We start from the raw sequence: 112107 nt of genomic DNA on the forward strand, positions 1-112107 counted from the left end.
CGTCACCGATCTCCAAGCCGACATCTCAGACTTCATCAACCGCCACAACGCCGACCCAAAGCCGTTCCGCTGGACCAAGTCCGCCGACGACATCCTCGCATCCATCGAGCGGTTCTGCGTCTACAACACGCCCGTCGAGCAATCCTGAGTTGGCGAACTTTTGAACCGGGACACTAGGACGTGACGATCTTGAACTGAAACGCCCATCCCTGGTCCGTCTCCCCGGCGAAGGCCGGGGTCCAGATCGTAAAGCTGTGTGTTTCGGACAAGCGTCCAGTACGACGGCTGAATCTGGGCCCCGGCCTTCGCCGGGGAGACGGACGAAAATGAGAAGTCAGTCGAAGATCATCCCGCTCTGGAGTTCAGCCCTCCAGCGTCCGCTTCATCGCCGCGCAACCCAGGTCCATCAGGCCGGCGACGCGCTCGGCGGCGCTATGCGGCAGCAGGTCGGCTGTCCAGGTGATGCGGCTGCCCTCCCCTTGCGCCAGGACCTGCATGCCGGCGTTGTGATGGCTGAGCAGCTGGCTTCCGACCACGGCCCAGACCAGGCGGCGGGCCGCGTCGTCGACGGCGACGATCAGCTCCTTGGCGGCTAGGCCATTGGCGAAGGTGACGATCCGCGCCTCGCCCTCGACCGTGCTGTCGGTCAGGACGCCGGGACAGAGCCGCTGGTGCACGACGCCCCAGTCGCGCACGGCCTCCCAGGCCTGCTCCGGCGCGATGGCGATGTCGACGGATCGGGTGACCGTGGCCATGGGAAATCTCCTTTCGAACTTTCCCCGATCCTGACAGGTCGGCGCGCGGTCTGCTGGCGGGATCCGGACGCGGTCACCTCAACCGCGAGCGGGCGGTCGGCGCCAGGCGCAGCCGCTGGATCACGCCGCGTATCGAGGCGACGCCGAAGCCGTTCTCCAGGCCTGCCTGCGCGGCCCGGTCCAGGTGCTCGGCATAGACGGCCGCGTCGGCGAACCGGCCGACCCAGACCAGCACCTGCTCGCCCTCGCGCACCGGCAGGCGCGGAAAGCTGTTCGGGCGCGTCTCGCTGACCATCCAGCCGGCGACCCGCGCCCCGGCGGCCTCCAGGGCCGGACGGACCTCGGCCTCGAAGCGGGCGGCGAGTCCCGCGTCCGGAGGGCCGTCGAGGGCCTGGACGGTCACGGTCAGCAAGCCGGCCGGCGGAAGCTCGACTCCGTAGGGCTGGCGCGGCGGCAGGTCGAAGCGGGCCGCGGCCACCGGCGGCTTCAGCAGCAGGACGTCGTCATTGTCCAGCAGGGTGGCGTTGGCCGCCGCGCGATGGGCCTGCCAGACCGGACCGAAATAGAAGCCTTCCAGCGCCGCCTTGCGAGCCTCCATGTCGGTGAAGCCGCGCAGCCACACGAAGCGGTCCGGCGCGTCCAGGTCGTGGAACTGGCCGATCAGGCTCATGCCCTGCGCCTCCTGGCTCTCGACGAACTCGCACTCGAAAAGCTCAATCAGCACATCGCGCTGGCCGGGATTCGTCAGGTACTGGCGCAGCTCGATCACGGTCTGGGCGGTCATGGTTCAAGGTCCTTCTTGGTCATCGATCGGACCGGACCCTAGCGAACCGCTGCTGACACCCCGCTGTCAGCTGGAGACATCAGGCCTTGGCCAGCTTGACCAGTTGGGCCAGGATCTTCTCGGCCGCGTCCAGCCGCTGGGCCGGGGTGTCCCACTCGCCCTTGACCACCACCTTCTGGTCGGGGCGAACCTTCCAGACGATGTTGTTCTTGGCCACGAACTGCACCAGGGCCAGGGGATTGGCGAAGGTGTCGCCGCGGAAGCTGGCCACCGCGCCCTTGGGGCCGACGTCGATCTTGGCGACATTGGCCTCGCGGCACATACCCTTGATCGCCACCACCTTGAGCAGGCTGTCGGTCTCGGGCGGCAGCGGGCCGAAGCGGTCGATCAGTTCGGCGGCCAGGGCCTCGCGATCGGCCGCCTTCTCGGCCTCCGACAGGCGGCGATAGAGCGACAGACGGACATTGAGGTCGGGCACGTAGTCGTCGGGGATCATCACCGCCGCGCCGGTGTTGATCTGCGGCGACCAGCCCCGATCCTCCAGCAGGGCCTCGGCCCCCTGGCGCTCGCGCAGTTCGGCGACGGCGTCCTCCAGCATCTGCTGATAGAGCTCGACCCCGATCTCCTTGATGTGGCCGCTCTGCTCGTCGCCCAGCAGGTTGCCGCCGCCGCGCTGGTCCAGATCGTGGCTGGCCAGCTGGAAGCCGGCCCCCAGGCTGTCGAGCGACTGCAGCACCTTCAGCCGCTTCTCGGCCGACAGGGTGATCTGCTTCTCGGCCGGCGTCGTCAGATAGGCGTAGGCCCGGGCCTTGGACCGCCCCACCCGGCCGCGGATCTGGTAGAGCTGGGCCAGGCCGAACATGTCGGCGCGGTGGACGATCAGGGTGTTGGCGCTGGGAATGTCCAGCCCGCTCTCGACGATGGTCGTGGCCAGAAGCACGTCGTACTGGCCCTCGTAGAAGGCGGTCATCACGTCTTCCAGCTGGGTCGGGGCCATTTGCCCATGCCCGACCACGTACTTGACCTCCGGAACCTGGGTCCGGAGGAACTTCTCGATGTCCTCCAGGTCCTTGATGCGCGGCACCACGTAATAGGCCTGGCCGCCGCGGTACTTCTCGCGCAACAGGGCCTCGCGCAGGGTCACCGGGTCGAACGGGCTGATATAGGTGCGCACCGCCAGGCGGTCGACCGGCGGGGTGGCGATGATCGACATCTCGCGAATGCCGCTGAGGGCCATCTGCAGGGTGCGCGGGATCGGCGTCGCCGTCAGTGTCAGCATGTGCACGTCGGCGCGAAGCTCCTTGAGCTTCTCCTTGTGCTTGACCCCGAAGTGCTGCTCCTCGTCGACGATGACCAGGCCCAGGTCCTTGAACGACACCTGCTTGGACAGGATGGCGTGGGTGCCGACCACGATCTCGAACTGGCCGTTGGCCAGGCCCTCGCGGGTGTCGGCGGCCTCCTTGCCGGTGACCAGGCGCGACAGGCGCGTGACCTTGACCGGCCAGCCCTGGAAGCGGTCCTTGAAGGTCTTGTAGTGCTGGCGGGCCAGCAGGGTGGTCGGGCAGACGATCGCCACCTGCTTGCCGCTCATCGCCACCACGAAGGCCGCGCGCAGCGCGACCTCGGTCTTGCCGAAGCCGACGTCGCCGCAGATCAGCCGGTCCATCGGCTTGCCCGACGACAGGTCCTCCAGCACGTCGGCGATGGCCGACAGCTGGTCGTCGGTCTCTTCGTAGGGGAAGCGGGCGCAGAACTCGTCGAACACCCCGTGCGGCGGGTCGGTCTCCTCGACCACCTTCAGCTGGCGGGCGGCGGCGATCTGGATCAGGCCCTCGGCCATCACCCGCAGGCGCTCTTTCGCCTTGGCCTTGCGCCCCTGCCAGGCCGCGCCGCCCAGCTTGTCGAGCTGGACGTTCTCGGCGTCGGTCCCGTAGCGGGTCAGAAGGTCGATGTTCTCGACCGGCAGGTAGAGCTTGGCCTCCCCGCCATACAGCAGGTCCAGGCAGTCGTGCGGCGCGCCCTGGACGTCGAGGGTCTTGAGGCCCTCGTAGCGGCCGATGCCGTGGTCGATGTGGACCACCAGGTCACCGGGCGTCAGGGCGCTGGCCTCGGCCAGGAAGTTGGCGGCGCGGCGCTTCTTGCGCGGCCGGGCCAGGCGGTCGCCGAGGATGTCGGTCTCGGAGATCACCGCCAGGCTGTCGGTCTCGAAGCCGTTGTCCAGCGGAAGCACCACCCGCTGCGGGGTCTTGGGATCATTGGCCTTGGCCGCCTGCCAGTAGGCGGCGTAGGGGATCTTCTTCAGGCCGTGGTCGGCCAGCATGGTTCCCAGGCGTTCGGACGAGCCCTCCGACCACGAGGCGAACAGCACCCGCTTTCCGGCCGCCGCCAGGTCGCGGGCGTGGGCGGCGGTGGCCTCGAACAGGTTGACGCTGTCCTGGGCCCGCTCGGCGGCGAAGGTGCGGCCCAGCTTGGCGCCCATGTCGACGACGTCCAGGCCCTGGGGCTGGAACGGGGTGAACCGGCGGTTGGGGCGCTCGTCGATCGCCGCCTCCCACTCGGCGGCGGTCAGGTAGAGGGCGTCGGGCTTCAGCGGTCGGTAGGCCGACTTGCGGTCGGCCGAGGCGCGGGCCTCATAGGCGTCGGCGATCATCGCCAGGCGCTCGTCGCGGCTTTCGCTGACCTGGTGGTCGACGCCGACCAGGGCCCCGGCCGGCAGATAGTCGAACAGGGTGGCCATCCGCTCGTAGAACAGCGGCAACCAGTGCTCCAGGCCTGCGCGGCGGCCGCCCTCGCTGACCGTGGCGTACAGCGGATCGTCGCCCGGCGCGCCGAACAGGCGGACATAGCCGGAGCGGAAGCGGGAAATGCCGTCGGCGTCGAGCAGGGCTTCGCTGACCGGCAGCAGCTCGATGGCCCGCAGCTGCTTGGTCGAGCGCTGGGTCTCCGGATCGAAGGCGCGGATGCTTTCCAGGGTGTCGCCGAACAGGTCCAGCCGCACCGGCTCCTCGGCGGCCGGCGGATAGACGTCGATGACCCCGCCGCGGATGGCGAACTCGCCGCGCTCCGAGACCGTCGAGGCGCGGCTGTAGCCGTTGATGGCGAAATAGCGCTCCAGGTCCTTGACGTCGACGCTGTTGCCGACCTTGGCGGCGTAGCTGGCCCGCAGCAGGACGCTCTTTTCCGGCACCCGCTGCAGCAGGGCCGGCGCGGCGGTGACCAGCATCGCCGGCTTGTCCTTGCCCAGCCCCTCGGCCAGGCGGTGCAGGGTCGCCATGCGGGTGGCCGCCACCCCGGCCGAGGGGCCGATGCGGTCATAGGGCAGGCAGTCCCAGGACGGGAACAGCACGGCCTCGATCTCGGGGGCGAAGAACTTCAGGGCGTCGATGAAGGCGCTGGCCCGGGCGGTGTCGCGGGCGACGAAGGCGGTCAGGCCGCCGCGCGAGCGGGCGATGTCGGCCATCACCAGGGCGTCGAACCCCTCCGGCGCCCCGGCCAGGACGAGGCCTCCGGCGGCCTTGGCGATCTGTTTGGCGTCGTAGGCCATGGAAACTCTTCAAAGACTGGTCAGCGACGACGCCGCCGGTGGTGATGCTGTTGCCAGGGCCTGACCCTGGACTCTCAAATTCCGCTCATCCCGGCATTCGCCGGGATGAGCGGTTCATAGGGTAAGGTTTAGGCCCCGTCCCCGATCGGCCGCACCGCATGAGCTTCGTAGCGGAAGGTCTTGATCAGGTTCATGATCTCGGTGTCGAACTTGGCCGGCGTCGGCTCCTGGCCGACGATCCAGGCGTAGATCTCGCGATCGGATTCTTCGAGCAGGGTTTCGAAGGCGTCGAGCTGGTCGGGGGTCAGGTTGGGGCCATGGGTGTCGGCGAACGGCCCCAGAATGAGGTCCGCTTCCCGAAATCCGCGATGCCAGGCCCGGAACTTCAGCCGCCGGAGGCGGGAGTCGTGATCGATGCTCATGTGACCGGGGATATAGAGCCCCTTGCGGCCGGGCGCCAGCGCTGGAACCGGCGCCGCTTGGACGCCGTTGGCGTTGCCTGGGTTGGAAGGGATGAATTCCAATGAAACGCTACGCCTATGGCTGGCTGACGGCCCTGTTCTTCGTGGTCTCGATCGCCGGGCACTGGATCTTCGGCTGGTTCGCCTTCGTCGACGAGCAGCAGGGCCTGCACCAGGCGCCGCAGCTGGGGCCCTATCTGGTCCAGATGGGCCGCGACACCTTCGAGAACTGGCAGTCGGAGTTCCTGCAGCTGATCTGGCAGGTCGTGGGCCTGGCCTATTTCCTCTATGTCGGCTCGCCGGCCTCCAAGGAGAACGACGACCGCGCCGAGGCCAAGCTCGACGCCCTGATCCGCCTGCAGGCCGGCGACAAGGCCGAGGCGATCCTGGCCGACATCGACCGGCGCTACCTGCGCACCGAGGGCCATTCCAAGCCGCACGGCCACGACCAGACCGAGCGCGCGGCCCGCGATTGACGATCCGGCGGCCGGGCTCTAGGCCGCACGTCCAAGGCATCGATGCTCATGTGACCGAGGACATGGAACGCCCGGCTCCGGAGGCCAACTGTGCTCAGCGATAGATGCCGGTATAGCTGAGGCCGCCGCCGCATTGGCATTCGCCAATTTGCGTGACCTTCCAGGATCCATCCTTCTGAATCTCGATATCGAAAGCGCTCCCTTCGGAACCCCGATAACGTGTCTTTCCGTGCACCATCTCGGCGACGAACATCTCCTGACCCTCATAATATCCTGGGACGACCCCGCTATCCGGGAGTGATTCAGGAAGAGGCCCGTTGTCGATGTCGAATTTGAAGACGCGCCAGCCACCGCCCAAATCCCGACTCCAGATCGTCGCGCGCGGAGGATGGCCGACGCGGTGCATCGACCTGCCGTGTGATAAGGGAAACGGCGCGCCTTGGACCACCTCGTCAAGCCGATCCTGGTAGCGACGGCGAACGCACTGTGCGTCCTGGCAGTTGATGAGCGCTGAGCGAAGATTATCCTCACTTTCAAGCGAGGCTCCCTCGTCGGCGATGCGTTGATCGGCGAATGTCTTAAAGGCTGCGCGCTCCAGGGCGGCCAGGGCCGGATCGGCGCAGACCCATTCCTCGACTTGTTTCGGGATGGCTCGACCCGCCAGATAGCGGTCGTGGCAACTGGTCGGCGTTAGCGCCGCCGCGGGCCGCGCGACAAAGCTCGCGAACGCCGCCATTGCGAACACCAACAACAGACATCGCTTCAACGGACTCTTCCCAGCAAGATCGTGGCGGAAGCTTCAGTAGGGCATGGGATGTACGCTCGCCGCAACCGTTGGTACGTCCTGCCCAGCATCACCCAGCCGAGTCACGAAGGTAGTGGACGACCATGGCGTCACTGATGATCCAGGGCTGCGGTTCGGACGTGGGCAAGTCGACCCTGGTCGCCGGGCTCTGCCGATTGTTCGCCAACCGCGGCCTGACGGTCAGGCCGTTCAAGCCGCAGAACATGTCCAACAACGCCGCGGTCACCGCCGACGGCGGCGAGATCGGCCGGGCCCAGGCCCTGCAGGCGCTCGCCTGCCGCACGCCGGCCACCGTCCACATGAACCCCGTGCTGCTGAAGCCGCAGAGCGACCGCGGGGCCCAGGTGATCGTCCAGGGCAAGGTGGCCGGCAACTGGACCGCCCGCAGCTTCCAGGCCCTCAAGCCCGACCTGCTGGCCACCACGGTCGACAGCTACCGGCGGCTGGCCGCCGAGGCCGACCTGGTGCTGGTGGAAGGGGCCGGCAGCCCGGCCGAGACCAACCTGCGCCGCGGCGACATCGCCAATATGGGCTTCGCCCATGCCGCCGACGTGCCCGTCGCCCTGGTCGGCGACATCGACCGCGGCCATGTGATCGCCGCCCTGGCCGGGGCCCACCTGGTGCTCGACGCCGCTGACCGCGACCGCATAAAAGGCTTCATCATCAACAAGTTCCGCGGTGATCCTGCGCTGTTCGACGACGGCCGCCGGGAGATCGTCGCCCGCACCGGCTGGCCGGACCTGGGCATGGTCCCGTGGCTGGCCCCGGCCCGCGCCCTGCCCGCCGAGGACGCCGTGGCCCTGGAGCGGCCGGTTCGTCCCGACGGCGACGGCCGGGCCCGGATCGTCGTGCCGATGCTGGCGCGGATCGCCAATTTCGACGACTTCGACCCGTTGCGCGCCGACCCGGCCGTCGACTTCGCCTTCCTGCCGCCGGGAACGCCCGTGCCGGGCGACGCCGACCTGGTGATCCTGCCCGGGACCAAGGCCACCCTGGCGGACCTGGCCTTCCTGCGCGTCCAGGGCTGGGACATCGACATCCTGGCCCATGTGCGCCGCGGCGGCCGGGTGCTGGGGATCTGCGGCGGCTACCAGATGCTGGGCCGCACGGTGTCGGATCCGGAGGGGATCGAGGGCGCGCCGGGAACGGCGGCGGGGCTGGGCCTGCTGGACGTCGACACCGTGCTGGCCGGCGACAAGGTGCTGCGGGCCGCGACCGGACGGCTGGTCGAGGGCGGCGCCGCCTTCGCGGGCTACGAGATGCACATCGGCCGCACGACCGGTTCCGGGACGGCGCGCCCGCTGCTGGCGATGGACGGCGGCGCGGCCGAAGGCGCGGTCTCGGCTGACGGCCGGGTGGCCGGGGCCTATGTCCACGGTCTGTTCGAGCGCGGCGAGGCCCGCGCCGCCCTGCTGGCCCCGCTGGGCGTGGCGACCGCGCCGGGCGACCACGCCGGCCGGGTCGACGCGGCCCTCGACGAGATCGCGGCGATGCTGGAGCGGTCGCTCGATATCGCCGCCCTCGCCCGGATCGCCGGGCTGTAGGCGCGGTGCGCCCTTCGAGGCTCGCCTGACGGCTCGCACCTCAGGATGAGGAATTCAGCAAAACGCTCCTCATCCTGAGGCGCCCGCCCAGCGGGCCTCGAAGGACGCAGGACGACGACCGTTTCATCTCCGGCCGCGCTTCGCTTCCCCCGAGAGGACAAGCTAGGGTGGCGGTCGACGATTCCCCGCGAGGCCGCCCATGCCGACCGTCCGCCCGCTCTCCGCCCTGCGCGCCTTTCTCCGGAGCGAGTCGGCCGGCGGCCTGCTGTTGATGGGCGCCGCCGCCCTGGCCCTGGCGGTCGCCAATTCGCCGCTGGCCGACGGCTATTTCCACGCCCTGCACGTCAAGCTCGCCGGCCTCAGCCTGGCCCACTGGATCAATGACGGCCTGATGGCGGTGTTCTTCCTGCTGGTCGGGCTGGAAATCAAGCGCGAGATGGTCGACGGCGAGCTGTCCAGCTGGTCGCGGCGGGTGCTGCCCGGGGTCGCGGCCCTGGGCGGCATGCTGGTTCCGGCCCTGGTCTATGTCGCCGTCAATCTGAGCCAGCCGGCCAATCTGCGCGGCTGGGCCATTCCGGCCGCCACCGACATCGCCTTCGCCCTGGGGGTGCTGTCGCTGCTGGGGTCGCGGGTTCCCGGCTCGCTGAAGGTGTTCCTGGCCGCCCTGGCGATCATCGACGACCTGGGCGCGATCCTGATCATCGCCGTGTTCTACACCGACAGCGTCGCCCTCTGGGCCCTGGGCGGGGCCGCCGTCGCGGTGGCCGTGCTGGTCGCCCTGAACCGGCTGAAGGTCGCCAGCTTATGGCCCTATCTGCTTGTCGGGATTGTGCTTTGGGTGCTGTTCCTGAAGTCCGGCGTCCACGCCACCCTGTCGGGCGTGATCCTGGCCATGACCATCCCGATCACCAAGTCGCCGGCCCGGCCGGATGACGAGCATTCGCCGCTGCACCGGCTGGAGCACGGCCTCAATCCGTGGGTGGCCTATCTGATCGTGCCGGTGTTCGGCTTCGCCAACGCCGGCGTCGCCCTGGGCCAGGTCGGGGTCGCGGCCCTGGCCGCGCCAGCCACTCTGGGCGCGACCCTGGGGCTGTTCCTGGGCAAGCCGCTGGGGGTGGGCCTGTTCAGCCTGGCCGCCATCAAGCTGGGCTGGGCCCAGCGGCCCAACGGCGCCTCCTGGACCCAGCTGTTCGGCGTCTCGGCCCTGTGCGGCATCGGCTTCACCATGAGCCTGTTCATCAACAACCTGGCCTTCGACGCCGTCCTCCTGCAGGACGAGACCAAGATCGGCGTACTGGCCGGCTCGCTGCTGTCGGCCCTGCTGGGCTGGCTGGCCTTCAGCCTGGCCAAGGCGAAGTCGACCCGCTGAGCCGCCCCATCCTTCATTCCGTCTCCCCGGCGAAGGCCGGGGTCCAGATCATAGGGCTGTGTATTTCGGGTAAGCGTCCGGCGCCACGGCTGAATCTGGGCCCCGGCCTTCGCCGGGGAGACGGAGTAGGATGAGGGTTCTACCTGGTCCATCACCTCGAGGAGCTTTCGCCATGCGCGCCGCCGTCCTGTCCGCCGCCCTAACCCTGAGCCTGGGCGCCGCGAGCCCCGCCCTCGCCGCCCCGGTCGTGGCCGAGGTCAAGGTGTCGATCGGCCCGGAGCTGGCCGCGAAGACCAAGCTGCTGGGCCCGCGCGATTTCGCGGACCTGTCGAGCGCCCTGCGCCGGGCGGTCGAGCGCAAGCTGCGCCTGCGGCCGGGCGGCGGGACCCTGAACCTGGTGATCGAGGACGCCAAGCCCAACCGCCCGACGCCCGAGCAGCTGTCGCGATCGGCGGGGCTGTCGATGGAGAGCTTCGGGGTCGGCGGAGCGCGGATCGGCGGCGACTATGTCGACCCGGCCGGGGGCCGCACGCCGATCGCCTTCAGCTGGTACGAGACCGACATCCGCTGGGCCCGCTATGGCGGAACCTGGCACGACGCCGAGACCGCCTTCGACAAGCTGGCCGACCGCATCGCCAGGGACCAGTACGGCCCGGCGCGCTGAGCCTGCCCGGCGGCGGCTGGCGCGGGCGCGCGTCCTGGGCTATCGGCTGGAGGCCCCGCCAGATCCCCTTCTCGTCCGAGCCCGTATCGCATGTCCCAGCCCTCGCCGCTTCCGACGCCGCCGCACGACCCGCGCCACCCGCTCTTCACCCTGGTCGAGATCATGGCCCGGCTGCGCGACCCCGACGGCGGCTGCCCATGGGACCTGGAGCAGACCTTCGCCACCGTCGCCCCCTACACGGTCGAGGAGGCCTATGAGGTGGCCGACGCCATCGAGCGCGGCGACCTGGCCGACCTGAAGGAGGAACTGGGCGACCTGCTGCTGCAGGTGGTGTTCCATTCGCGGATGGCCGAGGAACAGGGCGCCTTCGACCTGGCCGGAGTGGCCGCGGCGATCAATGACAAGATGATCCGCCGGCATCCGCATGTGTTCGGCGACCACGCCTATGAGGACCAGGCCGCCCAGACAGCGGGCTGGGAGGCGCTGAAGGCCCAGGAACGCCAGGCCAAGGCCAAGGGCGGGGTGCTGGACGACGTGCCGGCCGGGCTGCCGGCCCTGACCCGCGCGGTCAAGCTGACCAAGCGCGCCGCCCGGGTCGGCTTCGACTGGCCCTCGACCGACCAGGTGCTCGACAAGCTGGCCGAGGAGATCGCCGAGCTGAAGGTCGAGATCGCCGCCGGCGACCGCGCCAAGGCCCGCGAGGAGCTGGGCGATCTGCTGTTCGTCGTCGCCAACCTGGCCCGCAAGCTCGACGTCGAGCCCGAGGACGCCCTGCGCGCCACCAACGCCAAGTTCGTGCGGCGGTTCGCGTTCATCGAGGCTGAACTGGCCAGAGACGGCCGCACCCCGGACCAGTCGGACCTGGCCGAGATGGACGGGCTGTGGGACGCGGCCAAGGCGGCGGAGAAAACGCTCAACACCAAGTCGTGACTTCACCCCCACAAGAGACCAGGTTGCGCTGCAACATATGCAGTGCAACATTGCCTCTACCTTAGGCGTAGCCTTGGAGGCGACGATGGTGCAGGCGCGTTCGGCCCTTGTCCTGCAAGGTGGTGGCGCGCTCGGCGCCTTTGAGTTGGGCGTGGCCCGCCGGCTCTACGGGGACCCTGATTTCGCGCCGGACCTGATCGCCGGCGTGTCGATCGGCGCCATCACCGCCGCCCTTCTGGCGCGTCCGGCCAAGGGCCTGACGCCGTTGCAGGCTCTTGAGCGGTTCTGGCGGGCGGTGGCGGTCTCGGGCTGGTTCCTGCCGCCGCCCCTGCGTTCCTACGCTTCGCTGCTCGGCAATCCCGCCTTTTACCTGCCGCGCTACGATTTCTACGACTTGGCGCGCTGGACCAACCTCTACGACACCGCCCCGCTCCGCGCGACCCTGGCGCAATTGCTTGATCTCGACGCCCTGGCCGACACCTCGGCCAAGCCTGGCCTATTGGTCACGGCCACCGACATCGAGGCCGGCGAGATCGAGGAGTTCTACAGCGGCGAAACGCCCCTGACCCTCGATCACATCCTGGCCAGCGGCAGCCTGCCGCCGTCGTTCCCCATGACCGTCATCGGGGGCAAGTCGTACTGGGATGGCGGGCTGTTCGACAACACGCCCCTGGGCGCGATCCTCGACCGCCTGGACGGGGGCGACCAGCGCACGGTCTATGTGATCAACCTGTTCCCCAACAAGGCGCCCGTCCCGACCAGCTTCGCCCAGGTCGCCGAGCGGACCCAGAATCTGCAATTCTGCAACAAGACCGCCCAGGATCTGAAACTGCTCCGGCGCTTCGACGAGGTCGCCGATCTGATGGAGGCCCTGGAGGCCCTGGCGGCCGACCATCCCGTGCGCCAGGACGCGCACTTCAAGACAGCCTATGCGGCGGTCAAGGCCCGCGGTTATGTCCGCGTACCGCACATCGTCGCCATCACCCGCGCCGAACAGGTCGAGGACTTCGGCGGCAGCGACTTCTCCCCCGAGACCATCGCGCGCCGGGCCCTGGAGGGCGAGGCGGAAGCCAACAAGGTGCTCGGCGCGTTCAAACCGGCCAGCGTGGCGGCCTGAGGCGAGCCCGGGCCGACAGACACGGCCCGTCCGTCCGGAAAGCCTAATCCCCGGTCGCCATCAGCCACACATCCGGGAACTGCCGCTCGAACCGGCCCAGGGCCTGGGCGTCGAGGCGGGCGATCAGGCGCACGCCGCCTTCGGCCTCGTCCTCGCGGCTTTCGACCCGGCCGTTGCGATAGATCCAGGCCAGGGCCTCGCCGTCCTTGGCCGCCAGCCGCACGGCGACCGGCGGGGTGTCGTCGATCAGGCCGCCAACCCGCCTGAGCAGCTCGACGCAGCCCTCGCCGGTGACCGCCGAGACCGTCGAGGCGCCCAGGCGGCGGGCCTGGCCGTCGAGAATCTCGCGGGCCTCGCCGTGGACCAGGTCGATTTTGTTCCAGACCTCGACCAGGGTCTTGCCGCCGTCGGCCTCGCCGTCCTCGCCCAGCACCTTCAGCTCGGCCAGCACCTTCTGGACGTCGCGGGCCTGGGCGTCGGTGTCGGGATTGGCCACGTCGCGCACGTGCAGCACCACGTCGGCCTCCTGCACCTCCTCCAGGGTGGCGCGGAAGGCCTCGACCAGCTCATGCGGCAGGTCGGAGATGAAGCCGACGGTGTCGGACAGGATGGCCGGCCGGCCGTCGGGCAGCTTCACCGTCCGCAAGGTGGGGTCGAGCGTGGCGAACAGCATGTCCTGGGCGACGACCGTCGCATGGGTCAGGCGGTTGAACAGGGTCGACTTGCCGGCGTTGGTGTAGCCGACCAGGGCGACGGTCGGGTACGGCACCTTCTTGCGGGCGCTGCGGTGCAGGGTGCGGGTGCGCCGCACCTCCTCCAGCTCGCGCTTGAGCTTGCCGATGGTGCCGGCGATCAGGCGGCGGTCCAGCTCGATCTGGGTTTCGCCGGGCCCGCCGGTGTTACCCGTGCCGCCGCGCTGGCGTTCCAGGTGGGTCCAGGTGCGGACCAGGCGCGAGCGCTCGTAGTCCAGCCGCGCCAGCTCGACCTGCAGCTTGCCCTCGCGGGTGCGGGCCCGGCGGGCGAAGATCTCGAGGATCAGGCCGGTGCGGTCGACGACCTTGACGTTCAGGGCCCGTTCCAGATTGCGCTGTTGGACAGGGGTCAGCTGGTCGTCGAACACCGCGACGTCGATCTTCTCGACCTCGCAGACGGCGGCGAATTCCTCGATCTTGCCCTTGCCGAACAGGGTGGCGGGGGTGACCAGGCGCAGGGGCGCGATCGTCGTCTCGACGACGTCGAGGTCCAGCGCCAGGGCCAGGCCGACGGCCTCCTCGAGGCGCGCCTTGGGATCACGCGCCTCGAGGGCCGACTGGCCGCGCACCGGGCGCACGGGATGGATCACGAACGCCTTCAGAACCGGCGTCGCGTGGTCGATGGATTTCGAAGTGGATTTGGTCAAACGTCAGGAATCAATCGTCTTGATCAGCACTGGGCTCGTACAGCTGCACGGGCTGGGCCGGCATGATCGTCGAAATGGCGTGCTTGTAGACCAGCTGGGACTGGCCGTCGCGGCGGAGCAGGACGCAGAAGTTGTCGAACCAGCTGACAACGCCCTGCAGCTTCACGCCGTTCACCAGGAAGATGGTCAGCGGCGTCTTCGACTTGCGCACGCTGTTCAGGAAGGTGTCCTGAAGGTTTTGTTTTTTCTCGGTCGACATGGGGATTCCCCTCTTATTGTTTTGGAGGGCCACACGCCCCCCACACAAACAAGTCCATGCTAATGCATTTTCCGCAGGTTGGTATGACCAATCCGACAAGAAAATGCGCGAAGGCGCCGATCGCCGGTTTTTGAGGCCTAGATCGCCGACGCCTTGGCGCGCTCGATATAGAGACGCCGCAGCCGGCTCGCCAGGGGTCCGGGTTTTCCGTCGCCGACCGGCGTGCCGTCGATGCTGACAATCGGCAGCACCAGGGTGCCGGCCCCGGTGACGAAGGCCTCGCGGGCCGCCTTGGCCTCCTCGACCGTGAACGGCTGCTCGGCGACGGCCAGGCCCTCGCCGGCGATCACCTCCAGCAGCGAGCCGCGGGTGACGCCGCGCAGGATGTTGGCCTGGGTGTCGCGGGTGCGCAGGCGGCCCTCGGCGTCGACGATCCAGGCGTTGGACGAGGCGCCCTCGGTGACCAGGCCCAGCTCGTCGACGAACCAGGCCTCGACCGCGCCATGCTCCCGGGCGACCTGCTTGGCCAGGGCGTTGGGCAGCAGGCCGATCGACTTGATGTCGCAGCGGCCCCAGCGCGTCTCCGGCACGGTGACCACCGCCTGGCCCCTGGCGGCCCTGGCCTCGGCGGCGGCGCGGTCGACGCTCTTGGCGGTGATCACCACGGCCGGCGGCACGGCGGGATTGGGGAAGGCGTGGTCGCGCGGGGCGACGCCGCGGGTCACCTGCAGATAGACCAGGCCCTCGCGCACCTTGTTGCGGCGGACCGCCTCGCGCAGCACCACGCTCAGGGCCTTTTCGCTCATCGGACGGGCGATGCGCAGTTGGTCCAGGCTGCGCCACAGCCGGGCGAAGTGGCCGGCGGCGTCGGCCAGCTTGCCGTCGAACACCGCCCACACCTCATAGACCCCGTCGGCCAGCTGGTAGCCGCGGTCCTCGATATGCACGGCGGCCTGGCCGTGGGGGACGAAGCGGCCGTTGACATAGGCGAAACGCGACATGGCTCAGTTCCTCGAAAGCGCCGCATCACGGCGCCAAACACACACAATCCGTCTTCCCGGCGAAGGCCGGGATCCAGATTCATCCAGAGCGGCCCGTGGGTTTCACCTGGACCCCGGCCTTCGCCGGGGAGACGGATGAAAATTGGCCCAACGCATAAATGCCTATTCTTCCTCTTCCACCCTCGCCCCCGCCACGCCCAGGGACTTGAGCTTCCGGTGCAGGGCCGAGCGCTCCATGCCGATGAAGTTGGCGGTGCGCGAGATGTTGCCGCCGAACCGCAGGATCTGGGCGTTGAGATATTCGCGCTCGAACAGCTCGCGGGCCTCGCGCAGCGGCAGGGCGATGATCCGCTCGGCCCCGATCGCCCCGGCGTTGCCGCCGGTCGGCTGGTCGTTGGCGTTGAGCATCTCGGCGGTGATCAGGTCGCCCGGCTCGCCGGAGGCCAGGATCAGCATCCGCTCGACGTTGTTGCGCAGCTGGCGGACATTGCCCGGCCAGGCCTGCACCTGCAGGGTCGCCAGGGCGTCCTCGCCCAGCCGCCGCCGCTGCAGGCCGGTGGCCTCGCAGATGCGGTCGACGAAATAGCTGATCAGCTCGGGGATGTCCTCGCGGCGCTCCGCCAGCCCCGGCACCCGCACCGGCACCACGTTCAGGCGGTGGAACAGGTCCTCGCGGAAGCGGCCGGCGGCGATCTCGTCGCGCAGGTCGCGCGAGGTCGAGGAGATCACCCGCACGTCGACCTGGACGTCGTTGTCGCCGCCCACCCGCCGGAAGCGCTGCTCGACCAGAACCCGCAGGATGCGGCTCTGGGTCTCGCGCGGCATGTCGGCGACCTCGTCGAGATAGAGGGTGCCGCCGTGGGCGCGCTCGAACACCCCGATCTTGCGCGGCCGCCCGCCCTCGCCCTCCTCGCCGAACAGCTCGACGTCGAGGCGCTCGGGGGCCATGCCGGCGGCGCTGACGGCCACGAACTCGTTGCGCAGCCGGGTGCTGGAGCCGTGGATCAGCCGCGCCACCAGCTCCTTGCCCGAGCCGGGCGGGCCCGAGACCAGCACGCGGCTGTTGGCCGGGGCGACCTTGGCGATCAGCTGCCGCAGGGCCTGGGCCGCCGCCGACTTGCCCATCAGCCCGTCGGAGCTGAAGCTCTGCACCCGCAGCCGGCGGTTTTCGCGCTTGAGGTTGGCCGCCTCCAGCGCCCGCTCGACCACCAGCAGCAGCCGGTCGGACTTGAACGGCTTTTCCAGGAACTCGTAGGCCCCGCGCTTGATGGCGCTGACGGCGGTCTCGATATTGCCGTGACCCGAGATCATGATCACCGGCAGGTCGGGATCCAGCGACTTGACCATGTCGAGCAGCTCCAGCCCGTCCATGCCGCCGCCCTGCATCCAGATGTCCAGCACCAGCAGGGCCGGCTTGCGGGCCCGCAGGGCGGCCAGCGCCTGGTCGGAATCGGCCGCCACCCGAACGGCGTAGCCCTCGTCCTCCAGGATCCCGGCCACCAGTTCGCGGATATCGACCTCGTCGTCGACCACAAGCACGTCAGCGCTCATATCATCTCCTCTACGCCACTCTGTGCGTTGGTCGCGGCGAGCCGCGCGGTGGTGGGGAACCTCAGAATCACCCGGGCGCCGGTTCCGTTCAGCGCATCGGTCAGGACCAGGTCGCCCTCGTGGTCTTCCATGATCCGCTTGACGATCGCCAGGCCAAGCCCGGTGCCCTTCTCGCGGGTCGTCACATAGGGCTCGGTCAGCCGGTCGCGGTCGCGAGTCGGCAGGCCCACCCCGTTGTCCTCGACGATGACGCACAGGTCGTCGTCGTCCGAGACCAGCCGGGCGACGATGCGTCCGGTCGGTTCCGGCGCGGCGTGGCGGCGGGCGCCGACCGCCTCGCCGGCGTTCTTGAGAATGTTGGTCAGGGCCTGGCCGACCATCCGGGCGTCGCAGCTGATCCAGACGTCCTCGCCGGGCTCGTCGAACGCCACCTCGGTCTCGCTGTCGGCGAAGCGCTGGGCGAACACCGCCTGGCGCAGCATCTCGGTCAGGTCTGCCGGCGCGAAGCGCGGCGCCGGCATCCGGGCGAAGGCCGAGAACTCGTCGACCATGCGGCCGATGTCGCCGACCTGGCGGATGATGGTCTCGGTGCAGCGATCGAAGGTCTCCAGGTCGCCGGTGATGTCCTTACGGTACTTGCGGCGGATGCGTTCGGCCGACAGCTGGATCGGGGTCAGCGGGTTTTTGATCTCGTGGGCGATGCGGCGGGCGACGTCCTTCCAGGCGGCGTTGCGCTGGGCGGCCACCAGGCGGGTGATGTCGTCGAAGGTCAGGACCAGGCTCTCGGCCGCGTGGCCGGCGGCCCGCACCCGCAGGCGGCGCGACTCGCCGCCGCGCACGACGTCGACCTCGACCTCGGCGTTGGCGCGGCCGCCGCTGATCTCCTGGACCACGGCGTCGAACTCCGGGGCCGCCTCGGCCAGGAAGCGGCCGACGGCCTCTTCGTCCAGGGCCAGCAGGTCGCCGGCCCGCCGGTTCAGCGCCGTGATCCGGCCGTCGGCGTCCAGCCCCACCACCCCGGCGCTGACCCCCGACAGCACGGTTTCGATGAACTGCCGCCGCGACTCCGCGTCAAGGCTGGCCACCCGCAGCGCGGCCTGCTGGGCCTGCAGGTCGGTGGTCATCATGTTGAAGGCCACCGACAGGGCGCGGATCTCCTCGGGGCCATGCTGCACGTCGACCCGGGCGTCGAGGTCGCCGGCCGACACCCGGCCCGCCGCCTGGACCAGGCCCGACACCGGCGCGGCGATCGAGTTGGCGGCCGCGATGCCCACCCAGACCGCGGCGACCAGCACCAGCAGGGCCGTCTCGACATAGCTGAGGGCGAAGATCACCTGGATGCGGTCGCGATTGTGGGCGGCGTCGCGATAGGACACCAGCGAAGCCTCGGTCTCCTTCAGGTGGGCCATGATCCCCTGGTCGACCCCGCGGGCGATGTAGAGATAGGCGTCGGGGAAGGCCTTCAGGCGGTAGAGGGCGCGGAACAGGTCCTCGGACGCGAACTGTTCGGCCGAAACGTCGCCGGTGTCGGTGGCGCGGAAGGTCGAGGGAGGCGGGGCCAGGAACGGCGGCGCGTTTTCGATCTCGGCGCGGGCCAGCACCCGTCCGTCGCGGTCGAGGATGTAGGCGGCGGTGAAGCCGTTGTCCCGCGTCAGGCCGGTCAGGAAATGGCCAAAGGCGACCGGCGATTGCGACAGCGCCGGCGCCGCCTCGTTGAGCTCGTTGGCCATCGGGCTGATGTGTTCGCCGATGTAGTTCTTCTGCTGTTCGACATAGGAGCGGGCGACCTTGGCCGAGTTCTCGACTACCGTCGTGACCCGGGCGCTGAACCACCCCTCCACGCCGCGATTGACCAGCACGCCGAAGAACAGGGCGACGATGACCGCCGGGGCCACCGCCGCCAGCGAGAACAGGCCCACGAAGCGCAGGTGCAGGCGGGCCCCGGCGTCGCTGGCCCGGGCGTCGACCAGGTCCACCAGCCGCCAGCCGACGATGCCGGCGACGCAGAGGATCAAGGCCAGGTTGAAGCCCAGCACCGCCAGGATGATCGTCGTGGCCGGCCCGATCGGTCCGGTGGCCGGCGGCGACGAGGCCAGGCCCACCGCCGTGGCCGTCAGGGCGACGGCGAAGCCATAGGCCACGCCCAGGGTGTAGCGCGACCGCAGCAGGCCGCGCCACCAGGCCCGGCTGAACCGGGCCGGCGGTCCCTCAACTTCCAGGACGGATGGAACGGACGCCATTGACCAAGTCTAAGGGCGACTGTGCCCCAAACTCAACAGGTATGTGCCAATTAAGCGTCAGCGGTGAACCGCAGACCGGCGCTAACGCCGTCCGCGAGTCATCTCCACGCCCAGGTCCTGGATCTTCTTGCGCAGGGTGTTGCGGTTGAGACCCAGGATCTCGGCCGCCCGCACCTGGTTGCCGCGGGTCGCCGACAGGGTCAGCTGGATCAGCGGCCGCTCGACCTCCTGCAGCACCCGGTCATAGAGCCCGGCCGCCGGCACGCCGTCCGGCTGATCGGCGAAGTGCGACGACAGGTGGCGCTCGACCAGGCTCGCCAGGGTGACCGGACCTTCGTCGGCATGGGCGGCGGGGGCGTGGTCCTGCAGCTCGCGATCGACGATGCGGGCGGTGATCAGCTCCTCGGCATAAAGGGCGCACATCCGCCGGATCAGGTTCTCCAGCTCGCGCACGTTGCCCGGCCAGGCGTGGGTCTTCATCCGGTCCAGGGCGCTGGAATCGATGGTCTTGGCCGGCAGGCCCTCGCGGTTGGCGCGCAGCAGGAAGGTGCGGGCCAGGTCCGGGATGTCCTCGGTGCGGTCGCGCAGCGGCGGCAGGCGCACCGGGGCGACGTTGAGGCGGAAGAACAGGTCCTCGCGGAACAGCCCCTGCTGGATCAGGCCGCGCAGGTCGCGGTTGGTGGCGGCGATGATCCGCACGTTCGGCCGGCGGCCGGTCTTGGGATTGAGCACCGGCTCGGTGCCGTCGATCACCCGCAGCAGGCGCGTCTGGGCGTCCAGCGGCATGTCGCCGATTTCGTCGAGGAACAGGGTGCCGCCGTCGGCCTCGATCAGCCGGCCCATGTCGCCCTCGCCGCGCCCGAACAGCTCGGTCTCGACCCGTTCGCGCGGCACGGCGGCCAGGTTGATGACCACGAACTTGCCGTCGCGGCGGCGGCCCAGCTCGTGCAGGGCGCGGGCGACCAGCTCCTTGCCGGTGCCGCTCTCGCCGAGGATCAGCACGGTCAGGTCGGCGCCGACCAGCCGGGCGATGGTGCGATAGACCTCCTGCATCGGAGCCGAGCGGCCGATCAGCGGCAGGCGCTCGTCGCGCATGGCCCGAGCCTGGGCCTTGGAGGCCTCGGCGTCGACCGGTCGCGAAAGGGCGCGGCGGGCCGCGGCGGTGACGTCGTCGAGGTCGAAGGGCTTGGAGACATATTCGAACGCCCCGGCGTCGGCGGCGTTGACCGCCGTCAGCAGGGTGTTCTGGGCGCTCATCACGATGATCGGCAGCTTAGGCCGTTCCTTGCGGATGCGCGGCAGCACGTCGAAGACGTTCTCGTCGGGCATCATCACGTCGGTGACGACCAGGTCGCCCTCCCCGTCCATCACCCACTTGAGCAGGGTGGTGGCGTTGCCCGTCGCCCGCACCTGATAGCCGAGGCGGGTGAAGGCCTGGCTGAGCACCAGCCTTACCGAGCTGTCGTCATCGGCGATCAGGATCTTCTTGCTGGCGGCGTTCATGCGTGGGCGTCTCCGGAAAGCTTTGCAGTCGCCATGGGCAGCAGCACGCGGAACACGGTGCGGCCGGGCTCGGATTCGAAGTCGATCAGGCCGCCGTGGCTGGTCACCAGCTTGGTGACCAGGGCCAGGCCCAGTCCGGTGCCGTTGGCCTTGGTGGTGACGAACGGCTGGAACAGGTGGTCGCGCAGGCTGGGCGGCACGCCCGGGCCGTTGTCCTGGACGCGGATCTCGATCGGCGCGCCGGCGGCGGCCTTGCCGTCGGCGCCGCGCACCCGCACGCCGGGCCGCCAGGCCGTGGAGATCGACAGGATGCCCTGGCCGTCGCCGCGCGCGTGGGCGGCCTCGGCGGCGTTCTTGACCAGGTTCAGGAACACCTGGATCAGGTGGTCCTCGTCGCCCCAGACGTCGGGCAGCGACGGGTCGTAATGCTCCTGCAGGGCCAGGCCGTCGGCGACGCCGTTGACGACCAGGGCGCGGACGCGGTCCAGCACCTGGTGGATGTTGACCGCCTCGCGCGGGCCGGGAACCTCGTCGGAAAAGGCTTCCATCCGGTCGACCAGGCGGCGGATGCGGTCGGTCTCGTCGACGATCAGTTGGGCCAGGGGCTGGTCGGCGGCGCTGGCCCCCGTCTTCAGCAGCTGGGCCGCGCCGCGGATGCCGGCCAGCGGGTTCTTGATCTCGTGGGCCAGCATGCGGCCCAGACCCACCACCGAACGCAGGCCGGCGGCGTCCGAGGCCCGCTCGACGCCGAGCACGCCCTTGACGTGCAGGGTCAGCAGCACCGAGCCGTCGCCCAGCGGCGCGGCGGCGCCGTCGGCCTCGAACGGCGGCTGGCCGAACAGATTGACCTCGACCCCGTGCTCGCGGACCAGGGCGCCTTCGAACAGGGCGCGGTCCATCATCGAGACCAGCACCGAGCCGGGCGGCAGGGCGGCGCGGAAGCGGCCGCGGGCCAGCAGCGACAGCCCCTGGCCGAACAGGGCCTCGGCCGCCTCGTTGACGGCGACCAGGGCGCCCTCGTGGTCGACGACCAGGGCCGGTTCGGGGCTGAGGTCGAAAGCGGCGACCTTCAGGCCGTCGGCGATCTTGGCGGGAATGACCCGGGCGTGGTGGTCGCTCATGCCGCCAGCCTCCGATCGTCGAGCCACAGGGCGGCCAGGCCGTCCTCGATGGCGGCGGGGTCCTCCAGCCGGCACAGGGCGGCGCGAGCGGCGCGCCGGGCCTCGGCCTCGCCCGGCCACGGGGCGGCGTCGATATAGGAGGCCAGGTGCTTGCGGAACATCTTCAGCCCCAGCCGCGGCCCGTAGAAGTTCAGGCTGCGGCGGAAATGGGTGACGGCGATGGCCAGGCGCTCCTGCGCGTCCGGCTCGCGGAAGCCCAGGCCGCTCAGCGACGCCTCGATGGCCTGGGCGATCCAGGGACGGCCGTAGACGCCGCGGCCGATCATCACCCCGTCGGCCCCCGACTGGTCCAGGGCCCGGCGGGCGCTGTCGCCGTCGACGATGTCGCCATTGACCAGCACCGGCACGCCGACCGCCGCCTTGACGGCCGCCACCGCGCTCCAGTCGGCGACGCCCTTGTAGAACTGGCAGCGGGTGCGGCCGTGGACCGTGATCGCCTGGGCCCCGGCGTCGACGGCGCGGCGGGCGATGTCGGCGGCGTTGCGGCTGTCGTCGTCCCAGCCCAGGCGCATCTTGACGGTGACCGGGGTGTCGACGGCCTTGACGGCGGCGGCGACCAGGGCCTCGGCCAGGTCCGGCTCGCGCATCAGAGCCGAGCCCGAGGCTGCGCCCTTGGTGACTTCCTTGGCGGGGCAGCCGAAGTTCAGGTCGATGATCTGGGCTCCGGCCTCGGCGGCCAGGCGCGCGCCCTGGGCCATGAAGGCCGGGTCGCGGCCGACCAGCTGCACCACCATCAGCGGCAGGCCCTCGCCCACCGCCGCGCGCCGCACCACGTCGGGCCGGCCGCGGGCGAATTCGGCGCAGGCGACCATCTCGGTGGCCACATAGGCCGCGCCGAGGCGGGTCGCGGTTTCCCGGAACGGCAGGTCCGAAACGCCGGTCATCGGCGCGATCCAGACACGCCCCGGCACTTCAACCTTACCGACTGCGAGGCCGTTGCTCATTTTATGATCATCCCCATCGCACTCTTTTTAGGCATATTGTGCGGCGCCGTAAAGCCCTCCTTCTCTGGACAAGCTCCGATGAGAGGCTAAACAGCCGGCATGAACTTTTCCGCCGTCATCGTCGCCGCGGGTTCGGGGACCCGGGCCGGACCCGGCCAGGCCAAGCAGTGGCGGGATTTGGCGGGCAAGCCGGTCCTGCGCTGGTCGGTCGAATCCTTATTGAACGCCGGTGTAAAAAAACTTGTGATCGTGGCTAATCCTGACGCCCGCGGGGTCCTGGAAGACTCACTCAGGGATTTGTCCGGATGGACAACAACCTGCGGGGGCGCGACTCGGGCGCTGTCGGTGCAGGCCGGCCTGGCCGCCCTCGCCGACCGTCCGGCCGACGAGCCGGTGCTGGTCCATGACGCCGCCCGACCCTTCCTCGGCGCCGCAGCAATTGAGGGCGTCCTAAGAGCCTTGGCCGACGCCGATGGCGCAATTCCAGGCTTGCCGGTGGCCGATACGCTGAAAAGCGGGGCGGTCGATGCGGGCCTTGTCACAAAACCGCGCGACAATCTCTGGCGGGCCCAGACCCCCCAGGCCTTCCGCCGCGATCGCCTGCTGGCCGCCTACGCCGCCTGGACCGGCCCGGGCGAGCCCACCGACGACGCCCAGGTGGTCGAGCAGGCCGGCGGCCGGGTGATCGTGACGCCGGGCGACCCGATGCTGATGAAACTGACCTATCCGGAGGACTTCGCCATGGCCGAACGGCTGGCGGGCGCGACCCGCGTCACCCGCATGGGCCAGGGCTTCGACGCCCACCGCTGGGGACCCGGCGAGTCGGTCTGGCTGTGCGGGGTCGAGATCACCCACGACCAGACCCTGATCGGCCATTCCGACGCCGACGCCGGCCTGCACGCCCTGACCGACGCTATCCTCGGGGCGATCGGCGAAGGCGACATCGGCGACCACTTCCCGCCCACCGATCCGCAATGGAAGGGCGCGTCTTCCGACCGCTTCCTCAGCCACGCCGTCGAGCTGGTCCACCGGCGCGGCGGGACCCTGGTCAATGTCGACGTCACCCTGATCTGCGAGCGGCCGAAGATCAAACCGCACCGGGCGGCCATGCGCGAGCGGCTGGCGACGATCCTCGGCCTGCCCCTCGACCGGGTCAGCGTCAAGGCCACCACCACCGAGGGCATGGGCTTCACCGGCCGCGGCGAAGGCCTGGCGGCCCAAGCGATCGCCGTCGTCGAGACGCCGGCCTGATTTGGACGAGAGCCCGTCGCGCGATAGAGGAACCGCGCGACAGAGATCAGCCGCTCTTGCCGACCTCGCGAACGACATCCAGGAACGCCCGTAGCGCCAGCGGCGGCGCCCGATGCCCGGGATAATAGACCGCCACCGCCTCCGTCGCGCTCAGCCACGGCGACAGGACTTCGCGCACCTGCCCCGCCGCCAGCGCGGCGGCGGCGGCCGGCTCGGCCACATAGGCCACGCCCAGCCCCTCGACGGCGGCCTCGACCATCAGGTCCTCGTCGTCGAGGATGATCGATCCGGCCGTGTCGATCGTCATGGCCTGGCCGTCCCGTTCGAACTCCCAGCGATAGAGCCGGCCGCTCGGCAGCCGATGGCCGATGCAGCGATGCGTCCTGAGGTCGTCGGGCGTGTCGGGCGCGCCGGCGCGATCCAGATAGGCCGGCGAGGCGACGCACACGAACCGCAGCGGACGCGTCAGCGGCACGGCGATCATGTCCCGCGGGATCGACTCCACGAGCCGCACCCCCGCGTCGAACCCGCCGGCCACGATGTCGATCAGTTCGCCGTCGACGACGATGTCCACGGTCACGTCGGGATGGCGCTGCGACAGGCGCGGAAGGACGTCCCGGACGATCAGCGCCGCCGCCACCCGCGGCGCATTGATGCGGACAGCGCCCGCCACGCCGCCGCGGAACCCTGCGACGCTCTCCAGGGCCTCGTCCAGCGCCGCGAGCGCCGGCTGCAGGCGAGCCAGCAACTGAAAGCCTGCCTGGGTCGGCGAAACGCTCCGGGTCGTGCGGTTGAGCAGACGCATGCCCAGGCGCGTCTCGAGGGCCCGCATCGTGTGGCTCAAGGTGGAGGGCGCCGCGCCCAGTTCGTCGGCCGCGCGACGGAAGCTCCGGTGGGTGGCGACCACCACGAAGGCCGTCAGATCGTTGAGCGAGGGGCGCGACATTGATGGGGATTTTACAGCATCTCATACGTATTTCACGCCCTAATCCAGCAATCACCCGCGCCTATCTCGTTTCGGTCGGCGGGACCTCCCCGCCTGTCCAAGCCGAAAGGAAACAGACATGACGAAGCGCGACGCCATCTTCCCCGCCGGCCGCCACGCCCTCTACGATCTCCACCAATATTCGGCCGCCATCCGCTCCGGCGACCTGCTCTTCGTCTCCGGCCAGGTCGGCAGCCGCGAGGACGGTTCGCCCGAACCCGTGTTCGAGGACCAGGTCCGCCGGGCGTTCGCCAATCTTCGCGCGGTCCTGGCCGCCGCCGGCTGCGACCTCGGCGACGTCGTGGACGTGACCACCTTCCATACCCAGCCGGAGACGCAGATCGAGACGGTGCTGGCGGTCCGCGCCGAGGAAATCGGCGATCCGCCCTATCCGAACTGGACGGCCGTCGGCGTGACCTGGCTGGCCGGCTTTGATTTCGAGATCAAGGCCATCGCCCGCATTCCGCAATGATCGGGGGCGACGCTCCATCCGGATGGTCCCAGACCAGGGACGAGCGAGGGAAAGCGCACGTCGGGGGATGACGGACTCAGGGGCGGTTGCCAAGATGGCCCCAAGGAGTCCGCCATGTTCCCGCTTGAAATCGAGACCCTCGCCCGCCTGCTGATCGAAGAGGCGCGGGAGAAATCCCTGCGGCTGGTCACCGCCGAAAGCTGCACCGGGGGGCTGGCGGCCGGGGCGATCTGCGCGATTTCGGGGGCGTCCGACGTCTTCGAGCGCGGCTTCGTCACCTACACCAACCGCGCCAAGTCCGAGATGCTGGGGGTGCCGGGCGAGGTGATCGCCGACCACGGGGCGGTGTCGGAGGTGGTGGCGCGGATGATGGCCGAGGGGGCGCTGGAGGCCAGCAACGGCCATGTGGCGGTGTCGATCACCGGCGTGGCCGGCCCCGGCGGCGGCTCGCCGTTGAAGCCGGTCGGCACGGTGCATTTCGCCGTGGCCCGCGCCAACCGCTCGGTCGTCCATCGCCATGAACGCTTCGACGGCGACACCCGCGCGGCCGTGCAGCTGGCGGCGGTGCGCACGGCGCTGGAGCTGCTGCGCGAGGCCGTCGCCTGATGCCCGAGGCCGCGCCCAACACCTGGCGGCGGTTCGTCGCGGTCGGCCTGCCGCGCTCGGCCCTGGCCGCGGCGGCCTCGCGCCAGACCGAGTGGCGCCACGCCATCCGGGTGTCGTGCGCCGTGGTCGCCGCCTACGCCCTGGCCACCCTGCTGCGACTGCCGCAGGGCTATTGGGCGGTGTTCACCGCGGTGATCATCGTCCAATCCAGCCTGGGGGCGACGATCACCGCCTCGATCGAGCGGTTGATGGGCACCGCGGTCGGGGCCGCGGTCGGGGCCGGGGCGGCGATGCTGCACGCCCGCTGGCCCGAGGCCGGCGGGCCGATCCTGGCGGTCACCGCCGCCCTGCTCGCCTTCCTGGCCGCCGTCCGCCCGGCCTTCAAGGTCGCCCCGATCACCGCCGTGATCATGCTGATCGGCACGACCACCCACCTGGATCCACTGGTCGCCGCCTTCCTGCGGGTGGCCGAGATCACCGTCGGCAACGTGGTCGGCATCGCCGCCACCCTGCTGATCTTTCCGGCGCGGGCCCATGGCTCGGTGGTCAAGCAGGCCACCCGCACCGCCGACCTGCTGGCCGAGGTGCTGGATCACTACGCCCGCAAGCTGCGCGGCGAGGCGACCGATTTCGAGCCCCGCGACCACTACGACGCCACCCTCAAGGCCCTGGCCAGCCTGCAGACGGCCATGGCCGAGGCTGACCGCGAGAGCGCCACCCGGCTCAGCGACCAGTCGGTGACCGACGCCCTGCCCCGCACCCTGTGGCGGCTGCGCAACGACTGCGTGATGATCGGCCGGGCCCTGCGCGAGACCCTGCCCGCCCCCGGCCTGGCCCCGCCGGCGGCGACCATGCTGACAGCCTGCGCCGGATTCCTGCGCGCCTGCGCGGCCCTGCTGGCGGACGGCCCCCGCCCCGACCGGATCGCCTTCGCCCAGGCCCACCAGGCCTTCCAGACTGCGGTCGAGACCCTGCGCGAGACCGGCGGCACCCGCGCCCTGGCCTTCGACGACGCAGCCCGGGTGTTCGGCCTGGTGTTCTCGATCGAGAACCTGTTCGGCAATCTCGGCGACTTCGAGGAGCGGGTCGAGGAGACGGCCGGCAAGCGGGGGTGAGCGCCATGTCGATGTCGCCGCTCATTTTCGGACGGTTGGTGCGTGAATACGGGTCGCGACGTCAATTGTCGGACAAAAGTGCTTGTGGACATTGCCTCCGGTGCGGTAGCAAAGGCGCAAAAGGGGAAACGTCATGCGCCATCGGTCGAAATCGCCCGGCATTGTCATGTCCGGGCTGGCGGCCTGCGTGGCCTTGACGCTAGGCGCGGCGCCGGCGTCGGCGCTGGATCGGCACGGTCCGGCGGCGAGCGCGCCCAAGGGCCTGTCGACCGCGACCTGGACGCCGGACAACGGCGACGGAACCTTCACCAATCCCCTGTTTTATGACGAATTCTCGGATCCGGACCTGATCCGCGTCGGCGACTGGTTCTACCTGACCGGCACCACCATGCACACCATGCCGGGCCTGCCGATCCTGCGCTCGAAGGACCTGGTCAACTGGGAATTCGTCGCCTACGCCCTGGACAAGCTCGACCTCGGCCCGGCCTACCGGCTGGAGGACGGCCAGAACATCTATGGTCAGGGTATTTGGGCGCCGTCCTTCCGCTACCATGACGGCAAATTCTACATCTTCTCGAACGTCAACCACAAGACGACCCAGATGTTCACGGCTACGGATCCGAAGGGGCCGTGGACGCGCACGCCGATGAAGCGCAGCTTTCACGACCTGTCGGTCCTGTTTGACGACGACGGCAAGGCCTATGTGGTCTGGGATCACCAGACGATGCACCTGGCCCAGCTGACGGACGACCTGACCGACATCGTTCCGGGCACCGAACGCGTCCTGTTCGCCAAGGACGCCGGCATGGGCGAAGGCGCGCATTTCTACAAGATCGACGGCAAGTACTACATCATCAGCGCCAACTACGCCGGCGGCTTCCGGATGCCGGCGGCGCGGGCGGACCATGTGCTGGGCCCCTACGAGGTCAATCAGGCGATCAGCCTGCACGAAGACTTCGGCATGGCGTCGAGCAAGCGCACGGGCTCGCCCAAGCCGCCGTTCACGTTCTGGGGGCCTACCCCCGCCGCCAAACATGACCTGGCGCTGCACCAGGGGGGCGTCGTCCAGACGCCCGCGGGTGAATGGTGGGGCTTTTCGATGATGGATTTCAATTCCGTCGGTCGCCTGCTCAGCCTGTCGCCGATCACCTGGAAGGACGGCTGGCCCTATTTCGGCCTGCCGGGCAACCTGACGCGCACGCCGCGGACCTGGGTGAAGCCCAAGACCGCCACGCCGCAGCCGGTGCGCGTACCCTTCCGCCGTAGCGACGACTTTTCGGCGCCGAAGCTCCAGCCCCTGTGGCAATGGAACCATGTCCCTGTCGACGACAAGTGGTCGTTGTCGGAGCGACCGGGCTTCCTGCGGCTTCACGCCCTGCCGGCGACCACGTTCTACGACGCGCGCAACACCCTGACCCAGCGGGCGATCGGGCCGATGTCGATGCCGACCGTCCTGCTCGACGCGTCGAACCTGAAGCCGGGCGACACGGCCGGCCTGGGCCTGCTCAACCTGCCCTATGCGACCCTGGGCGTCGAAAAGCGCGCCGACGGGCTCGACGTGGTCCTTTATGACCAGCGCCCCGACAAGACGGTGCGGGTGAAGATGACCGGGACGCGCGCCTGGCTGCGGGCCGACTGCGACTTTCTCACCGAACGGGCGCGCTTCAGCTATTCATTTGACGGCGTCACCTTCACGCCGATCGGCGACGAGGTCGAGCTGTTCTACCAGACCTTCACCTTCCAGGGCGTTCGCTACGGCTTGTTCAACTACAACACGACCGGCGCCGAGGGCGGTTTCGCCGATTTCGACAGTATCGACGTCCATCAGCCCCATACCCACGGCCTGATGCGGCCCATTCCCTATGGCCGATCGATCCGGCTGGCGTCGTTCCACGCGACGACCGGACTGGCGGCCAGCGGTCGAGGTCTGGCTTCGGCCGCCCCGACGCGGTTCGAGGTCGTTGACCGCCGGCTGGGCCGCGTCGCCCTGCGATCGGGCGGGCGCTATGTCACCGTCGACAAGGATGGAGCGGTGACGCTTGCGGCCGGCTCGTCCGGCGCGGCGCAAAGCTTCCAATGGATCGAAACGCCGACGGGTGAACTGGTGCTGATGTCCTTGGCCACCAACCGCTTCCTGCGCATCGATCCGCAGAGTGGGGACATTCGGGCCGACAGTCCCGGCCCCATGCCGGACAACAGCGACGGCGCGCGCTTTGTCTGGTCGGAATAGAAAGGGCTCTGACGCGGGCGCCGAACTGAGGCCGCCTCGCTCAGTTCCCCAGATACGGCTGGTAACTCTTCTCCTCGACGATCTCCGAGCCGACCAGCACATTGATCGCCCGCTTCACGGCGGCGCGGCTGTCGTTGTCGATATAGACGCGGCGGGCCAGTTGCACGAAGGCCGGGCCGAAGTCCTGGCGGCGTTCGCAGTCGCGCTTGCCGTCCTCGATGTCCCACAGGGCGGCGTTGATGGCGGTCAGTTCGGCGGTCAGGCGGTCGAGTTCGTCCGAGGCCGGCAGCTCGCGGGCGGCCGTGGCCTCCAGCAGGGCCAGCTCGGCGCGGACATTGGCTTCCTTGGCCGGGTCGCCGATCCGCTCGGCCTTGACCCGCAGAATGGTGATCTTGTCGATCAGTTCGCCGGCCGAGACGGGCGCGAGGATGGGCATTTCACGAAACTCCGGCGATCAGGCGCTGCAAGGCGGCGTCGACGGCCTCCAGCGGCAGGGCGGCCATGTCGTCTCCGTAGTCCTGGGCGACCAGCAGCTCAAGCCGGCGGGCGGCGGGACGGAACTTCACGGCCTTGCGGTGATCCTGCTGCAGCGACAGCAGCGGCGCGCCGCCGGCCGCCAGCATGTGGCCGGGCCCAGCGTCGTTGGCCACGGCGGCGCTCAGCCGTCCGGCCAATGCGATGGCCAGCAGCGGCCCCTTGACCGCCGGATAGCCGTCGACCCGATCGCGTTCGGGAAACAACGCCCCGGAAACCGCCGCGCGGGCCGTCTCGGCGTCGTCCGTCTCGTCGGGGCCGAAGAAGAACACTGGCTGGCGGCCGGCGGCCTCCAGACGCCGGGCCAGGTCCAGGTAGCGGTCCAGCGGCCAGCGCTTGTCCTGGCCGCCCGCGCCCGGGGCCAGGCCGACATAGGCGGGTCCTGCCGGCAGCAGGGCCGCGGCCGCCGCCAGGGCGTCGGGATCGGTCAGGGCCAGGGGCCGCGGGGTTCCCGCCCCGTCGGTGGCCAGGGCCAGCAGCCGGGCCAGGCGGTCGACCACGGCCGGCGGCCAGTCGGCCTTGCGGGCCTGGGCGGCGGCGGAGACGAAAGCGCCACGGGCCGCCCGCCGCGCCACCAGGCTGCGGCGCAGGTTCTCCTGGGTGTCGACGACCAGGTCGAAGGTCCGGCCGCCGAACGGCTTGACCCAGGGCAGGACGTCCAGCGCCCCCGCCCCGGTCGGGCCGGCGGTCAGGACCTCGTCGACATAGCCGGCCACCACCGCCTTCAGGGGCCCGGCATAGACCGTCTGGCCCTTGGCCGCGCACCAGCTGATTCGCGCCTGGGGAAAGGCCGCGCGCAGGCCGGCGATGAACGGCAGCTTGATCAGCCCGTCGCCGATCACCTCGCCCATCGAATAGATCAGGACAGTCTGGACCATGGTCCGGCTTAGGCCGCCCTGCCCGCTTCGGTCAACGCCGCGCCATGTGATGTGAGTAATCACTTGCATGGCACTGCGAGCCTGCTAGCCTCTCCCCATGAGCGCCAAGCCCAGGATCGAACGCGCCGCCCTCGAGATCTTCGTCGAGCGCGGCGTCGACGCGGCCACCACCAAGCTGATCGCCGCCAAGGCCGAGGTCTCGGAGGGGGCGATCTACCGCCACTGGAAGAGCAAGGACGAGCTGGCCCTGGGCCTGTTCATGGCCGCCCACCGGCGGCTGTCGGACCTGATCACCGCGCAGGCCGAGCAGGCCAGCGGGATCCGCGACCAGGCCGCCGCCGTGGTCCGCGCCTATTGCACCGTCGCCGACGAGGACTGGCTGCTGTTCTCGTTCCACCTGCTGCGGCTGCACCACTTCCTGCCCTTCTACCAGGAGGACGGCCGCGACCCGGTGACCATGGTCGAGGGCCTCGTCAAGCGGGCGATGATCGACGCCCAGCTGCCGCCGGGCGACCCGCGGGTGATCGCCGCCATGGCCATCGGCGTGATCACCCAGACCGCCCAGAACAAGGCCTATGGCCGGCTGGGCGCCGACGCCCTCTCCGCCCACGCCCCGCTGATGACCGCGGCCGTCCAGGCCGTGCTTTTCGCTCGCTAACAAGGACCAGACCGACATGCGCAGCGCGCTGTTCAACGTCTACTACTGGGTTCTGTCGATCTTCTACGGCCTGTCGGCCGCCCTCTCGGCCCTGCTGCCCGGCCGCCGGCCGATCGCCTTCGCCCTGCGGCTCTACAGCCAGCGGATGATCTGGGCGCTGCGGGTGTTCGCCGGCGTCCGGATCGAGCTGAAGGGCCAGGAAAACCTGCCGCAGGGCGCCTTCATCCTGGCCGCCAAGCACCACAGCTGGGGCGACGGCTTCGTGATGTTCGCCCATGTCGACAACCTGTCGTTCGTCACCGGCGACCACCTGGAGAAGTTCCCGCTGGTCGGGGCGATCCTCAAGAAGTTCGGGGCCATCGTCGTCGACAGCTGCGGCGGGCCCGAAGCCCGCAGGGCCCTGTCGCAAAGCGCCGCCCAGGTCGCCGCCGAGGGCCGCCGCATCCTGATCTATCCCGAGGGCCACCTGGCCGCGCCGGGCGAGCGGTTCCGCTATCGCACCGGCGTCTACCACATGAGCCGCGACTTCAACCTGCCGGTGGTGCCGGTGGCTACCAATCTGGGCTGCTTCTGGCGGCAGATGGAAAAGAAGAAAACGCCCGGCCAGGCGACGATCGAGTTCCTGCCGCCGATCGCCCCGGGGCTGTCGAAAGCGCAGTTCATGGCGACGATGGAAGCGGCCATCGAGACGCGGACCAACGAACTGATCGCCCAGGCGCGCGGCGAGCCGGTGAAGCCGTCAGTGCTGGTGGAGTGGAACGGGCGGAAGAACGTCAAGTCGGTTCCCGCCTCCACGCCAGCCTCGGTCTAGGCGATGGGTTTCGCGGTCGGACTGGTCCTGACCTATGCGACGGCCCTAGCGGCGCTGATCAGCTTCGGCCGGTACGCGTTCGGTCTCACCGTCGCGGCGGTTCTGGCCTGGATCGTCCTGATTATCGGCATGGCGTTGGTGTTTCGCCGCAAGGTTCTGTGGGCCGCACCCAGCGCCTTGGCGGCGTTGTTTCCACCGGTCTCCATGGCGGCGCTGACGGCCGCCTGCGCCACCGGTTCAACCGGTTGCATGTAGGGGACCTAAAGGTCGACCGGGCACTCCGCCGGAATCGCCACGAACGTCCCGTCCGCCCGGCGCCTGTCGAAATGCTTCGTCGCGCAGCCCGTCGAGCACAGGATCCCGGTGTCCGACCAGTACAGCGGAGCGTGGTCCTCGTGGCGGAAGGCCGGCGCGCCCCAGGCCAGGCCGCATTCCACGCAAGACGGCGTCCGGGTCAGCATCAGTCCAGAGCCTCCGGCGCCGGCTGGATCGTCACGCTCTCGCCGCAGCCGCAGGCGTCGGTTTCGTTGGGGTTGTTGAACACGAACTTCGACGACAGCTCGGTGGTCTCGTAGTCGATCGTGGTGCCGATCAGGAACAGCACCGCCTTGGGGTCGATCAGGATGGTCACGCCCTGATCCTCGACCACCTCGTCGATCGGCCCCTTCTCGGCGGCGTATTCGAAGATGTATTCCGAGCCCGCACAGCCGCCGTTCTTCACGCCCACCCGCAGGCCGGCATAGGGCTTGTCGGCCCTGTCCATGATCTCCTTGACCCGCGCGGCGGCGGCCGGGGTCAGGGTGACGACCTTGGGACGGGGACGGCGAACGCGGGGGGTGACGGCGGCTTCCATGGGTTTCGAACCGATCAGAACATGTTCAGTTGCAGCTTGGCCTCGTCGCTCATCCGCGAGGGATCCCACGGCGGCTCGAACACCAGGTCGACGTGGCAGGACTTGATGTCCTTGATCTCCATGACCGCGTCGCGCACCCAGCCGGGCATCTCGCCGGCCACCGGGCAGCCCGGGGCGGTCAGGGTCATGTCGATGGCCACGTCGCGGTCGTCGGAGACGTCGACCTTGTAGATCAGGCCCAGCTCGTAGATGTCGACCGGGATCTCCGGGTCGAACACCGTCTTCAGCTTCTCGATCAGCTGGTCGGTCAGGCGGTCGAGCTCGGCCTGCGGCAGGGCCGTGGCGGCTGGGAGGTCGGTGGAGGCGGCGGTCTCGTCGGTCATGAGGCTCAACTGAAGAAGCTGCGGGCCTTGGCCAGCGCGTTGACGAACGCGTCGGCCTCGGCCTCGGTGTTATATAGGGCGAAGGAGGCGCGAGCGCTCGCGGTCAGGCCGAAACGGGCCATCAGCGGCTCGGCGCAGTGGGTGCCGGCCCGCACGGCCACGCCGTAGCGGTCGAGCAGTTGGGCCACGTCGTGCGGGTGGGCCCCCTCGACCACGAAGGTCAGCACCGCGCCCTTGCCCGGGGCCGTGCCGAGGAGCCGCACGCCGTTGACCCCGGCCAGCTGGTCCACCACCCGCTGGTAGAGGGCGTGCTCGTGGGCCAGGGCGGCGTCGCGGTCCAGGGTTCCCAGCCAGTCGATCGCCGCCCCCAGGCCGACGGCCTCGAGGATCGCCGGGGTGCCGGCCTCGAACCGGTGCGGCGGATCGGCGTAGGTGATCCCCTCCAGGGTGACATGGCCGATCATCTCGCCGCCGCCCTGGTAGGGCGGCAAGTCCGCCAGCCGCTCGGCCTTGCCGTAGAGCACGCCGATGCCGGTCGGGCCGTAGAGCTTGTGGCCAGAGAACACGTAGAAATCGACGTCCAGGGCCTTCACGTCGACCTTGGCATGGACGATGGCCTGGCAGCCGTCGAGCAACACCGGGGCCCCGGCTGCATGGGCCAGGCGGACGATTTCGGCCGCGTCATTGATGGTGCCCAGCACGTTGGACATGTGGCTGATAGCCACCATCTTGGTGCGCTCGGACAGCAGGCCCGCATAGGCCTCCATGTCCAGCCGGCCGTCGTCGGTGACCGGCACGAACTTCAGCACCACGCCGTAGCGCTCGCGCAGGAAGTGCCAGGGCACGATGTTGGCGTGGTGCTCCATCACCGACAGCACGATCTCGTCGCCGGCCTTCAGGCTGCGCCCGAAGGTGTCGGCCACCAGGTTGACGCCCTCGGTGGCGCTCTTGGTCCAGATGATTTCCGACGGCTCGGCGTTGATGAAGCGCGCCACAGTTTCCCGGGCGTTTTCATAGGCCTGGGTCGTTTCGTTGGCCAGGGTGTGCAGGCCGCGATGGACGTTGGCGTAGCTGTTGCGGGCCAGGCCCGTCATGGCGTCCAGCACCGCTTCCGGCTTCTGGGCGCTGGCGGCGCTGTCCAGATAGACCAGCGGCTTGCCGTTGACCTGGCGGACGAGGATCGGGAACTGGGCGCGAACGGCGTCGACGTCGAAGGCCACTATTGCGCCCTCCCCAACCGTTGGGCCACCCAGGCGGCGGCGACAGCGCGGGCGCCGTCGTGTTCGATGCGCTCGACCACCTCGCCGACGAAGGCCTCCGTCAGCATGGCCCGGACCTCGGCCTCGGGGATGCCGCGCTGGCGGGCGTAGAAGATCGCCTCCTCGTCCAGCGCCCCGATGGTGTTGCCGTGGGCGCAGGCGACGTCGTCGGCGAAGATCAGCAGTTCGGGCTTGGCGTCGACCTCGGCCCGGTCCGACAGGATCAGGGCGTGATGGCCCATGCGGGCGTCGGTCTGGTCGGCGCCGGGCTGGACGACGATCCGCCCCTGGAACACGCCGCGCGCCTGGTCGTCGACCACGCCCTTGGTCAGCTGTTCGGTGACGCCGTCGACGCCGCCGTGGGTGACGACGGTGGTCTGGTCGGCGTGGCGCTGGTGGTCGAGGACATAGGCCCCGTCCAGCCGCACCCGGGCGTGGGCCCCGGGGTGGTTGACCCGGGTCTCGATCCGCTGGCGGCGGGCGCCGGAGGTCAGGACGGTCTGGTTGAAGGTCGCGCCGGGGGCCAGGTCGATCTCGGCGGTGACGATGTCGATGGCCTCGGCATGGTCGTCGACCAGCACGATGCGCTCGACCCGGGCCCCCTCCCCGACGGCGATGTCGAGGGTGACGTCCGACAAGTAGCCGGGCGCCCGGCCCTCGTGGCTTTCCAGCAGGACCAGGGTCGTGTCGGGCTCGACGACGATGGCGTAGGCGGCCGCGTGGCCCGTGGCCTCGGTGGCGGAAACGAAGCGCAGGGCCACGACGTCGCCCGCGCCGCTGGCGGCGGCGTGACGCTGGCGGCCGTTGACGAACAGGATGGCAGCGGCGGCCAGGCCGTCGAACGGCCCGGGCCCGACCTCGCCGTCGAAGGCCGGCGAGGCCGGCGGCAGCTGGCGCACCAGGCCGCGCAGGTCGGTCCAGCGCCAGTCCTCGTCGCGCCGCGACGGCAGCTGGGTCAGGTCGCCGGTCTTCAGGGCCGTGGCGAGCGTCATGCGGCCGCCGCCGTGTACTTGTCGTAGCCCTCGGCCTCGAGCTGCAGGGCCAGCTCCGGGCCGCCCGAGGCGACGATGCGGCCGGCGGCCAGCACGTGGACACGGTCGGGTTTGATGTAGTCGAGCAGGCGCTGGTAGTGGGTGATGACCAGCATGCCGCGATCGGCGGCGCGCAGGGCGTTGACGCCCTCGGAGACGATCTTCAGGGCGTCGATGTCCAAGCCCGAATCCGTCTCGTCGAGGATCAGGAACTTGGGCGAAAGCATCGCCATCTGAAGGATTTCCATCCGCTTCTTCTCGCCGCCCGAGAAGCCGACATTGAGGCCACGCTTGAGCATCTCGAAGTCGATCTTCAGGGCCGCGGCCTTCTCCTTGGCCAGTTTCAGGAAGGCCGGGGCGGCGATCTCGTCCTCGCCGCGGGCCCGGCGCTGGGCGTTCAGCGCGGTGCGGATGAAGGTCAGGGCCGGCACGCCGGGGATCTCCAGCGGATACTGGAACGACAGGAACACCCCCTTGGCGGCCCGCTCGTTGGGCTCCAGGGCCAGCAGGTCCTCGCCGTTCAGGCTCGCCGAACCTTCGGTGACCTCATAGCCGCCGCGGCCGGTCAGCACATAGGACAGCGTCGACTTGCCCGCCCCGTTCGGCCCCATGATGGCGTGGACCTCCCCCGCCGGCACGTCGAGCGTGACGCCCTTGAGGATGGGTTTGTCGCCGACATTGGCGTGGAGGTTCTGGATGGAGAGCATGGCTACGCGTCGTCCGTGTAGTAGGCGTCAAAGGTCCGGTACTGGACCGGATATCGGGCGGAAATTGCCGCCGCCAGTTCCTGGATCTCATCCTCGCAGCTAGCGAGAACCTCAGGTGTGATCAGTCGGATGTTGTCGAAATCGACAACGAACAGCCGCTGCTCAGCCATTTCTGCGCGAACGATGGCGGCGTATTCCTCGTCGTTCTCGGCATGCGCCACGATATTGGCGTAGGCGCCTCGGGCTCCCTCGCCAAGCGGTGTGACGTCCAGCGGCCGCACATGCACCACGGAAAGCCGGGCCGCGCTCATGCGTTTTCACCTTCGAAGATCGCCACGACCTCGATCTGGCCTTCGATGGCGGCGTTGAACAGCGGCAAATCCTCGGCCGGGATCCAGTATTCCTCGTGCTCGCGACCGCCAACGACCTTCTTGTCAAAGCCTGCCAGGAAGTCAGCCGCGACCGCGAAACGCGTGACATAGCCGCGCCTGTCGTCGTTGTGCACGGCGTTCCAGTCGCGGGCGATCTGGGCGGCATAGGCCTCGTTGGTCACCGGATAGAAGATCGGCTGTTCGGGCAGGCGCGGCGGAAAAGCCGTCCAGCCCGACGCCTCGATCAGCTTCAGCTCCGCCGTGCCGACGGGCCGGTAGAGGGTGATGGCCGTCATCCCACCGAGCCTTCCAGCGAGATCGCCACCAGCTTCTGGGCCTCGACCGCGAATTCCATCGGCAGCTGCTGCAGCACGTCCTTGACGAAGCCGTTGACCAGCAGGGCCACGGCCTCCTCCTGCGAAAGGCCGCGCTGCATCACGTAGAACAGCTGGTCGTCCGACAGCCGCGTGGTGGTGGCCTCGTGCTCGAACACCGAGTGGCCGTTGCGGGCCTCGATATAGGGCACGGTATGGGCCGCGCAGGTCTTGCCGATCAGCAAGGAGTCGCACTGGGTGAAGTTGCGCGCGCCCTTGGCTTTCGGGTGGGCCGAGACCAGGCCGCGATAGGTGCTGGTCGACTGGCCGGCGCTGATGCCCTTGGCGACGATCCGCGAGCGGGTGTTGGCCCCCAGGTGGATCATCTTGGTGCCGGTGTCGGCCTGCTGGTGGCCGTTGGTCACGGCGATCGAGTAGAACTCGCCCGACGAGCCCTCGCCACGCAGCACGCAGGAGGGATATTTCCAGGTGATGGCCGAGCCGGTCTCGACCTGGGTCCACGACACCTTGCTACGGTCGCCGCGGCAGTCGGCGCGCTTGGTGACGAAGTTGTAGATGCCGCCCTTGCCGGTCTCCGGATCGCCCGGATACCAGTTCTGGACGGTGGAATACTTGATCTCGGCGTCGTCCAGCAGCACCAGCTCGACCACGGCGGCGTGCAACTGGTTCTCGTCGCGCATCGGGGCCGTGCAGCCCTCGAGATAGGAGACGTAGGCCCCCTTGTCGGCGATGATCAGGGTGCGCTCGAACTGGCCGCTGTCCTTGGCGTTGATGCGGAAATAGGTCGACAGCTCCATCGGGCAGCGCACGCCCGGCGGGATGTAGACGAACGAGCCGTCCGAGAAGACCGCGCTGTTGAGGCAGGCGAAATAGTTGTCCGAGGTCGGCACCACCGAGCCCAGGTATTGTCGCACCAGTTCCGGATGCTCGCGGATCGCCTCGCTCATCGAGCAGAAGATCACCCCGGCCTGGGCCAGCTCCTTCTTGAAGGTGGTAACCACCGAGACGCTGTCGAACACCGCGTCGACGGCGTAGCGCGGCGCGCCCTCGACCCCGGCCAGCACCGCCTGCTCCTTCAGCGGAATGCCCAGCTTGGCGTAGACGGCCAGGATCTCCGGATCCACCTCGTCCAGGCTCTTGGGGCCGGCCTTTTCCTTGGGAGCGGCGTAGTAGTAGCTGTCCTGGTAGTCGATCGGCGGGTGGCTGACCTTGGCCCAGGTCGGCTCTTCCAGCTCCAGCCAGCGGCGATAGGCTTCCAGCCGCCAGTCCAGCATCCACTGCGGCTCGTCCTTCTTGGCCGAGATGAAGCGCACGATGTCCTCGGAGAGGCCCTTGGGGGCGAACTCCTGGTCGATGTCCGAGGTGAAGCCGTGCTGGTATTTCTCCAGGGCTTCAACGGTTTCGAGGGTCTGCTTGACCGCGGCCACTACGCCACCTCCCGGCGCCGGGCGCCGATACGCGAATAGGCGGCGAGCCAGGCGTCGCCGCAGGAAATCCAGTCTTGCTCGACGCTCGCCCAGCCGCCGCTGACCCGCAGGGCGAAGGGGGCGAGGTCGGGCCGGCCCATGGCTTCCACCACGCGGCTGGCCTTGACCTTGCCCGACGAGCAGGCGCTGCCGGCGCTGACCCTCACCCCGGCGAGGTCCAGGTTCATCACCTGGATCTGCGAGGGAAAGCCGTCGGCGGCTAGGCACAGGGTCTGGGGCAGGCGTTGCGCGCCCTCCCCGAGCACCGTCGCGCCAGCGGCCTTGACCCGTGCGGCCAAGGCGTCGCGCCAGATGGACTGATTGGCCATCGAGGGCAAGTCGCGGACCGCAGCCATCGCCGCGGCGCCGAAGCCGGCGATCCCGGCGACATTCTCGGTGCCGGCCCGGCGGCCGCGCTCCTGGCCGCCGCCATGCTGCTGGCGCACCAGGGTGGCGCGCGTGCCGGCCACCAGCGCCCCGACGCCCTGCGGCCCGCCCAGCTTGTGGGCCGACAGCGCCAGGGTGTCGGCGCCCAGGGCGGAAAAGTCGATGGCGATCTTGCCGGCCGCCTGGACGGCGTCGACATGCAGCCAGCCGTCGGCGTCGCGGACCAGGGCCGCGGCCTCGGCGACGGGCTGGACCACGCCGGTCTCGTTATTGGCCAGCATCAGGCAGACCAGGGCCCGGCCGGGCTTGCACAGGGCCTCGCGCAGCGCGTCCAGATCGGCGACGCCGTTGGCGTCGATCGGCAGGACCTCAACCGGCAGACCCGAGGCGTTGGCGGTCTCGACCACGGCGTCGTGCTCGCCGGCGCTGATCAGGATATGGGAAAAGCCCGCAAAGGCGGCGCTTTGGATCGCCAGGGCGTTGGCTTCGGTGCCGCCGCTGACGAAGGTGATCGAACCGGCCACCACGCCGACCAGGGCGGCGACCTGGGCGCGGGCGGTCTCGACCAGGTCGCGGGCGGCCCGGCCGCTGGCATGCACCGACGAGGGGTTTCCGCCCAGGTCGAAGGCGCGCAGCACGGCCTCGCGCGCCTCGGGGCGGACCGGGGCGCTGGCGTTGTAGTCGAGATAGATCGCAGGCTTGCTCACGCCGCCGCCTTCTCCCGCGAGGACAGGTTGCCGGCCAGGACGTCGGCCACCGAGACCGAGGCCAGGTAGCCGTGGATCTGCCGGCCCATCTCCTCCCACAGCTCATGGGTCAGGCATTTGGCGCCCCCGGCCATGCAGCCCTTGGGCGCGCCCTTGCCAGCGCCGGTCTTGGACAGGCCGCAGCGGGTGGCCCGCAGCGGCTCGTCGACCGCAAGGACAATGTCGGAGATCCGGGTCTGGGCCGGGCTGAGCGCCAGGCGGTAGCCGCCCCCCGGCCCGCGGGTGCTGACCACCAGGCCCTTGCGGCGCAGGCGGGCGAAAAGCTGTTCCAGATAGGACAGCGAGATCTGCTGGCGGGCGGCGATCTCGGCCAGGGCCACGGCGCGGCCCTCGGCCTCGTCCTGGCGGCGCGCCAGGTCGGTCATGGCCATGACCGCGTAGCGTCCCTTGGTGCTCAGGCGCATGCGCCTTACCTCCTTGCAGATTCCGCGCGCATCGGCTTAGGCGTGTGCTACAAGCCGCGACTTCGCGCCGGGCCTGTTGGGCCGCGACGCGCGTTGCGGATTTAGGAAGACCAAGCGCGTTGGTCAAGTATTCCGTTCGCCGCCCCCGACGTTTCAGGGGCGCGACGGAAGCGACCCCGCGCCCTCAAACGGATGGGTTTGCGATGCCTGATGTGATTTTGACCGGCGCTTCCGGGCGTATCGAAGGCCGCTATTCGCCGGGCAAGACCGACAATGCGCCGATCGCCCTGATCCTGCACCCGCACCCCAAGGCCGGCGGGCACATGAACCACCCGGTGTCGGTGCAGCTCTATCACCTGTTCATGAAGCGCGGTTTCGCCACCCTGCGCTTCAACTTCCGCGGCGTGGGCCGCAGCCAGGGCGAGTTCGACGCCGGCATCGGCGAGCTGGCCGACGCGGCCACGGCTCTGGACTGGCTGCAGACCAACAACCCGGCCGCCGCCCAGACCTGGGTCGCCGGCTTCGACTTCGGGGCCTATATCGGCATGCAGCTGCTGATGCGCCGGCCCGAGACAGACGGCTTCATCTCGGTGTCGCCGCCGACCAACATGTACGACTTCAGCTTCCTGGCCCCCTGCCCGGCCTCGGGCCTGTTCCTGGCCGGTTCGGCCGACACCATCACCCCCCCGGTCGAGGTCGAGCGCGTGGTCTCCAAGCTGCGCACCCAGAAGGGCATCGTCATCGACTACGAGGTGGTCGAAAAGGCCACCCACTTCTGGGTCGAGCACCTGCCCGTCGTCGAGCGCAGCGTCGGCGACTATCTCGACAAGCGCCTGGCGATGAATCCCATCCCCTAGGCGCCGGTGGAGGCGCCGGTGGTAGGTAACCGCAGGTTACCGGTACCATAGAGCTTGCGGTCGCCGGCAATTCACCGTCATCCTCCCCCTGGGACAGCGTTCGGGGAAAAGGACGAGCAGCGGGCATGCACTACGACATCGTCATCGTCGGCGGCGGGGCCGGCGGGCTGGAGCTGGCGGCGCGGCTGGGGCGCAAGCTCGGCCGCCGGGCCGGCAAGGAGCGGGTGCTGCTGGTCGACCGCTCCAGCTTCCACATCTGGAAGCCGAGCCTGCACGAGGTCGCCGCCGGCACCCTGGACACCCACCAGGAGGGCCTGTCCTATTCGATCCTCGGCCGCGCCAACCATTTCAGCTTCATGCTCGGCGAGCTTGGCGCCCTCGACCCGGTCGCCAAGCGCCTGACCCTCAAGCCGATCCTCGGCGAGGCCGCCAAGGTGCTGGTTCCCGAGCGCAGCGTCACCTTCACCTGGGGCGTGCTGGCGATCGGTAGCGGCTCCAACCTGTTCAACACCCCCGGCGCCGAACAGGCCCACCTGCTGGAGCGCACCGAGGACGCCGAGGCCTTCCACACCCGGCTGCTGGCCGCCTTCATGAAGGCCTCGTTCTCGGCCGAGAAGATCATGAGCGTGGCCATCGTCGGCGGCGGGGCCACCGGGGTCGAGCTGTCGGCCGAGCTGATCGAGGCCCATCACGAACTGCTCGACAGCCTGGCGGCCGAGCAGCGCTTCCGCCTCGACATCGCCATCGTCGAGGCCGCGCCGCGCATCCTCGGCGGCCTGCCCGAGAAGATCTCCAACCAGGCCACGGTGGCCCTGGAGCGCAAGGGCGTGCGGGTGCGCACCAACGCCCGGGTGCTGGCCGTCCATCCCGACCGGCTGGAGACCAGCCAGGGCGACGTCCCCGCCGACCTGATCGTCTGGGCCGCCGGGGTCAAGGCCGCCCCGACCAACGCCGACTACGGCCTGGAGATCAACCGCACCAACCAGTTCGTGGTCAATGACCGGCTGGAGACCTCGGTCCCCGACATCTGGGCCCTGGGCGACTGCGCCGCCTGTCCCTGGATCGGCAAGGACGGGGTCGAGGGCCGCATCGTCCCGGCCCGCGCCCAGGCCGCCCACCAGCAGGCCAGCTACCTGACCAAGGCGCTGATCGCCCGCCTGGGCCAGCGACGGATCGAAACGCCCTACGTCTACAAGGACTTCGGCTCGCTGGTGTCGCTGGGCGACAACAAGGGCGTCGGATCGCTGATGGGCGGGCTGGGCGGTCCCAACTTCTTCGTCGAGGGCTTGATCGCCAAATGGGCCTATATCTCGCTGCATCTGGCCCATCACCGGGCGATCATGGGCACGTCGAAGACCATGGTCCTGGCCCTGGCCCGGCTGCTGCAACAGCGGGTGGCCGGACGGTTGAAGCTGCATTGATGGCGCGAACCGCCCCTCCTGGCGACTGAGAGAGGGAAAGGGAGCGGCTTCAAACCGCCTGGCCGGCGCACCAACCCGAGGCCCAGGCCCACTGGAAATTGTAACCGCCCAGCCAACCGGTGACGTCGACGACCTCGCCGATGAAGTAGAGCCCCGGCGCGGCCTTGGCCTCCATGGTTCGCGAGTCCAGGCCGTCGGTGTCGACCCCGCCCAGGGTGACCTCGGCCGTGCGGTAGCCCTCGGAGCCGACCGGCTTGAAGGTCCAGGCGTTGACCGTCGCCGCCACGCCGCGCAGCAGCACGTCCGAGCAGTCGGCCATGTTGCCATAGGCCCCGGCGTCCTCGGCGATCAGCTGGGCCAAGCGCTTGGGCAGCATCTCCGACAGCACCGTGGCCAGGGCCCGCTTGGGCGTGGCGGTGCGGGCCGCCTTCAGGGTCGCCAGCACGTCGATCCCGGGCGCCATGTCGACGCTGATCTCGCCGCCCTCGCGCCAATAGGACGAGATCTGCAGGATGGCCGGGCCCGACAGGCCGCGATGGGTGAACAGCATGGCTTCGGCGAACTTGGTCTTGCCGCTGGCCACCACCGCATCGAGGGCCACGCCCGACAGCGGCGCCAGGCGCTCCAGGGTCTTGACCTCGAAAGTCAGGGGCACCAGGGCCGGCCGGGTCTCGACGACGCCGAGGCCGAACTGCTGGGCGATCTCGTAGCCCAGGCCGGTCGCGCCCATCTTGGGGATCGACTTGCCGCCGGTGGCGACCACCACCGAGCGGCAGGCGACCGGTCCGGTGGAGAGGTTGACGCGCCAACCCTCCCCGTCCCTGGCCACGCCCTTGACCGCGGTCTCCAGGCGCAGCGTCACGCCGGCCGCCGCCATCTCAGCCAGCAGCATGTCGATCACCTGCCGGGCCGAGCCGTCGCAGAACAGCTGGCCCAGGGTCTTTTCGTGGAAGGCGATACCGTAGCGCTGGACCAGGGCGATGAAGTCGGCCGGCCGGTAGCGGCGCAGGGCCGAGACGCAGAACTTGGGATTGGCCGACAGGAAGTTGGCCGGCGCGGTGTTGACGTTGGTGAAGTTGCAGCGGCCGCCGCCGCTGATGCGGATCTTCTCGCCCGGGGCCTTGGCGTGGTCGATGACCAGCACCGAGCGGCCGCGCTTGCCCGCCTCGATGGCGCACATCATCCCGGCCGCGCCGGCGCCCAGCACCACGACGTCGAACTCTTCCAAAACCAAGCCCTTCCTGTTGAGGGGCGTATCGACAGGAGGGCGGCGGCCAAGTCAATGCGCGCGACGCGCTTGACGTCCCTGCCCGAAGGTTTAGGAACCCTGCCCCGCTCCCGCCCAGGCTCCTCCCCATGACGTCCGTCCCTCAGCCGGCGATCGGCCCCACGATCGGCATCGACTTCGGCACCACCAACACCGTGGTCTCGATGACCGACGGCGAGGGTCCCGCCACCCTGGTGCGGTTCCCGGCCGCGGCCGGCGACATCTTCGCCTTCCGCTCGGCCCTGAGCTTCCATGCGGTGATGGGAACCGACGGGCGCCCCAACGAGCGCGTGGTCGAGGCCGGTCCCTGGGCGATCGAGGCCTATGTCGAGGACCCGCTGGAGACCCGCTTCATCCAGTCGTTCAAGACCTTCGCCGCCAGCGCCGCCTTCACCGAGACCAAGATCCTGGGCAAGCGCTACCAGTTCGAGGACCTGCTGGCCGCCTTCCTGCTGAAGCTGAGGGAGCACGGCGGCGCGGCGATGGCCGCCCTGCCGCCGCGGGTCATCGTCGGCCGGCCGGTGACCTTCGCCGGCGGCAATCCCGACGAGACCCTGGCCCTGGCGCGCTACCAGGCCGCCTTCGCGCGCCTGGGCTTTTCCGACATCCGCTACGCCTACGAGCCGGTTGGCGCGGCCTTCTTCTTCGCCCGTCAGCTGACGCAGGACGCCACGGTGCTGGTCGCCGACTTCGGCGGGGGCACCAGCGACTTCTCGATCGTCCGGTTCGAGCGATCCGGCGGAGCCCTGCGCTCAACGCCCCTGGCCCGCTCGGGGGTCGGGGTGGCCGGCGACGCCTTCGACTACCGGATCATCGACCAGCTGGTTTCGCCGGAGCTGGGCAAGGGCAGCCTCTACCGCGCCTTCGACAACCGCCTGCCCATCCCCCAGCGCTATTACACCGCCTTCGCCCGCTGGGACCAGCTCGCCCTGCTGCGCGCCTCCAAAGACATGCGCGACATCCGCGCCCTGGAGCGCACGGCCCTGGAGCCGGAGAAGATCGCCCGCCTGATCGAGGTGCTGGACGACAACCACGGCTACGCCCTCTACCGGGCGGTCTCCAGCCTGAAGGAGGCGCTGTCGAGCCAGGACGAGGCGACGTTCCGCTTCGCCGCTGGTTCGGTGCTGATCGAGAAGGCGGTCCGGCGCTTAGACTTCGAGGGCTGGATCGCGCCGGAGCTGAAGGCGATCGAGACGGCGGTCGACCAGGCCCTGGAGCGCTCGGGCCTGGGCCCCGAGGGCGTCGACCGGGTGTTCCTGACCGGCGGCAGCTCGTTCGTGCCGGCCGTGCGCGACATCTTCCTGCGCCGCTTCGGGGCCGAACGGATCGAGAGCGGCGGCGAGTTCGAATCGATCGCCTCGGGCCTGGCCCTGATCGGCCGGGAGGCGGACCTGGACCTGTGGAGCGAGACGGCGGGTTAGCGCTCACCTCCGACGCCGCGCTCGAACGCCGCGAAGTCCTGCTCCAGCCGCCACTGGACCTGGGCCTTGGGACTGCCGGCCAGGAAGCTGGCGCAGGCCGGGCTGGGCGCCTCCCGCCCGGCGCAGACCGAGCCCCGCAGGCTGGCCCCCGGCAGGAAGGAATATTCCAGGCTGTCGCGGGCCATGGCCTTCAGGTCGCCATAGCGCAGGCCCTGTTCGGTGGCGGCCCGCAGATATTCCCCGGTCATGTCGATGCGCGACACGCCCTCGTCGTCGGTCGACAACACCACCGGCACGCCGGCCTGGCGGTAGAGGGCCAGCGGATGGTCGCTTCCCTTGACGCCGAGGATGACGTCGTTGCTGGTCAGGTTGATCTCGACGGCGACGTGGTCGCGGGCCATGCGGGCCAGCAGCGCCGAGGCCCCGGCCTCCGAGGCGATGTCCACCCCGTGGCCGATGCGCCGGGCCCCGGCGATCTCCACCGCCTCGCGGATGTGGAAGCTAAGGTCGCGCGGCGGCGTCAGGCCCGGCGCCAGCTCGCCGGCGTGCAGGGCAAGCTTGACGGTCGGATGGCGCGCCGCCAGGAACTGGAACATCCGCATGTGCAGCGAATAGTCGGCCAGGGCGGTCGGATTGTCCTCTGGATTGACGATATTGACCCCCACGAAGCGGGGATCGGCCTCGACCAGGGCGAAGGCCAGGGCCATCTGGGCGAAGACGAAGCCCGGCGGCTGGGCCCGCTGGACAAAGGCCTGGTAGCGAACCGCCACCTGGCAGGGGCCGGCCTTGGCGGGCTTGGCGCAGCCCTGGCGGCGGTCGGCCTGCGCCTCGGCGGCGTCCATCTCGGCGCGGGCCTGGGCGACCATGGCGGGTATCCGCGGCTGCAGGACGGCCAGGGCGGCGGCGAAATCGTCGGTCCAGCCCAGGTCCTGGCCCACCAGGCCGAAGGCGTGCAGCGCCTCGGGATTGGCGCTGCTTTCGACATAGAGCACGTGGTCGCCGGCCGCCATCTCGCGGGTCGCCGCCAGCATCGGGCCGATATTGTTCCGGGCCGCGGCGGCGGCGAACCGGTCGAAGGTGGAGAAGAACTGGTCGTGGCCGGAGGCGGCGGCGCCGTCGCCCCCGGGGGTGAAATTGCGCATCGACAGGGCGTCGATCGTCCGGGCGTAGAGGTCCGGATCGCGCTGGGCCAGGCCCTTGGCCGGAACCTTGCCGGCCATGTCGCAGGGGCCCTCGGCGAGCGCCGGACGCGGAACGGTCACGCACAGGCCGTCGTCGGCGGCCATGGCCAGGAAGTCCTCGGCATAGGGCGCGCCCCACAGGTGGTTGTGCAGGTCGCCGCCCTTGGGCATGGCCCGCAGGAACAGCCGCAGCTGCGCGCGGTCATGGACCAGGCTGTCGAAACGGGCCGCCGTCCGCGCCTCAGGCGTCGCCGCCGGCGCGGCCAGGGCCTGGCCGCCGGCCAGTCCTGCAGCGAGCCCCAGGCCGATCGCCAGCATGTGAAGTTTGCGTCCGCCCATCGTCATCCCACCGATTCCCAACCCGATCTTGTCGCAGACCCTAAGGGACTTCGGCTACGGCGGAGCGATGTTTGACGGATCCGATCGCGCATCGCCGCTTCGGCAGGCAGGTGGGTCAGCGCACGCGGTCGGCGAACCGGGCCAGGGCCGCCCGGGCGCAGGCGTCGGCCGCCTCGTGGGAGACGTCGGCCACGGCCAGGCCGCCGACCAGCTGGCCGCCGGCGTGCAGCGGCAGCGATCCGCCGTGCGGGTTGAGGCGGTCCGGCTCGGCGGCGATCAGGGCGGCGAAGGCCGGATCGACCTTCTCCCGCGGCTCCATCACGCTGCCGGCCGCGTCGAACTGGACGGCGGTGGCGGCCTTGCGCGGCGCGGCGATCGGCGGCTTGGGGCTGGCCTCGGCGCGCAGCACCACCAGCGGATTGCCCTTGGCGTCGACGACGCTGGCGCTGGCCGCCAGGCCCTGGGCCGCGCAGGCGTCGATCGCCGCCCGCGCCAGGTCGATCGCCAGCGGCAGGTCGAGGGCGCCGGGAGCCTGGGCCTGGGCCTGGGCCGCCGCCGGCGTCGCAGCCAGCAGCATCCCGGCGATCATGATCCGCTTCATCGTGGTTTCCTCGCCCTTGTTTTCACAAGGGATGACCGAGTTCGGAGATGACCGCAACGGAGCCCCATCCGCCACCCCCGCTTCATGCGGGAATGGCGGAGCTTTGAGGAACTACCCCTTGTTCGCCAGCGCCGCCTGGGCCGCCGCCAGGCGGGCGATCGGCACGCGGTAGGGCGAGCAGGACACGTAGTCCAGGCCGACGCCTTCGCAGAAGGTGATCGAGGCCGGGTCGCCGCCGTGTTCGCCGCAGATGCCCAGCTTGACGCCCGGACGGGCCGCGCGGCCGCGCTCGGTGGCCAGGCGGATCAGGTCGCCGACGCCCTCCTGGTCGAGCGACACGAAGGGATCCTTGTCGAAGATGCCCTTGTCGATATAGGCGCCCAGGAACTTGCCGGCGTCGTCGCGGCTGATGCCGAAGGTCGTCTGGGTCAGGTCGTTGGTGCCGAAGCTGAAGAACTCGGCGTTGGCGGCCAGGTCGCCGGCCCGCAGGGCGGCGCGCGGCAGCTCGATCATCGTGCCGACCGTGTAGGTGATCGCCACGCCCTGCTCTTCCAGCACCGCCTTGGCGGTGCGGTCGGTCAGGTCGCGCAAGTACTTCATCTCCTCGCCCTTGGCGACCAGCGGGTGCATGATCTCGGGGATCGGCGCGGCCTTGCCGGACTTGGAAATATCGCAGGCGGCCTCGATGATCGCCCGCACCTGCATCTCGTAGATCTCGGGATAGGACACCCCCAGCCGGCAGCCGCGGTGGCCCAGCATCGGGTTGGTCTCGTGCAGCTCCTTGGCCCGGCGCAGCAGCTTGTCGGCGTCCAGGCCCGTAGCCTGCGCCACCGCCGCGACGTCTTCCTCCGTATGCGGAAGGAACTCGTGCAGCGGCGGGTCGAGCAGGCGGATGGTGACCGGCAGGCCTTCCATGATCGTGAACAGCTCGACGAAGTCGGCCTTCTGGAACGGGGCGATCTTGGCCAGGGCGGCGCGGCGGCCGGCCTCGTCGTCGGCCAGGATCATCTCGCGCACGGCGGCGATCCGGGTGTCGTCGAAGAACATGTGCTCGGTGCGGCACAGGCCGATGCCCTCGGCCCCGAACTGGCGGGCGGTCTTGGCGTCGAGCGGGGTCTCGGCGTTGGCGCGGACCTTCATGCGGCGGGCCGCGTCGGCCCACTCCATCAGGGTGGCGAAGTCGCCGGTCAGCTCCGGCTCGATCATCTTCGGCGCGCCGTTGAGGATTTCGCCGGTCGAGCCGTCGATGGTGATGATCTCGCCGGCCTTGAACTCGCGGCCGCGCACCCGGAACAGGCCTTCCTTGGGGAAGATCGACACGTCGCCGGCCCCCGAGACGCAGGCCCGGCCCATGCCGCGCGCCACCACGGCGGCGTGGCTGGTCATGCCGCCGCGGGCGGTGATGATGCCGCGGGCCGCATGCATGCCGTGGATGTCCTCGGGGCTGGTCTCCTCGCGCACCAGGATCACGCTCTCGCCGCCGGCGGCGGCCTGCTCGGCCGCGTCGCTGTCGAAGACGATCTTGCCGGTCGCCGCGCCGGGGCTGGCCGGCAGGCCGGTGGTGATGACGTCACGGTGAGCGGTCGGGTCGATGGTCGGATGCAGCAGCTGGTCCAGCGAGGCCGGTTCGACCCGGCCGATGGCCTCCTCGCGACTGATCACGCCCTCGGCGGCCATGTCGACGGCGATCTTCAGCGCCGCCTTGGCGGTGCGCTTGCCGTTGCGCGTCTGCAGCATGTAGAGCTTGCCCTGCTCCACCGTGAACTCGATGTCCTGCATGTCGCGGTAGTGGCGCTCCAGCGTCTCGACCACGGTCTTGAACTGCTGGAACACCTCGGGCATCGCCTCTTCCATCGAGGGAGAGCTGTCGCCCATCTCCTCGCGCGAGGCCTTGGTCAGCGACTGCGGCGTGCGGATGCCGGCGACGACGTCCTCGCCCTGAGCGTTGATCAGGAACTCGCCGTACAGGCGGCTGTCGCCGTTGCTGGGATTGCGGGTGAAGGCCACGCCGGTGGCCGAGGTCTCGCCCATGTTGCCGAACACCATCGACTGGATGTTGACGGCGGTGCCCCAGGCCTCGGGGATGTCGTGCATGCGGCGATAGAACTTGGCCCGGTCGTTCATCCAGCTGGCGAACACCGCGCCGACCGCGCCCCACAGCTGCTCCTGGGCGTCCTGGGGGAAGGGCTTGCCCAGGGCGTCGCGCACGGCGGCCTTGTAGTCCTTGATCACCGCGGCCCAGTCGTCGGCGGTCAGGGCGGTGTCGACGGTGACGTCCAGCCGGTCCTTGTGGTCGTCGAGGATCTCCTCGAACAGGTGGTGCTCCAGGTCGAGCACGACGTTCGAGTACATCTGGATGAAGCGGCGGTAGCTGTCATAGGCGAAGCGGCGGTCGCCCGACAGCCGGGCCAGGCCCTCGACGGTCTCGTCGTTGAGGCCCAGGTTCAGGACGGTGTCCATCATGCCCGGCATCGAGGCCCGGGCGCCCGAGCGCACCGAGACCAGCAGCGGGTTGGCGACGTCGCCGAACGCCTTGCCGGTCAGGCTCTCGACCGTGGCCAGGCCGGCGTTGACCTGTTCAACCAGGTCGTCGGGATAGCGCTTGCCGTTGGCGTAGTAGTGGACGCAGGCCTCGGTGGTGACCGTGAAGCCCGGGGGCACCGGCAGGCCCAGGGACGACATCTCGGCGAGGTTCGCCCCCTTGCCGCCCAGCAGGTTCTTCATCGAGGCGTCGCCGTCGGCGCCGCCGCCTCCGAACGAATAGACCCATTGCGTCTTGGTCAGCGTATCAACCGGCATGTCTGGCTCACCCTGCGATAAGTGAAAAAAGCCGGCGGCCCTCTGATGGAACCGTCCTGGCCTGGGACAGCGAACTCTAACGTCCGTCCCGCACTGCAATATCCAGGCGTTCACTAGCATCTTGTCAAAGAACCCGTCCACTGGCGGATTGCATTGGCCAGTCTAACCGGAAATTTCGGCAAATTCTTCCAATGACAACGTTGTCCTGCCTAAGAATTGGCGAAATGCACGGCCAGCGAGGACAGGGTGAGGATGGAGGCGTGGTTAAGCTTCACGCGGCGACGTTGTCGCGCGTGGGGCGTACGCGGATGAAGGGTTGGCGATCAGCTCGTCCAGAAAGTCCCGTCATCCCAGGCCTTGTTGTGCCCGGGACCCATGGTTCAGCCCGCAAGTGAAGTGCAATGGAGCGCCAGCGCGCCACACCTCTGCCCTTGCGGTGGATGGATGGGTCCCGGGCACAAGGCCGTGGGTCCAAGGTGGTAAGAATGTTGCACGTTCTTTCCAGCAGCCACTGGTAGATCTGTGGATCATTGGCCCACAGGGGCCTGAGGTTCATATCCAGAATGGCTTCCACTCGGTCTTCTGGCTGGGACGGTCGGAATACAGGGTGCGCGCTTCGCTCAGGTCATCAAGCGTTCGGTTGTCGACATGGGCGAATGCGGCCTCCATCGCCGCATCCCGGCCGGCCGCCCAGTCCGCGTATCGAAGCGGGACCAGGACGTCGGGCATGGTCCAGATGCGCTTGTCCAAGGGGTCGGAGTCGAACCAGGGAAGGGTCGAGACATAGGCCGGGAACCCGTCGGCCTGGAACGGCATGGCGTCGCCGTAGTGGTTGGGCGCGCCGCCGCTGGGTTCGCCCACGAACACCGCCCAGGTCTCCCGCTCAACCCGCGAGGTCAGGTTCTGAGCTGCGGAAAAGGTCTTCCCGCTGGTGAGCACGTAAAGGCCGCCGGGCCGGTTGAATCGGGACCGCTCGAGGCGCCGCCTCAGGCCCTCGCCCATGAGGTTGTTGCCGCCGTCGTTACGGCGCAGGTCCAGCACGACACGTTCGATCTCAGCGGCTTCCATCGCCGCAAAGGCGTCGCGCACGAAAGCCAGGATCGAGTCGCGCTTGTCGCTCAGGCGATCGAAGGCGATGATCAGCACCTTGCCGTCGGCATGGACGAAGTTGGCCTGGGCGCCCGGCCGCCAGGTCTCGACCGGCCAGAGCTTGCGTGAAAGTGCGACCAGCGCATCGCCGCCATCCAGACGCGGCGTCAGCGCGACCTTGACGACTGCTCCCTCGACCTCCGCTTCGAGGGTGACCGGCGCCGACGCGGCCGCCGGCCCGGCCAGTCGCGCCCCTCGCAGGATCGCAGGCTTCAGGGCCAGGCCCGCGTGGTGATAGGCCCCGGCGGCGTTGTTGGCGGGCCATACGGCTGCGAAGGCGCGCAGCACCTGCTCGACGGCGACCCCGTCGACCCGCACGATCCGGCCGCCCAGCAACGCCGCGCCCTCCGCCTTGGCGGCGGTGACGTAGAGGCCGTCGAAGAAGGGGTTGGTTGTGATCGGCAGGTCAAGGTCGAAGCCCGGGAGCTTGACCATATAGGTGTAGATGGTCGTGTGTCCGTCGCGGAACCAAGCCAACCGAGCCATGAGGCCCATGACCCAGGCCTCCGTCGTCAGGCCATCCGCTTCGGCCGCGAGCCTGTCCCAACCCGACCGCCACGCCGGATCCGCGGCGGCTTCCCAACCGCGCGGGTGGGTCGTCTCGGCGTACTTTTGCAACCGACGAGCCTCCGCCCGGCGGAGTGCAGGGACCGGGGCCGCCGCCAGCGCCGCCGGAGCCGGAGCCGCCAAGCCGCCGGATAGCAGAAGGGAGAAATTACGCCGTGTGATCATGTGATCAGTCTATGCACGAGCGGCTTTGGCGCGGTACTTAAGGTTCGTTAACGATCGGAAACCACCTTGAGGATGGGCGATCAGGGGACCGCGCAGAGGCAGCCACGGCCCTACGCGGTTGATCGACAAGATCGTGCTCACCCCTGGCGCCAGGTGCGGGGAGATCAGCGCCCAGCTGTTCGGGGATTTGGAAACAGTTCTGGCCTGGGCGCATGATCAGGGAGACCAGCGGCGCAAGGCCGCTGGCCGGTTTCCCTAGGCGGTAGAGGAAACTCTATCGGTTGCAGTAGGCGCAGGGCCTTGTGCCCGGGACCCATGGTTCAGCCCGCAAGTGAAGTGCAAAGACGCGCCAGCGCGCCACACCTTTGCCCTTGCGGTGGATGGATGGTCCCGGGCACAACAAGACCCGGGATGAAGGTTGGATTGAGCCCTACCCGCCGATCAGCGAGAAATCCGCCACGTGGCCCATGGCGTCGCGGACGGCGGCCAAGGTCTTGAGGCGGTTGTCGCGTTCGGCCGGAACCTCGGAATTGACGAACACCCCGTCGAGGAAGGCGTCGACCGGGCCGCGCAGGCCGGCCAGCTCGCGCATGGCGGCGGTGAAGTCCTCCTGGGCCAGGGCGGCGGCCAGGGCCGGCTCGACCAGGCGCAAGGCGTCGTGCAGTTGCACCTCGGGGGCCGAGGCGTCGGCCAGCAGTTCGCGGGCGCCCTCGGCCTTCCAGCCTTTCTTCTCCTCGGCCTTGAGGATGTTGGAGGCGCGCTTGTAGCCGGCCAGCAGGTTCTTGCCGTCGTCGGTGGTCAGGAACCCGTCCAGCGCCTCGACCCGGGCGACGATGCGGACGAGGTCGTCGTCGCCGAGGGCGAACACGGCGTCGACGAGGTCGTGGCGCTTGCCTTGATCCTTGAGGGTGACCTTCAGGCGATCGATGAAGAAGGCGAGCGTTTCGTCGATCAACGACAGCTTGTCCACCGCTCGCCACGGCGTGGACCCGGCGACCTTCTCATGCGCCCAGAGGGCCGCCGAAATAGCGGCATCGCGCAGCGGTATCCTCGCGACATTTGAGAGGATCGTCCTGATCACCCCCAACGCCGCCCGCCGCAGCGCATAGGGGTCCTTCGACCCTGTCGGCTTCTCGTCGATGGCGAAGAAGCCGACCAGCGTGTCCAGCTTGTCGGCCAGGGCCACGGCGACGCTCAGCGGCGCAGTCGGAACGGCGTCGGCAGGGCCTTGCGGCTTGTAGTGGTCGCGAATGGCGTCGGCGATTTCGGCGTCCAGGCCGGCGGCGCGGGCGTAGTAGCCGCCCATCAGGCCCTGCAGCTCCGGGAACTCGCCGACCATCAGCGAGGCCAGGTCGGCCTTGGCCAGGCGCGCGGCCTGCTCGGCCTTGTCCGGATCGGCGCCCACGAGCGGCGCGATCTCGCGGGCCAGGGCGGCGACGCGCTGCACGCGCTCGGCCATGGTCCCCAGCTTGGCGTGGAAGGTGACGCCGTTGAGCTTCTCCAGCCAAGCCTCGAAATTGCCGGCCTTGTTGTCCTCGTCCCAGAAGAACCGGGCGTCGCTCAGGCGAGCCGACAGCACCTTGGCGTTGCCCTGGGCGATCACCTGGCCGCCGTCGGCGGCGGCGATGTTGGCGATGGTGATGAAGTGCGGGGCGAGGCCTTCCCGGGCCGGGTCGCGGACGGCGAAATATTTCTGGTGGGTGCGCATCGAGGTGCGGATCACCTCGCCGGGCAGGTCCAGGAACGCCGGGTCCATGTCGCCCAGCACCGGGGTCGGCCACTCGGCCAGCCCGGCGACTTCCTCCAGCAGGCCCTGGTCTTCGACCAGTTCGAGGTTGCGCGCAAAGCACAGGGTCTTGCAGCCCTCGAGGATGCGCTGCTTGCGCTCCTCGACGTCGAGCACCACGAAATGGTCCGTCAGGCCTTTCTGGTATTCGTCGAAGTCGCGGACCTTGAACGGCTGGCCGCCCCAGCCGTAGCCGACGCGCATGAAGCGGTGGCCCTCGGCGACGTCGCCGGCCTCGATCCCCTCGATGGCGAACGGCACGATCTCGCGATCGAAGACGCAGAGGATGCGCTTCAGCGGCCGCACCCAGCGCAGCTTGCTCGTTCCCCAGGTCATCGACTTGGGCCACGGGAAGCCGCGGACGATCGCCTCGACCATCTCGGCGACGATGGCCGGGGTCGGGCGGCCGGTCTTCTCGAGGAAGGCCATCCAGACGCCGTCGCGCTCGACCAGCTGGTCCTGGGTCAGGCCGGCCTTGCGCAGGAAGCCTTCCAGGGCTTGCGGCGGGGCGCCGACGCGCGGGCCCTTCAGCTCTTCCTTGCGGTCGGCCTGGGCGATCGGCAGGCCCTCGACCACCAGGGTCAGGCGGCGCGGACCGGCGAAGGTCTTCAGGGCCTCGGGCAGGAAGCCGGCCGCGGCCAGGTGCTCGCGCGCCATCCGCTCCAGGTCGCGTGCGGCCTGGGCCTGCATGCGGGCGGGGATCTCTTCGGAGAACAGTTCGAGAAGGAGTTGGGGCATTAGAACGAGAATTCCCGACGCGGTATCAGAATTTGACCAGCGACAATGTTTAGTTCCGCATCGTTAGGCAGGTCGCGACTTTCACGATCGAGGTACAATTTCAACGACCAGTCGGTTTGCGTTTTAGCTATTTCCGGAAGTAACGTTACAATATGACCCCCAAATGCGCCCAGCGCATCAATAGCTATTAGCGCTTCATCGTCTCGCCGAACAACCATTCCGACATATCCATCATCTGATGAGATAGATCTTTCAAACTTCAACAGCATCGTGCTCTTTCCGAGCGACACATTTAATCCGTCGCTAGACCGGAAAATCTCACCAGATGCTCCAAAGGAAAGCCGCGGCTCACCTACAGCACCGAGCACGAATCCGTCACCGCCAATTTGCAGCCAACAGCTACTGGGTACGAACGTCATAGCAGTAGCGAATAGAGCCATTTACGCCGCGTCCTGCTGTTCGATCCAGGCGCTGGCGCACAGCTTGCAGAGGTCGCGGATGCGGCCGATGTAGCTGGCGCGCTCGGCGACGGCGATCGCGCCGCGGGCGTTCATCAGGTTGAAGAGGTGGCTGGCCTTGAGGACCATGTCGTAGGCCGGCAGCACCAGCGACTTGCCCTGGTAGGCGCGGGCCAGCATCAGCGGCACCTGCTCTTCCATCTGCTCGAACTGCGATTTGAGCACCGCGACGTCATAGCCGTGGAAATTGGCCTCGGAATGCTGGCGTTCGTTGTCGAGGAACACGTCGCCATAGGTAAGGTGCCCCAGCGGCGCGTCCGGATCGTTGAACGGCAGGTCGTAGACGTTGTCGACGCCGAACACGTACATGGCCAGGCGCTCCAGGCCGTAGGTCAGCTCGCCGGCCACCGGCGAGACGTCCAAGCCGCCGACCTGCTGGAAGTAGGTGTACTGGCTGACCTCCATGCCGTCGCACCAGACCTCCCAGCCCAGGCCCCAGGCCCCGACCGTGGGGTTCTCCCAGTCGTCCTCGACGAAGCGGATGTCGTGGGTGCGCAGGTCCAGGCCGATGGCCTCCAGCGAGCCCAGATAGAGGTCCTGCATGTTGGGCGGGTTCGGCTTCAGGATCACCTGGTACTGGTAATAGTGCTGCAGGCGGTTGGGGTTCTCGCCATAGCGGCCGTCGCCCGGACGGCGCGAGGGCTGGACATAGGCCGCGTTCCACGGCTTGGGGCCCAGGGCCCGCAGCACGGTGGCCGGATGCAGGGTCCCCGCCCCCACCTCGACGTCATGCGGCTGCAGGATGACGCAGCCCTGGGCGCTCCAATAGTCATGGAGCGTCAGGATCAGGCTCTGGAAAGACCTGGGTTTTTCTTGCGGTTTTTCAGCGGGCATGGCGGTCCGAACAGGGCCAGAAAAAAGTCGGCGGACCATAGGGCCCGCCGACCGGTGCTTCAAGCCGAGTTGGGCCGCGGCCCTGAAGTCTTAGTTGCCGTTGGGGGTCGAGCGTCGGCCGGCGTTCGACAGAGGCTTGCCGTAGAGCTGGCGGTTCTGCGGCGTGTCGGCGATCGGCGGGTTGGCGGTGACGCCCGGGTCGCCGGCCTTTAGGCCCGCCTGCTGCTCGGCGGGCATCGAAGAGGCCGGCACGGTGGCGGCGGTGTCGGCGGCCGTGCCGGTGGGGGCCGGGGCCGGGGCCGGCAGGGTCGTCGCCGCCGAAGGGTCGGCCGGCATCGAGGTGGCGGCCGAGGGATCGGGCGGCACGGTCTGGTCGGCCGGGGCGACGGCGGTCGGGTCCGGGTTGACCGGGGCCGGCGAGGTGGGCGCGGTCGGCGACGGCGCGGTGGATTGAGCCATCGCCACGCCGGACATCAGCGCCAGGGCGGCGGCGGCGGAGAGCAAGCGCATGGACATCGGGATGATCCTTTCAGGATGTATCCAATCCCAAACTACGCGCCGGCCGGGAGTCCGTTGCAGTCATCACGGGCTCGTGAGCCGTCTACTTAAAAAAGAAAACCAGGGCCGCCCCGAAGGCGATGAAGCCGAAGCCCAGCAGGGTCGTCCAGCGGATCGCCTCGCCCAGGTAGAAATAGGAAAACAGCGTGAAGACGACCAGGGTGATGGCTTCCTGGCCGGTCTTCAGCTGGGCGGTGGAATAGACGCTGTGGCCGATCCGGTTGGCCGGCACCGCCAGCATGTATTCCGGCAGGGCGATCAGCCAGCTGCCGAGAATCGCCAGCGGCAGGGCCAGGACCCGGTTCTTCAGGTGGCCGTACCAGGCGAAGGTCATGAAACAGTTCGAGGCGACCAGCATCGCCCACGGGGCGACCTTGATCCAGAACGAGGACATGCGGCGAAGCTTTCGACCTGGGGATTGAAGCCGCCGATTGTAGACGGATCGCGACAAGCTCGGCCAGTTGTCCGCCGCCCCAAACAAATCGCTTAAAGTTTGGGCGCGTTTGATCAATTATGACCAAATTCCGGGCGCCGCGTCCCTTTCGTTTCCAATTCCCTACCAGGCGGCCGCACGGGGCAAGCACGACCGATAGCCTAGACAATGCCGGGGAAACGACGGGACTCATGCGAGCCTCGTCGCGGCGCGAATTGAGCAACGCGCTCTAAAACCAATTCAAGGGGAGCCCGCACAGTCGGCGGGTCGGAGCAAGGCGGATGAAACTGATCATAGCGATCGTCAAACCCTTCAAGCTCGACGAGGTCCGCGAGGCCCTCGTCGCTGCGGGCGTCGAAGGCCTGACGGTGTCCGAGGTCAAGGGTTACGGCCGTCAGAAGGGCCAGACCGAGATCTATCGCGGCGCTGAATACCAAGTGAACTTCGTGCCCAAGGTGAAGCTTGAGGCGGTTGTCGACGATGCGTCGGCGGCCAAGGCGGTCGAGGCGGTCAAGGCCGCGGCGGCCACCGGCAAGATCGGCGACGGCAAGATCTTCGTCCTCAATGTCGAGGACGCCGTACGCATCCGGACCGGTGAAACCGGCCCGGCCGCTTTGTAAATCGTCGGGGAATAAGGGGATACCAACGATGAAATTCAACTTCAAACCGCTGGCCGGGCTGATGCTCGCCGCGACCTTGGCGGGGTCCCCGCTGGGCGCCGTCGCCTTCGCGCAGGATACTGCGCCGGCCGCCGCGGCGCCCGCGACCGCCGCTCCGGCTCCGGCCGCGGCGGCCGCCGCGGCGCCGGCGCCCGTCGCCGCCCCGACCACGATCGTCGACAAGATGGACAAGGGCGACAACGCCTGGATGCTCGTCTCGTCCCTGCTGGTCCTGCTGATGATCATCCCGGGCCTGGCCCTGTTCTACGGCGGCCTGGTCCGCTCCAAGAACATGCTGTCGACCATGATGCAGGTCTCCACGGTCGGCATCATCGGCATCGTCGCCTGGGTGCTGTGGGGCTACAGCTTCGCCTTCACCGACGGCGGCGGCATGGACACCTTCGTCGGCGGCTTCAGCCGGCTGTTCCTCAAGGGCGTGACCCCCGCCAGCAACGTCGCCACCTTCTCGACCGGCGTCGTTATCCCCGAACTGACCTTCATCGTCTTCCAGTCGACCTTCGCCGCGATCACCGCCGCCCTGGTCGTCGGGTCGCTGGTGGAACGCTTCAAGTTCTCGGCCATGGTGGTGTTCGCCGTCCTGTGGCCCCTGCTCTCCTACTACCCGATCGCCCACATGGTCTGGTGGTGGCCCGGCCCCGACGCCATCGCCCTGCACCCGACCGACCCGATCAAGGCCGGCCTGAGCTGGGGCTTCGGCGCCCTCGACTTCGCCGGCGGCACCGTGGTCCACATCAACGCCGGCATCGCGGCCCTGGTCGGCGCCATCATCCTGGGCAAGCGCCAGGGCTACGGCAAGGAGCCGATGCCGCCGCACTCCCTGACCCTGACCCTGGTCGGCGCGGGCCTGCTGTGGGTGGGCTGGTTCGGCTTCAACGCCGGCTCCAACCTGGAAGCCAACGGCTACGCCTCGCTGGCGATGATCAACACCTTCGTCGCCACCGCCGCCGCCGGCCTGTCCTGGATCGCGGTCGAGTGGGTCACCAAAAAGAAGCCGTCGGCCCTGGGCCTGGCTTCGGGCATCGTGGCCGGCCTAGTCGCCGTCACCCCGGCCGCCGGTTTCGCCGGCCCGATGGGCGCCCTGATCCTCGGCCTGGTCGTATCGCCGATCTGCATCTTCTTCTGCTCGGTCGTGAAGAACGCGCTGAAGTACGATGACAGCCTGGACGCCTTCGGCATCCACGGCATCGGCGGCATCGTCGGCGCCATCGGCACCGGCCTGCTGGTCAACCCCGCCTGGGGCGGCGCCGGCGTCGTCGACTACGCCAGCTGCGCCAAGGACGGCGACATCTCGACCTGCGACACGGCCGTCTACAACCTGGCCACCCAGGTGATGAGCCAGGTCAAGGCCGTCGGCGTGACCATCATCTGGTCGGCCATCGCCTCGGCCATCGTGTTCTTCGTGATCAAGCTGATCATCGGTCTCCGCGCTTCGCCGGACTCCGAAGAAGAAGGCCTGGACATCTCCGAGCACGGCGAACGCGCCTACCACAGCTAAGGCTGGGGTCAGGTTCGGTCCAAGGAGGGCCCGGAAGCTTCGGCTTCCGGGCCCTTTCCTTTGGGCGCTTGACCTCCGCCCCGAGCCGATCAATGTTCCCGACGTCGAAAAAGACAGGGCCGGTTCGGTAAGTCCGGCCCCTTCCCGCTTCGGGAAGTCTGCTCCTTGGCCCTCGGGCCATGAGAACCCGCGACGAGCAAACCGGCGCATCCCGCGCCGGCGGCTCGGCGGGGTATGTCTGATGCGCAAGATCACGACCCATAGCCCGTCGGGCCTTCACGATCTGAAGGACGACGCCCATGCGCCTCAACCATCTCGACCTGCCGGTCCGCGACATCGCGCAGACCCGCGCCTTCTTCGAAGCCCATCTGGGCTTCACCCATGTCCGCACCCTGGGCCAGGACGGCCTGGCGATCCTGACGGACGAGAGCGGCCTGGTGCTGGTGCTCAGCCGCTGGCCCAAGGACCCGCTGGCGGCCTATCCCGGCGGCTTCCACATCGGCTTCCTGCTGGAGTCCGAGGCGGCGGTGCAGGCGCGATACGACGACATGCTGTCGGCGGGCGTGAACTTGCCGTCGCCGCCGGACCACCGCCGCGGCGGCTTCCAGTTCTATTTCGAAGCGCCTGGGCCGATCCTGGTCGAGATCGGCTATCGGCCTTAGCGCCGTCGGCGACGAAATCGCTCTTTCCTCCGTCTCCCCGGCGAAGGCCGGGGCCCAGGTTCAGCCGTCGTATTGGAAGCTTATCCGAAACACACCGCCCTATGATCTGGGCCCCGGCCTTCGCCGGGGAGACGGATTGGGGATGGCCGTTTCGGTCTACGATCATCATGCCCCTAGCCCCAGGGCCCGCCCAGGCGGCAGCGGCGGACCCACCAGTCGGGCCGCATGCGCTCGATCCGCTCGGCCAGGCCCTCGGCCTCGATGTCGCCGGCGCAGAGGGAAAAGCAGGTCGCGCCGGAGCCCGACATCCGGGCCAGCAGGGTCTCGGGCTCGTCGGCCAACAGGTCCAGCACCTGGCCGATGCGCGGCTCCAGGGCCACGGCCGGGGTCTGCAGGTCGTTGCGGGTGAAGCCGGCCAGCCAGGCGCAGACCTCCTCGGCCGTCTCCAGCCCGTCGAGCAGCGGCGGCGGGGTCTCGCCCTCCGGCGCGACCGCCGCGTCATAGGCGCGGTAGACCGCCCCGGTCGGCGACGGGACCAGCGGATTGACCAGCACCGCGTGCAGGACCGGCAAGGGCGGGGCCGGCGACAGCCGCTCTCCCCGGCCCTGGGCCAGCACCGGCGCGCCCCACAGGCAGGCCGCGCCGTCGGCGCCGAGGCTGGCGGCCACCGTCTCCAGCGCCGTGTCGGCCAGGTCGGGCGCCAGGGCCTCGCGCAGCAGCCGCAGGGCCGCCCCGGCGTCGCTGGAGCCGCCGCCCAGGCCGGCGGCGATCGGCAGGGCCTTGTCGAGGATCAGCCGGAACGGCGGAACCGGTCCGCCCAGTCGCGCATGCAGGGCCGCGGCGGCCCGCACCACCAGATTGCCGTCATCGACCGGGACGGCGTCGCCGAACCGCCCGGTCGCCTCGAAGCGCGGAGCCTCGGCCGGCTGCAGGCTGACCGTGTCGCCGACATCGGCGAACAGCATCAGGCTGGAGATCGGGTGATAGCCGGCGGCGTCGGGTCCGCCGACATGCAGGAACAGGTTGACCTTGGCCGGGGCGAAGGCGTCGAGGCGCATGGCGGACCCTTGAAGTCTTACGGTCGCCCGGTCTAGCCGGGCGGCCGAGGCTGCGCCATCCCCGACCGCCTCGGAGCGCCGGGTCTCACCCCGTCGTCGCCACCTTTGCCGGCGGCCCGTCCAGGCCGTTCTTCAGCTTGGCCTCGGCCGCGGCCTTCTGCTTCTCGTCGGGCTCCAGGCTCAGCACCCGCCGCCACTGGAAGCGGGCCTCGATCTGCCGTCCCACCCGCCAGTAGGCGTCGCCCAGGTGGCCGTTGACGTCCGGGTCGCCGGGCTCCAGCTCGACGGCCTGCTCCAGCTTGGCCACGGCGGTCTTGTAGTCGCCCTGACGGTAATAGCCCCAGCCGAGGGAATCGAGCATCGCCCCCGAGGTCGGGCGGGCGTCGACGGCCTTCTGGACCATGGCGATCGCCTCGGGCAGGCGCTCGCCGCGGTCGATCCAGGAATAGCCCAGATAGTTCAGCAGGTCCGGCTCGTCGGGATTGAGCTTCAGGGCCGTCAGCAGGTCGCGCTCGGCGTCGCTCCAGCGGTTGGCCCGCTCCAGGGCGACGCCGCGCATGTAGAGCAGCCGCCAGTCGGGCTTGTCGCCCTGGGCGGCGATCAGCGGATCGAGCACCGCCGCCGACTCGGCCCAGCGCTCGTTGGCGCGCAGGATGTCGGCGTAGCCGACCTGGGCGTCGCGGTCCTTGGGGGCGGCGGCGGCCGTCTGCTGGGCCAAGGCCAGGGCCTTGGGCTTGTCGCCGCCGGTCTGGTAGCTCCAGGCCAGCTTGGACTGGGCCGCGGCGTAGCGCGTCGAGCCAGGGAGCACCTTGGCGTAGGCGTCGCGCGCGCCGGCGTCGTCGTCGTCCTGGGCCAGCAGGTCGCCGACCAGCAACCAGGCGTCGTCGCGCTTGGGATCCAGCCGCAGGGCCAGGCGCAGATAGGCCAGGCTGAACTGGCTCTGGCGCTCGCTGGCGAAGGTTGCGGCGCAGGCGACCAGGGCGTGGGCCGCGCCCTGCCGCAAGGTCGGCATGGCCGGGGGCGCGCGCCCGGCGGCGGCCCTCGCCCGCGCCTTGGCCAGACCCTCGTCGTCGGGGTCGCGGGCCAGGGCCGCGTCGTACAGGGCCACGGCCTCGGCCTGGCGCTTGCGGCGCTCCAGGAACGCGCCGTAGTCGGGGACAAACAGGTCGCGGGCGTTCTCGACCGCCATCAGCGCCTTGTAGTCGGTCTCGGCCTCGTCATAGCGCTTGGCCCGTTCGAACAGCCGCGCCTGGCCCAGCTGGCCGAAATACTGCACGAACCGGTCGCCCTGCAGTTCGGGACGGACCACCGCCCCATCCTTGTCGCCGACCGCCGCCGCCAGCCACGGGGCCAGCAGCACCGCGGCGGGACGATGCGGGAAGCCGATCGATTCGGTCTTCAGCACGGCCTGGGCCTCGCGGCCCTTGCCGTCGGCCAGCAGGTCGACGACGCGGGTCAGGGCGCCCAGGCGACGCACCGCCTCGTTGGCGTCGGCCCCGCGCGGGGCGACCGCGGCGGCGTGCTGCACGTCGCCGGCCAGCAGGGCCGCGGTGAAGGCCCGGTCGCCCAGCACGCCGGGATCGTCGTCCAGCTCGCGGGCCTCGTTGAAATAGCCGGCGGCCTGGGTGTTGGAGCCGTTCTGCAGGGCCGCCTGGCCGGCCAGGAACTGGCCGTAGGCCGAGCGCGAGCCGTACCAGCCCGAATCGGCCTGGGCCGGGCCGCGCAGGGCGGGCCCCTCGGCCTTGGGGGTCGGCGTCGTGGTCGCGGCGCAGGCGGTCAGGGCCGAGGCCGACAGGAGAGCGAGAAGCAGCTTGATACGCGTCATGCCCGCACCCTCATCGCTTTCCCGGCGCATCGCAAGACCGTGCGGCCTTTCCTGATCACCAAACGCGCCGGCCGGCTACATGTTCGGATAATTGGGTCCGCCGCCGCCCTCCGGCGTGGTCCAGACGATGTTCTGCGACGGGTCCTTGATGTCGCAGGTTTTGCAGTGGACGCAGTTCTGGGCGTTGATCTGGAACTTCGGATCCGTCCCCTGCTCGTTGTAGAGCACCTCGTAGACGCCCGCCGGGCAGTAGAGCCGGGCCGGCTCGCCGTATTTGGGCAGGTTGACGGTGATCGGGACGGTCGGGTCCTTCAGCGTCAGGTGGGCCGGCTGGTCTTCCTCGTGGTTGGTGGCCGAGATGAACACCGACGACAGCTTGTCGAAGCTGATCACCCCATCCGGCTTGGGATAGACCAGGGGCTTGTAGTCCTTGGCCAGGCCGGTCGATTCCGCGTCGGTCTTCTCGTGCTTCATCGTGCCGAAGAACGAGAAGCCGCCGAACAGGTGGGTACACCACATGTCGAACATGCCCAGCGCCCCGCCCAGGGCGGTGCCGAACTTGCCCAGCAGCGGCTTGGCGTTGCGGACGACCTTCAGCTCCTTGGCGACCCAGGACTTCTCGTAGAGGTCCTGGTAGGCGGTGAGCTCGTCGCTGGCCCGGCCGGCGGAAAGGGCCTCGAAAGCGGCGTCGGCGGCCAGCATGCCGGTCTTGACGGCGTTGTGGCTGCCCTTGATGCGCGGCACGTTGACGAAGCCGGCCGAGCAGCCGATCAGCACGCCGCCGGGGAAGGTCAGCTTGGGCACCGACTGGTAGCCGCCCTCGGTGATGGCCCGCGCGCCGTAGGCGATGCGCTTGCCGCCCTCCAGGTGCGGCTTGACGGCCGGATGATGCTTGAAGCGCTGGAACTCGTCGAACGGCGACAGCCAGGGGTTCTTGTAGTTCAGGTGCACCACGTAGCCGATGGACACGTAGTTGTCGCCGAAGTGGTACATGAAGCTGCCGCCGCCGGTCTTGTTGTCCAGCGGCCAGCCGGTGGTGTGCTCGGCCAGGCCCGGCTGGTGCTTTTCGGGCGGCACCTGCCACAGCTCCTTGATGCCGATGCCGAACTTCTGCGGCGCCTTGCCGGCCGACAGGTCGAACTTGGCGATCAGCTGCTTGGCCAGCGAGCCGCGCACGCCCTCGGCGATGAACACGTACTTGCCGTGCAGCTCCATGCCGGGATTGTAGTCGGGCTTGTGATGGCCGTCCTTGGCGACGCCGACCACGCCGACCACCACGCCCTTGACCGAGCCGTCGTCGTTCCAGACCAGGTCCGAGGCCGCGAAGCCCGGATAGATCTCCACGCCCAGCGCCTCGGCCTGGGTCGCCAGCCAGCGGCTCACATTGCCCAGCGAGGCGATGTAGCAGTCGTGGTTGTGCATGAACGGCGGCATGGCGAACATCGGCAGGGCCAGGTCGCCCTGGGGACCGAGCAGCCGGAAGACGTCCTTGGTGACCGGGGTCTCCAGCGGCGCGCCGCGGTCCTTCCAGTCGGGGAACAGCTCGGCCAGGCCCTTGGGATCGATCACCGCGCCCGACAGGATGTGGGCCCCGACCTCCGAGCCCTTTTCGAGCACGGCCACCGAGACCTCCGAGCCGGCCGCCGCGGCCAGCTGCTTGAGCCGGATGGCCGCCGAGAGCCCGGCCGGACCGCCGCCGACGATGACGACGTCATATTCCATCGACTCGCGTTCGAGGTCTTGGCTCATGGGATCTCCCGCCCGGGCGCTGCCGCCCGCGTTCTGGCTGCTTGAGTCGAAGCTTATCGTGAGGTGACGCGCCGGTGGTCAAGAATAAACCGGCCCGGGCTTTGCTGCATCGCAACCGAGATGGAACGGCGGCCGAAGCGGCGTGGCGGCGCTCGCGGGATCGCGCTAAGACAGCGCCATGAGCCTCGCCGTCGACCCGCGCGCCGTGGAAAGCCTGCTCGCCTTCTGGGCCGACGCCGGGGTCGAGGCCGCGTACGCCGAACAGCCGATTGACCGCCTGGCCGAGGGCGCGGCCCTGCTGCGGGCCCGCAGCCAGCCGCCGCCGCCCGCCGCGGTCGCCGCCGCCCCGGCTCCCGCCTTCGGGCGCGGCCCCGACCTGGGCGCGGTCGTCGCCGAGGCCAAGGCCCTGGCCGCCGCCTGCCCCGACCTGCCCGCCCTGGCCGCCGCCATCGCCGCCTTCGACGGTTGCCCGCTGAAGACCCAGGGGGCGCGCCAGGCCGTGGTCTCGCGCGGCCCGGCCGACGCCCCGCTGATGATCATCGGCGAGGCCCCCGGCGCCGACGAGGACCTGCAGGGCCAGCCGTTCGTCGGCCGGGCCGGCCAGCTGCTCGACCGCATGCTCAAGGCCGCCGGCCTGCTGGACCGCGCCTTCGTCACCAACACCGTGTTCTGGCGTCCGCCCGGCAACCGCACCCCGACACCGCAGGAGCAGGCCGTCTGCGCCCCCTTCCTGGAGCGCGCCATCGCCCTGGTGCGGCCGAAGATGCTGCTGCTGGTCGGCGGCGCCTCGGCCAAGAGCATGCTGCGCCGGGACGAGGGCATATTGTCGCTACGCGGACGATGGTTCGAGTGGACCTCCAGCGACGGCCAAGGCGAGCTCCCGGCCTTGCCCACCTTGCATCCGGCCTTCCTGCTGCGGCAGCCGGCGGCCAAGAAGAAGGCCTGGACCGACATGCTCATGGTTAGCGAGAGGCTTGATCGCCCCGAGCGTCCCCACTAGACAGGGTACTGACCAGTCGGAACGGGGACGCGTCGGGGACCTTTTAGGGTCGGGCGCGGAAACGCATTGCAGCTTATCGCTCGCCCCCTGGCCGTGTTCTCGGCCTTCGTGTTGTGCCTCGTGGCCGCCTTCGGCGCCCACGCTTCGGCGCTTGAGCCCCTCTCCGACAGCGACGCCCGCTTCTACCGCGCCGCCTTCGCCGCCTCCGACCATGGCGATTTCGACGCCGCCGAGGCGGCCCTGGCCAACGCCCGCGACAAGAGCCTGACCGGCCGCCTGGCCTTCGCCAAGCTGATGCATCCCGAGGCCCACGCCGCCAGCTATGACGAGCTGACCGAATGGCTGGCCCGCTACGGCGACCAGGCCGGCGCCGACCGGGTCTACACCCTGGCTCTGAAGCGCAAGCCGGCTCGCAGCCCCGCCCCCAAGGTCCCGGCCCTGTTCGTGACCGGCGCCCGCAGCCCGGCTCCGGCCGACAAGGCCCGCTTGGCTCGCGAAACCTACTATGCCGGCGACGTCAAGAAGGCCCTGACCCTGGCCCAGGCGGCGGGCGAGCCGTGGATCGCCGGCCTGGCCTCCTTCCGGCTGCAGGCCTACGCCCAGGCCCGGACCTATTTCGAACGGGTCGCCAATGACGGCGCCCAGGACGAGTGGCTGCGCTCGGCCGCTTGGTTCTGGGCCGCGCGCTCGGCCGCGTCCGGCGGTCAGGGCGGCGACGTCGAGGCCCTGCTCAGCGCCGCGGCCCGTTCGCCCCAGACCTTCTACGGCATGATCGCCGCCCGCCAGCTGGCCCTGGCCGGGGCGGCCCTGGCCCAGGACGATCCGATCGCCGCCCTGCTGACCAAGGTGACCTATGACGGGCCGGACGTCGCCTCGCTGGGCCGCCTGCTGGCCGCCGATCCCCGCGCCCGCCGCGCCGCCGCCCTGGCCCAGATCGGCCGCTGGGCCGAGGCCGGCCAGGAGCTGCGGGCCGGCCTGTCCCTGGCCGGCGATCAAACCCGCGGCGACTGGACCGACCTGGCCCTGGCCCTGAACGAGAAGGCCCCGCTGAACGCCGCCAGCCCGGTCAAGCGGGTCGGCGGCGAGGACTATCCCCTGCCCCCGCTGCAGCCCAAGGGCGGCTTCACCATCGACAAGGCCATGGTCTACGCCCTGGTGCGCCAGGAAAGCCGCTTCGACCCCTATGCGGTGTCGGGGGCCGGCGCGGTGGGGCTGATGCAGCTGATGCCGATCGCCGCGGCCCGGGCGGCCGGCGACGACAAGCTGCTGGCCGACAACAGCCCCCTGCTGGATCCGGGCTTCAACCTGCGGGTCGGCCAGGACTATTTCACCTGGCTGATGGATCGCGGCCTGCAGAGCCCCGACGTGCTGCGCGCGGTGGCGGCCTATAACGGCGGCCCCGGCACCCTGCTCAAGCTGCAACAGCAACTGGGCGCCGACTGCGACAGCCTGCTGCTGATCGAGAGCCTGCCGGCCCAGGAAACCCGCAACTATGTCGAAAAGGTCATGGCCTCCTACTGGACCTATCGCAAGCTGATGGGGGCCGAGACCCAGACCCTGGACGCGGTGGCCAGCGGGGCGCGGGTGATCGATTTCCGGCTGGATCGGTAGGGCGGCGTGGTGCTCTGAAGGGCGCTGAAGATGGCTTTTGATGAACGTGTTGGAGCCCCAGCGATGGGCGGGAAAGCGGGCGTCAAGCTCCGCCGGCTGTTCCTGCATATTAATGTGCCCTCTGACAGCCGCCACTAGTGGAGCTAAAAGTCGCTGATCGGAGATTCGAGGGGGAGAGTATCGGCAATGATCCGGCCATGTCTCGGGCTAGCGATTTTTGGATTATTCGCTGCCGCACCCGCGTTGGCGGATGAAGGGCGCACGACGTCATCCAAAGTTGAGCCGGTGTTTTCTGATGGCACTTTCAGAGGTTGTTCGGTGGTCTTTGACGTAATTCGAAACGACCCTGAATATAGTGCAAACGCCATAGTCAAGGTCAGTGGATCAATTACGGTGATGATGTCTCCAAAGGGGGACCCGCTGGCGGTCATGAAGCTCGGCGCGAAGGACGCCAAAAAATCAGCGACCGAGCAATACTCACCTCCTGAAGAAGCATATTTTATCAACGAAAATGGAACAAACGCCAAGGACTTAATTGGATCAGGTAAGGTTGATGCAGAGGGACTTCGACTGTTTATCTACAAAATAAGCGATGAATCCATCAAGCAAATAGCCCAAGCGAAATCTACTGGGAAACTTAAGATCGGCTATGCGCTACGCAAGGGCGGCGCTTTGGCTCCCGTAGAAGTCGATTTTACGGCGCGATCAGTCGATGCTGGCGGCAAAGTCATTTCAGACGGCGGCGCGCCAAAAGAATGGGACCTGTGCCTTACCGCGCTTATGCAATCGTGATCGACAAGGCCCGGAATGACGAGCGTATTTGGAAAAGCGGCGTATTTTAAACCCGCAACCGCACGGCCTTCGGCTTCAGACGCCGCAGCAGCGCCTGCAGCGGATCGCCGCCGGGCTTGAAACCGCCGGCTGCGTCGATCGCCTCGCGCAGCGCCAGCACCGCCGACGGGCGGCCGGCCAGGCCGAAGGGGCCCGGCGCGGCGATGAACGCGGGGCGGCCTCCGCCGCCGGCCAGATGGGCCTCGACCGGCACGCGCCAGGCGTCGGGCAGGGCCAGGCGGTCGTCGAGCGCCAGGATCCACGGCCCCCGGGCCACGGCGCAGCCGGCCGCCAGCCGGGTCCCGGCGTCGCCCTGAACCGTCACCACCCTGGCCCCGCTGTCCTCGGCGATGGCCAGGGTCGAGTCGGTCGAGCCGGCGTCGGCGAACACCACGTCCTTGACCAGGCCGTCGACGGCCGAGGGCACCAGCACGGTCAGGACCGAGACCAGGCGGGCGGCGCTGTCATGGGTGGGCAGGACGACGGAGATCATGGCCCTGCTTCAGGGTATCGCGGCGCGAAGGTCAAGGGGCGATGCGTTGCGTCCTTCGAGGCTCGCCTGCGGCTCGCGCCTCAGGATGAGGAAATCAATACAAAGCTCCTCTTCCTGAGGCGCCCGCGCAGCGGGCCTCGAAGGACGCACAGGGCTCAGAACAGCGACAGCTGGTCCCCCGCCTTGGCCGGCACGGCGAACTGGCCAAGGTCGAGCGGCTCCAGCCGGCGGTCGAGACCGAAGCGCTTGCGGGCAAGGTGGAAGCGCTGGCTCATCACCTGCGCCACCGGCCCCTCGCCGGTCATCCGCTTGCCCCATTCGGAGCTGTAGGCTGCGCCGCCGCGCATCTGGCGGACCAGAGACATCACCCGCTTGGCGCGGTCGGGATGTTCGGCCGCCAGCCACTCCTCGAACAGGTCCTTGATCTCCAGCGGCAGGCGCACGGCGACATAGCCGGCGGTCGTCGCCCCGGCCGCGGCGGCGGCCTCGAGCACCGCCTCCATCTCGTGGTCGTTCAGCGACGGGATGGCGGGGGCGAACATCACCGTGGTCGGCACCCCGGCCGCCGTCAGCTGGCGCACGGCGTCCAGCCGCCGCTTCGGGGTCGCCGCCCGCGGCTCCATGCTGCGCGACAGCCGGTGATCCAGGCTGGTGATCGACACCGCCGCCCGGGCCAGGCCCGCCTGCCCCATCGGCCCGAGGATGTCGAGGTCGCGGGTGATCAGGGCCGACTTGGTGATGATCGAGAACGGATGGCGGAAGCGGGCTAGGGTCTCGACCACCGCCCGGGTCACCCGCAGCTGGCGCTCGTCGGGCTGGTAGGGATCGGTGTCGCCGCCGATATGGATGACCTTGGGGACATATTTCGGCTTGGACAGCTCGCGTTCCAGCAGCTTGCCGGCCTCGGGCTTGAAATAGATCCTGGTCTCGAAATCCAGGCCCGGCGAATGGCCCAGATAGGCGTGGGCCGGGCGGGCGTAGCAGTAGATGCAGCCGTGGCTGCAGCCGCGATAGGGATTGATCGAGCTTTCGAAGCCGACGTCGGGACTGTCGTTGCGGGCGATGATGGTCCGCGACTTCATCGGCTGCACGACGGTGGCGATCTGAGCCGGCTCCTCATCCGCCCCCCAGCCGTCGTCGAAGGCCTCGCTGACCTGGGATTCGAACCGGCCGGTGCGGTTGGACTTGGCCCCGCGGCCGCGCGCGGCGAGCGGCGGGTGACCGGGAAGATTGGCGGGAGCGACCATGGCCCGATCATGGACCGGAAATGAGAACATTTCAAGAACTTGATGCCGTCGCGCATTCCCTGGGCGCCGGGCGGGTCGATGGCCCCCGTACCGCAAGCGGGGCTGACAAGCCGCCGGTCGTGGTGCAACCTCCACTGGAGGCAGGCGGGGCGGCGGTCGCCCTTACGCCTCGCATCGAGGCTCCCCATGACCACCCTGCCCCCGGAAGACCCAGCCGCGCCGGAACCCGAAGCCCCGCACGTCGCCAAGGTCGGCGTCATCGACGCTGGCCACAACGTCACCGGCTTCGCCGAAGAGCCGATCAACGGCCTCATCGCCGACATCGCCGACGGCGATTCCTGACCATCTCGCAGCCTTGAGTTCGACTCCTGGCTTTCCCTTCACCGTCATCCCGGGCCTTGTGCCCGGGACCCATCTCTCCGCCGCAAGGGCGGCGAAGTGGCGCGCGAGCGCGCCAAGGCGTCTCCCCGTCGGCTGAACCATGGGTCCTGGGCACAAGGCCCGGGATGACGTTTATGGGGGCGCCTAATCCGGGGTGCCGCGATCAACCCATTCAGAGGAAAAAGGTGGAGGCCCGGCCCGGAATCGAACCGGGGTGCACGGATTTGCAATCCGCTGCGTCACCACTCCGCCACCGGGCCATCCGGGTCAACGCAAGCTGCGTCGGCGAAGAGGTCGGTTCGAATACAGGAGCCCGCCGGCCTAGGCAATGGCCATGATGGCCTGGCTCAACCGGTCTTCTGCAGCAGCAGGGCCTTGGTCAGGAACGCCTGGTCCCGGCCGATCACCGCCAGCCCAGCCGCGCCGAACAGGGCCGGCAGATCGGCCTGGGCGTAGGTCGAATAGTAGGGTTCGTGGAAATAGGCCGGGAAGGCCTCCAGCAGCCGCGACAGGTCCGGCTCGTCGGCGGGTTGCACCGAATCGGCGAAGGCCAGCACGCCGCCGGGCTTGAGCACCCGGGCGATCTCGGCGGCGACCACCGGCCGAACCCGCGGCGGCAGCTCGTGGAACAGGTAGACGCAGGTGACCGCATCGAGGCTGGCGTCGGCGAACGGCAGGGCCTCGGCGTTGGCCTGCACCCCGCCCCGCCCCGAGCGGCTGCGGGCGGCGGCCAGGTAGGCGCGCGACAGGTCGAGGCCGGCGATGGCCGCCCGCGGGAAGGCGGTGGCCAGGTCGCTGAGGAACGCGCCCGAACCGCAGGCCAGGTCGACCAGCTTCAGGCCCCGGTGATCCTGGCCGCGCCAGTGGCGGGCCAGCAGGGCCAGGGCCCGGCGGCGCATGGCCCCGGCCGCGCCGGAGAACAGCGCCTCGACCTGGGCCTCGTAGCGCCGGGCGCTGGCGTCGGTGAACCAGCCGCCGGACTGGAAATGGAAGTTCTGGCGGTAATAGTTCGGATAGCCTCGACTTTCCGGCTCGTCGCGCACTTCGACGGCGTCGCCCCGGCGGCGGCGCTGGTCGACGGCGCGGGCGTCGGCGATGACGTCCAGGGCCCGGCGGAAGGCCTGGGCCGGATGGCGGGGGGCGTCCTCCATCGGCGGATAGAGGCCGGCGGCGACGTCGGCGGCGTCCTTGTCGAAGGCGGTCAGATAGGCCTGGCGCAGCCGGGCGGCCGGGACCGGCGGCCCTTGCGGCGCGAACTTGACCTTGGCCTCGCCGCGGGTCGGCTGGGCCAGGGCCCGGGTGACGCCGCCGGCCGCGGTCCACCAGGCGGCTTTGACCGCCGCCCGGGCCCGATGGCCTGCCCCGTCAAGGGCGAAGGCGCCGCGCCCCTTGGGCCCGGCCTCGCGGGGTTCGCCCCGCTCGCCGCGTCGCTGGTCCATAGCCGCCTCCCGGACGGCCAGACCCGTCCTATCGCGAAAACACGCCGACCAGCTCAATATGGGGCGACCACAGGAACTGGTCCACCGGCAACACTCGCTCCAGGCGGAAGCCGGCGTCGACCAGCACCCGGGCGTCGCGGGCGAAGGTGGCCGGGTTGCAGGAGACGCCGACCACCCGGGCGACCTTCGATTTGGCGATCTCGACATGCTGCTCCAGCGCCCCGGCCCGGGGCGGGTCGAGCACGGCGACGTCGACCTTCTTCAGCTCGGTCGACAGCACCGGGCGGCGGGAGAGGTCGCGGGCCTCGGCGGTGATCGCCTTCAGGCCGGTCGCCGTCCCCACCGCGCCCTTCAGGGCGGCGATGGCCGGAGCGGAGCTGTCGGCGGCGTGCACCCCGCCGATCTGCGCCAAACGGAAGGTGAAGGTGCCGACCCCGCTGTAGAGGTCGACGATGCGCGACGCGCCCTGGGCGGCCTCGACGGCGAAGTCGACCATGGCCTTCTCGGCCTGGGGCACGGCCTGCAGGAAACTGCCGGCCGGCAGGGCGACCACGGCCGGGCCCAGCTTCACCATCGGCTGGCGGGCCATGTAGATCATCTCGCCGGCCAGGGTGACGCGGGCGAAGTCGGCCTCGCCCGCCACCATGGCGGCGCGGACCCGGGCGTCGGCCGACAGCCCGCCGCTCTTGGCCTCGACGCCGGTGACGTCGATGTCCAGGCCGGTGGCCGTCAGGGTCACGTGCAGGGTCGGGGCCGACTTGGGATGCTCCAGGAACGGTCCGGCCAGGCGGGCCAGGGCCGGAAAGGCCGCGACCAGCCGCGGGTTCGAGACCGGGCAGGTCTCGATCCGGGCCAGGTTCCACGACCGCCGTTCCTTGAAGCCCAGCCGCACCCCGCCCTTGCCGCCGCGGGCGTGCAGCGCCACCCGCCGACGCGAGGCGGGCGGCGAAGCGAAGGTCGGCAGGATCTCGGTCTCCAGCCCCTCGTGCGACAGCTGGATGCGCACCTGCTCGCGCTTCCAGTCGAGATAGGGCTGGGCGCTCCAGTGCTGCAGGGCGCAGCCGCCGCAGACGCCGAAATGCGGGCACGGCGGGGCGACGCGGTCGGGGCTGGCCTCCAGCACCTCCAGCAGTTCGCCGCGCACGCCGCTCATCTGGGCGATGATCCGCTCGCCGGGCAGGGTCAGGGGAATGAAATTTCCCGACGCCCGGCCGTCGCCCTGGGCGCCGATCGCCTCGATCCTCAACTCACGCATTCAAGACAGTTCCGTTCGTCCGGCGGAACCTTGACCGGTCCCGCGCATTTTCACAGGCGCTGAAGCGCCGCCATGTCGGCGCCATGAACGCCGCCGACAATGGCTCTCGAACGTCCCATAGCGCATTCGCTCCCTTGCGGGTAAATCAAGATGAGGCGGGTGAACGAAGATGAACGGGTCGCTCAACAGCCGTTCATGATAGGATTGGCAGTCTAGGCTGGAAGGCGGGCCCGTGATCACCCGGGCCTGTTCGAGGGAGTTTCCGATGACGTTCAAGATTCTGGGCAAGACCCTTCTCGGCGGCGCCGCCTGCGCGGCCGTGCTGGCCAGCGCCATGGCCCCGAGCCTGGCCTCGGCCCAGGCCTATGGCGCCTACGGCAACAGCGGCGGCAATTACGACAGCAACGGCTATTATTACGACCCGTGCCGGCGCAGCACCACCCAGCGCGGCACCGGCGGCGGCCTGGCCGGGGCCGGCATCGGCGCGGCGATCGGCAGCGGCGTGGCCGCCAGGGGCGCCCGCACCGAAGGCGCCGTGCTCGGCGGCGTGCTCGGCGCGATCGCCGGCTCGGCGATCGGCCGCAACTCGGCCGCCTGCACCCCCGGCCAAGCCCCGCCGCCGCCGCCCCCGCCGTCCTACAACCAGGGCGCCTACAACAGCTACGACCGCAGCTATGACCGCGGCTACGAGGAGCCGGCCTATCGCGACAGCCGCTACGGCGATCGCCGCGACGACGGCTACAGCTACGAGTCCGAGCGTTCCTACACCGTGACCGAGGGCAGCCGGGCCGACGCCAACGGCTGCACCCTGGCCGAAAGCCCGATCTACCTGCCCGACGGCCGCACCCAGAAGCGCTTCGTCCGCGTCTGCCCCGACGCCTCGGGGCGGTATCAGGTCGTCGACTAGGTCGGGATTTCTCTCATTCGATCATTGGGGCCGTCCGCGTCAGCGGGCGGCCCTTTTTCTTGTGGCCGGCCCTAACCCTTCACCGCCCAGATCAGGTGCTCCTCCTGCCCGTCGCCGCCGGTGATCGGGCTCTGGGCCAGGCCCTTGATCGTCCAGCCCGAGGCCTCGACGAAGGCCGAGACCGAGGCGATGCAGTCGGCGATGACGGCCGGGTCCTTGACCAGGCCGCCCTTGCCCACCCGCTCGCGGCCGGCCTCGAACTGCGGCTTGATCAGGCTGACCAGGTCGGCGCCCGGCGCGGCCAGGTCGAGGGCCACCGGCAGGCACTTCTCGACCGAGATGAAGCTGACGTCGCAGACCACCAGACTGGGCGTGTCATCGAGATAGCCCTCGTCCAGGACCCGGGCGTCGACGCCGGACAGGTCGACCACGCGGCCGTGGTGGGCCAGGCGCGGATGCAACTGCTCGCGGCCGACATCGACCGCATAGACCTTGGCCGCCCCGCGCTCCAGCAGCACCTCGGTGAAGCCGCCGGTCGAGGCGCCGACGTCCAGGGCGATCCGCCCGGCCACGGAGATCGGCCACAGGTCCAGGGCGTGGACCAGCTTCAGGGCCCCGCGCCCGACCCAGGGATGGGGCGGCCGGCCGTCGAGCACGACGGTGTGCTCCAGCTGTTCGGACGGCTTGCTCACCGCCTTGCCGTCGGCGGTGATCAGGCCGGCCTCGATGGCGGCCCGGGCCTTGGCGCGGGTTTCGAACAGGCCGGTCTCGACCAGCAGGATGTCGGCGCGTTTGCGTGTCATGCCGGGGCCTTAGCACGACTTGCCGACCGTGCGCGCCCGTCCTCTGCCTAGCCCTGGACGAACACCTTCTTCAGCTCGTTCTTCAGGATCTTGCCGTTGGCGTTGCGCGGCAGGGTCTCGGGCCAGAACACCACCCGGACCGGCACCTTGAAGGCGGCCAGGCGGTCGGCGACGAAGGCCCGCAGCTCGGCCTCGTCGGCCTGGGCCCCCGGCCGCAGGGCGACGACGGCGGCCGGCTCCTCGCCCAGGGTCTTGTGCGGCACGCCGACCAGGGCCGCGTCCATCACCGCCGGATGCTCGTAGAGCAGGTTCTCGACCTCGATGCAGTAGATGTTCTCGCCGCCGCGGATCAGCATGTCCTTGGCCCGGTCGACGATGTAGCAGAAGCCTTCCTGGTCGAGCCGGGCCAGGTCGCCGGTCCGCACCCAGCCGTCGATGAAGGTCTCGGCGGTGGCCTCGGGGCGGTTCCAGTAGCCCTTCACCACCTGCGGCCCCTTGCACCACAGCTCGCCGACCTCGCCGACCGGCAGCTCGCGCCAGGGCGCCTCGAGGGTCATGATCTTCAGGTCGGTGACCGGCACGGCCGGGCCGCAGCTGTCGGGCCGGTTCTCGTAGTCCTCGGCCGAGTTGCTGGTGGCGGTGGCCGAGGTCTCGGTCATGCCCCAGCCGTTGCCGGGCAAGGCTGTGGGCCAGATCTCCTTGATCTTGCGCACCAACTCCGGGGCCGAGGGCGCGCCGCCATAGGCCACGGTCTCGATCGACGACAGGTCATAGCGGTCACGATGGGGATGCTCGATGATCTGCCAGGCGATGGTCGGCACCCCGCCCATCTGGGTCAGCCGCTCGTCCTGGATCAGCTGCATGGCCCGCTCCGGATCCCACTTGCGCATCATCGCCAGCTTGGCCCCGGAGAACAGCGACGGGTTCAGCACCGCGAAACAGCCGGTGGCGTGGAAGAACGGCACCGAGACCAGGCAGCCCTTCTGCGGTCCGTCGGGATCGGGCTGGGGGGGGATCTCGCCGCGCCGCAGATAGCCGCGGGCCGTCGCCGCGCCGGTGGCGAAGATGTTGCTGTTGACGTTGCGATGGGTGCCCAGGGCGCCCTTGGGCTTTCCCGTGGTGCCCGAGGTGTAGAAGATCGTCGCGTCGTCGTCCGGGCCCAGCGCCACGGTCGGCAGCGGCTTCTCGTCCAGCCCGGCCCAGTCGTTGGGGCAGCCGATCACCGCTTCCAGCCGGGTGACATAGGGATGGGCGATCTCTTCCCGGGCGCGGCTGACATAGACCCGCTTCAGGGCGGGGCAGTTGTCGAAGTGCTCCTTCAGCCGCTCGAAGCGCTCGACGTCCGTCACCGCCACGGCGGCGCCGGAATCGACCAGGCCGTATTCCAGCTCCGGCCCGGTCCACCAGGCGTTCAGCGGCGTCAGGATCGCCCCCAGGCTCAGGCCGGCATAGAAGGCGACCGGCCATTCGGGCAGGTTGCGCATGATCAGGGCGACCCGGTCGCCCTTCCTGACCCCGGCGGCCTCCAGCTCGGCGGCGAACACGCTGACGGCGCGGTAGAAGGCCTCGAACCCGACCCGCTCGTCCTCATGAACCAGGAACACCTTGTCGCCGTGGGTGCGGCCGATCCGCAGAGTGTCGCGCAGGCTCGGCGGGGCGTGTTTCCAGACCCGGGTCATGACGCCGCGGATCTCGACCTCGTCCATCTCGGCGGGCGAGCCGGGGGCGGTGATCAGGGCGTAGGCCTGCTGGACCGACATCGCCGGCCACGGGGCCGCGGGCTTGGGCCCCGTGGATGGGACGGCGGCGGGGCTCGGCGCGGTCGCGGCCTGGGTCATCAACTCTCTCCCGGTACGGATCGCGCTTCGTCGGCGAGCGCGTTGACGCTGAGAAAGCACAGCCGGCGGCCCGATGCAAACGTCCGTTCGGCTCTAAGGGAACAGCGTTTAGTTATGGCGAGGAAAGCGCCGCTTTCGACACGGCTTCGCCGCCTCACGCGGAACTCCGCTGAGTCGATGGGGAGGGTGCGAAGCGCCCGGGCCTCGCCCGGAAGTTTTGCAGTATGTGTACCGTTTCGACGAAGTCTGGCGCTTCGCGTGGAACCGTTATCCGGGAGCGGTCCGGCTGGCGGGGGTCTTAACCCCTTACCGGACGCTTTCGCTCGCGCCCCCGACGGGCGGGCCAGGGCGGCGAGCCCCGGTCCCGGACCGGTCACTCGCCGGGACCGACAGACCATCCCCGGCGGCCTTTAGATAAAGCGTCGCGGGGCTGCGCAACCCCACTTCCTTGTCCTCCGCCCAGGCCAACACGGTCTCCAGATCACCGAAGAGCCGAACATCCACCTCCCCGCGCCGCCCGGTCGGCGTGACCACGACCTTCTCGATGAGGGCGCGAAGCGCCGTCGCCGCCTCGGTGCGATCGGCCGGGTTGTTCAGCGCCTCGACCAGCCGCTCGACCTTTCGGCGGTAAAGCTCGGCGACATTGGGGTGAACGTCGGGCACGTCGCGCGGGGCCTCAGCAAGGGTGCGCTCGATCGCTTCGACCTCGGCGTCCAGGCTCTTCAGGCGGTCCATGAGGGGGCGGGTATAGCCGCCATCCTCGATAGCCAAGACGATGCCGTCGATGGCCTTCCTGGCCTTCTCAAGGCGTAGACGGTCGGCCGTCTCGTTGGCCCGGCGATGATGATTGAGGCGGTTGGTCTCCTCGATGAACGATCGCATGGCCTCGGCCATGACCTCGGGCGTCATCAAGCGCTCCTTGAGGCCGACGAGAACGCGGGCCTCCAGGCTGTCGCTGCGAACCGCGCTGGCGTTGGTGCAACCCTGACCCTTGATGTGGGCGACGCAGGCCAGGCGGTTGTTCCCGCGCTTGGCCACCGTGCCGCCGCACAGACCGCAGGTGATCAGGCCCGACAGCAGGGTCGCGGGCCGGCGGCTGGTGGCCGCCGCCTGGAAGCCCTGCGCGCCCCTGGCGACGGCGTCTTGATAGGCCCGGGCGTGGTGGGCCTGACGGGCCTTGGCGGCGTTCCAGAGGTCGTCGTCGATGATCCGCAGGTGCGGCGCCTGGGCGTAGACCCATTCGCTTTGAGGGTTGATGCGGTGACGCGTCCGGCCGGTGTCGGGATTGCGGACGTCGCGGCGCCGGTTCCAGACCATCTGGCCGATATAGAAGTGGTTGTTGAGGATGCCCGACTGGATCGACTGGTGGCCCCGGATGGTCATCTCACCCCAGGCCCGGCCTCTGGGCGAGGCGACGCCCTCGGCGTTCAGCTCGATGCAAATCTGGCGCGGGCTCTTGCCGGCGACGTAGTCGCGGAAGATGCGGCGCACGATGTCGGCCTCATAGGGGATGATCTCCCGCTCGCCGGTCGTGACCTTGCCGGTCGCGTCGATCTGACGAACCACCTTGTAGCCATAGGAATTACCGCCCGCGACCTTGCCGGCCTCCACCCTGCCCCGGTTGCCGCGATGGGTCTTGGCCGCCAGATCCTTGAGGAAGAGCGCGTTCATCGTGCCCTTGAGGCCGACATGCAGCTCGGAGACCTCGCCCTCGGACAGAGTGACGATCGGCACGCCTGCGAACCGCAGCCGCTTGAAGAGGCCGGCGATGTCCTCCTGATCCCGGCTGAGCCGGTCCATGGCCTCGGCCAGGACCACATCGAACTCGCCGGCCAGGGCGTCGCGGAGCAAGGCCTGGACGCCAGGACGGAGAATGACCGTCGAACCCGAGATCGCCGCGTCCGAATAGGTGTTCACGACCCGCCAGCCGGCCTTGTCGGCGTGCATCCGACAGATGCGGACCTGATCTTCGATCGAATGGGCGCTCTGCTTGTCGTCGGAATAGCGGGCGTAGATGGCCACGCGGGTCATGACGAACTCCTGAAGCTAGCCCTGGTCGATCTCCGAGCGCGGGGCGTGGTCGTTGGCGGGCGCAAAGCTGCGCTGGAACTCTTCTCGGGCGATCTGGCGGCCGATCAAGCGGGCCAGGGCCAGAACCGCGTCTTGCTGCGGCGAAACCGTACCTACAGCGTATGAAGCGCGGTCATCATTGGCGGGGCGGAAGCGTTGGAGCGCGGGGCGTGTGTCGTCGGTCATGGTGGGCGAATCCTGACGAGCGAAACGCCAAGCCTCGATCCAGACCCGCAAGGCCTCAACGACGGTTAGAGCGCGGTTCACCCGCTTTCACTCCCGACCTGTGCGGATCGACCAGTCGATCCAGCCCTCAAGCACCAGGGGGCGATGACAGTCGGGGCAGCGCATGTTGGCCAGATCACGGGCCGCGCCAGCGATGAGGTTATGAGCCTCTTCGTGGTCTTCGGGATCGACCGCCCTTGCGGCCACCGCGATTTTGGCGGCGACGCCGGTCGGGTCGTTGGCCGCGACCGCCGGCAGCTCCGCGAGGAGCTTCTCCCGCTGCTCGAACAGGCTGGCGAGCGTCCGGTCGATCTCGGCCATTTCCCGGCCCTGGGGCAGCGCCAGTTGTTCTTCCTTGGATAGCTTGAACCAGCCGGGCAGCTTGAAGGCTTCGCTTTCCAGATCGCCCCAGCGGCGCACCAAGCGGCTGGTCCTGATGTCGATGGCGACGAAGCTGGCGCAGCGGACGAGCAGGTCGTCTGCGACCGGCTCGCCTGCGTTGACGAGGACGGGCGCGGCGGTGGCGGCACCGATCAGCGTGCGGCGGGAAACTGCGGTTCTCTTGGCCTTACCTTCGGACATGCGGGGGCTCCCGGCGCGTGCGCTCGGCCCGATCTGAACGGAGATCGGTAGAGTTTGCTGGGTTTACTGCTACAGTAGAATGAATTTCAGTGACTTAGTCAACGAAATTCGGTCATCAACGAGCGAATTTCCATCAAATGATTGTATCTGCCCAAATTCGAATGGCCCGAGCCGCCCTCGGCTGGAGTGTCCGCGCATTGGCGGAAGCTTCAGGCATTGCAGACTCTACGATCCTCCGCTTCGAGACTGGCAAGGGTGGCATCCTGGCCGCGAACCTCGCGAAGCTGCAAAATACGCTTGAGGACGGCGGAATCATCTTCATCCCGGCCGATGCCAGTGGCGGCCCAGGCGTCCGCCTCAAAGCCTAGATCGCGGTTAAGCCGGAGGCGCGTAGCGCCTGTTTAGGCTTAAACCGCTTGCCGAGCCCTGGCCGGGCGTCAAGTTGACGGTCAAGGGTGCGCGAAGCGCATCGCCGTAGGCGACGGCGAAGCCGCCCTTGAGGGTCAGATTGACGTCCGGCAATTACGCCCCAGCTTCCGGGAGCCGGGGCGGGGGATTTCGAATTTTTCTTTATTCGGCCGAAGGACAGCGTTCGTCGGATCGCTAAGGAGTCTGCCCTCTTGGCTGAAAGGTCTCGTGACGGTCCGGCGCAACCCTCGGGTGGGCGTTGCCCAAGCGACGGGTTATGCGCCTTGCCCGCACAACCGCCAAGTTCGGCCTCACAGCCGCCGATAGCCAATCATCAGGGCTGGGGAACGCACCCGATCACCGGGTCAGGTCGTCCTGCTGCGGCGAAGGATCGGCAGGCAAACCCTGGCGTGGAGTCGGTAGCCAGCGTTGCAGGGCAAGTTCACCCCGAGTCCGAGGGCCGCTCATTCGCGTGTTGAATAGGTACCAATCCATTTCGGCTGATCTTGCGGCTTACCATTCCATGTCCAGTCGGTAAGCATTTCCGCCAAATCCTCCGCAGAATAATATGTGCCCGAAGGTGGCGGAGAAAATACCGAGTAGCCATATCCCGCCGCAAGTAAATCATGCCGGTGCCGTTCCAGCGATCCATAGTCCTCGACTATCAGCATTCCTTTCTTGGGGCCGAATTGCGGAAACATCACATCTACCTTAACGCTAATTCCATCGCCAAGATCGACTTCGGTGGGACCTATCATTTCGACGCCCAGCGCCTCGGCCGCCGGGCCCCAACTGTCAATGTGTCTCCACATGTCCGCGTCGCTTTGCTGGTTCATGGGCCTATGATTGGGATGTGATCGGTGCCCCCGATGTGAGCATGCGGCCCCCGGTTCACTGGGAACTGCGACCCTGGATGGCCTTCGTCGATTCTAATTTTATTGCCGGGGATCTGATCGCGTAACGTTCGGTTCAGGTCCCGATAAGCTTCCACATCGGCTCTGGTCACTCCTTTAGCCTTATCGCCTTTGGCCATGGCTTCCAGGATCCGACGGCCTTCGCTCCAACAAGAGTTATGCACCCAAACCTGATCTTCACCAACGAAGTAGGTATGGAACCCCTCGATCTCCAGGTTGTAGGTGCGCACCACGCGGTCGGTCCTGACGACCGAGACTACGGTCGCCGTTCCCGAGGCGGTCACCACTTTCGCGCCGGCCGTTAGCTCGCCGGCGAGCGTCCAGACGCCGTTCGCCGTGCGGAAAGGATGCTCCTTAGTGGTGTGAATGGTCTCGCGGCGCGGCGGCAGACCCTTGGCTGTCTTGATGGCGACCGTCACGTCCCAGATCTGCTGCTCCTCGCCGGGGATCAGCGCCGCCACCGCTTTCTGAGCGGTCTGGCCGGTGACTTCGTCGCGCGAGAGCACGAGGTCTCCCACTTTGACGTCTTCGATGGCCTTGGGCCCGTCCGCAGTGGCCACCAGGGTCCCGGCTTCGAAGCAGAAGCGCTTCTCAAGCAGCGCCGCCCTCCCAAGCCAAGCTGCTTTGGCGGCGGTCAGAAGACCGTCGGTGGTGACGGTAATTGCGATGTCTCCGTAGAGTTTAAGGAAATCCGCTCTTTTCCCCGGATCGGCATAGGCGGCGCCTGAAGGGCCCCAACCAAAGCCGCTCATCATCGTGCCGTTCACATCGAGTTGCTGGCGTGCAAAGTCTTGAGCCGCTAGGCCTGTGAGACAGGTTGCGCCATCGGCGCAGTGCGATTTCGATGCTGTGACAGTAACGTCGGGAAATGTTGCATTGCCGTCGCATCTGTTCCCAGCGTCATAGGAACCAATAGTGCAAGAAGATCCGGGCGCTCCGTCGAGCCCACTCGGATCCGTCATATTGACCGGGTCATTGCCGACATAGGCGTACCAGTTCATGCCGTCGCCGTAGCCGATGGGGTCGGTTTGGAGAAACCGCCCCAAGGTCGGCGAATAGGCTCGGGCCTTGTAATGGTAGAGCCCCAGCTCCGGGATCCAGACCTGGCCGGTGTACTGGAAGCGGCCGAGGTTGCCGGCGGCGGGGACGCCATACTCATCATAGGTGTTGATCGCCAGGGCCGCGCCGCCGTCGTTGACGGCCGCGACGACCGAGCCCTGGGGATCAGCCAGCAGGAAGCGACGATTGCTCGTGCCCGCGCCCTCGTACCAGACCACCGGCTCGTCGACGCCGGGCCCCGGCACGTAACGGCGCAGGATGGCGCCCGTCGCGCCATCGAGTTCGGCAATGAGATCGGATCCGGAATAGATGAAGGCCGTCGGCCCGGCGCCGGCCGAGACCCGCCACAGCCGCCCGGCCGGATCGTAGGCCAGGCTCGCGCCGCCCGAGGTGCTGGTGAGGTTGTTGTCGACGTCGTAGCCGAAGCTGGTGGTTCCGTCCGACGACAGGTTGCCCCGGCCGTCATAGCTCAGCGTCGAGGACCCCGAGGTGGTCATCTGGTTCAGGCCGTTGGAAGCATAGGTTCGGGTCGCCTGCGCATAACCCCACTCGTAAAGGCCGTTGCTGGCGGTGCGGGTCTTGACCTGGCTGGCGGCGTTGTAGGCGAAAGTCCAGGTCTGGTCCTGGGCCGTGCCGGCCAGATCGTGCGCCAGGCTCGAAAGCCGCGAGGCGGCGTCATAGCCGTAGTTGGTCTGGGTCGCGGCACTTCCGGGACCGGACCAGCCGTAGGTTCTGCGGCCCAGATCGTCATAGGCGACCGCCCATACCCGGGTCCCGTCGCTCTGCCAGATGTTCTGCATCTGCCCGGCGGCGTTGTAGTCGTAGGTGATGTAAAAACCGTCCCACCAGGTCATGCGCGTCCGCCGGCTGGCGAGATCGTACTGGTAGGTCATCGGGTGGCCGTAGGTGTCTTCGCCGGTCACCCGGCCCAGGGCGTCATAGGTCGCCGTGGCCACGCCGCCGCCATAGGTCGCCGAGGTCTGGCGGCCGAGGTTGTCATAGACGTAGGTGGTGGACGGCAGGCTCTTGGCCGTCATCCGGTTCAGGGCGTCGTAGGTGAAGGTCACCACCTGGCCGTCGCGACGGCGATCGCTAAGCACGTTGCCGGCCGCATCGTAGGTGTACTGCTCGTAGTCGCTCGTCGAGCTGGTCGAGCCGCTGGAGGCGATCGGGTAGCGAGTCTTGGCCAGGCGGTCGAAGCCGTCATATTCGTGAGTGGTCAGGTTGCCCTTGCCGTCGGCCTCGGTCGCGCGCCGACCGTTGGTCGAGTAGGTGACGGCCCGTTCGACCTGCGGCGCGCTCGTGCCATAGCCGCTGGTCACCTGGGTGACGCGGTCGGCCTTGTCGTAGCTGATGTAGGTGATGCGGTCGTCGCCGTCGGTCCCAGCCGTTCCCAGGGTGCAGGCGGAAGCCGGCAGAGATCCAAACGCCGCTGGGTTCATCCGCTCGGCCGTACAGGTCAGGCGGTTGGCGGCGTCGTAGGCGTACTGGGCCACCGCCTGGGTCGCGCCGCCGGCGATCTGGCGCTCGGACACCTTGCGGCCGACGCTGTCATAGGCGACGGCCGATTGCTGCAGGGCGACGAAGCTCGCCATCGAACCGTCGGCCTGGCCGGTGGCAGTGCCGGCCTCCACCGAGGTCGCCTGGCCGTCGGGATTGTAGGTCATGCGGCTGGCCCGATAGAGCAGCGCGCCCGCTCCATCCGGATCGGGTCCGATCACCCCGACCGCCTGACGGGCGGCGTCGTAATAGGTGCGGGTGGTGTCGGCCGTCCCGGCCAATGGGCCGTCCTCGGTCAGCAAATTGCCGACCTCGTCATAGGTCAAGATGGTGGTCGCCGACAATGCGCCATCGCCGGAACCGCTGGTCGTTGCGGTCGGCAGGAGATTGCTGCTGGCGTAGGCGACGGTGGTCTTGGCCTCCAGTGATGTGCCGATGCACTCCCAGGGGCCGGAGGTGCAGGTGGAGGTTCCGGTCAGCTTCCAGATCGATCCGGCTTGAACCAAGGCTCCGCTGCTGTTTTTGATGTAGCTCGGCAGCAGGCTGTAGGCGTATCGGGTTTGCGGCCGCATGGCCCCCGAGGTCGGCTCCGGCGAGGTCGCCGTCAGCACCCCGCCATGAGTGGCGTCATAGGTGTAGCTGGTGACATTGCCGCGTTCGTCGGTCACCGAATTGGGCTTGTTGCAGGTCTTGGGATTGCCGCAGGTGGCGTCGTAACTGACGCTGGTGACGATGTCGGCGGGCGTTCCTGGGGTCTTGGAGACCTGCCGCACCTCGGTGACATTGCCGCGAGCATTATAGGTATAGCTAGTGTAATCGCCCTCGGGCCGGGTGACACGGGTCGTTCGGCCAGTGCTGTCATAGGTGTAGCTCGTCGTACGCCCCAGAGCGTCAGTGTCCGAGGTGACCTGGACCAGGGCCATGTTCGACACCACCACGCGCGAATGACCCAGCGGGTCGACGACCGTCGTCGTGCGGGTGGTTCCGCTGTCTGTATAGCTGTAGGTCCAGGTCCCGACGCCATTGGACAGCGTAAAGCTGGTCGCGCCGGTGCTGGTCTTGGTCACGGTCGCCCCAGACGGGCGAGTCAGGGCCGTGGCGCTCCAGTTTGGCGTGCGGTCCAGCCTCGACGTGCGGCCCAGCGAGTCGCTGGCCGCCACGCCGGCCGCGACATACCATGACCAGGTAACTGTCGGCCACGCCCTGGAGAACGTCGGGCAGATGTCTGCCGCAGGATCGCAGTAGTCGACAGCCGTATTGATCAGCACCGCACTGATTGGCTCGACGGCCGTAGAAGCACTAATAGTATTTGATGCATAACTGTAGTGGATTTGATATCCACTATTGCTTGAAATGGAAATTGGCCGAGCTTCCGTTACGGTCAGGGCGCAACTGCCAGAAACGTACTGTCCGCAGAAGGTCGCCCACTTATAGGTGAAGGTCAGCTTCTCGCCGTTCGGCTTGGTCAAGGAAATAATGTTGCCGCTGTAGGCTTGGCGCGGCGTCATACTGCGCATGGCGTAGGAGAAGATCGCGATGGTCCCGTCGGCGGCGGTGTAGGTGTACAGCAGGTCGCCGGTCGCACTGGAGGACGAGAGGGTGGAACTTTGACCCTGGGCCGACGCAAAGGCGCCGCCGCCAAGCGAGGTGAAATTTTCCGAACTCGCGCCGACGCTGACGGTAACCGTGCTCCCACTGATGTTTACCCCTCCGAACGGCGCTCCGGGATTTGAGGGGTTGGTGTTGAAATAGTCGAGGGACAAGCCGCCGGATGCTGGATCGCCGATCGAGACGCTCCCGCCCGACAGGTTCAGCGATCCGGAGATCAGATCCACGCCATTGGCGTCGACACGGGAATGGATCGGCGGCAGCGGCGGCGAGGTTTGCGCCTGGACCTTGCCTCCGGCGATCGCCGCTAGCGACAAGGCCAGCACGATCAGGTTCCATCCTCTACGGCGCATGACGTCCCCCAATTGCCGCGATGTCGGCGAGCCTTCAAACCGGCCCCATCGCAAGCTCAAGCTTTAGTCCTACAATTAGGCCAAGCTGCGCAATCACCAATCGCAAAATCGAGAAATATTTTCCTGGGTTGTCCCACTTCCGGCTTGCATATGGCCGTCGGGCGCTGGCAAGCTTGGCAATACCGTCAGGCTGGCGGCAGGCTCGACGCTTGCTATGCCGAACGCAGCCCAACGCGCCCGGGAGATCGATCCGCGCCGGATCCTATTCGCAACTTCAATTGAAAGATCGCCTTCCGCATGACGCTCGATCTTCGGCCATCTCGCCGCATCCTGCTCGGTTTGGCCGCGTTGGGATTGTTGTGGCCAGCCCATCAGGGCGCCCTGGCCCAGGCCAACGCGACCTTCAATTATGACGTTCATGGAAGATTGGTCAGCGTGATCTACCCGTCCGGCGTGCAGACCACCTATAGCTATGACGCCGCCAATAACCGCGCCAGCGTGCAGGTGACCAATGGCGCGCCGCCGCCTCCGGCCAATCAGGCGCCGAGCTGCGCCAACAAGTCGATGAATATCGGCGCAATTCCAAACGGCGGGGTCGGCGTGTCCCTGATCGTTCAACCGATCACCGTCAGCCCCGCCTGCACCGATCCTGACGGTGACGCGCTCACGCTCGTCTCGGTCACCGGGTTCACCAACGCCGCGACAGGAACCGTCTCCGGAGCCAACGCGACGATCAGCAACGTCAAAGCTCCCGGCACGACCTTCACGTACACGGTGTCAGACGGCCACGGCCACACGATCTATCCGACCTTCACGATTGCGCGGACGTCGTAAATTCCCAGAGCTCATAAGGATCAGAGCAGCGCCTCGTCCACACGGCGGCGAACCTGATCTAGCCGCCACTTTGTCGCGCGCCGATCTCGTGAACGGCCAAGCCGATTGGATGCTCGCATCCGATCAGGAATATTGGCGAAGGACGACGCCATCCTCGGAAGGCGTTATCAACAATCGCGATGGCCTTCGTCGAGGCGTCCAAGCGCAGACCCGGGCCGGCGTCGTGATCTAGCCTCGGCAAGATCAGGGATCTCTGATCAGAAATCGAGGAGGTGCTGGAGGGTTCGCCCTCACGTTCTTCAGAGGTACTAAAGCTCAATATCGCTCAAGGACTTAGTACGTCTTGGCGCCAACATGGCGCTACTTTCTAAGGCATGGCGCCAAAGCCAGCACTCTAAAAACGATGTGCAGACAACAACTTAGGACAAGCCATCCCTCGGGGTGGCGCCGTCCCTTCATCTTGCCTTCGCTCCCTTAGTTCGTCCCCAGCCCGCTCTCCCCCTTCGCATGCTCGCCACATGCTATAGGTTGCTCGCTAAGCTTGAGCTTGTTCAACCAGGGAAGTGGCCGCGTGACGTATTCCGCCGAGATCAGCCGAGATAACCCGACCGCGATCCTCTTCGTCATCGACCAATCGGGCTCGATGGACGAGAAAATGGCCACCGGAAAGACGAAGGCCGATTTCGTCGCCGACGTCCTGAACAAGACGATCTACACGCTTGTGACCAACTGCACGAAGTCCGATGGCGTGCGTAATTATTTCGATATCGGGGTGATCGGATATGGCGCCCAAGGCGCTACTCCAGGTCTTGGCGGCGCGCTCGCTGGCAAGATCGTCCATCCGATCACCGCATTGGCCACGTCGCCCCTCCGGGTCGAAGACCGGACGAGATTGGAAGACGACGGTGCGGGTGGAGTGCTTGAACGGCGCATCAAATTTCCGGTGTGGTTCGAACCCACCAGCTCTGGCGGCACGCCCATGTCGGCCGCTCTGACCAAAGCGGCGGAAGCCCTGGTGGAATGGTGCGATGCTCACCCGAACAGCTATCCGCCGACGATCCTTCACGTGACGGACGGCGCCTCGACCGACGGGAATCCAGACGGCATCGCTACCGCGATTCAGCAAATCTCGACGCTCGATGGCGAGTGTCTGCTGTTCAATATCCACGTCTCCACCGAGCAAGGCGAGACGGTCAAATTTCCGAACTCGGCGGGCGGGTTGACGGACAGCTACGCCAAGCTTCTGTTCGGAATGTCGAGCATCTTGCCGCCTCACGTCGCTACCATCGCGGCTGACAAAGGCTACCGAATGGAGCCCGGCGCGCGAGGCTTCATGTTCAACGCCGATCCCAAAGACATCACCAACTTCTTCGACATCGGCACTCGGCCGCGCCTAACCGCCGACCGATAATCCACGCCATGAGCGATGCCCCAATCAGGGTGATGCGTGGGTTCACCCACTCTAAACGCGAGGGTGAACCCAACGAAGATCGCTGGTGGTCGTCACCAGATGGGTCGATCTGCGCATTGAGCGATGGCGCTTCGGTGTCGTTTGATCCTGGTCCTTGGGCCGATCTTCTGACGCGCAAGTTCGTCGATGATCGCGCCATTTCCCGCGACTGGCTGTCACTGGCAATAGCCGAATATGAAGCCGCCTACGATCGCGAAGCGATGGAGTGGATGCAGCAGGGCGCGTTCGACAGGGGCAGTTTCGCCACGCTCCTGGGCATCGTAATCGACGGCCCGCGATCGGCAAAAACGTTCGCTGTCGGCGACAGCTTGCTCGTGCTTATTCAGTCGGGCCAGGTTGTCCGTACCCTGCCGTACACCCTCGCCGCGGAGTTCGACGCTTCTCCGCTTCTGCTGTCCACCAGCCCGCGGCAGAACGCCGATCTCGCGGACGACGACTTAGAACTGGCTTGGCATGAACTAGCCCTCGACGACGGTGTCACGCTCTTCATGATGACCGATGCGTTGGGGCGTTGGCTGCTGGACGCCCCGTCCGCCGATCGCGTTCGACAGCTATTTGAGCTGACGACGGACGCGGAATTCTCAGCATTCGTGGAACACGAGCGCTCCGAAGGACGCCTTCGGCTCGATGACACCACGCTGGTAGTGGTGGGCTGAGCAGGTGAGCTTCCCCCAAATCATCGACTACAACGAGGCGGTTCAGGACACCGCCAGTGCCTTTACCGATCCAGTTCTGCGTGGTGGGCGCGTAGCTGAAACAGGCCTTGGGCTTCCCCTAGCCCTCTCTGGGGGCTTTGCCCTTACCTACGAAATTGCGGCCGGCGGGAGGAAGTACGCCGTTCGCTGCTTCCATCGGCAAGTGCCCGAGGTGCAAGCCAGATACCAAGCGGTGTCCACGGCTCTGAAGCGCCTGGCCAACTCCTATTTCGTGGATTTCGACTTTCAGCCCAACGGCATCACGGTCAGGGGCCAAAAGCACCCCATCGTCAAAATGGACTGGGTCGAAGGCGAAACGCTCGGCGTCCACCTGGACAGAGTCGCCTCAAACCCAAGTGAGATACATGCGCTCCGCCAAGCGTCTTCGGATCTTGCGGGCTTCCTGGAAAGCCACGGCGTCGCCCATGGCGACATCCAGAACGAGAACGTCATGGTGTCGGGAAGAGCCCTTCGGCTCATCGACTACGACGGCATGTTCGTCCCCGGCATGGCGACTGGAAACGGCAGCGAAGTCGGCCATAAACACTTTCAGCATCCGGGGCGTGGCGTTCGGGATTTCGGCCCGGCGATGGACCGCTTTTCGTTCATCGTGCTGGACGTCAGCTTCGAAGCCCTGATGGCGGACCCGGCGCTCCATCGCAAATTTCGCGAGGGCGGCCAGGCGATCATTTTCAAGGCCAACGACTTCTCCGATCCGACCACATCGGAGGTGTTCCGCCTTCTTGATGGCTTGCCCGCTGTCCGGGACAGCGCGCGGAAATTGGCGGCGGTTTGCCAGGCGCCTCTAAGCGCGGTGCCGACGTTGACCGACTTCATCGCCGGCCGAAACATTCCAGCTGTCGCGGCCAAGACCGCGACAGCCGAGCAGGCCGCCAAGGTGGTCGGGTATATTTCCGCGTTCCCGGTGGTCGATGGCGCCAACTTTGCGATGGCTATGGCCGCCGTGGGTGAAAAGGTCGAGATCGTCGGCAAGATCCTTTCCGTCCGCGAGGGCATAACCAAGCGCGGTAAGCGCAAGAATCGCCCATACGTCTTCATAAATTTCGGACTCTGGAATGGGCAGAACGTGAAGATCACGATCTGGTCCGAGGGGCTGGGAGCGATGAGCACGCGCCCGACTGCCGCCTGGGCCAGCCGTTGGATCAGTGTGACGGGTCTGGTCGAGCCGCCTTATGAAGGCCGGCATTACGATAAGTCCTACACCAGCGTCGGAATTACCGTGGTGTCAGACAATCAGATCATTTTGCTTCCTGAAAAGGAGGCCAAGTTCAGGCTCGCGCAACCGGCAATCGGGGGGCAAAGTCGCGAAGGCCGCGCGGGTTCGAACCAAGACATTTTGCGCAGCATACGCAACCCACGCGGCGCACCCGCACCGTCGCGAGCGCCCGCGCCAACCGCGTTCGCCGCGAAGCCGAGCACGAAGAACGAGGCCATCCTCGCTTCATTGAGGCAAAGCGCTCCAGCGAGCATTGCGACAGGTTCGCCCCTCGGCTCCACTGGTTCACAGGCTCCGCAGAGAACCCAAAAAGGCATCCCCTGGTGGATCTGGGCTCTTGGGGTTCTGATCGTGCTTGCCTGGCTCAATTGGTAATTCAGTTCAACCAGTCGGCCCTTCCGACTTCGAAGCCTCAATCCAGCTCGGCATGTGATGGAGTTATTTTGCCATGCTCTGTCGACGCCACCCCTCGACCGCCTTAGCAAGGTCGCTCGTACCTTTTTCGCCGGCCCAGCGATCCCAAAAGTCGATCGTCCCGCTCAAAGGTTCGTTGATCGGGGTGGCGATGCGAATACGGGTAGGCAGAAGGATAGCGTCGCCGACCACGAGCGCTTCGCCTGTATCGAGAATCGGCAACAGGTCCCCAAATCCTCCCAGGCTGTCGGGGAGAAGCCGCCGTACGACCGCCTGATCGTCGCCGTTGGTTAGACGCATGGCGATCAAGTTGCTGCATTGGCTCACAACGGTTCGGTTCACCTCGGAGGGGCGCTGGCTGATCACCACTAGGCTCACGCCATATTTGCGTCCCTCCTTGGCAATCCGCTCGAAGATCGCGATCGCGTTCTCGGCAGCTCCAGACGCGGCGTTCTCAGGAATGTAGAGGTGGGCCTCGTCACAGAAGAGAGCCACCGGATGCCGGCCGCCAGACGGCAACCATTGCTGAACAGAGAAAGCCAGGCGAGCGACCATGCCGACAATCAGCGGCAGGATGTCGGAAGGCACCTCGGAAAAGTCGATGATCTTGACGCCGCCCTCTGTGTCGCGATCGTTACCGGCGAGCAGCGTATCGACCAAAATCCCCAGCCAGCCGAATTCAAGCGTCGCCTCGGCTTTGGGGAATAGAAACCCAAGTCGACGGTCATCGCGCTTGCTGTCGAGGCGTTGGATGAGACGGCTAAGCTTGCCGTGGAAATCGCCTTGCTTCTCGGTTTTGGCGCCGGGCACCATCTCGGTGTTGAGCCGGTTAAGTTCGGCCAAGACCAAATCAATTGTGAAGGGCACCGGGCTGTCGATGGTGAAATTGGCCAGCACTTCTTCGTGGCCCCCGGTCTTGAGATAGTCGGTCTTGGCGCCGACGATGGCCCGGGACATCACCATGGCCTGGTTGGGCGCATTTTGATCGCTGCGATCGACAAACATCGACACCAATGCCTCATAGCTCAACAACCAATAGGGCAGATGTAGGACGCCGTCCTTCAGGCTGCGGCCCTCCTCGATGTCGGCCGGCCCAGCTACGCGGAGATGGCGAAAACCTGGCCCCTTAAGTGAGCCATATTCGCCGTGGATATCAAAAACGATCGCGTTGGCGCTTGGCAGGAGAGCGATCTGTTCAAGCAATCGCGCTGTTGTCCAAGACTTGCCCGATCCTGTGCTGCCGACGACAACCGCGTGGCGTTGAAAAAGCTTGTTGCCGTTGACGAAGGCTTCGGCGGCGGGATCGAGCGTGTAGCTGCCTAGTGACAGGCGATGGCCATCACCCGACACGGCTGAGATAACCTGCATAAAACGGGTCAGCCTTTCGCCTTCCAACGCAAAACAATTGGCGTCGATTTCCGGCACGGTCTCCAGGGTGCGCCTGAAGACATTCGACCGGGCGCCCACTAGGTCGATCAAGGTGCCGATCAGCGTCACCCGCACCAAATTGACCTCTGGGTGAGCGGTTTCGATGGTTTCGGTTTCCACCGTTCCGGTGCGCTGCTCCACGGCCGTGCGCGTGATCTTCTGAATGATGCCGATCAGATGTTGGCCGGCCAGGCTGCTTTGTAGGGCGACTAGGCGGTTGACCTGCAAGGAGCGCAGCGCCGCCACGTCATCAACACGAACCACGACCGTGGCTGTGTCGACCGACAGGACGCGCCCCAAGGCCTCGCCGTCGCCGTAGGCGAAGATGCTCATGGCTTTGCTCCAAGCATGTGGTCCAGGAAATTGGGAAGTTGCCAAATCGTCTCGCCAGGCAACTCGACGCCATCGGGCGCGGCGTTGAAGAAGGCTCGCGTACCACCAGGGCACTCTTCGAGTGCGAGATACTTGCCGCATCGCCCCCGGGCCAAGAACGCCTTGGTCGTGGGCGTCAGGGCTTTGGTGATGACGAGCAAAGGAATGCTGGAGGCCTCACAACGCTCCACCAGCTTCGGCTGAACGTGCTCGTCGTTAAAGCCGTAGCCGATGCAGAGATAGGCCCGCGCCCGTTCGAGCGCGGCGTCAGAACAGCCAAAGATCGTCCGGAAGGGTTCGCCGTGGGTGAGGCGGTATTTATCGATGCCTGGGGTCACCATGACAGGGGTGTAGCCAGGTGGTGTCGCGAGACAGGCCCGGGCCCCGATGATCTGGCCGACCGCGTCCCGGAACCAGTCTAGCGACCCGTGCACCTTCCAGACACTGACCGTACGCGCGACGTCGCGCCCATAGTGAATGCGCGTCGTCGGATCCTTGGCGCGTGTCTGCAGATGGCCATAGTCAAAGCCGGTGAAGTGGCTAAAGCCGCCAGCGTCGGCGGCGTATTCGGCTAGCCGATCGTAGTTGGGCGTAACGACGTCAACGGTGCGATGGGTGCTATTGAAGAGGTGCTGGTAAAGCCGCGTGAGCGGAAAAGCCCTGCGATCGGCCAGGAGGGAGCTGAAGGCCTCTAGGTCCGACGGCAACAGAAAAGCCCTCGTGGCCTCAACGACGGCGTGCGTCTGACGCTCGGTCAGGCGCGCCTTTCCCAGCGCGGCCTCCAGATCAACGCCGGTATCGATTTGGCCGCAGAATACGCCCCACTCCGTCTCCTCCTCCGTGGACCAGTCCGGTCCTGTCGGTAGCGCGCGAAGGTGGGTGCCTAGAGGCCACATGCTCGGTACGCCGTGGGCAGCGGAGAACCCGCTGCCAAGGACGATGACCGGAGCGAGCGCCAGAACGGTCTGCGAGAATTCCTGAGCCAGTTCGAGGTTGGTTTTGATCGCCATTGTCCCTCCCATGGTCAAGTTAGCCATAGGACAGCATATTCGCTACCTTTGCGACAGCGAGCGCACCATTTTCTCGTTATTCCTGTGTCGGCTCCATCGATTAGGTTCGTCTATGATGGTCCTGCTGACGCCTGTCAGCGAATCTAGCCGCGATCGTTCGGTTCGTTGAGCTTCAGCTTGCGAATGGTGTCCATTGGAAGCATCAGCCGCTGCGTTCCGCCGACTAGGGAGTAAAATCCGTAGGCTTCATAAAAAGCCTTGGCCTTCTGATCGATGGGATCGACCACGACAGCATGGGATCCAACACTCTCGGCCGCCAGCTGGGCCCGGTTTAGAGCGTCCATGAGCAGCATTTCCCCCACGCCCTGGCCCTTATGGTCTAGGGAACGAGCGAGACGTCCCAGCAACGTCACTGGCACGATCGGATACTTCGGGAATTTCTTGCGTAGATGCTCGGGAATCCCGGTGACCTCAACCGAAAGCGCAGACAGCGTGTAATAGCCGGCGATCACGGTCGGCGCATCGGACGAGGAAAGCACAAAGACCGCGCCGAAGCCGAGCTCGAACTCCTTGCGCGCCTTTGTTTTGAGGTATTCGTCGAGTGACGCCTCGCCACAAGCGAAAGCCGCTCGGTCGTGGCTCGACCCGAGCGGCTGAACATCGAACCCAGCCATCATGGGCTTTGTGTATCAGGGTTCTACCGAGCCTTGTAGCGCTCAGCGGCGCGAAGCAACGCGGCGTTGGGTTCTGGCGGGTTGACCAAAGCGTCGATGAAGGCTTCGCTTTGCAGACGATCCAGCTTCCAGCGTTCGTGCTGGGAAATCACCGTGCGCGCAGCTTCCTGAGCATGGGTGATGACGAAGTCCGAAGCACTCAAGCCTTCGAGCTGCGCGGCGTGCTCAATAATGCTCTTGGCTTCGCTCGAGAGGCGAGCCTCGATGCGATCGGCTTTGAGCTTGCGAGGAGCGCTCGGCTTCATGGCTAGGGCGGACATCTATCTCCTCCAACGGCTGATCGCCTCCACGCAGGATGGAGACGCCGGGTTAATGTACGGTGTTCCGCCGTACAATTCCAGTTGACAACAATGAGGGTCCGGTAGAGAAAATATCTCGCCCCTTGGGCGGCCGCCCAAGGGGCGAGATATTTTCTCTACCGGACCCTCAAAGAGGGAATTTCAATAAGGCGGGGAGGAAGAAGAAGGTTGCATGGCTAGCACGATGCGTCCATCGCCTGACTGCCAATTCCCACCCCATGATCGTTCGTGACATTTCGGCGTGGCACTGACCGCCTAGCGCTCGCGAATCTTCGGCTTTCTGCGGCATTCTGCTGGCAAGAGCTGACGGCGGGGATCCCATCACAAGAACTGGATCGATGAGCGCGACGTTTACGATCGACGTGGCGAAGATGCAGCGCCACAACCACCACGTCTTCCTGGAGCTGCTTCAGAAACGCTGCCCCAGGCTCGACCTCGCCAAGGCCCACAACCTGGCCGCCGTCTGGTCCAGACTTGTCGACCTCGTCGTCGATCGAACGCTCCAGATTGGCCTCGCCGAAGTCGGGCAAGGCATCCCGCGACCTAGCCGCCCCGACGCGATCCATGAGATGGCGCGTCTACTGTTGTTCGTTGATCGATCGGTCCTGACCTTCAAGGCCAAGCAGCAGCCGCTGGAGACCTATGATCCCCAGGCCGAACTGGACCACCTCTACTCCGAGGGGGGGCAAACCATGGTGGAGACCACCGCGCGCAACGTCGCCGACGGGGCTTGGAAGCCCCTGCTACTGCGATGGCGCAAACAGCATCCCCTCATCGTCCCCCCGCCAGAAAAGAACCCGCCGCGCCGACTGCGAAAGAACACCGAGCCCCATCGTAGCCGCATGCATTTCGTGCCCCAGTTCTCGACCCGCCCTTGGGTAGACGCGGTTTCGGGCAAATTCGATGTCCACCAGATCGGATTCGACGGCGAGGTGCGCACGAGCCCCGGGACGGCGAAGGTCTGGGGCGCGACCGACTATCTCTACTCCCAAGCCTTGGAAGTCCGGTTTGGCAACATCGAAAGGGAGGCGCGAGGGCCCTATGACAAGCTCCGTCGCCGAGTCCCTCTGACCGAAATCGAGCGATCGCATTGGATTGCGTTCCTGCTCAGTCAACTTGTTCGCACGCCGGGCGCGATGGCCACGCTCATGTCGGGTCTTAAGGCCCTCATCGACGCCACTGGGACCCGCTACCCGACCGACCCGGCTCACCTGGCACGAGCCATCGAGACCGTATTCAGCCAGAACGAGGCGTATGCCGGCTTTCACCGCCTGATCGTCAGCAAGCGATGGACCATCGCCAAGTGTCCGCCGCAGACCTCGTTTCTCAAGGGCGACCATCCGGTGGCGCTCAACGGCTCGGTGGGCGACGGGACCTGGACCTTGATCTATCCGCTCACACCCTCAATCTGCTTTGTCGCCGGACCCGAGAAGGCTCAGCCTGGGCCGCTGATCGTCAGCCAGGGGATCGAGCTAACGACACTCCAGGCCGCGACCTACAACGCCCTGATCTGTCGCCAGGCGGCCAAGTCGGTGATCGCGCGAAAGGCGGCCGACGATCCGGCCCACCTTCGCATCGTCAAAGCCAACCTCGGCGTGTACACGCGACCGACGGACCAGGCCCTACCGCACTGGGGGTTGGATCTCGGCTCAGCCAAGCCGCCGCTGCGGCGCGCATCCGTCGTCCGTCCGGTCGGTTGCTGACGACGGCGGTAGCCTTCGCGATCTTCTTACGATGGAGCCGGACCACGCCGTGGGCGGGCTCACGGACTGAGACGCCAAGCGGACGCCGTGAAAGTGAGACCTAGCGACACGCTTTGGAGCGACGGTAGTTTTGCCCCCTCACAAACCCCGCTTCAAGGCAGCCCTGTCGCGTGAACCCGGCCCCAGTGCCATTCGACCAAACCACGCCGTCGGGGCGCATCGTCAGAAAGGAAGGCCAGCGCGTTGGTTCAGGCTTGACGCCAATCACGTGGATCAGGACCTCATCGCGGCCCAGCTGGATCGACGCCAGATCGCGCACGTCGTAGCGGCTCCCCCAATCGGTGGTCTCGGCCTTTACCGCGTAATGAACTTCGTGGAGCTGGTCCGGGCGCCTCATCTTGACCGCCTCGACCTGGGCCGCAATCGAGCCGCGCCGTTCCCAGTCTCGGAAATAGAGATTGGCCGCGCAGTTGAGGACCTGATGCTGGTTCAAGGCGCGAGCGTCCACATTGTGGATCAGATCGACCACACCACGCCTTTGGGCGACGGCGTACACGTCCGGGTCAAAGAGCAGAGCCAGAAGGCTTGGCGAAAGCGGCATGACAAAGATGGCTCCGGCGGTCTTGGCGCCAAAACTGCGTCCTTGTGTACGTTCATCGCTGTGATGCCAGCGATTGGTCAGCACTGCCGGATTGTCGGACGTGATGAACGGCGTGTTGGAACGATTACGTACTAGGCACAGCTGCAGATCATCGACGATCGACATGGTGTCGGCATAGGCCAGCATCGCGGCCTGGACACCTTCGAACATCGCTTCTTTGAGGCTGGGCCTTGGTAGATCGTTGCCGGGAACATCGAGCATCGCGAACGCCATCATCGCGGCGCTGCGGGACGCCGCCTCGGTGCGCATCTGCTGCAGATAAATAAAGCGCTTGAGGCTGATATTGACCACGGGATCGATGCGAGGCGTTCGTTCAAGCAGCCGCCGTAGGCCTTCGACGTAGCCGTTCTCGACGGTGTTGATTGCGCGTTCTAGGAGCGGGTCTTTGCCGTAGAAATAGTCCCGCGAGCATTGGTGTTTCAAAGGCGCAGATTCGATGGCCTGGCAGCGCGTCAGGTTGAACAGATTGATCGCAAGACCCGCGCCGTCGAGCGAGAACGGCTTGAGATGACATCGCGGCACGAAGTGCTGGTTCTTGTTGTCGGCCACGGCCCAAAGCTCGCCTTCGCGCTAGCAGACCCGTATCCCGATGACGCCTCGATCCCAAAGGCCTTAGTATCCGCGCTGGCCGTTGAGCGCTCTGGCAAACGGTACTGTGGATGGGCGATCGGTGGCGCGTTTCCTGCTGGATAGATTGCAGGCACGTATTAATAGTTAAGCTTACCCTCACCAACGAGATATGCCGTGGCAGCGTGCGAAAGCGGCCTGGTGGAGTTGCTTTATGGATCCTTCGCTCTTTTTCACGTGGCTTGAAGAGCATGAGAAACTCGCAGGTTGGGCGCAGGCTGTTGGTGGCCTGCTGGCGATTGGCGCTGCCATTGTTATTGCCCGAAGTGATCATGCTGCGGCCGAGGGGCGCAGGCGGGCGAGGCAGGTGTCGCTAATTTTGACGGCGACGACGATGACAGACGCCGCACAGGTCCAGGCGGATGGACTGATTGCAAATTTGATCGATCGCGAGCTCTGGCCACTGATCAAGCGCGAGGGAGTCGACGATAACCAGATAGCCGGAGCGATAGCGGATATTGAATCGTTCCCCGCTCACGAACTCGACAGCCTGCAGGTCGGATTTCACATGAGGCGGTTCCGTGTGTTCCTACGGTACCTGCACAAGGCTGCGGATGGCATTGTCAAAACGATCAATCGCTCCGGAAAGCCTAGCGCCGACCAAATCGCATATCTGGAGGGGCTGCGCGATCGTCTCTATGAATGCACGGAAACCGTTCTTAAGGCCTCTCAGAGCGCGATGGCGGTTCAAAAGCCTAGTTGGCCTTGGCTCAAGAGCAAAGATTGAATGCCTATTCAAGGTATCGATTACGCGGATGGCTGCATAAATCTTAGGATCGAGGGCTCAGCGGCGGCTGCGTGGCCCCGGCTCTAGGACGTGTTTCGGGGCCCCTTAGATTGCCACTCGGAGCAAATGTCGGTTTGGGTTGCCGCACGGCCTTGTATGCCTAGGCGCTCACACCCGCGTTAGCTCCTGATACAAGGCCGTGCGCCTAGGACCCCAAATAGCAATCCGGTCAACTTGAGCGCCTCAGCCAAGCCGCCTCTTGCAATCGCCAAGTACCATGACAGCCAACGCCGATCCCCTCAGCCGCCAAGCTCTCTACGCCCGAGTCTGGTCAGAACCGATCACCACGTTGGCCGCGAAACTTGGCGTGACCAGCATTGCACTGACATCCATTTGCAGACGGCACGGAATCCCGACGCCGCGGTCGGGGTATTGGATGAAAAAGGCGTTCGGTAAGCCCGTCCAACAACCGGCGCTGGAAGATTTCAACGACATGCGAGCGGACACGACGGTCGCCTTCACAATCGCGAAGGCCGCCAAAACGAAGGCTCCAGAGAAACCCAAGGCCGCAGAAAAGCAAGCGCGCCGTCCAAAAGACAAGCCCGCCATCGTCGCCACTCCGTCGCCTCCGAGCCCGCCGATCGTCACGATGGCGCCGCCGCCGAGCATCGAACTCGATCTGCATCCCATTCTGGAAATCACCCGCAAAAAATTGCTCTCGCCTAACCCTGTCGGAGGCTTGGCCAGGTCGGGCGGCAAGGGGGCGTTTTCGGTGTCAGTAAGTCCGGACGAGGCCCCCCGCGCGCTTCAGGTGCTCAACCATCTCCTGCTGGCGACGGAAGGCCAAGGATGGGCTGTCACGCATTCGGAGAAGGGCTTGCAGCTCTGCCCCGACGGCGAGGCCGTCAACTTCACCCTGGCCGAACAAATTGACCGTGTCCGCCATAAGGTGACTGATACAGAGCGCGAAGCATTGGCGCGTTTCGAAACTAGGCGTGCGGCGGCCGTGCGGCGCGGCGATTGGTTCAGCGCGGGAAATCCCCCGCAGATTCCAGATTGGGATTACCGGCCGACTGGCTGCTTCGTCTTTCAATTAGATCCCAATCCATATTCATTCGGGGCGGCAACAGGTCTCCGTCGCACCTTTGGCGAGAGCCGATCTCGGCGCCTCGAAGGTCAGATGGAGAGAATTATCGAGGCTCTGGCGGCACGCGCCGCCGCTATGAAGGAGATCCGACGCCTCACGGCGGAGCGAGACGCGCAATGGGCCGAAGAGGCGGCTCGACGCAAGGAAGCGGAACGACGCCAGCGGCTCGAAACCAAGCGGCAGGAATTTCTTGAGCGGCAACTTGAGCGCCATGAGGCCGCTCGGCGGTTGGAAAGTTTCCTGGCTCGCTACAATCAAGCCGACCTAGGTGGCGATCCAGAGGCCGCAAACTTCATTAATTGGGCCCGGGGCCGGCTTGCAAGGCTCGGCGACGACTTGACGCCCGAAGCCCTTGGGGAACGTTTTGCCGTAGCAGAACTCATGAACGATGACGCCGATATCCCGTCCTGGAAGGAGGTGGAGTAGAGAGCATTCTCGGAGTCCGCCTGCGGCACCTAGATCGCCACTGAAAGCTTGTGTCGTTTCAGGAAGGTCCCGGACCGCATGCGTAACCCCCGCATGCCTGCTGGCTTGTCCGCCTGCCTTCAGCGCCGGAGCTTCGTCACGACCAGGGTGAGCCTGCATCCGATCCGTCCCGAAGACGTCTCCCGAAGGAAACGCGGCGGACCAGCCTTCCCGCTCGTCCACCCCCGAAAGCCGCATCGGTCGCCGTACGTGCGCCCTCCCCGTGCCTTCAGGTGAGGAGCATTATCGGGCTGGTCTGGGAGGGTGAGGACGGAAAAAAGCGAGAAAGTTTCAGGGCGTTGAATTCGTTGGGCCCGGCTGTCGTCCATCCCCGCAAATCGCGGGGATCGAGCACCGCTTTCCTTCTCCCCTTGCGCTTGGACCCCGCCTCCGCGGGGGTGATCGGGTGATGGAGCGGTGCGGGCCGAAGGGCTTGTCGGCGACGGCAGGATCATCCTATTTCGACGCGAGCCGCCTTAGACTCCACAGCGAGGGATCGAGAAGATGCGTCCGTGGATCACCAGCCTCGCCGTCGTCGCCGGCCTGACCCTGGCGGGGACCGGCGCGCAGGCCGCGCCGACCGCCAAGGCTGCGGCGATCGCCTCCGCCCCCGACGCGGCCCTGGCCGCCCGGATCGACGCGGTGGTCGACCGGGCCATCGCCGAGCATCGGCTGGTGGGGGCGGTGGTGCTGGTCGCCCGCGACGGCAAGCTCGTCTATCGCCGCGCCGCCGGCCTGGCCGACCGCGAGGCCGGGCGGCCGATGCGCGAGGATGCGGTGTTCCGCTATTCGTCGGTGACCAAGCCGTTCGTCACCGCCGCCGTCATGCGGCTGGTCGAGGACGGCAAGCTGCGCCTGGACGATCCGGTGACCAAGTGGCTGCCGGACTTCCGGCCCAAGCTGGCCGACGGGACCGCGCCGGTGATCACCCTGCGCCAGCTGCTCGACCACACCAGCGGCCTGACCTATGGCCTGGCCGAGCCGGCCTCGCACCCCTATCACCGGCTGGGCGTATCGGACGGCATCGACCTGTCGGGCATCACCCTGGACGAGAACCTGCGGCGCCTGGGCCAGGCGCCGCTGAGCTTTCCGCCCGGCTCGGCCTGGCGCTATTCCCTGGCCATCGACGTGCTGGGCGGGGTGCTGGAGAAGGCCACCGGCCAGACCCTGCCGCAGGTGGTCGCCCGGACCGTCACCCAGCCGCTCGGCCTGACCGAGGCCGGCTTCGTGGCCCGCGACCCGGCCCGGCTGGCGACGCCCTATGTCAACGCCCAGCCCGCCCCGACCCGGATGACCGACAACCAGGACGTCTCGCTGGGGGCCACCGCCGTGCGCTTCGCCCCCAGCCGCGCCACCGATCCTACCGCCTTCCCGTCCGGCGGGGCGGGCATGGTCGGCACGGCCGGCGACGTGCTGGCCCTGCTGGAGGCGATCCGCAAGGGCGGCGCGCCGATCCTCAAGCCCGCCACGGTCGCCATGATGATGCAGGACCAGGTCGGCCCGCAGGCGGCGACGCAGGGCCCCGGCTGGGGCTTCGGCTATGGCTGGGCGGTGCTGGACGACCCCGCCGTCGCCCATACCCCGCAGCAGGCCGGCACGATCGCCTGGGGCGGCGTCTACGGCCACAACTGGTTCGTCGACCCCAAGAGCGGCCTGACGGTGGTGGCGATGACCAACACCGCCTTCGAGGGCATGAACGGGCCGTTCACGGTGCAGCTGCGGGACGCGGTGTATGGGCGGTGACAGGCGGCTAGTATTGACGATGTGGATACAGGAGCTCATCCCCACGCCATGACCCACGACCGCTCATCCGCCGCGCAAGGCCGGCGTCCCGCGACCGCCGCAGTCGCCGAGCGCGCGCCGGCCGACGCCAAGGGCAGCATCAACCTGCGCATCGAAACGCGGACGCGGCAGCTGATCGACGAAGCCGCGGCCGTCCTGGGCAAGACCCGGACCGAGTTCATGATCGACAGCGCCCGCGCCCAGGCGATCGACGTGCTGCTGGATCAACGGCTGTTCGTGCTGGAGCCCGAGCGGTACGACGCCTTCGTCCAGGCGCTGGACCATCCGCCCGCGCCGGGACCCAAGCTGCGCGCCCTGTTGCGCCGGATTCCGGCCTGGGCGTAAGAACGCTCGCGAATGACGCTGTCGGCCCCGGTTCCGTTGAGCGCCAGCCACGATCTGACGGACTTCGACTGCGGCCAGCCGGCGCTGGACGACTGGCTCAGGCAGCGGGCCCTGAAGAACGAGAGCCGGTTTTCCCGCACCTATGTCGTCTGCGACGGCGACAAGGTCGTGGCCTATGTCCGCCTCTCGGCCAGCGCTGTGGAGCGGGCGGCCGCGCCGGGCAAGATGCGGCGCCATGCGCCCGACGCCATCCCCGTCGCGGTGATCGGACGCCTGGCGGTCAGCCGCGCCCATGCCGGCCGCGGTCTCGGCGCCGACCTGCTGGCCGACGCCCTGCGCCGAGTCGCCGCGGCCTCTGAGAGCATCGGCATGGGCGCGCTGCTGGTGCAGGCCAAGGACGACAACGCCCGGCGCTTCTACCTGGCCTGCGCCGAGTTCATCGAATATCCCGCCGACAGCCGCACGCTGTTTCTGCCGATCGAGACGGTGGTGGGGGCGTTCGGCTGAGGCGGCGGACGGGGACACACACTCACTCGTAGATCTTGCCAAGCTGGCCAAAGCCTTGCCGTGAGTGTGTGTCCCCGATCTGCCAGCCGCCCTACTCCACCGTCTCCAGCCGCGCCAACGCCGCCTCCAGCTTGGCCTTGGCCGCCTGGGCGTCAGCGAGGCGCTCGCGGTTTTCCTCGACCACCTCTTCCTTGGCCCGGGCCAGGAAGTCGGGATTGTTGAGCTTCTTTTCGATCTTGTCGATCTCGCTGGCGTGGCCGGCGATCTCCTTCGCAAGTCGCGCCTTTTCCGCGGCCAGGTCGATGAACTCGGCGATCGCGAGGGCCCCGGTCGCCTCGCCGAGCACGAAGGGCACGGCGCCGGCCGGGGCCGTGTCGGCCTCGCGGGCGCTGTCCAGGCGGCCCAGGGTCAGCAGCAGGTCGCGGTGGCGGGCCAGGCGGGCCTTGGTCTCGGGACCGGCCCCGATGACGGTGAGCGGCGGCTTGGCCGAGGGCGGCACGTTCATCTCGGCGCGGACCGAGCGGATCTCGCCAACGGTGTCGACCAGCCAGCCGATCTCGGCCTCGGCCTCGGCGTCGATCCAGCTCTCGGGCAGCTCGGGCCACTTCTCGACGATCAGCAGGCCGTCGCGGGCCGGGCCGAACTCGGCGGTCTTGTCCCACAGCTCCTCGGTGATGAACGGCATCACCGGGTGCAGCAGCTTGAGGATCACGTCCAGGGCCCAGGCGGCGGTGGCCCGGGTCTCGGCCTTGGCGGCGGCGTCGTCGCCGTTGAGGATCGGCTTGGCCAGCTCCAGGTACCAGTCGCAGAACACGTTCCAGATGAAGCGGTAGAGCGCCGTGGCGGCGGCGTCGAACGACGGCTCCTCCAGGGCGCGGGTGACCTCGGCGGCGGTCTTGACCGTCTCGCCGCGGATCCACTTGTTGATCGGCTGCCGGACCGAGCCGGGATCGAAGCCCTCGACGCGGACGCACTCGTTCATCTGGGCGAAGCGCGAGGCGTTCCACAGCTTGGTGCCGAAATTGCGATAGCCTTCAATGCGTTGCTTCGACAACTTGATGTCGCGCGCCTGGCCCGACATCGCCGTCATGGTGAAGCGCACCGCGTCGCAGCCCAGCTCGTCGATCAGGACCAGCGGGTCCATCACATTGCCCTTGGACTTGCTCATCTTGGCGCCCTTCTCGTCACGGACGAGGGCGTTGATGAACACCTGCTTGAACGGGACCTCGCCCATGAAGTGGAGGCCCATCATCATCATCCGGGCGACCCAGAAGAAGATGATGTCGAAGCCGGTGACCAGGGTGGAGGTCGGGTAGAAGCGCTTGAGGTCGTCGGTGTTCTCGGGCCAGCCCAGGGTCGAGAACGGCCACAGGGCCGAGCTGAACCAGGTGTCGAGGACGTCTTCGTCGCGCTTGAGGACCGGAGCCTCGTCGCCGTAGTGCAGGATGGCGGCGGCGATCGCCTCTTCTTCGGTCTCCTCGACGAAGATATGGCCGTCCGGTCCGAACCACGCCGGAATGCGGTGGCCCCACCACAGCTGGCGCGACACGCACCAGGGCTCGATGTTGCGCAGCCACTCGAAATAGGTCTTTTCCCAGTGGCGGGGCTCGAAGACGGTCGCGCCCTCCTCCACCGCCTTCAGGGCCGGCTGGGCCAGGGTCTTGGCGTCGACATACCACTGGTCCGTCAGATACGGCTCGATGACCACGCCCGAGCGGTCGCCGTGCGGGACCATGTGGCGGGTCTTCTCGACCTCGCGCAGCCAGCCCTCGTCCTCGGCCCGGGCGATGATCGCCTTCCGAGCCGCGAAGCGGTCCAGGCCGCGAAGGTTCTCTGGAATTGCCTCTAACGCTTCGAGTTCGCTGCTCGAACGTCCGGCAATGACCTTCGTACCCTGCTCGTCCATCGGGACGCGATCGAGTTCCCGGCGTTTTTCAGTACCCAAAACGCCCAGCCCGCGAATGCGGGCTTGATCGTCCAGAATGTTGAAAACCGCCAAGTTGTGGCGCTTTCCCACCTGAAAATCGTTGAAGTCATGCGCGGGCGTGATCTTGACCGCGCCCGAGCCCTTGGTCGGGTCGGCGTAGTCGTCGGCGACGATCGGGATGGGGCGGCCGACGATCGGCAGGGTCACGAACTTGCCGACCAGGTCCTTGTAGCGCGCGTCCGACGGATGGACGGCCACGGCCGTGTCGCCCAGCATCGTTTCCGGACGGGTGGTGGCGACGACGATGAAGTCGCGGGTCTCCCACTCCGTGGCCTTGCCGTCTTCGTCGAAGGTGATCGGGTATTGGAACGTCACGCCGTCGGCCAGCGGATAGGCGAAGTGCCAGTAGTGGCCGTCGGTTTCGCGCTGCTCGACCTCGAGGTCGGAGATGGCGGTCTGGAATTGCGGGTCCCAGTTGACCAGGCGCTTGTCGCGATAGAGCAGGCCCTGCTTGTAGAGCTGGACGAACACCTTGCGGACCGCGGCCGACAGGCCCTCGTCCAGGGTGAAGCGCTCGCGCGACCAGTCGCAGCTGGCGCCCAGGCGGCGCAGCTGGTTGACGATCTCGCCGCCGCTCTCGGCCTTCCATTGCCAGACCTTCTCGACGAAGGCCTCGCGGCCCATCTCGCGGCGGCCGACATTGCCGGCGGCGGCCAGCTGGCGCTCGACCACCATCTGGGTGGCGATGCCGGCATGGTCGGTGCCCGGCAGCCACAGGGCCGCCTTGCCGCGCATGCGGTGGAAGCGGGTCAGCACGTCCTGCAGGGTGTTGTTCAGCGCGTGGCCGATGTGCAGCGAGCCGGTGACGTTGGGCGGCGGGATGACGATCGTGAACGCCTCGGCGTTCGGATCCTGGCTCGGCTTGAAGGCCCCGGAGGCCTCCCACTCGGCGTACAGGCGCGGTTCGACGGATTTGGGATCGAAGGTCTTTTCAAGCATGGCGGAGCGGGTATGCCATCTGCGGCCGTCCGGCGAAACCGGCGGCCTGGGGTTCAGGGCGGTATTTGGACGGAAAAAGGCGGCCGCCGGGGCGACCGCCTTGGTTTTCCGATCGGGACGGGGCTGTTAGACGCCGCGGCCGCGGGCGATGCGGTGGACTTCTTCCTCGACCTTGGTCTCGACGATGCGCGGCAGGTTCTGGTCCAGCCACTCCTTGAGCAGCGGGCGCAGCAGCTCGCGCACGACGTCTTCCAGGGTGCGGCCGTCCTTGGGCATCAGCAGGGCCGAGCTGAGGCTGCCGAAGGCGGTGGCGGCCAGGCTGGAGGCGTGGTCGCCGACCAGGGTCTCGGCCACTTCCTCGCGCGAGAACACCGGGGTCGGCGCCGGTTCGGGCGGCGGCGGCGGAGGCGGCGCGGGTTCCGGCTCGGGGTCGGGCGAATAGACGTCGATGTCGCCCATCGATTCGACCGGCGCGGGCGGGTCGATCGGGTCGGTCAGCTCCAGGACGTCGTCCTCGGCCGGGGGCTCTTCGGCGACGGGCTCCGGCTCGGGAGCCGGGGCGGCGGCCTCGGCCGGCGCATCGTCCTCCGAGATGATGCGGCGGATGGAGGCGAGGATCTCCTCCATCGTCGGTTCTTGAGAGCTCTGTTCGGACATGTGCGGGCCGTCTCGAAGGGGTACGAATCCTGAAGCGCCCTGATGGCCGCTTGCCCCGATGGTGCAGACTTGCGCGCCTTAAGCAAGCTCAAGGATCGCGGCCGCGCCAATTCGCCCTATTTGGCGGCCATCGGGGCGGCGTCCTTCGGGATCGGCTTGACCGGGATCGACGGGGCGCCGAGCTTGTCGATCACCCGCACCGCCGGCTCCCAGGGCACCCAGCCGATGGCGTGGTTGACCTTGTCGTAGGACTTGACCGGGTCGTAGCGCTCGACGTCCGGGGCCAGGTTGGCGACGTTGAGCACGCCCATGGCCTGCAGCACGCTGGCGCTGGCGACATATTCGTCGCGGCGGGCCACGACCAGGGCCACCTCGGCGTTGCTGAGCTCCAGCTGAGCGTTGAGCACGTCCAGGGTGGTGCGCAGGCCGACCTGCTGCTCCTGGCGCACGCCCTCGAAGGCGATCTTGGTGGCCCGCACCTGCTCCTGGTTGGAGATCAGGTTGGCGCGCGCGGCCAGCAGGTTGTTCCAGGCGGTGGAGATCTGCTGCAGCGCCGAGCGCTTGGCGCCCTCGACGGCGATGCGGGCGGCGTTCTCGCGCTCGGTGGCGGCGCGGATCTGCGAACTGGTCAGGCCGCCGGTGAAGATCGGCACCGAGGCGGTGACCGAGCCGCTGACGCTGCGGTCGAAGTCGGCGTACTGGCGGCCGACGCTGTTGGTCTCGTTGGCGTCCCAGCCCACGCCGGCACGGGCGGTGACGGTGGGACGGCGGGCGGCCTTGGCCTCGGCGACGCGGGCGGCGGCGGCCTGCTCGGCGTAGCGGGCGGCCTGGATGGACGGGTTGTTCTGGTCGACTAGGTCGAAGGCCTGCTCGACGCTGGCCGGCAGCAGGCCGCTCAGCGGCGGCTCCTGGGCCAGGTCGGTGGGGTTCTGGCCGACCACGGCGGCGTAGCTGGCGCGGCTGCCGGCCAGCAGGGCCTGGACCGAGGACAGGCTGGCGCGGGCCGAGGCCAGGCGGGCCTCCGATTGGGCCACGTCGGTGCGGGTGATCTCGCCGACCTCGAAGCGGGCGTTGGATTCGTCGAGCTGGCGGCTCAGGACGTCGACGTTCTCCTGGGCGATCCGCAGCCGCTCCTGGTCGCGGCGGACGTCGACATAGGCCTGGATCACCTGGCCCAGCACCGACTGCTCGACGCTGCGCAGGTCCTCGCGGCCGGCCATCACGTCGGCCTGGGCGGCGCTGAGGCTCGCAGTGGCCCGGCCGCCGGTATAGAGCGGCTGGCTGAGGCTAAGATTGGCGGCGCTGCCGGCGGTGTCGCCATGCGTCCGGGTGCTGACGACCTGGCCGAACAGGTTGGTGGTCACAATCGGGTTGGCGTAGTTGGTGTGGGTGCCGCTGACGTCGGCCGTGCCGCTGAGCGAGGGCCGGAAGGCGGTCTTGGCCTGGACCACGCCCTCGTCGGTGACGCGCTGGTTGGCGCGCTGGGCCTGCAGGGTGGGATTGGTCTGGTAGGCCAGGGCCAGGGCGTCGGTCAGGGTCTCGGCCCGGGCGGCCGAGGCCAGGCCGGCCATCAGGCCGATGCTGCAAGCGGCGGCCAGCAAGGCGGCCCGACGGCTATTCCACATCAAGTTCATCCCCAACACTGCCCCAACTCACCTGGCCCAAGTCACACGGCGCGCCGCGACCTATATGAGCGCCTGTAAGCCGCCCCGCGATAGTCGGCTAGTTAAGCTTTTTTCACGCAGGCGTTGCACCGACATTTCCTGACCCGACGCGGCTAGAAGGCGAAGCCGGGCTCGGTCGAGAAGCCGGCCAGCAAGGGCGGGGTCGAATCGAAGACGGCGCGGCGGCCCAGGCCGTCCTCGGCGCGGACATAGATCGTCGCCCGGCCCACCGGTCCCTCGCGCTCGACCACGCCCAGCCGGCCGCCGACCGCCAGGGCCCGGGTCCAGGCGGCGGGCGCACGCGGCACCGCGCCTTCGCAGATGATCACGTCGTAATGGTCCCCCGGCACGGCGGTCAGGTCGTCGCCTTCGAGACGGGTGACCGCCAGGCCCATCTTCTCCAGCACCGCCGCCGCGTAGGGGGCGGCGATGGCCAGGGCCTTGTCGCCCTCGCGGGGACGCAGGTGCTGCAGCAGCTTGCCGACGTCGCGCGGACGCAGCAGCCAGCGGCCGGGGGCGTATTCGACCTCGGCGTCGGCATAGGCCAGATAGTCCTTGCCGGACGGCACACAGGCCTCGCGCGGCACCACCCGCAGGGCGTCCTGCAGGGGCAGGTCGGTGACGTCGGCCGTGCGGATCTGGCTTTCGACCATGTTCAGGCGCGCGGCGGCGAAATCGGAGCTCATGGAATCCCTCGAAGGGCTGGACTTTCCAGCCGCTTATAGGTCCGCGGCTCGGCTCTAGGCAATCGAGGCTTTTTTACTAGCGTGAATGTAAGACGCCGGCGCCGCGGCCGGCGCTCACCAGCGCCGAAAGCCCGCCACCCGGGCGGCGAAGGCCTCGGCGTCCTCGTGGTCGCCCCAGTCGGCGACGGCCGGGGCCAGGGAAGCGGCCTCCAGCAGCTGGCGCTGGGCGTCCTTGTAGCGGACGGTGCGGGCGTAGCGGACGGTGTCGAGGATCATCGCCCGCAGCAGCAGGGTGGCGGCCAGGGGGTGGCGGCCCTCGATCGCCCGGGCCGCGGGCTCAAGCAGCTCGGGCCGGTCGCCGTCGAGCTCGCCCGAGCGGCGCAGCACCAGGCGGGCGGCGCGGTCCCAGGCCGGCCACTGGACCAGGAAATCCAGGGCCGCGTGCAGGTCGTGGAAGTCCTCGGCCAGGGCCAGGGCGCGGTCCTCGGCCTCGACGTCGTCGAAATCGGGCAGGCGCTTGAGGTAGTCGCGCAGCCGCTCGGTCGACAGGCCGCGCTCGAAACTGGCCCAGCGCATGTCCTGGGCGACATCGCCCTGCCCTCGCGCCTCCAGCGCCTCGATATAGGCGTCCTCCCAGTCCAGGGCCCCCGGCCCCGGCGGAGTCGGCCGGCCCAGGACCGATCCGACCAGTTGCGCGAACGAGCCGGGGGTCGAGCGGTCGAGCGCCGCCAGCGCCTCGTCCAACCGGCCGGCCGCGGTCAGCCGACGGGCGATCTGAGCCCCGATCGGCGGCAGCACCGCCTGGGAGTCGGTGAACTGGGCGATATAGCCGTCGACGTCGCCCTGGGCGTCGGCCAGCACCTGGACGGCGGCCTTCAGCCCGCCGCTGGCCCGCCGCTGCGAGGCCATGGTCGTCTCGATTCGCGCCCGCAGGGTCGCCAGGACCTCAGGGCCCAGCGCCGGCAGGGCGTTCTTCAGCACCCGCGGCCCGAGGCCGGCCCGGGCGGTCAGCAGCAGGTGGAACAGCTGGTCGGCCAGGGCGCGCGGGACCGGCAGGGCCAGGGATGCGATGGCGGCCACGTCGTCGACGGCGGCGTCGAACACCGCGTCGACCTCGCCCTTGGCGTCGGCCGTGCGGCTGAACACCGCCTCGGCCAGGTCGATGAAGCGCAGCATCAGCGGCAGGGCCAGGGCCGGGTCCAGCGCGGTCAGGCGCCCGGCGATCAGGGCCCGCTGCATGTCGAGCTCGCGCACGAACTCCTTGTGCTTGCGCCAATGGATGCGGGCGCGGCTGTCGGCGATCGACTCGATGCGCTTGGTCAGCTCAAGAGCCAGGTCCCCGGCCCCGATCTCGCCGGCCAGCTCCAGCCGCAGCCGGCGCTTGATCTGGGCGTGGCCCTCGGCGACGTCGATCAGCAGTTCGGCCAGCCGCTCCGCCCCCAGGGCGGCCAGGTTCGCCGTCGTCAGCGTCTTGCGCGATCCCGTACGCTTCACCGTGGCCAGCGGAGTTCTCCCGTCACGCGTCCCTGCCCCGGTCCAGGCGAGTCGCCAGGTCCGGCAGCGCCTCCTCTAGCACGGCGGCGTAGAGGCCGGCTGCATGCGGCGCGGCGGCGCCGTTCAGCCGCCGGAAGGCGTCCTCGACCACCATGGCCTGCTGTTCGAGGTTCAGGGCCGCGAACCGGACCCCGCCGGCCAGGTCATAGGCGTAGGCGGCGGGACCGTCTCCCGCTCGCAGCTTGGCCAGCAGCAGGTTCAGGCCGTGCTGGGCCTGCCAGACATGGACCAGTTCGTGGACGAACATCGCCTGCTCAGCGACGGCGACCCCGGCCGCTGAGAAATCCATCCGCGCCGTTCGCGCCGGCCACACGATCAGTCGGCCGCTCGCCACGAAGGCCCGGTTCCACAACGGGATGGCCAGCAGTCGCACCCGCCGCACGTCGAGCGCCTCGCCAAACACCTGCGCCGCCAGGGCGCGCTCGCCCTCGGTGAGGCGTCGCCAGCGGCCGGGACGCAGGGTTCTTGGCTGTGAGAGCATGGGCGACAATCGTCTGGACCTCAGGGTTCTACCTGAAAACGCCGCAAACTGCCGTGCAAGTGTGCTGAGGGCTCGGTCGCCAGCGGCGGTTCCGCCGCCTCGACTTGATCGATTCTGGACAATCGTGTCCGTACAGATGACAACGCTGTCGTGCTGAGTTGTGATCCGCGCCTGCGCGGGTCCGGCCCCGGCGAACCAAGACGACTGGCGCGGCGGGTCCCCTCGCCCGCCCAACACAGTAAGGGAGGCCCCATGCAACGTCCTATCGTCCTCGCCCTGGCCCTGATGCTCGGCGCCTCGGCCGGCGCCCTGGCCCAGACGGCTCTCGCCCAGACCCCGGCCCAGACCCCGACCCCGGCCGCCCGTCCCTGGCTCGACCCCAAGCTGGACGCCGACCGGCGCGCCGACCTGGCGGTCAAGGCCATGACCCAGGACGAGAAGATGACGGTGATCTTCGGCTATTTCGGCGCCGACATGGGCGACAAGTACAAGCGACCGCCGGAATCCCTGGACGGCTCGGCCGGCTATGTGCCCGGGATCGCGCGCCTGGGCATCCCGGCCCAGTTCGAGACCGACGCCGGCATCGGCGTGGCCACCCAGGGCGGCGCCAAGCAAAAGCGCGGGCGCACCGCCCTGCCCGCCGGCATCGCCACCACCGCCACCTGGAACCCGACCCTGGCCTACAAGGGCGGAGCGATGATCGGCTCGGAGGCCCGCGACACCGGCTTCAACGTCATGCTGGCCGGCGGCGTCAACCTGACCCGCGAGGCGCGCAACGGCCGCAATTTCGAATATGGCGGCGAGGATCCGCTGCTCGCCGGGACGATGGTCGGGGCCCAGATCAAGGGCGTCCAGTCCAACGGCATCGTCTCGACCATCAAGCACTACGCCCTGAACGCCCAGGAGACCGGCCGCAACATCCTGAACGCCAAGATCGGCGAGGCCGAGGCCCGCACCTCCGACCTGCTGGCCTTCCAGTTCGCCATCGAGGCCTCGGACCCGCACGCGGTGATGTGCGCCTATAACCACGTCAACGGCGACTATGCCTGCGAGAACGATTTCCTGCTCAACAAGGTGCTCAAGCAGGACTGGAGCTACAAGGGCTATGTGATGTCCGACTGGGGCGCCGTCCACTCCACCGCCAAGGCGATCAACGCCGGGCTCGACCAGGAATCGGCCGGCGACGCCTTCGACAAGCAGCCCTTCTTCGCCGCCCCGCTGAAGGCCGCCCTGGCCAAGGGCGAGGTCAGCCAGGCCCGCCTGGACGACATGGCCCGCCGCGTCCTGCGCAGCCTGTTCGCCAGCGGCGCGGTCGACAAGCCGGTCAAGGCCGCCCCGATCGACTTCGCCGCCCACGCCAAGGTCACCCAGGCCGACGCCGAGGAAGGCCTGGTGCTGCTGAAGAACGACGAGGGCCTGCTGCCGCTGGCGGGGGCCAAGAAGATCGCCGTGATCGGCGGCCACGCCGACTTCGGCGTGTTGTCGGGCGGCGGCTCGTCCCAGGTCTATCCGATCGGCGCGCGGCCCATGGAGGGCGAAGGCCCCGCCTACTGGCCGGGTCCGAAGCTCTATTTCCCCTCCTCACCGCTGAAGGCCCTGCAGGCCCGCCTGCCCGGCGCCGACATCCGCTACGCCGACGGCAAGGACCCGGCCGCCGCCGCCAAGCTGGCGGCCGACAGCGACATCGTCCTGGTGTTCGCCCTGCAGTGGAACGGCGAGGCGTTCGACAGCCCCCTGACCCTGGAAAACGGCCAGGACGCCCTGATCGAGGCCGTGGCGGCCGCCAATCCCAAGACCGTGGTGGTGCTGGAGACCGGCGGCCCGGTGCTGATGCCGTGGCTCGACAAGGTCGGCGGCGTGGTCGAGGCTTGGTATCCCGGCTCGCAGGGCGGCGAGGCCATCGCCCGGGTGCTGGCCGGCGAGGTCGACGCCTCCGGCCGCCTGCCCGTCACCTTCCCCGCCGCCGTGGCCCAGCTGCCGCGGCCGGTGCTGGACGGCGATCCCAAGAAGGAAGAAGAGCCGTTCGAGGTCGACTACACGATCGAGGGCGCGGCGGTCGGCTACAAGTGGTTCGACAAACAGGGCCACAAGCCGCTGTTCCCGTTCGGCTACGGCCTGTCCTATACGAGCTTCGCCTATGACAAGCTCAAGGCGCAGACCAAGAACGGCGTCGTCACCGTCAGCTTCGAGGTGCGCAACACCGGCGCCCGGGCCGGCAAGGCCGTGCCGCAGGTCTATGTCTCGCCCAAGGCGGGCGGCTGGGAGGCGCCCCAGCGCCTGATCGGCTTCAGCAAGGTCGACCTGGCCCCCGGCGCCAGCAAGACCGTTAGCCTGACCCTGGACCCGCGCCTGCTGGCGGTGTGGGACGCCAAGGCCCACGGCTGGTCGGTGGCGGCCGGCGACTATGTCGTCACCCTGGGCGCCTCGTCGCGCGACGCGGCCGCAAAGGCGCAGGTGACGCTCGCCGCCCAGGCCCTGCCGGTCGGGCTGATGAAGCGCTGACCGCAAGGATTGGCGCCATTTGGTCGCAGGTGAAATTAAGGTTCAATTAACCATGAAACGCCAATTTCACCTGGTCTTTCTTGAAGACACCCCACCATCACTGACTTTCCACAGCCCGGCGCAAGCCGGGCTGTTTTTTTGTCCGAATGCGCTTGCACACGCCGAACGAGGCGGCTATCACCCGGCCTCTTCCTGAGGCGACCTGATCCGCGGTAGCTCAGTGGTAGAGCAGCCGGCTGTTAACCGGCTGGTCGTAGGTTCGAATCCTACCCGCGGAGCCACCTCTCCTCCCTAGCCCACTCGGGGGCTTCGGGGTTGAGAGACCCGGGATTTTCCGATCCCACATTTGATCCCACACGTTGCGACGCTTAAGCGGACTCTGTTCGCGACCGCCCTCGATCCCCGAATCCGCCTTTTCCTCCAGGGCGCCGCCCGCTCAGAACCGCCAAGCCAACGGCGAGCGTCAGGACCTGATTGACGTCGCACCGCCCCTCCGGCGCCAGGCGGCGTAGGCCTGCGCCA

At 68.0% G+C, this 112107-nt stretch carries 100 protein-coding genes, 2 tRNA genes and 1 pseudogene (1 of these 103 only partly in view); 39 read left to right on the forward strand and 64 right to left on the reverse strand.

Translation table 11 applies throughout. The features are described 5' to 3' along the window. Positions 1-362: 362 nt before the first annotated feature. The 4 genes from ACIPQB_RS14570 to ACIPQB_RS14585 all read right to left on the reverse strand — a co-directional run bounded on the left by ACIPQB_RS14570 (position 363) and on the right by ACIPQB_RS14585 (position 5505). The gene (locus ACIPQB_RS14570; RefSeq protein WP_446485966.1) at positions 363-755 is read right to left on the reverse strand and encodes an SRPBCC family protein; all 393 of its coding nucleotides are present in this window, start codon (positions 753-755) and stop codon (positions 363-365) included. A 73-nt stretch (positions 756-828) separates the two neighbouring features. Next, positions 829-1539, reverse strand: coding sequence for an NIPSNAP family protein (locus tag ACIPQB_RS14575; RefSeq protein WP_446485967.1), 711 nt, complete (start codon positions 1537-1539; stop codon positions 829-831). Between the two features lie 79 nt (positions 1540-1618). Beyond that, positions 1619-5083, reverse strand: a complete 3465-nt coding sequence (gene mfd / locus ACIPQB_RS14580) for a transcription-repair coupling factor (RefSeq protein ID WP_446485968.1) — start codon at positions 5081-5083, stop codon at positions 1619-1621. 128 nt (positions 5084-5211) lie between these two features. Continuing rightward, on the reverse strand, positions 5212-5505 hold the full coding sequence (locus tag ACIPQB_RS14585; protein ID WP_446486132.1) for an FAD assembly factor SdhE: 294 nt from the start codon (positions 5503-5505) through the stop codon (positions 5212-5214). A 101-nt stretch (positions 5506-5606) separates the two neighbouring features. Between ACIPQB_RS14585 and ACIPQB_RS14590 the strand changes: the two genes are divergently transcribed. Beyond that, positions 5607-6020, forward strand: a complete 414-nt coding sequence (locus ACIPQB_RS14590; protein ID WP_446485969.1) for a DUF6766 family protein — start codon at positions 5607-5609, stop codon at positions 6018-6020. 94 nt (positions 6021-6114) lie between these two features. On the opposite strand, the gene ACIPQB_RS14595 is transcribed toward ACIPQB_RS14590, so the two are convergent. After that, a complete protein-coding gene (locus tag ACIPQB_RS14595) occupies positions 6115-6771 on the reverse strand; it encodes a hypothetical protein (RefSeq protein WP_446485970.1) in 657 nt (218 codons plus the stop codon). Between the two features lie 137 nt (positions 6772-6908). Here ACIPQB_RS14595 and ACIPQB_RS14600 point away from each other — a divergent pair, with 137 nt between their 5' ends. The 6 genes and pseudogenes from ACIPQB_RS14600 to ACIPQB_RS14625 all read left to right on the forward strand — a co-directional run bounded on the left by ACIPQB_RS14600 (position 6909) and on the right by ACIPQB_RS14625 (position 12449). Next, on the forward strand, positions 6909-8369 hold the full coding sequence (locus ACIPQB_RS14600) for a cobyric acid synthase (protein ID WP_446485971.1): 1461 nt from the start codon (positions 6909-6911) through the stop codon (positions 8367-8369). Next, positions 8335-8535: pseudogene (locus ACIPQB_RS14605) on the forward strand (hypothetical protein). The gene ACIPQB_RS14600 and the pseudogene ACIPQB_RS14605 overlap by 35 nt, the downstream one beginning before the upstream one ends. Positions 8536-8568: 33 nt before the next feature. Further along, complete coding sequence (nhaA, locus tag ACIPQB_RS14610; RefSeq protein WP_446485972.1) at positions 8569-9738, forward strand: Na+/H+ antiporter NhaA; 1170 nt, start codon at positions 8569-8571, stop codon at positions 9736-9738. A gap of 172 nt (positions 9739-9910) precedes the next feature. Beyond that, positions 9911-10402, forward strand: a complete 492-nt coding sequence (locus ACIPQB_RS14615; protein WP_446485973.1) for a hypothetical protein — start codon at positions 9911-9913, stop codon at positions 10400-10402. A 90-nt stretch (positions 10403-10492) separates the two neighbouring features. Next, a complete protein-coding gene (mazG, locus tag ACIPQB_RS14620) occupies positions 10493-11332 on the forward strand; it encodes a nucleoside triphosphate pyrophosphohydrolase (RefSeq protein WP_446485974.1) in 840 nt (279 codons plus the stop codon). 85 nt (positions 11333-11417) lie between these two features. After that, entirely contained in the window at positions 11418-12449 is a 1032-nt protein-coding gene (locus ACIPQB_RS14625) for a patatin-like phospholipase family protein (protein WP_446485975.1), read from the forward strand. 43 nt (positions 12450-12492) lie between these two features. On the opposite strand, the gene hflX is transcribed toward ACIPQB_RS14625, so the two are convergent. The 8 genes from hflX to dusB all read right to left on the reverse strand — a co-directional run bounded on the left by hflX (position 12493) and on the right by dusB (position 22527). Further along, positions 12493-13848 (reverse strand): GTPase HflX, encoded by a 1356-nt coding sequence (gene hflX, locus ACIPQB_RS14630; RefSeq protein WP_446485976.1) that lies wholly within the window; start codon positions 13846-13848, stop codon positions 12493-12495. A gap of 10 nt (positions 13849-13858) precedes the next feature. Further along, positions 13859-14107 (reverse strand): RNA chaperone Hfq, encoded by a 249-nt coding sequence (gene hfq / locus ACIPQB_RS14635; RefSeq protein WP_012286640.1) that lies wholly within the window; start codon positions 14105-14107, stop codon positions 13859-13861. A gap of 137 nt (positions 14108-14244) precedes the next feature. Beyond that, on the reverse strand, positions 14245-15108 hold the full coding sequence (locus ACIPQB_RS14640) for a D-amino-acid transaminase (protein ID WP_446485977.1): 864 nt from the start codon (positions 15106-15108) through the stop codon (positions 14245-14247). 162 nt (positions 15109-15270) lie between these two features. After that, positions 15271-16659, reverse strand: a complete 1389-nt coding sequence (gene ntrX / locus ACIPQB_RS14645; RefSeq protein WP_446485978.1) for a nitrogen assimilation response regulator NtrX — start codon at positions 16657-16659, stop codon at positions 15271-15273. After that, complete coding sequence (locus tag ACIPQB_RS14650; protein ID WP_446485979.1) at positions 16656-18899, reverse strand: ATP-binding protein; 2244 nt, start codon at positions 18897-18899, stop codon at positions 16656-16658. Before ACIPQB_RS14650 ends, ntrX begins: the two co-directional genes overlap by 4 nt. Positions 18900-18980: 81 nt before the next feature. Further along, positions 18981-20402 (reverse strand): sigma 54-interacting transcriptional regulator, encoded by a 1422-nt coding sequence (locus tag ACIPQB_RS14655; protein ID WP_446485980.1) that lies wholly within the window; start codon positions 20400-20402, stop codon positions 18981-18983. Then, positions 20399-21523 (reverse strand): two-component system sensor histidine kinase NtrB, encoded by a 1125-nt coding sequence (locus ACIPQB_RS14660; RefSeq protein WP_446485981.1) that lies wholly within the window; start codon positions 21521-21523, stop codon positions 20399-20401. Before ACIPQB_RS14660 ends, ACIPQB_RS14655 begins: the two co-directional genes overlap by 4 nt. Then, on the reverse strand, positions 21520-22527 hold the full coding sequence (gene dusB, locus ACIPQB_RS14665; RefSeq protein WP_446485982.1) for a tRNA dihydrouridine synthase DusB: 1008 nt from the start codon (positions 22525-22527) through the stop codon (positions 21520-21522). Before dusB ends, ACIPQB_RS14660 begins: the two co-directional genes overlap by 4 nt. Before the next feature lie 99 nt (positions 22528-22626). Here dusB and ACIPQB_RS14670 point away from each other — a divergent pair, with 99 nt between their 5' ends. After that, positions 22627-23778, forward strand: a complete 1152-nt coding sequence (locus ACIPQB_RS14670; protein ID WP_446485983.1) for a bifunctional 2-C-methyl-D-erythritol 4-phosphate cytidylyltransferase/2-C-methyl-D-erythritol 2,4-cyclodiphosphate synthase — start codon at positions 22627-22629, stop codon at positions 23776-23778. A gap of 46 nt (positions 23779-23824) precedes the next feature. On the opposite strand, the gene ACIPQB_RS14675 is transcribed toward ACIPQB_RS14670, so the two are convergent. Next, the gene (locus tag ACIPQB_RS14675) at positions 23825-24724 is read right to left on the reverse strand and encodes a LysR family transcriptional regulator (protein ID WP_446485984.1); all 900 of its coding nucleotides are present in this window, start codon (positions 24722-24724) and stop codon (positions 23825-23827) included. Between the two features lie 118 nt (positions 24725-24842). Between ACIPQB_RS14675 and ACIPQB_RS14680 the strand changes: the two genes are divergently transcribed. From ACIPQB_RS14680 to ACIPQB_RS14695, 4 genes are all read left to right on the forward strand, one after another. Continuing rightward, the gene (locus ACIPQB_RS14680) at positions 24843-25235 is read left to right on the forward strand and encodes a RidA family protein (protein ID WP_446485985.1); all 393 of its coding nucleotides are present in this window, start codon (positions 24843-24845) and stop codon (positions 25233-25235) included. 114 nt (positions 25236-25349) lie between these two features. Continuing rightward, positions 25350-25841: a CinA family protein gene (locus tag ACIPQB_RS14685; protein ID WP_446485986.1), complete on the forward strand. Its 492-nt coding sequence runs from the start codon at positions 25350-25352 to the stop codon at positions 25839-25841. Beyond that, positions 25841-26956: an FUSC family protein gene (locus tag ACIPQB_RS14690; RefSeq protein ID WP_446485987.1), complete on the forward strand. Its 1116-nt coding sequence runs from the start codon at positions 25841-25843 to the stop codon at positions 26954-26956. The genes ACIPQB_RS14685 and ACIPQB_RS14690 overlap by 1 nt, the downstream gene beginning before the upstream one ends. Positions 26957-27089: 133 nt before the next feature. Then, positions 27090-29186, forward strand: coding sequence for a family 43 glycosylhydrolase (locus tag ACIPQB_RS14695; RefSeq protein ID WP_446485988.1), 2097 nt, complete (start codon positions 27090-27092; stop codon positions 29184-29186). Between the two features lie 40 nt (positions 29187-29226). Here ACIPQB_RS14695 and ACIPQB_RS14700 read toward each other — a convergent pair whose 3' ends face one another. Together ACIPQB_RS14700 and ACIPQB_RS14705 are read right to left on the reverse strand one after the other, a co-directional pair. Further along, a complete protein-coding gene (locus ACIPQB_RS14700) occupies positions 29227-29622 on the reverse strand; it encodes a DUF6165 family protein (protein WP_446485989.1) in 396 nt (131 codons plus the stop codon). 1 nt (position 29623) lies between these two features. Next, positions 29624-30598, reverse strand: a complete 975-nt coding sequence (locus ACIPQB_RS14705) for a glycosyltransferase family 9 protein (protein WP_446485990.1) — start codon at positions 30596-30598, stop codon at positions 29624-29626. Positions 30599-30695: 97 nt separating this feature from the next. Here ACIPQB_RS14705 and ACIPQB_RS14710 point away from each other — a divergent pair, with 97 nt between their 5' ends. Genes ACIPQB_RS14710 through ACIPQB_RS14720 form a run of 3 tightly spaced genes read left to right on the forward strand, consistent with a single transcriptional unit; the run spans position 30696 to position 32322 of the window. Continuing rightward, positions 30696-31256 carry a TetR/AcrR family transcriptional regulator gene (locus ACIPQB_RS14710; protein WP_446485991.1) on the forward strand — a complete coding sequence of 187 codons (561 nt, stop codon included), beginning with the start codon at positions 30696-30698 and terminating at the stop codon, positions 31254-31256. Positions 31257-31272: 16 nt separating this feature from the next. Further along, positions 31273-32067, forward strand: a complete 795-nt coding sequence (locus ACIPQB_RS14715; protein WP_446485992.1) for a lysophospholipid acyltransferase family protein — start codon at positions 31273-31275, stop codon at positions 32065-32067. A 3-nt stretch (positions 32068-32070) separates the two neighbouring features. Continuing rightward, positions 32071-32322 carry a hypothetical protein gene (locus ACIPQB_RS14720; protein ID WP_446485993.1) on the forward strand — a complete coding sequence of 84 codons (252 nt, stop codon included), beginning with the start codon at positions 32071-32073 and terminating at the stop codon, positions 32320-32322. 5 nt (positions 32323-32327) lie between these two features. Here the strand turns inward: ACIPQB_RS14720 and ACIPQB_RS14725 are convergent, their stop codons facing one another. From ACIPQB_RS14725 to ACIPQB_RS14775, 11 genes are read right to left on the reverse strand one after another with little or no spacing between them, the layout of a single operon-like run. Continuing rightward, the gene (locus ACIPQB_RS14725) at positions 32328-32528 is read right to left on the reverse strand and encodes a hypothetical protein (RefSeq protein WP_446485994.1); all 201 of its coding nucleotides are present in this window, start codon (positions 32526-32528) and stop codon (positions 32328-32330) included. Continuing rightward, a complete protein-coding gene (locus ACIPQB_RS14730; RefSeq protein WP_446485995.1) occupies positions 32528-32920 on the reverse strand; it encodes a HesB/IscA family protein in 393 nt (130 codons plus the stop codon). Before ACIPQB_RS14730 ends, ACIPQB_RS14725 begins: the two co-directional genes overlap by 1 nt. Positions 32921-32934: 14 nt before the next feature. Next, positions 32935-33303 (reverse strand): SUF system Fe-S cluster assembly protein, encoded by a 369-nt coding sequence (locus ACIPQB_RS14735; RefSeq protein ID WP_446485996.1) that lies wholly within the window; start codon positions 33301-33303, stop codon positions 32935-32937. A 5-nt stretch (positions 33304-33308) separates the two neighbouring features. Further along, complete coding sequence (locus tag ACIPQB_RS14740; RefSeq protein WP_446485997.1) at positions 33309-34523, reverse strand: aminotransferase class V-fold PLP-dependent enzyme; 1215 nt, start codon at positions 34521-34523, stop codon at positions 33309-33311. Further along, complete coding sequence (sufD, locus tag ACIPQB_RS14745; protein ID WP_446485998.1) at positions 34523-35554, reverse strand: Fe-S cluster assembly protein SufD; 1032 nt, start codon at positions 35552-35554, stop codon at positions 34523-34525. The genes ACIPQB_RS14740 and sufD overlap by 1 nt, the downstream gene beginning before the upstream one ends. Next, complete coding sequence (gene sufC / locus ACIPQB_RS14750) at positions 35551-36300, reverse strand: Fe-S cluster assembly ATPase SufC (RefSeq protein ID WP_446485999.1); 750 nt, start codon at positions 36298-36300, stop codon at positions 35551-35553. Before sufC ends, sufD begins: the two co-directional genes overlap by 4 nt. A gap of 2 nt (positions 36301-36302) precedes the next feature. Continuing rightward, positions 36303-36611 (reverse strand): hypothetical protein, encoded by a 309-nt coding sequence (locus ACIPQB_RS14755; protein ID WP_446486000.1) that lies wholly within the window; start codon positions 36609-36611, stop codon positions 36303-36305. After that, positions 36608-36967 (reverse strand): hypothetical protein, encoded by a 360-nt coding sequence (locus tag ACIPQB_RS14760; protein ID WP_446486001.1) that lies wholly within the window; start codon positions 36965-36967, stop codon positions 36608-36610. The genes ACIPQB_RS14755 and ACIPQB_RS14760 overlap by 4 nt, the downstream gene beginning before the upstream one ends. Continuing rightward, positions 36964-38433, reverse strand: coding sequence for a Fe-S cluster assembly protein SufB (sufB, locus tag ACIPQB_RS14765; RefSeq protein ID WP_446486002.1), 1470 nt, complete (start codon positions 38431-38433; stop codon positions 36964-36966). The genes ACIPQB_RS14760 and sufB overlap by 4 nt, the downstream gene beginning before the upstream one ends. Continuing rightward, positions 38433-39566: a cysteine desulfurase family protein gene (locus ACIPQB_RS14770; RefSeq protein ID WP_446486003.1), complete on the reverse strand. Its 1134-nt coding sequence runs from the start codon at positions 39564-39566 to the stop codon at positions 38433-38435. The genes sufB and ACIPQB_RS14770 overlap by 1 nt, the downstream gene beginning before the upstream one ends. After that, positions 39563-40030, reverse strand: coding sequence for an Rrf2 family transcriptional regulator (locus ACIPQB_RS14775; protein WP_446486004.1), 468 nt, complete (start codon positions 40028-40030; stop codon positions 39563-39565). The genes ACIPQB_RS14770 and ACIPQB_RS14775 overlap by 4 nt, the downstream gene beginning before the upstream one ends. Before the next feature lie 203 nt (positions 40031-40233). On the opposite strand from ACIPQB_RS14775, the gene ACIPQB_RS14780 reads away from it, so the two are divergent. Further along, complete coding sequence (locus tag ACIPQB_RS14780) at positions 40234-40887, forward strand: alpha/beta hydrolase (RefSeq protein WP_446486005.1); 654 nt, start codon at positions 40234-40236, stop codon at positions 40885-40887. A 125-nt stretch (positions 40888-41012) separates the two neighbouring features. Beyond that, on the forward strand, positions 41013-42308 hold the full coding sequence (locus tag ACIPQB_RS14785; RefSeq protein ID WP_446486006.1) for an NAD(P)/FAD-dependent oxidoreductase: 1296 nt from the start codon (positions 41013-41015) through the stop codon (positions 42306-42308). Positions 42309-42357: 49 nt separating this feature from the next. Here the strand turns inward: ACIPQB_RS14785 and ACIPQB_RS14790 are convergent, their stop codons facing one another. Continuing rightward, complete coding sequence (locus ACIPQB_RS14790) at positions 42358-43536, reverse strand: NAD(P)/FAD-dependent oxidoreductase (protein WP_446486007.1); 1179 nt, start codon at positions 43534-43536, stop codon at positions 42358-42360. Positions 43537-43664: 128 nt separating this feature from the next. Between ACIPQB_RS14790 and ACIPQB_RS14795 the strand changes: the two genes are divergently transcribed. Then, positions 43665-44996, forward strand: coding sequence for an Hsp70 family protein (locus tag ACIPQB_RS14795; protein ID WP_446486008.1), 1332 nt, complete (start codon positions 43665-43667; stop codon positions 44994-44996). Here the strand turns inward: ACIPQB_RS14795 and ACIPQB_RS14800 are convergent. The 9 genes from ACIPQB_RS14800 to ACIPQB_RS14840 all read right to left on the reverse strand — a co-directional run bounded on the left by ACIPQB_RS14800 (position 44993) and on the right by ACIPQB_RS14840 (position 56625). Next, positions 44993-46522 carry an adenosine deaminase family protein gene (locus ACIPQB_RS14800; RefSeq protein ID WP_446486009.1) on the reverse strand — a complete coding sequence of 510 codons (1530 nt, stop codon included), beginning with the start codon at positions 46520-46522 and terminating at the stop codon, positions 44993-44995. The two genes, ACIPQB_RS14795 and ACIPQB_RS14800, sit on opposite strands and share 4 nt — an antisense overlap. A 109-nt stretch (positions 46523-46631) precedes the next feature. Beyond that, the gene (locus ACIPQB_RS14805) at positions 46632-47117 is read right to left on the reverse strand and encodes a heme-binding protein (protein WP_446486010.1); all 486 of its coding nucleotides are present in this window, start codon (positions 47115-47117) and stop codon (positions 46632-46634) included. A 111-nt stretch (positions 47118-47228) separates the two neighbouring features. Beyond that, on the reverse strand, positions 47229-49916 hold the full coding sequence (ppdK, locus tag ACIPQB_RS14810) for a pyruvate, phosphate dikinase (protein ID WP_446486011.1): 2688 nt from the start codon (positions 49914-49916) through the stop codon (positions 47229-47231). A 552-nt stretch (positions 49917-50468) separates the two neighbouring features. After that, positions 50469-51560 carry a hypothetical protein gene (locus ACIPQB_RS14815; protein ID WP_446486012.1) on the reverse strand — a complete coding sequence of 364 codons (1092 nt, stop codon included), beginning with the start codon at positions 51558-51560 and terminating at the stop codon, positions 50469-50471. A 667-nt stretch (positions 51561-52227) separates the two neighbouring features. Continuing rightward, positions 52228-54321, reverse strand: coding sequence for a glycine--tRNA ligase subunit beta (gene glyS / locus ACIPQB_RS14820; RefSeq protein ID WP_446486013.1), 2094 nt, complete (start codon positions 54319-54321; stop codon positions 52228-52230). Next, complete coding sequence (locus ACIPQB_RS14825) at positions 54321-54590, reverse strand: hypothetical protein (RefSeq protein ID WP_446486014.1); 270 nt, start codon at positions 54588-54590, stop codon at positions 54321-54323. The genes glyS and ACIPQB_RS14825 overlap by 1 nt, the downstream gene beginning before the upstream one ends. 171 nt (positions 54591-54761) lie before the next feature. After that, the gene (locus tag ACIPQB_RS14830) at positions 54762-55673 is read right to left on the reverse strand and encodes a glycine--tRNA ligase subunit alpha (protein ID WP_446486015.1); all 912 of its coding nucleotides are present in this window, start codon (positions 55671-55673) and stop codon (positions 54762-54764) included. Positions 55674-55763: 90 nt separating this feature from the next. Next, positions 55764-56183, reverse strand: a complete 420-nt coding sequence (locus ACIPQB_RS14835) for a hypothetical protein (RefSeq protein ID WP_446486016.1) — start codon at positions 56181-56183, stop codon at positions 55764-55766. Between the two features lie 91 nt (positions 56184-56274). Next, positions 56275-56625: a DMT family protein gene (locus tag ACIPQB_RS14840; protein WP_446486017.1), complete on the reverse strand. Its 351-nt coding sequence runs from the start codon at positions 56623-56625 to the stop codon at positions 56275-56277. Between the two features lie 320 nt (positions 56626-56945). On the opposite strand from ACIPQB_RS14840, the gene ACIPQB_RS14845 reads away from it, so the two are divergent. The 3 genes from ACIPQB_RS14845 (at position 56946) to ACIPQB_RS14855 (ending at position 59501) form a co-directional block, all read left to right on the forward strand. Further along, a complete protein-coding gene (locus ACIPQB_RS14845; RefSeq protein ID WP_099445818.1) occupies positions 56946-57284 on the forward strand; it encodes a P-II family nitrogen regulator in 339 nt (112 codons plus the stop codon). Between the two features lie 28 nt (positions 57285-57312). Next, positions 57313-58839 (forward strand): ammonium transporter, encoded by a 1527-nt coding sequence (locus ACIPQB_RS14850; protein ID WP_446486018.1) that lies wholly within the window; start codon positions 57313-57315, stop codon positions 58837-58839. Between the two features lie 299 nt (positions 58840-59138). Then, positions 59139-59501: a VOC family protein gene (locus ACIPQB_RS14855; protein ID WP_446486019.1), complete on the forward strand. Its 363-nt coding sequence runs from the start codon at positions 59139-59141 to the stop codon at positions 59499-59501. A gap of 173 nt (positions 59502-59674) precedes the next feature. On the opposite strand, the gene ACIPQB_RS14860 is transcribed toward ACIPQB_RS14855, so the two are convergent. The 3 genes from ACIPQB_RS14860 to ACIPQB_RS14870 form a co-directional block, all read right to left on the reverse strand. Then, complete coding sequence (locus ACIPQB_RS14860) at positions 59675-60559, reverse strand: 4-(cytidine 5'-diphospho)-2-C-methyl-D-erythritol kinase (protein WP_446486020.1); 885 nt, start codon at positions 60557-60559, stop codon at positions 59675-59677. Between the two features lie 85 nt (positions 60560-60644). Then, positions 60645-62384 carry a tetratricopeptide repeat protein gene (locus ACIPQB_RS14865; RefSeq protein ID WP_446486021.1) on the reverse strand — a complete coding sequence of 580 codons (1740 nt, stop codon included), beginning with the start codon at positions 62382-62384 and terminating at the stop codon, positions 60645-60647. A 75-nt stretch (positions 62385-62459) separates the two neighbouring features. Further along, complete coding sequence (locus tag ACIPQB_RS14870; protein ID WP_446486022.1) at positions 62460-64133, reverse strand: electron transfer flavoprotein-ubiquinone oxidoreductase; 1674 nt, start codon at positions 64131-64133, stop codon at positions 62460-62462. Between the two features lie 178 nt (positions 64134-64311). Here ACIPQB_RS14870 and ACIPQB_RS14875 point away from each other — a divergent pair, with 178 nt between their 5' ends. From ACIPQB_RS14875 to ACIPQB_RS14885, 3 genes are all read left to right on the forward strand, one after another. After that, positions 64312-65133: a uracil-DNA glycosylase gene (locus ACIPQB_RS14875; protein WP_446486023.1), complete on the forward strand. Its 822-nt coding sequence runs from the start codon at positions 64312-64314 to the stop codon at positions 65131-65133. 66 nt (positions 65134-65199) lie between these two features. Beyond that, on the forward strand, positions 65200-66744 hold the full coding sequence (locus ACIPQB_RS14880) for a lytic transglycosylase domain-containing protein (RefSeq protein ID WP_446486024.1): 1545 nt from the start codon (positions 65200-65202) through the stop codon (positions 66742-66744). A gap of 186 nt (positions 66745-66930) precedes the next feature. Beyond that, positions 66931-67536, forward strand: coding sequence for a hypothetical protein (locus ACIPQB_RS14885; RefSeq protein ID WP_446486025.1), 606 nt, complete (start codon positions 66931-66933; stop codon positions 67534-67536). Between the two features lie 46 nt (positions 67537-67582). Here ACIPQB_RS14885 and ACIPQB_RS14890 read toward each other — a convergent pair whose 3' ends face one another. Together ACIPQB_RS14890 and ACIPQB_RS14895 are read right to left on the reverse strand one after the other, a co-directional pair. After that, the gene (locus ACIPQB_RS14890) at positions 67583-68068 is read right to left on the reverse strand and encodes a glycosyltransferase (protein ID WP_446486026.1); all 486 of its coding nucleotides are present in this window, start codon (positions 68066-68068) and stop codon (positions 67583-67585) included. 155 nt (positions 68069-68223) lie between these two features. Continuing rightward, entirely contained in the window at positions 68224-69315 is a 1092-nt protein-coding gene (locus ACIPQB_RS14895; protein WP_446486027.1) for a PA0069 family radical SAM protein, read from the reverse strand. 186 nt (positions 69316-69501) lie between these two features. Here ACIPQB_RS14895 and ACIPQB_RS14900 point away from each other — a divergent pair, with 186 nt between their 5' ends. Further along, the gene (locus ACIPQB_RS14900; RefSeq protein ID WP_446486028.1) at positions 69502-69657 is read left to right on the forward strand and encodes a hypothetical protein; all 156 of its coding nucleotides are present in this window, start codon (positions 69502-69504) and stop codon (positions 69655-69657) included. Between the two features lie 225 nt (positions 69658-69882). On the opposite strand, the gene ACIPQB_RS14905 is transcribed toward ACIPQB_RS14900, so the two are convergent. The 3 genes from ACIPQB_RS14905 to ACIPQB_RS14915 all read right to left on the reverse strand — a co-directional run bounded on the left by ACIPQB_RS14905 (position 69883) and on the right by ACIPQB_RS14915 (position 72390). After that, positions 69883-69956 (reverse strand) — tRNA-Cys (locus ACIPQB_RS14905). Between the two features lie 87 nt (positions 69957-70043). Beyond that, entirely contained in the window at positions 70044-71135 is a 1092-nt protein-coding gene (locus tag ACIPQB_RS14910; protein ID WP_446486029.1) for a class I SAM-dependent methyltransferase, read from the reverse strand. A gap of 28 nt (positions 71136-71163) precedes the next feature. Continuing rightward, entirely contained in the window at positions 71164-72390 is a 1227-nt protein-coding gene (locus ACIPQB_RS14915; protein WP_446486030.1) for a class I SAM-dependent RNA methyltransferase, read from the reverse strand. A gap of 265 nt (positions 72391-72655) precedes the next feature. On the opposite strand from ACIPQB_RS14915, the gene ACIPQB_RS14920 reads away from it, so the two are divergent. Further along, positions 72656-73297, forward strand: coding sequence for a hypothetical protein (locus ACIPQB_RS14920; protein ID WP_446486031.1), 642 nt, complete (start codon positions 72656-72658; stop codon positions 73295-73297). A gap of 71 nt (positions 73298-73368) precedes the next feature. Here ACIPQB_RS14920 and ACIPQB_RS14925 read toward each other — a convergent pair whose 3' ends face one another. The 5 genes from ACIPQB_RS14925 to ACIPQB_RS14945 form a co-directional block, all read right to left on the reverse strand. Further along, positions 73369-74100 carry a TlyA family RNA methyltransferase gene (locus ACIPQB_RS14925; RefSeq protein WP_446486032.1) on the reverse strand — a complete coding sequence of 244 codons (732 nt, stop codon included), beginning with the start codon at positions 74098-74100 and terminating at the stop codon, positions 73369-73371. A 47-nt stretch (positions 74101-74147) separates the two neighbouring features. Then, positions 74148-75938: a class I adenylate-forming enzyme family protein gene (locus tag ACIPQB_RS14930; RefSeq protein ID WP_446486033.1), complete on the reverse strand. Its 1791-nt coding sequence runs from the start codon at positions 75936-75938 to the stop codon at positions 74148-74150. 306 nt (positions 75939-76244) lie between these two features. Next, entirely contained in the window at positions 76245-77969 is a 1725-nt protein-coding gene (locus ACIPQB_RS14935) for a recombinase family protein (protein WP_446486034.1), read from the reverse strand. 15 nt (positions 77970-77984) lie between these two features. After that, a complete protein-coding gene (locus tag ACIPQB_RS14940) occupies positions 77985-78194 on the reverse strand; it encodes a hypothetical protein (RefSeq protein ID WP_446486035.1) in 210 nt (69 codons plus the stop codon). Positions 78195-78281: 87 nt separating this feature from the next. Next, positions 78282-78815 carry a hypothetical protein gene (locus ACIPQB_RS14945; RefSeq protein WP_446486036.1) on the reverse strand — a complete coding sequence of 178 codons (534 nt, stop codon included), beginning with the start codon at positions 78813-78815 and terminating at the stop codon, positions 78282-78284. Positions 78816-78976: 161 nt separating this feature from the next. Here ACIPQB_RS14945 and ACIPQB_RS14950 point away from each other — a divergent pair, with 161 nt between their 5' ends. After that, positions 78977-79183 carry a helix-turn-helix domain-containing protein gene (locus tag ACIPQB_RS14950; protein ID WP_446486037.1) on the forward strand — a complete coding sequence of 69 codons (207 nt, stop codon included), beginning with the start codon at positions 78977-78979 and terminating at the stop codon, positions 79181-79183. 504 nt (positions 79184-79687) lie between these two features. Here the strand turns inward: ACIPQB_RS14950 and ACIPQB_RS14955 are convergent. Beyond that, positions 79688-80059 (reverse strand): hypothetical protein, encoded by a 372-nt coding sequence (locus tag ACIPQB_RS14955; protein WP_446486038.1) that lies wholly within the window; start codon positions 80057-80059, stop codon positions 79688-79690. After that, on the reverse strand, positions 80056-84657 hold the full coding sequence (locus ACIPQB_RS14960; protein ID WP_446486039.1) for a polymorphic toxin-type HINT domain-containing protein: 4602 nt from the start codon (positions 84655-84657) through the stop codon (positions 80056-80058). Before ACIPQB_RS14960 ends, ACIPQB_RS14955 begins: the two co-directional genes overlap by 4 nt. A gap of 297 nt (positions 84658-84954) precedes the next feature. Between ACIPQB_RS14960 and ACIPQB_RS14965 the strand changes: the two genes are divergently transcribed. From ACIPQB_RS14965 to ACIPQB_RS14980, 4 genes are all read left to right on the forward strand, one after another. After that, positions 84955-85491, forward strand: a complete 537-nt coding sequence (locus ACIPQB_RS14965; protein ID WP_446486040.1) for an Ig-like domain-containing protein — start codon at positions 84955-84957, stop codon at positions 85489-85491. 571 nt (positions 85492-86062) lie between these two features. Further along, the gene (locus ACIPQB_RS14970) at positions 86063-86902 is read left to right on the forward strand and encodes a vWA domain-containing protein (protein WP_446486041.1); all 840 of its coding nucleotides are present in this window, start codon (positions 86063-86065) and stop codon (positions 86900-86902) included. Between the two features lie 8 nt (positions 86903-86910). Further along, a complete protein-coding gene (locus ACIPQB_RS14975; protein WP_446486042.1) occupies positions 86911-87618 on the forward strand; it encodes a protein phosphatase 2C domain-containing protein in 708 nt (235 codons plus the stop codon). 4 nt (positions 87619-87622) lie between these two features. Then, positions 87623-89269: a hypothetical protein gene (locus ACIPQB_RS14980; protein WP_446486043.1), complete on the forward strand. Its 1647-nt coding sequence runs from the start codon at positions 87623-87625 to the stop codon at positions 89267-89269. A 63-nt stretch (positions 89270-89332) separates the two neighbouring features. On the opposite strand, the gene ACIPQB_RS14985 is transcribed toward ACIPQB_RS14980, so the two are convergent. From ACIPQB_RS14985 to ACIPQB_RS15000, 4 genes are all read right to left on the reverse strand, one after another. Beyond that, the gene (locus tag ACIPQB_RS14985) at positions 89333-91069 is read right to left on the reverse strand and encodes an ATP-binding protein (protein ID WP_446486044.1); all 1737 of its coding nucleotides are present in this window, start codon (positions 91067-91069) and stop codon (positions 89333-89335) included. Further along, positions 91066-92118, reverse strand: a complete 1053-nt coding sequence (locus tag ACIPQB_RS14990; protein ID WP_446486045.1) for an SIR2 family protein — start codon at positions 92116-92118, stop codon at positions 91066-91068. Before ACIPQB_RS14990 ends, ACIPQB_RS14985 begins: the two co-directional genes overlap by 4 nt. A gap of 143 nt (positions 92119-92261) precedes the next feature. Further along, on the reverse strand, positions 92262-92795 hold the full coding sequence (locus tag ACIPQB_RS14995) for a hypothetical protein (protein ID WP_446486046.1): 534 nt from the start codon (positions 92793-92795) through the stop codon (positions 92262-92264). A 20-nt stretch (positions 92796-92815) separates the two neighbouring features. Then, on the reverse strand, positions 92816-93112 hold the full coding sequence (locus ACIPQB_RS15000) for a type II toxin-antitoxin system TacA family antitoxin (RefSeq protein ID WP_446486047.1): 297 nt from the start codon (positions 93110-93112) through the stop codon (positions 92816-92818). Positions 93113-93489: 377 nt separating this feature from the next. Here ACIPQB_RS15000 and ACIPQB_RS15005 point away from each other — a divergent pair, with 377 nt between their 5' ends. Continuing rightward, the gene (locus tag ACIPQB_RS15005) at positions 93490-94854 is read left to right on the forward strand and encodes a DUF4238 domain-containing protein (protein ID WP_446486048.1); all 1365 of its coding nucleotides are present in this window, start codon (positions 93490-93492) and stop codon (positions 94852-94854) included. Positions 94855-94954: 100 nt separating this feature from the next. Here the strand turns inward: ACIPQB_RS15005 and ACIPQB_RS15010 are convergent, their stop codons facing one another. Further along, on the reverse strand, positions 94955-96064 hold the full coding sequence (locus ACIPQB_RS15010; RefSeq protein ID WP_446486049.1) for a DUF4238 domain-containing protein: 1110 nt from the start codon (positions 96062-96064) through the stop codon (positions 94955-94957). A 232-nt stretch (positions 96065-96296) separates the two neighbouring features. Here ACIPQB_RS15010 and ACIPQB_RS15015 point away from each other — a divergent pair, with 232 nt between their 5' ends. From ACIPQB_RS15015 to ACIPQB_RS15035, 5 genes are all read left to right on the forward strand, one after another. Further along, the gene (locus ACIPQB_RS15015) at positions 96297-96869 is read left to right on the forward strand and encodes a hypothetical protein (RefSeq protein ID WP_446486050.1); all 573 of its coding nucleotides are present in this window, start codon (positions 96297-96299) and stop codon (positions 96867-96869) included. Positions 96870-97305: 436 nt separating this feature from the next. Further along, positions 97306-98442 (forward strand): hypothetical protein, encoded by a 1137-nt coding sequence (locus tag ACIPQB_RS15020; protein WP_446486051.1) that lies wholly within the window; start codon positions 97306-97308, stop codon positions 98440-98442. 543 nt (positions 98443-98985) lie between these two features. Then, positions 98986-100224 (forward strand): serine hydrolase domain-containing protein, encoded by a 1239-nt coding sequence (locus tag ACIPQB_RS15025; protein WP_446486052.1) that lies wholly within the window; start codon positions 98986-98988, stop codon positions 100222-100224. Positions 100225-100272: 48 nt separating this feature from the next. Further along, positions 100273-100608, forward strand: a complete 336-nt coding sequence (locus ACIPQB_RS15030; RefSeq protein ID WP_446486053.1) for a type II toxin-antitoxin system TacA family antitoxin — start codon at positions 100273-100275, stop codon at positions 100606-100608. Positions 100609-100620: 12 nt separating this feature from the next. After that, positions 100621-101115, forward strand: coding sequence for a GNAT family N-acetyltransferase (locus tag ACIPQB_RS15035; RefSeq protein WP_446486054.1), 495 nt, complete (start codon positions 100621-100623; stop codon positions 101113-101115). Positions 101116-101206: 91 nt separating this feature from the next. On the opposite strand, the gene ACIPQB_RS15040 is transcribed toward ACIPQB_RS15035, so the two are convergent. From ACIPQB_RS15040 to ACIPQB_RS15065, 6 genes are all read right to left on the reverse strand, one after another. Then, the gene (locus tag ACIPQB_RS15040; RefSeq protein ID WP_446486055.1) at positions 101207-104041 is read right to left on the reverse strand and encodes a valine--tRNA ligase; all 2835 of its coding nucleotides are present in this window, start codon (positions 104039-104041) and stop codon (positions 101207-101209) included. Positions 104042-104167: 126 nt separating this feature from the next. Further along, a complete protein-coding gene (gene popZ, locus ACIPQB_RS15045; protein ID WP_446486056.1) occupies positions 104168-104698 on the reverse strand; it encodes a pole-organizing protein PopZ in 531 nt (176 codons plus the stop codon). 116 nt (positions 104699-104814) lie between these two features. Then, a complete protein-coding gene (locus tag ACIPQB_RS15050) occupies positions 104815-106323 on the reverse strand; it encodes a TolC family outer membrane protein (protein ID WP_446486057.1) in 1509 nt (502 codons plus the stop codon). A 152-nt stretch (positions 106324-106475) separates the two neighbouring features. Continuing rightward, positions 106476-107048 (reverse strand): protein-L-isoaspartate O-methyltransferase family protein, encoded by a 573-nt coding sequence (locus tag ACIPQB_RS15055; RefSeq protein WP_446486058.1) that lies wholly within the window; start codon positions 107046-107048, stop codon positions 106476-106478. A 114-nt stretch (positions 107049-107162) separates the two neighbouring features. Next, on the reverse strand, positions 107163-108542 hold the full coding sequence (locus ACIPQB_RS15060) for a DUF6880 family protein (protein ID WP_446486059.1): 1380 nt from the start codon (positions 108540-108542) through the stop codon (positions 107163-107165). A gap of 22 nt (positions 108543-108564) precedes the next feature. Next, positions 108565-109083, reverse strand: a complete 519-nt coding sequence (locus ACIPQB_RS15065; protein ID WP_446486060.1) for a hypothetical protein — start codon at positions 109081-109083, stop codon at positions 108565-108567. A 252-nt stretch (positions 109084-109335) separates the two neighbouring features. Between ACIPQB_RS15065 and ACIPQB_RS15070 the strand changes: the two genes are divergently transcribed. Together ACIPQB_RS15070 and ACIPQB_RS15075 are read left to right on the forward strand one after the other, a co-directional pair. Continuing rightward, positions 109336-111585 (forward strand): beta-glucosidase, encoded by a 2250-nt coding sequence (locus ACIPQB_RS15070; RefSeq protein WP_446486061.1) that lies wholly within the window; start codon positions 109336-109338, stop codon positions 111583-111585. A gap of 206 nt (positions 111586-111791) precedes the next feature. Further along, a tRNA-Asn gene (locus ACIPQB_RS15075) sits at positions 111792-111866 on the forward strand. A 182-nt stretch (positions 111867-112048) separates the two neighbouring features. Here ACIPQB_RS15075 and pelA read toward each other — a convergent pair. Next, on the reverse strand, positions 112049-112107 hold the final stretch of the coding sequence (gene pelA / locus ACIPQB_RS15080) for a pectate lyase (RefSeq protein WP_446486062.1). It continues 1210 nt past the right edge of the window; only the last 59 of its 1269 coding nucleotides appear in the window; its start codon lies beyond the right edge, outside the window; it ends in the stop codon at positions 112049-112051.

The organism is Caulobacter sp. LARHSG274 (genome assembly GCF_052871235.1).

Excerpts from the sequence above, each read along its gene's own strand:
- ACIPQB_RS14570 (WP_446485966.1), bottom strand. The coding sequence starts at position 755 with ATGGCCACGGTCACCCGATCCGTCGACATCGCCATCGCGCCGGAGCAG.
- ACIPQB_RS14575 (WP_446485967.1), bottom strand. The coding sequence starts at position 1,539 with ATGACCGCCCAGACCGTGATCGAGCTGCGCCAGTACCTGACGAATCCC.
- mfd (WP_446485968.1), bottom strand. The coding sequence starts at position 5,083 with ATGGCCTACGACGCCAAACAGATCGCCAAGGCCGCCGGAGGCCTCGTC.
- ACIPQB_RS14585 (WP_446486132.1), bottom strand. The coding sequence starts at position 5,505 with ATGAGCATCGATCACGACTCCCGCCTCCGGCGGCTGAAGTTCCGGGCC.
- ACIPQB_RS14590 (WP_446485969.1), top strand. The coding sequence starts at position 5,607 with ATGAAACGCTACGCCTATGGCTGGCTGACGGCCCTGTTCTTCGTGGTC.
- ACIPQB_RS14600 (WP_446485971.1), top strand. The coding sequence starts at position 6,909 with ATGGCGTCACTGATGATCCAGGGCTGCGGTTCGGACGTGGGCAAGTCG.
- nhaA (WP_446485972.1), top strand. The coding sequence starts at position 8,569 with ATGCCGACCGTCCGCCCGCTCTCCGCCCTGCGCGCCTTTCTCCGGAGC.
- ACIPQB_RS14615 (WP_446485973.1), top strand. The coding sequence starts at position 9,911 with ATGCGCGCCGCCGTCCTGTCCGCCGCCCTAACCCTGAGCCTGGGCGCC.
- mazG (WP_446485974.1), top strand. The coding sequence starts at position 10,493 with ATGTCCCAGCCCTCGCCGCTTCCGACGCCGCCGCACGACCCGCGCCAC.
- ACIPQB_RS14625 (WP_446485975.1), top strand. The coding sequence starts at position 11,418 with ATGGTGCAGGCGCGTTCGGCCCTTGTCCTGCAAGGTGGTGGCGCGCTC.
- hfq (WP_012286640.1), bottom strand. The coding sequence starts at position 14,107 with ATGTCGACCGAGAAAAAACAAAACCTTCAGGACACCTTCCTGAACAGC.
- ACIPQB_RS14640 (WP_446485977.1), bottom strand. The coding sequence starts at position 15,108 with ATGTCGCGTTTCGCCTATGTCAACGGCCGCTTCGTCCCCCACGGCCAG.
- ntrX (WP_446485978.1), bottom strand. The coding sequence starts at position 16,659 with ATGAGCGCTGACGTGCTTGTGGTCGACGACGAGGTCGATATCCGCGAA.
- ACIPQB_RS14650 (WP_446485979.1), bottom strand. The coding sequence starts at position 18,899 with ATGGCGTCCGTTCCATCCGTCCTGGAAGTTGAGGGACCGCCGGCCCGG.
- ACIPQB_RS14655 (WP_446485980.1), bottom strand. The coding sequence starts at position 20,402 with ATGAACGCCGCCAGCAAGAAGATCCTGATCGCCGATGACGACAGCTCG.
- ACIPQB_RS14660 (WP_446485981.1), bottom strand. The coding sequence starts at position 21,523 with ATGAGCGACCACCACGCCCGGGTCATTCCCGCCAAGATCGCCGACGGC.
- dusB (WP_446485982.1), bottom strand. The coding sequence starts at position 22,527 with ATGAGCAACGGCCTCGCAGTCGGTAAGGTTGAAGTGCCGGGGCGTGTC.
- ACIPQB_RS14670 (WP_446485983.1), top strand. The coding sequence starts at position 22,627 with ATGAACTTTTCCGCCGTCATCGTCGCCGCGGGTTCGGGGACCCGGGCC.
- ACIPQB_RS14675 (WP_446485984.1), bottom strand. The coding sequence starts at position 24,724 with ATGTCGCGCCCCTCGCTCAACGATCTGACGGCCTTCGTGGTGGTCGCC.
- ACIPQB_RS14680 (WP_446485985.1), top strand. The coding sequence starts at position 24,843 with ATGACGAAGCGCGACGCCATCTTCCCCGCCGGCCGCCACGCCCTCTAC.
- ACIPQB_RS14685 (WP_446485986.1), top strand. The coding sequence starts at position 25,350 with ATGTTCCCGCTTGAAATCGAGACCCTCGCCCGCCTGCTGATCGAAGAG.
- ACIPQB_RS14690 (WP_446485987.1), top strand. The coding sequence starts at position 25,841 with ATGCCCGAGGCCGCGCCCAACACCTGGCGGCGGTTCGTCGCGGTCGGC.
- ACIPQB_RS14695 (WP_446485988.1), top strand. The coding sequence starts at position 27,090 with ATGCGCCATCGGTCGAAATCGCCCGGCATTGTCATGTCCGGGCTGGCG.
- ACIPQB_RS14700 (WP_446485989.1), bottom strand. The coding sequence starts at position 29,622 with ATGCCCATCCTCGCGCCCGTCTCGGCCGGCGAACTGATCGACAAGATC.
- ACIPQB_RS14705 (WP_446485990.1), bottom strand. The coding sequence starts at position 30,598 with ATGGTCCAGACTGTCCTGATCTATTCGATGGGCGAGGTGATCGGCGAC.
- ACIPQB_RS14710 (WP_446485991.1), top strand. The coding sequence starts at position 30,696 with ATGAGCGCCAAGCCCAGGATCGAACGCGCCGCCCTCGAGATCTTCGTC.
- ACIPQB_RS14715 (WP_446485992.1), top strand. The coding sequence starts at position 31,273 with ATGCGCAGCGCGCTGTTCAACGTCTACTACTGGGTTCTGTCGATCTTC.
- ACIPQB_RS14720 (WP_446485993.1), top strand. The coding sequence starts at position 32,071 with ATGGGTTTCGCGGTCGGACTGGTCCTGACCTATGCGACGGCCCTAGCG.
- ACIPQB_RS14725 (WP_446485994.1), bottom strand. The coding sequence starts at position 32,528 with ATGCTGACCCGGACGCCGTCTTGCGTGGAATGCGGCCTGGCCTGGGGC.
- ACIPQB_RS14730 (WP_446485995.1), bottom strand. The coding sequence starts at position 32,920 with ATGGAAGCCGCCGTCACCCCCCGCGTTCGCCGTCCCCGTCCCAAGGTC.
- ACIPQB_RS14735 (WP_446485996.1), bottom strand. The coding sequence starts at position 33,303 with ATGACCGACGAGACCGCCGCCTCCACCGACCTCCCAGCCGCCACGGCC.
- sufD (WP_446485998.1), bottom strand. The coding sequence starts at position 35,554 with ATGACGCTCGCCACGGCCCTGAAGACCGGCGACCTGACCCAGCTGCCG.
- sufC (WP_446485999.1), bottom strand. The coding sequence starts at position 36,300 with ATGCTCTCCATCCAGAACCTCCACGCCAATGTCGGCGACAAACCCATC.
- ACIPQB_RS14755 (WP_446486000.1), bottom strand. The coding sequence starts at position 36,611 with ATGAGCGCGGCCCGGCTTTCCGTGGTGCATGTGCGGCCGCTGGACGTC.
- ACIPQB_RS14760 (WP_446486001.1), bottom strand. The coding sequence starts at position 36,967 with ATGACGGCCATCACCCTCTACCGGCCCGTCGGCACGGCGGAGCTGAAG.
- ACIPQB_RS14775 (WP_446486004.1), bottom strand. The coding sequence starts at position 40,030 with ATGCGCCTGAGCACCAAGGGACGCTACGCGGTCATGGCCATGACCGAC.
- ACIPQB_RS14780 (WP_446486005.1), top strand. The coding sequence starts at position 40,234 with ATGCCTGATGTGATTTTGACCGGCGCTTCCGGGCGTATCGAAGGCCGC.
- ACIPQB_RS14785 (WP_446486006.1), top strand. The coding sequence starts at position 41,013 with ATGCACTACGACATCGTCATCGTCGGCGGCGGGGCCGGCGGGCTGGAG.
- ACIPQB_RS14795 (WP_446486008.1), top strand. The coding sequence starts at position 43,665 with ATGACGTCCGTCCCTCAGCCGGCGATCGGCCCCACGATCGGCATCGAC.
- ACIPQB_RS14800 (WP_446486009.1), bottom strand. The coding sequence starts at position 46,522 with ATGACGATGGGCGGACGCAAACTTCACATGCTGGCGATCGGCCTGGGG.
- ACIPQB_RS14805 (WP_446486010.1), bottom strand. The coding sequence starts at position 47,117 with ATGAAGCGGATCATGATCGCCGGGATGCTGCTGGCTGCGACGCCGGCG.
- ppdK (WP_446486011.1), bottom strand. The coding sequence starts at position 49,916 with ATGCCGGTTGATACGCTGACCAAGACGCAATGGGTCTATTCGTTCGGA.
- ACIPQB_RS14815 (WP_446486012.1), bottom strand. The coding sequence starts at position 51,560 with ATGGGCCTCATGGCTCGGTTGGCTTGGTTCCGCGACGGACACACGACC.
- glyS (WP_446486013.1), bottom strand. The coding sequence starts at position 54,321 with ATGCCCCAACTCCTTCTCGAACTGTTCTCCGAAGAGATCCCCGCCCGC.
- ACIPQB_RS14825 (WP_446486014.1), bottom strand. The coding sequence starts at position 54,590 with ATGCTGTTGAAGTTTGAAAGATCTATCTCATCAGATGATGGATATGTC.
- ACIPQB_RS14830 (WP_446486015.1), bottom strand. The coding sequence starts at position 55,673 with ATGCCCGCTGAAAAACCGCAAGAAAAACCCAGGTCTTTCCAGAGCCTG.
- ACIPQB_RS14835 (WP_446486016.1), bottom strand. The coding sequence starts at position 56,183 with ATGCGCTTGCTCTCCGCCGCCGCCGCCCTGGCGCTGATGTCCGGCGTG.
- ACIPQB_RS14840 (WP_446486017.1), bottom strand. The coding sequence starts at position 56,625 with ATGTCCTCGTTCTGGATCAAGGTCGCCCCGTGGGCGATGCTGGTCGCC.
- ACIPQB_RS14845 (WP_099445818.1), top strand. The coding sequence starts at position 56,946 with ATGAAACTGATCATAGCGATCGTCAAACCCTTCAAGCTCGACGAGGTC.
- ACIPQB_RS14850 (WP_446486018.1), top strand. The coding sequence starts at position 57,313 with ATGAAATTCAACTTCAAACCGCTGGCCGGGCTGATGCTCGCCGCGACC.
- ACIPQB_RS14855 (WP_446486019.1), top strand. The coding sequence starts at position 59,139 with ATGCGCCTCAACCATCTCGACCTGCCGGTCCGCGACATCGCGCAGACC.
- ACIPQB_RS14860 (WP_446486020.1), bottom strand. The coding sequence starts at position 60,559 with ATGCGCCTCGACGCCTTCGCCCCGGCCAAGGTCAACCTGTTCCTGCAT.
- ACIPQB_RS14865 (WP_446486021.1), bottom strand. The coding sequence starts at position 62,384 with ATGACGCGTATCAAGCTGCTTCTCGCTCTCCTGTCGGCCTCGGCCCTG.
- ACIPQB_RS14870 (WP_446486022.1), bottom strand. The coding sequence starts at position 64,133 with ATGAGCCAAGACCTCGAACGCGAGTCGATGGAATATGACGTCGTCATC.
- ACIPQB_RS14875 (WP_446486023.1), top strand. The coding sequence starts at position 64,312 with ATGAGCCTCGCCGTCGACCCGCGCGCCGTGGAAAGCCTGCTCGCCTTC.
- ACIPQB_RS14885 (WP_446486025.1), top strand. The coding sequence starts at position 66,931 with ATGATCCGGCCATGTCTCGGGCTAGCGATTTTTGGATTATTCGCTGCC.
- ACIPQB_RS14890 (WP_446486026.1), bottom strand. The coding sequence starts at position 68,068 with ATGATCTCCGTCGTCCTGCCCACCCATGACAGCGCCGCCCGCCTGGTC.
- ACIPQB_RS14895 (WP_446486027.1), bottom strand. The coding sequence starts at position 69,315 with ATGGTCGCTCCCGCCAATCTTCCCGGTCACCCGCCGCTCGCCGCGCGC.
- ACIPQB_RS14900 (WP_446486028.1), top strand. The coding sequence starts at position 69,502 with ATGACCACCCTGCCCCCGGAAGACCCAGCCGCGCCGGAACCCGAAGCC.
- ACIPQB_RS14910 (WP_446486029.1), bottom strand. The coding sequence starts at position 71,135 with ATGGACCAGCGACGCGGCGAGCGGGGCGAACCCCGCGAGGCCGGGCCC.
- ACIPQB_RS14915 (WP_446486030.1), bottom strand. The coding sequence starts at position 72,390 with ATGCGTGAGTTGAGGATCGAGGCGATCGGCGCCCAGGGCGACGGCCGG.
- ACIPQB_RS14920 (WP_446486031.1), top strand. The coding sequence starts at position 72,656 with ATGACGTTCAAGATTCTGGGCAAGACCCTTCTCGGCGGCGCCGCCTGC.
- ACIPQB_RS14925 (WP_446486032.1), bottom strand. The coding sequence starts at position 74,100 with ATGACACGCAAACGCGCCGACATCCTGCTGGTCGAGACCGGCCTGTTC.
- ACIPQB_RS14930 (WP_446486033.1), bottom strand. The coding sequence starts at position 75,938 with ATGACCCAGGCCGCGACCGCGCCGAGCCCCGCCGCCGTCCCATCCACG.
- ACIPQB_RS14935 (WP_446486034.1), bottom strand. The coding sequence starts at position 77,969 with ATGACCCGCGTGGCCATCTACGCCCGCTATTCCGACGACAAGCAGAGC.
- ACIPQB_RS14940 (WP_446486035.1), bottom strand. The coding sequence starts at position 78,194 with ATGACCGACGACACACGCCCCGCGCTCCAACGCTTCCGCCCCGCCAAT.
- ACIPQB_RS14945 (WP_446486036.1), bottom strand. The coding sequence starts at position 78,815 with ATGTCCGAAGGTAAGGCCAAGAGAACCGCAGTTTCCCGCCGCACGCTG.
- ACIPQB_RS14950 (WP_446486037.1), top strand. The coding sequence starts at position 78,977 with ATGGCCCGAGCCGCCCTCGGCTGGAGTGTCCGCGCATTGGCGGAAGCT.
- ACIPQB_RS14955 (WP_446486038.1), bottom strand. The coding sequence starts at position 80,059 with ATGAACCAGCAAAGCGACGCGGACATGTGGAGACACATTGACAGTTGG.
- ACIPQB_RS14960 (WP_446486039.1), bottom strand. The coding sequence starts at position 84,657 with ATGCGCCGTAGAGGATGGAACCTGATCGTGCTGGCCTTGTCGCTAGCG.
- ACIPQB_RS14965 (WP_446486040.1), top strand. The coding sequence starts at position 84,955 with ATGACGCTCGATCTTCGGCCATCTCGCCGCATCCTGCTCGGTTTGGCC.
- ACIPQB_RS14975 (WP_446486042.1), top strand. The coding sequence starts at position 86,911 with ATGAGCGATGCCCCAATCAGGGTGATGCGTGGGTTCACCCACTCTAAA.
- ACIPQB_RS14985 (WP_446486044.1), bottom strand. The coding sequence starts at position 91,069 with ATGAGCATCTTCGCCTACGGCGACGGCGAGGCCTTGGGGCGCGTCCTG.
- ACIPQB_RS14990 (WP_446486045.1), bottom strand. The coding sequence starts at position 92,118 with ATGGCGATCAAAACCAACCTCGAACTGGCTCAGGAATTCTCGCAGACC.
- ACIPQB_RS14995 (WP_446486046.1), bottom strand. The coding sequence starts at position 92,795 with ATGATGGCTGGGTTCGATGTTCAGCCGCTCGGGTCGAGCCACGACCGA.
- ACIPQB_RS15000 (WP_446486047.1), bottom strand. The coding sequence starts at position 93,112 with ATGTCCGCCCTAGCCATGAAGCCGAGCGCTCCTCGCAAGCTCAAAGCC.
- ACIPQB_RS15005 (WP_446486048.1), top strand. The coding sequence starts at position 93,490 with ATGAGCGCGACGTTTACGATCGACGTGGCGAAGATGCAGCGCCACAAC.
- ACIPQB_RS15015 (WP_446486050.1), top strand. The coding sequence starts at position 96,297 with ATGGATCCTTCGCTCTTTTTCACGTGGCTTGAAGAGCATGAGAAACTC.
- ACIPQB_RS15020 (WP_446486051.1), top strand. The coding sequence starts at position 97,306 with ATGAAAAAGGCGTTCGGTAAGCCCGTCCAACAACCGGCGCTGGAAGAT.
- ACIPQB_RS15025 (WP_446486052.1), top strand. The coding sequence starts at position 98,986 with ATGCGTCCGTGGATCACCAGCCTCGCCGTCGTCGCCGGCCTGACCCTG.
- ACIPQB_RS15030 (WP_446486053.1), top strand. The coding sequence starts at position 100,273 with ATGACCCACGACCGCTCATCCGCCGCGCAAGGCCGGCGTCCCGCGACC.
- ACIPQB_RS15035 (WP_446486054.1), top strand. The coding sequence starts at position 100,621 with ATGACGCTGTCGGCCCCGGTTCCGTTGAGCGCCAGCCACGATCTGACG.
- ACIPQB_RS15040 (WP_446486055.1), bottom strand. The coding sequence starts at position 104,041 with ATGCTTGAAAAGACCTTCGATCCCAAATCCGTCGAACCGCGCCTGTAC.
- popZ (WP_446486056.1), bottom strand. The coding sequence starts at position 104,698 with ATGTCCGAACAGAGCTCTCAAGAACCGACGATGGAGGAGATCCTCGCC.
- ACIPQB_RS15050 (WP_446486057.1), bottom strand. The coding sequence starts at position 106,323 with ATGTGGAATAGCCGTCGGGCCGCCTTGCTGGCCGCCGCTTGCAGCATC.
- ACIPQB_RS15055 (WP_446486058.1), bottom strand. The coding sequence starts at position 107,048 with ATGAGCTCCGATTTCGCCGCCGCGCGCCTGAACATGGTCGAAAGCCAG.
- ACIPQB_RS15065 (WP_446486060.1), bottom strand. The coding sequence starts at position 109,083 with ATGCTCTCACAGCCAAGAACCCTGCGTCCCGGCCGCTGGCGACGCCTC.
- ACIPQB_RS15070 (WP_446486061.1), top strand. The coding sequence starts at position 109,336 with ATGCAACGTCCTATCGTCCTCGCCCTGGCCCTGATGCTCGGCGCCTCG.